Source organism: Nocardia sp. CA-151230, assembly GCF_050942175.1.
Taxonomy (GTDB): Bacteria; Actinomycetota; Actinomycetes; order Mycobacteriales; family Mycobacteriaceae; genus Nocardia.
Map to the genome: position 1 here is coordinate 8,423,839 of NZ_CP192061.1, position 114,345 is coordinate 8,538,183.

Annotated in this window: 105 protein-coding genes, 4 tRNA genes and 3 pseudogenes (2 of these 112 cut by a window edge); 43 read left to right on the forward strand and 69 right to left on the reverse strand. The window is 67.8% G+C overall.

Annotated elements, in window-relative coordinates; translation table 11 throughout:
- From ACQP1O_RS39370 to mftF, 3 genes are all read right to left on the reverse strand, one after another.
- Positions 1–5,352, reverse strand: the beginning of a protein-coding gene (locus tag ACQP1O_RS39370) for an amino acid adenylation domain-containing protein (protein ID WP_433563371.1). It extends 5,964 nt beyond the left edge of the window; only the first 5,352 of its 11,316 coding nucleotides appear in the window; its start codon is at positions 5,350–5,352; its stop codon lies beyond the left edge, outside the window.
- Positions 5,353–5,848: 496 nt separating this feature from the next.
- Positions 5,849–7,201 (reverse strand): GAF domain-containing protein, encoded by a 1,353-nt coding sequence (locus ACQP1O_RS39375; RefSeq protein WP_433563372.1) that lies wholly within the window; start codon positions 7,199–7,201, stop codon positions 5,849–5,851.
- 412 nt (positions 7,202–7,613) lie between these two features.
- Complete coding sequence (mftF, locus tag ACQP1O_RS39380) at positions 7,614–9,011, reverse strand: mycofactocin biosynthesis glycosyltransferase MftF (RefSeq protein ID WP_433563373.1); 1,398 nt, start codon at positions 9,009–9,011, stop codon at positions 7,614–7,616.
- A gap of 408 nt (positions 9,012–9,419) precedes the next feature.
- On the opposite strand from mftF, the gene mftR2 reads away from it, so the two are divergent.
- Together mftR2 and ACQP1O_RS39390 are read left to right on the forward strand one after the other, a co-directional pair.
- Entirely contained in the window at positions 9,420–10,040 is a 621-nt protein-coding gene (gene mftR2 / locus ACQP1O_RS39385) for a mycofactocin system transcriptional regulator MftR2 (RefSeq protein ID WP_433563374.1), read from the forward strand.
- A 72-nt stretch (positions 10,041–10,112) separates the two neighbouring features.
- The gene (locus ACQP1O_RS39390; protein WP_433563375.1) at positions 10,113–11,168 is read left to right on the forward strand and encodes a 2Fe-2S iron-sulfur cluster-binding protein; all 1,056 of its coding nucleotides are present in this window, start codon (positions 10,113–10,115) and stop codon (positions 11,166–11,168) included.
- 107 nt (positions 11,169–11,275) lie between these two features.
- Here the strand turns inward: ACQP1O_RS39390 and ACQP1O_RS39395 are convergent, their stop codons facing one another.
- From ACQP1O_RS39395 to ACQP1O_RS39420, 6 genes and pseudogenes are all read right to left on the reverse strand, one after another.
- Complete coding sequence (locus tag ACQP1O_RS39395; RefSeq protein WP_433563376.1) at positions 11,276–11,863, reverse strand: transglycosylase SLT domain-containing protein; 588 nt, start codon at positions 11,861–11,863, stop codon at positions 11,276–11,278.
- Between the two features lie 328 nt (positions 11,864–12,191).
- Positions 12,192–12,971 (reverse strand): DNA alkylation repair protein, encoded by a 780-nt coding sequence (locus tag ACQP1O_RS39400; protein WP_433563377.1) that lies wholly within the window; start codon positions 12,969–12,971, stop codon positions 12,192–12,194.
- A 55-nt stretch (positions 12,972–13,026) separates the two neighbouring features.
- Positions 13,027–14,115 carry a hypothetical protein gene (locus ACQP1O_RS39405; RefSeq protein ID WP_433563378.1) on the reverse strand — a complete coding sequence of 363 codons (1,089 nt, stop codon included), beginning with the start codon at positions 14,113–14,115 and terminating at the stop codon, positions 13,027–13,029.
- Between the two features lie 113 nt (positions 14,116–14,228).
- Positions 14,229–14,676 (reverse strand): annotated as a pseudogene (locus tag ACQP1O_RS39410) (lipase family protein); the annotation flags it as partial.
- 412 nt (positions 14,677–15,088) lie between these two features.
- On the reverse strand, positions 15,089–15,715 hold the full coding sequence (locus tag ACQP1O_RS39415; protein WP_433567944.1) for a TetR/AcrR family transcriptional regulator: 627 nt from the start codon (positions 15,713–15,715) through the stop codon (positions 15,089–15,091).
- 233 nt (positions 15,716–15,948) lie between these two features.
- Complete coding sequence (locus ACQP1O_RS39420; RefSeq protein WP_433563379.1) at positions 15,949–16,302, reverse strand: SPW repeat protein; 354 nt, start codon at positions 16,300–16,302, stop codon at positions 15,949–15,951.
- A 157-nt stretch (positions 16,303–16,459) separates the two neighbouring features.
- Between ACQP1O_RS39420 and ACQP1O_RS39425 the strand changes: the two genes are divergently transcribed.
- Positions 16,460–17,656 carry an NAD(P)/FAD-dependent oxidoreductase gene (locus ACQP1O_RS39425; protein ID WP_433563380.1) on the forward strand — a complete coding sequence of 399 codons (1,197 nt, stop codon included), beginning with the start codon at positions 16,460–16,462 and terminating at the stop codon, positions 17,654–17,656.
- A gap of 114 nt (positions 17,657–17,770) precedes the next feature.
- Positions 17,771–18,559 (forward strand): glutamate racemase, encoded by a 789-nt coding sequence (locus ACQP1O_RS39430; protein ID WP_433563381.1) that lies wholly within the window; start codon positions 17,771–17,773, stop codon positions 18,557–18,559.
- Positions 18,560–18,701: 142 nt separating this feature from the next.
- Here the strand turns inward: ACQP1O_RS39430 and tuf are convergent, their stop codons facing one another.
- From tuf to hppD, 7 genes are all read right to left on the reverse strand, one after another.
- Positions 18,702–19,892, reverse strand: coding sequence for an elongation factor Tu (gene tuf, locus ACQP1O_RS39435; RefSeq protein ID WP_354836484.1), 1,191 nt, complete (start codon positions 19,890–19,892; stop codon positions 18,702–18,704).
- A 114-nt stretch (positions 19,893–20,006) separates the two neighbouring features.
- On the reverse strand, positions 20,007–22,109 hold the full coding sequence (gene fusA, locus ACQP1O_RS39440; RefSeq protein WP_433563382.1) for an elongation factor G: 2,103 nt from the start codon (positions 22,107–22,109) through the stop codon (positions 20,007–20,009).
- A 177-nt stretch (positions 22,110–22,286) separates the two neighbouring features.
- The gene (gene rpsG, locus ACQP1O_RS39445; protein ID WP_030517120.1) at positions 22,287–22,757 is read right to left on the reverse strand and encodes a 30S ribosomal protein S7; all 471 of its coding nucleotides are present in this window, start codon (positions 22,755–22,757) and stop codon (positions 22,287–22,289) included.
- On the reverse strand, positions 22,757–23,131 hold the full coding sequence (rpsL, locus tag ACQP1O_RS39450) for a 30S ribosomal protein S12 (RefSeq protein ID WP_014353064.1): 375 nt from the start codon (positions 23,129–23,131) through the stop codon (positions 22,757–22,759). The genes rpsG and rpsL overlap by 1 nt, the downstream gene beginning before the upstream one ends.
- A 277-nt stretch (positions 23,132–23,408) precedes the next feature.
- Positions 23,409–23,981, reverse strand: coding sequence for a DUF3558 domain-containing protein (locus ACQP1O_RS39455; RefSeq protein WP_433563383.1), 573 nt, complete (start codon positions 23,979–23,981; stop codon positions 23,409–23,411).
- 11 nt (positions 23,982–23,992) lie between these two features.
- Positions 23,993–24,523: a DUF3558 domain-containing protein gene (locus ACQP1O_RS39460; protein WP_433563384.1), complete on the reverse strand. Its 531-nt coding sequence runs from the start codon at positions 24,521–24,523 to the stop codon at positions 23,993–23,995.
- Between the two features lie 201 nt (positions 24,524–24,724).
- The gene (gene hppD / locus ACQP1O_RS39465; RefSeq protein WP_433563385.1) at positions 24,725–25,960 is read right to left on the reverse strand and encodes a 4-hydroxyphenylpyruvate dioxygenase; all 1,236 of its coding nucleotides are present in this window, start codon (positions 25,958–25,960) and stop codon (positions 24,725–24,727) included.
- Positions 25,961–26,097: 137 nt separating this feature from the next.
- On the opposite strand from hppD, the gene ACQP1O_RS39470 reads away from it, so the two are divergent.
- Complete coding sequence (locus ACQP1O_RS39470; protein ID WP_433563386.1) at positions 26,098–26,616, forward strand: Lrp/AsnC family transcriptional regulator; 519 nt, start codon at positions 26,098–26,100, stop codon at positions 26,614–26,616.
- A gap of 23 nt (positions 26,617–26,639) precedes the next feature.
- On the opposite strand, the gene ACQP1O_RS39475 is transcribed toward ACQP1O_RS39470, so the two are convergent.
- From ACQP1O_RS39475 to ACQP1O_RS39485, 3 genes are all read right to left on the reverse strand, one after another.
- Positions 26,640–27,752 carry a winged helix DNA-binding domain-containing protein gene (locus ACQP1O_RS39475; protein ID WP_433563387.1) on the reverse strand — a complete coding sequence of 371 codons (1,113 nt, stop codon included), beginning with the start codon at positions 27,750–27,752 and terminating at the stop codon, positions 26,640–26,642.
- Positions 27,753–27,810: 58 nt separating this feature from the next.
- The gene (locus ACQP1O_RS39480) at positions 27,811–28,785 is read right to left on the reverse strand and encodes an NADPH:quinone oxidoreductase family protein (RefSeq protein WP_433563388.1); all 975 of its coding nucleotides are present in this window, start codon (positions 28,783–28,785) and stop codon (positions 27,811–27,813) included.
- Between the two features lie 244 nt (positions 28,786–29,029).
- Positions 29,030–30,922, reverse strand: coding sequence for a protein kinase domain-containing protein (locus ACQP1O_RS39485; RefSeq protein ID WP_433563389.1), 1,893 nt, complete (start codon positions 30,920–30,922; stop codon positions 29,030–29,032).
- Between the two features lie 334 nt (positions 30,923–31,256).
- Between ACQP1O_RS39485 and ACQP1O_RS39490 the strand changes: the two genes are divergently transcribed.
- A complete protein-coding gene (locus ACQP1O_RS39490) occupies positions 31,257–32,033 on the forward strand; it encodes an acyl-[acyl-carrier-protein] thioesterase (protein ID WP_354836503.1) in 777 nt (258 codons plus the stop codon).
- Between the two features lie 580 nt (positions 32,034–32,613).
- Here ACQP1O_RS39490 and ACQP1O_RS39495 read toward each other — a convergent pair.
- Entirely contained in the window at positions 32,614–34,281 is a 1,668-nt protein-coding gene (locus ACQP1O_RS39495) for an FAD-dependent oxidoreductase (protein WP_433563390.1), read from the reverse strand.
- A gap of 225 nt (positions 34,282–34,506) precedes the next feature.
- On the opposite strand from ACQP1O_RS39495, the gene ACQP1O_RS39500 reads away from it, so the two are divergent.
- Entirely contained in the window at positions 34,507–34,998 is a 492-nt protein-coding gene (locus ACQP1O_RS39500; protein WP_433563391.1) for a SixA phosphatase family protein, read from the forward strand.
- Positions 34,999–35,024: 26 nt separating this feature from the next.
- Here the strand turns inward: ACQP1O_RS39500 and ACQP1O_RS39505 are convergent, their stop codons facing one another.
- The gene (locus ACQP1O_RS39505) at positions 35,025–35,228 is read right to left on the reverse strand and encodes a hypothetical protein (protein WP_354836509.1); all 204 of its coding nucleotides are present in this window, start codon (positions 35,226–35,228) and stop codon (positions 35,025–35,027) included.
- A gap of 151 nt (positions 35,229–35,379) precedes the next feature.
- Between ACQP1O_RS39505 and ACQP1O_RS39510 the strand changes: the two genes are divergently transcribed.
- Positions 35,380–35,892 (forward strand): MerR family transcriptional regulator, encoded by a 513-nt coding sequence (locus ACQP1O_RS39510; protein ID WP_433563392.1) that lies wholly within the window; start codon positions 35,380–35,382, stop codon positions 35,890–35,892.
- An 18-nt stretch (positions 35,893–35,910) separates the two neighbouring features.
- Here the strand turns inward: ACQP1O_RS39510 and ACQP1O_RS39515 are convergent.
- Positions 35,911–36,670, reverse strand: a pseudogene (locus tag ACQP1O_RS39515) (dioxygenase family protein).
- A 138-nt stretch (positions 36,671–36,808) separates the two neighbouring features.
- A complete protein-coding gene (locus tag ACQP1O_RS39520) occupies positions 36,809–37,444 on the reverse strand; it encodes a GTP cyclohydrolase II (RefSeq protein ID WP_433563393.1) in 636 nt (211 codons plus the stop codon).
- 95 nt (positions 37,445–37,539) lie between these two features.
- On the opposite strand from ACQP1O_RS39520, the gene ACQP1O_RS39525 reads away from it, so the two are divergent.
- On the forward strand, positions 37,540–38,001 hold the full coding sequence (locus tag ACQP1O_RS39525) for a MarR family winged helix-turn-helix transcriptional regulator (RefSeq protein WP_433563394.1): 462 nt from the start codon (positions 37,540–37,542) through the stop codon (positions 37,999–38,001).
- Between the two features lie 15 nt (positions 38,002–38,016).
- Here the strand turns inward: ACQP1O_RS39525 and ACQP1O_RS39530 are convergent, their stop codons facing one another.
- On the reverse strand, positions 38,017–38,415 hold the full coding sequence (locus ACQP1O_RS39530) for a MerR family transcriptional regulator (protein WP_433563395.1): 399 nt from the start codon (positions 38,413–38,415) through the stop codon (positions 38,017–38,019).
- Between the two features lie 45 nt (positions 38,416–38,460).
- On the opposite strand from ACQP1O_RS39530, the gene ACQP1O_RS39535 reads away from it, so the two are divergent.
- From ACQP1O_RS39535 to ACQP1O_RS39550, 4 genes are all read left to right on the forward strand, one after another.
- Entirely contained in the window at positions 38,461–39,249 is a 789-nt protein-coding gene (locus tag ACQP1O_RS39535) for an alpha/beta fold hydrolase (RefSeq protein ID WP_433563396.1), read from the forward strand.
- A gap of 84 nt (positions 39,250–39,333) precedes the next feature.
- The gene (locus tag ACQP1O_RS39540; RefSeq protein WP_433563397.1) at positions 39,334–39,816 is read left to right on the forward strand and encodes a carboxymuconolactone decarboxylase family protein; all 483 of its coding nucleotides are present in this window, start codon (positions 39,334–39,336) and stop codon (positions 39,814–39,816) included.
- Positions 39,817–39,819: 3 nt separating this feature from the next.
- The gene (locus ACQP1O_RS39545) at positions 39,820–40,134 is read left to right on the forward strand and encodes a GNAT family N-acetyltransferase (RefSeq protein WP_354836525.1); all 315 of its coding nucleotides are present in this window, start codon (positions 39,820–39,822) and stop codon (positions 40,132–40,134) included.
- A 16-nt stretch (positions 40,135–40,150) separates the two neighbouring features.
- The gene (locus tag ACQP1O_RS39550) at positions 40,151–41,140 is read left to right on the forward strand and encodes a pirin family protein (RefSeq protein WP_433563398.1); all 990 of its coding nucleotides are present in this window, start codon (positions 40,151–40,153) and stop codon (positions 41,138–41,140) included.
- A 126-nt stretch (positions 41,141–41,266) separates the two neighbouring features.
- Here ACQP1O_RS39550 and ACQP1O_RS39555 read toward each other — a convergent pair whose 3' ends face one another.
- Entirely contained in the window at positions 41,267–42,106 is an 840-nt protein-coding gene (locus ACQP1O_RS39555) for a helix-turn-helix transcriptional regulator (protein ID WP_433563399.1), read from the reverse strand.
- A 166-nt stretch (positions 42,107–42,272) separates the two neighbouring features.
- Between ACQP1O_RS39555 and ACQP1O_RS39560 the strand changes: the two genes are divergently transcribed.
- Entirely contained in the window at positions 42,273–43,280 is a 1,008-nt protein-coding gene (locus tag ACQP1O_RS39560; RefSeq protein WP_433563400.1) for an aldo/keto reductase, read from the forward strand.
- 21 nt (positions 43,281–43,301) lie between these two features.
- Here ACQP1O_RS39560 and ACQP1O_RS39565 read toward each other — a convergent pair whose 3' ends face one another.
- The 3 genes from ACQP1O_RS39565 to ACQP1O_RS39575 all read right to left on the reverse strand — a co-directional run bounded on the left by ACQP1O_RS39565 (position 43,302) and on the right by ACQP1O_RS39575 (position 46,061).
- Entirely contained in the window at positions 43,302–43,793 is a 492-nt protein-coding gene (locus ACQP1O_RS39565) for a PaaI family thioesterase (protein WP_433563401.1), read from the reverse strand.
- A gap of 111 nt (positions 43,794–43,904) precedes the next feature.
- Entirely contained in the window at positions 43,905–45,410 is a 1,506-nt protein-coding gene (gene mqo, locus ACQP1O_RS39570) for a malate dehydrogenase (quinone) (RefSeq protein WP_433563402.1), read from the reverse strand.
- 132 nt (positions 45,411–45,542) lie between these two features.
- Entirely contained in the window at positions 45,543–46,061 is a 519-nt protein-coding gene (locus ACQP1O_RS39575) for a hypothetical protein (protein ID WP_433563403.1), read from the reverse strand.
- 140 nt (positions 46,062–46,201) lie between these two features.
- Between ACQP1O_RS39575 and ACQP1O_RS39580 the strand changes: the two genes are divergently transcribed.
- Both ACQP1O_RS39580 and ACQP1O_RS39585 read left to right on the forward strand, forming a co-directional pair.
- Positions 46,202–46,888, forward strand: coding sequence for a TetR/AcrR family transcriptional regulator (locus ACQP1O_RS39580; protein ID WP_433563404.1), 687 nt, complete (start codon positions 46,202–46,204; stop codon positions 46,886–46,888).
- A 163-nt stretch (positions 46,889–47,051) separates the two neighbouring features.
- A complete protein-coding gene (locus tag ACQP1O_RS39585) occupies positions 47,052–47,900 on the forward strand; it encodes an LLM class flavin-dependent oxidoreductase (protein ID WP_433563405.1) in 849 nt (282 codons plus the stop codon).
- Positions 47,901–47,913: 13 nt separating this feature from the next.
- On the opposite strand, the gene ACQP1O_RS39590 is transcribed toward ACQP1O_RS39585, so the two are convergent.
- Positions 47,914–48,450, reverse strand: coding sequence for a CGNR zinc finger domain-containing protein (locus ACQP1O_RS39590; protein ID WP_379442003.1), 537 nt, complete (start codon positions 48,448–48,450; stop codon positions 47,914–47,916).
- A gap of 39 nt (positions 48,451–48,489) precedes the next feature.
- Between ACQP1O_RS39590 and ACQP1O_RS39595 the strand changes: the two genes are divergently transcribed.
- Complete coding sequence (locus ACQP1O_RS39595) at positions 48,490–49,455, forward strand: EamA family transporter (protein WP_433563406.1); 966 nt, start codon at positions 48,490–48,492, stop codon at positions 49,453–49,455.
- A gap of 129 nt (positions 49,456–49,584) precedes the next feature.
- Complete coding sequence (locus ACQP1O_RS39600) at positions 49,585–50,277, forward strand: hypothetical protein (RefSeq protein ID WP_433563407.1); 693 nt, start codon at positions 49,585–49,587, stop codon at positions 50,275–50,277.
- 100 nt (positions 50,278–50,377) lie between these two features.
- On the opposite strand, the gene ACQP1O_RS39605 is transcribed toward ACQP1O_RS39600, so the two are convergent.
- The 26 genes from ACQP1O_RS39605 to ACQP1O_RS39730 form a co-directional block, all read right to left on the reverse strand.
- Positions 50,378–50,848 carry a hypothetical protein gene (locus ACQP1O_RS39605; protein WP_433563408.1) on the reverse strand — a complete coding sequence of 157 codons (471 nt, stop codon included), beginning with the start codon at positions 50,846–50,848 and terminating at the stop codon, positions 50,378–50,380.
- Between the two features lie 134 nt (positions 50,849–50,982).
- Positions 50,983–54,936, reverse strand: coding sequence for a DNA-directed RNA polymerase subunit beta' (locus ACQP1O_RS39610; protein ID WP_433563409.1), 3,954 nt, complete (start codon positions 54,934–54,936; stop codon positions 50,983–50,985).
- 90 nt (positions 54,937–55,026) lie between these two features.
- Positions 55,027–58,515 carry a DNA-directed RNA polymerase subunit beta gene (locus ACQP1O_RS39615; RefSeq protein ID WP_433563410.1) on the reverse strand — a complete coding sequence of 1,163 codons (3,489 nt, stop codon included), beginning with the start codon at positions 58,513–58,515 and terminating at the stop codon, positions 55,027–55,029.
- A 670-nt stretch (positions 58,516–59,185) separates the two neighbouring features.
- Positions 59,186–59,938 carry a hypothetical protein gene (locus tag ACQP1O_RS39620; RefSeq protein WP_433563411.1) on the reverse strand — a complete coding sequence of 251 codons (753 nt, stop codon included), beginning with the start codon at positions 59,936–59,938 and terminating at the stop codon, positions 59,186–59,188.
- 12 nt (positions 59,939–59,950) lie between these two features.
- Complete coding sequence (locus tag ACQP1O_RS39625; protein WP_433563412.1) at positions 59,951–60,808, reverse strand: hypothetical protein; 858 nt, start codon at positions 60,806–60,808, stop codon at positions 59,951–59,953.
- A gap of 81 nt (positions 60,809–60,889) precedes the next feature.
- Entirely contained in the window at positions 60,890–62,134 is a 1,245-nt protein-coding gene (locus ACQP1O_RS39630; RefSeq protein ID WP_433563413.1) for an MCE family protein, read from the reverse strand.
- On the reverse strand, positions 62,131–63,369 hold the full coding sequence (locus ACQP1O_RS39635; protein WP_433563414.1) for an MCE family protein: 1,239 nt from the start codon (positions 63,367–63,369) through the stop codon (positions 62,131–62,133). The genes ACQP1O_RS39630 and ACQP1O_RS39635 overlap by 4 nt, the downstream gene beginning before the upstream one ends.
- Positions 63,366–64,643 (reverse strand): MCE family protein, encoded by a 1,278-nt coding sequence (locus ACQP1O_RS39640; RefSeq protein WP_433563415.1) that lies wholly within the window; start codon positions 64,641–64,643, stop codon positions 63,366–63,368. Before ACQP1O_RS39640 ends, ACQP1O_RS39635 begins: the two co-directional genes overlap by 4 nt.
- A 3-nt stretch (positions 64,644–64,646) precedes the next feature.
- Positions 64,647–65,654, reverse strand: coding sequence for an MCE family protein (locus tag ACQP1O_RS39645; RefSeq protein WP_433563416.1), 1,008 nt, complete (start codon positions 65,652–65,654; stop codon positions 64,647–64,649).
- Positions 65,654–66,730: an MlaD family protein gene (locus ACQP1O_RS39650; protein WP_354850823.1), complete on the reverse strand. Its 1,077-nt coding sequence runs from the start codon at positions 66,728–66,730 to the stop codon at positions 65,654–65,656. The genes ACQP1O_RS39645 and ACQP1O_RS39650 overlap by 1 nt, the downstream gene beginning before the upstream one ends.
- An 8-nt stretch (positions 66,731–66,738) precedes the next feature.
- Positions 66,739–68,091, reverse strand: coding sequence for an MCE family protein (locus ACQP1O_RS39655; protein ID WP_433563417.1), 1,353 nt, complete (start codon positions 68,089–68,091; stop codon positions 66,739–66,741).
- Positions 68,092–68,161: 70 nt separating this feature from the next.
- The gene (locus tag ACQP1O_RS39660; protein WP_433567945.1) at positions 68,162–68,965 is read right to left on the reverse strand and encodes an MlaE family ABC transporter permease; all 804 of its coding nucleotides are present in this window, start codon (positions 68,963–68,965) and stop codon (positions 68,162–68,164) included.
- Between the two features lie 66 nt (positions 68,966–69,031).
- Positions 69,032–69,826, reverse strand: coding sequence for an MlaE family ABC transporter permease (locus ACQP1O_RS39665; RefSeq protein ID WP_328290729.1), 795 nt, complete (start codon positions 69,824–69,826; stop codon positions 69,032–69,034).
- 10 nt (positions 69,827–69,836) lie between these two features.
- Positions 69,837–70,898 carry an ABC transporter ATP-binding protein gene (locus ACQP1O_RS39670; protein ID WP_354850755.1) on the reverse strand — a complete coding sequence of 354 codons (1,062 nt, stop codon included), beginning with the start codon at positions 70,896–70,898 and terminating at the stop codon, positions 69,837–69,839.
- A gap of 272 nt (positions 70,899–71,170) precedes the next feature.
- The gene (gene rplL / locus ACQP1O_RS39675) at positions 71,171–71,551 is read right to left on the reverse strand and encodes a 50S ribosomal protein L7/L12 (protein WP_040862028.1); all 381 of its coding nucleotides are present in this window, start codon (positions 71,549–71,551) and stop codon (positions 71,171–71,173) included.
- Positions 71,552–71,615: 64 nt separating this feature from the next.
- Entirely contained in the window at positions 71,616–72,170 is a 555-nt protein-coding gene (gene rplJ / locus ACQP1O_RS39680; RefSeq protein ID WP_354850760.1) for a 50S ribosomal protein L10, read from the reverse strand.
- A 417-nt stretch (positions 72,171–72,587) separates the two neighbouring features.
- Complete coding sequence (gene rplA / locus ACQP1O_RS39685; protein WP_040862030.1) at positions 72,588–73,298, reverse strand: 50S ribosomal protein L1; 711 nt, start codon at positions 73,296–73,298, stop codon at positions 72,588–72,590.
- Positions 73,299–73,444: 146 nt separating this feature from the next.
- Positions 73,445–73,879 (reverse strand): 50S ribosomal protein L11, encoded by a 435-nt coding sequence (gene rplK / locus ACQP1O_RS39690; RefSeq protein ID WP_326305986.1) that lies wholly within the window; start codon positions 73,877–73,879, stop codon positions 73,445–73,447.
- Positions 73,880–74,039: 160 nt separating this feature from the next.
- Complete coding sequence (gene nusG, locus ACQP1O_RS39695) at positions 74,040–74,873, reverse strand: transcription termination/antitermination protein NusG (protein ID WP_433563418.1); 834 nt, start codon at positions 74,871–74,873, stop codon at positions 74,040–74,042.
- Positions 74,874–75,008: 135 nt separating this feature from the next.
- On the reverse strand, positions 75,009–75,398 hold the full coding sequence (secE, locus tag ACQP1O_RS39700; RefSeq protein ID WP_433563419.1) for a preprotein translocase subunit SecE: 390 nt from the start codon (positions 75,396–75,398) through the stop codon (positions 75,009–75,011).
- Positions 75,399–75,427: 29 nt separating this feature from the next.
- A tRNA-Trp gene (locus ACQP1O_RS39705) sits at positions 75,428–75,500 on the reverse strand.
- A 181-nt stretch (positions 75,501–75,681) separates the two neighbouring features.
- The gene (locus ACQP1O_RS39710) at positions 75,682–76,734 is read right to left on the reverse strand and encodes a fused (3R)-hydroxyacyl-ACP dehydratase subunits HadA/HadB (RefSeq protein WP_433567946.1); all 1,053 of its coding nucleotides are present in this window, start codon (positions 76,732–76,734) and stop codon (positions 75,682–75,684) included.
- A 200-nt stretch (positions 76,735–76,934) separates the two neighbouring features.
- Positions 76,935–77,105 (reverse strand): 50S ribosomal protein L33, encoded by a 171-nt coding sequence (rpmG, locus tag ACQP1O_RS39715; protein WP_029925945.1) that lies wholly within the window; start codon positions 77,103–77,105, stop codon positions 76,935–76,937.
- 42 nt (positions 77,106–77,147) lie between these two features.
- A tRNA-Met gene (locus ACQP1O_RS39720) sits at positions 77,148–77,220 on the reverse strand.
- Between the two features lie 80 nt (positions 77,221–77,300).
- Positions 77,301–77,373, reverse strand: a tRNA-Thr gene (locus tag ACQP1O_RS39725).
- Positions 77,374–77,672: 299 nt separating this feature from the next.
- A tRNA-Tyr gene (locus tag ACQP1O_RS39730) sits at positions 77,673–77,757 on the reverse strand.
- Positions 77,758–77,895: 138 nt separating this feature from the next.
- On the opposite strand from ACQP1O_RS39730, the gene ACQP1O_RS39735 reads away from it, so the two are divergent.
- Entirely contained in the window at positions 77,896–78,387 is a 492-nt protein-coding gene (locus tag ACQP1O_RS39735) for a YajQ family cyclic di-GMP-binding protein (protein ID WP_354850771.1), read from the forward strand.
- On the opposite strand, the gene htpX is transcribed toward ACQP1O_RS39735, so the two are convergent.
- Together htpX and ACQP1O_RS39745 are read right to left on the reverse strand one after the other, a co-directional pair.
- Positions 78,384–79,265 carry a zinc metalloprotease HtpX gene (htpX, locus tag ACQP1O_RS39740; RefSeq protein WP_433563420.1) on the reverse strand — a complete coding sequence of 294 codons (882 nt, stop codon included), beginning with the start codon at positions 79,263–79,265 and terminating at the stop codon, positions 78,384–78,386. The two genes, ACQP1O_RS39735 and htpX, sit on opposite strands and share 4 nt — an antisense overlap.
- Before the next feature lie 188 nt (positions 79,266–79,453).
- Positions 79,454–80,476, reverse strand: a complete 1,023-nt coding sequence (locus ACQP1O_RS39745) for a polyprenyl synthetase family protein (RefSeq protein ID WP_354850777.1) — start codon at positions 80,474–80,476, stop codon at positions 79,454–79,456.
- A gap of 178 nt (positions 80,477–80,654) precedes the next feature.
- Between ACQP1O_RS39745 and ACQP1O_RS39750 the strand changes: the two genes are divergently transcribed.
- Positions 80,655–81,929, forward strand: a complete 1,275-nt coding sequence (locus ACQP1O_RS39750) for a geranylgeranyl reductase family protein (RefSeq protein ID WP_433563421.1) — start codon at positions 80,655–80,657, stop codon at positions 81,927–81,929.
- Positions 81,926–82,345, forward strand: a complete 420-nt coding sequence (locus ACQP1O_RS39755) for a helix-turn-helix transcriptional regulator (RefSeq protein ID WP_433563422.1) — start codon at positions 81,926–81,928, stop codon at positions 82,343–82,345. Before ACQP1O_RS39750 ends, ACQP1O_RS39755 begins: the two co-directional genes overlap by 4 nt.
- Positions 82,346–82,422: 77 nt before the next feature.
- Here the strand turns inward: ACQP1O_RS39755 and ACQP1O_RS39760 are convergent.
- Positions 82,423–82,883: pseudogene (locus ACQP1O_RS39760) on the reverse strand (hypothetical protein); the annotation flags it as partial.
- A gap of 90 nt (positions 82,884–82,973) precedes the next feature.
- Here ACQP1O_RS39760 and ACQP1O_RS39765 point away from each other — a divergent pair.
- A complete protein-coding gene (locus tag ACQP1O_RS39765) occupies positions 82,974–83,417 on the forward strand; it encodes a VOC family protein (protein WP_433567947.1) in 444 nt (147 codons plus the stop codon).
- A 51-nt stretch (positions 83,418–83,468) separates the two neighbouring features.
- Here ACQP1O_RS39765 and ACQP1O_RS39770 read toward each other — a convergent pair whose 3' ends face one another.
- A complete protein-coding gene (locus tag ACQP1O_RS39770) occupies positions 83,469–83,972 on the reverse strand; it encodes a DUF2505 domain-containing protein (RefSeq protein ID WP_433563423.1) in 504 nt (167 codons plus the stop codon).
- 138 nt (positions 83,973–84,110) lie between these two features.
- Between ACQP1O_RS39770 and ACQP1O_RS39775 the strand changes: the two genes are divergently transcribed.
- The 4 genes from ACQP1O_RS39775 (at position 84,111) to ACQP1O_RS39790 (ending at position 91,243) form a co-directional block, all read left to right on the forward strand.
- Positions 84,111–84,539 (forward strand): DUF3592 domain-containing protein, encoded by a 429-nt coding sequence (locus tag ACQP1O_RS39775; RefSeq protein ID WP_433563424.1) that lies wholly within the window; start codon positions 84,111–84,113, stop codon positions 84,537–84,539.
- Positions 84,540–84,718: 179 nt separating this feature from the next.
- Positions 84,719–85,423: a demethylmenaquinone methyltransferase gene (locus ACQP1O_RS39780; RefSeq protein WP_433567948.1), complete on the forward strand. Its 705-nt coding sequence runs from the start codon at positions 84,719–84,721 to the stop codon at positions 85,421–85,423.
- Positions 85,424–85,602: 179 nt separating this feature from the next.
- Positions 85,603–90,036, forward strand: coding sequence for a molybdopterin-dependent oxidoreductase (locus ACQP1O_RS39785; RefSeq protein ID WP_433563425.1), 4,434 nt, complete (start codon positions 85,603–85,605; stop codon positions 90,034–90,036).
- Positions 90,037–90,181: 145 nt separating this feature from the next.
- On the forward strand, positions 90,182–91,243 hold the full coding sequence (locus ACQP1O_RS39790; RefSeq protein ID WP_433563426.1) for an alpha/beta hydrolase: 1,062 nt from the start codon (positions 90,182–90,184) through the stop codon (positions 91,241–91,243).
- A 4-nt stretch (positions 91,244–91,247) separates the two neighbouring features.
- Here ACQP1O_RS39790 and ACQP1O_RS39795 read toward each other — a convergent pair whose 3' ends face one another.
- A complete protein-coding gene (locus tag ACQP1O_RS39795) occupies positions 91,248–92,282 on the reverse strand; it encodes an aldo/keto reductase (protein ID WP_433563427.1) in 1,035 nt (344 codons plus the stop codon).
- Positions 92,283–92,367: 85 nt separating this feature from the next.
- Here ACQP1O_RS39795 and ACQP1O_RS39800 point away from each other — a divergent pair, with 85 nt between their 5' ends.
- Positions 92,368–93,063, forward strand: a complete 696-nt coding sequence (locus ACQP1O_RS39800) for a TetR/AcrR family transcriptional regulator C-terminal ligand-binding domain-containing protein (protein WP_433563428.1) — start codon at positions 92,368–92,370, stop codon at positions 93,061–93,063.
- A 76-nt stretch (positions 93,064–93,139) separates the two neighbouring features.
- Here ACQP1O_RS39800 and ACQP1O_RS39805 read toward each other — a convergent pair whose 3' ends face one another.
- A complete protein-coding gene (locus ACQP1O_RS39805) occupies positions 93,140–93,718 on the reverse strand; it encodes a TIGR03086 family metal-binding protein (RefSeq protein WP_433563429.1) in 579 nt (192 codons plus the stop codon).
- A gap of 174 nt (positions 93,719–93,892) precedes the next feature.
- Here ACQP1O_RS39805 and ACQP1O_RS39810 point away from each other — a divergent pair, with 174 nt between their 5' ends.
- Together ACQP1O_RS39810 and ACQP1O_RS39815 are read left to right on the forward strand one after the other, a co-directional pair.
- On the forward strand, positions 93,893–94,126 hold the full coding sequence (locus tag ACQP1O_RS39810) for a hypothetical protein (RefSeq protein WP_354850808.1): 234 nt from the start codon (positions 93,893–93,895) through the stop codon (positions 94,124–94,126).
- Between the two features lie 112 nt (positions 94,127–94,238).
- A complete protein-coding gene (locus tag ACQP1O_RS39815; protein ID WP_433563430.1) occupies positions 94,239–94,466 on the forward strand; it encodes a hypothetical protein in 228 nt (75 codons plus the stop codon).
- Between the two features lie 21 nt (positions 94,467–94,487).
- Here ACQP1O_RS39815 and menD read toward each other — a convergent pair whose 3' ends face one another.
- On the reverse strand, positions 94,488–96,122 hold the full coding sequence (menD, locus tag ACQP1O_RS39820) for a 2-succinyl-5-enolpyruvyl-6-hydroxy-3-cyclohexene-1-carboxylic-acid synthase (protein WP_433563431.1): 1,635 nt from the start codon (positions 96,120–96,122) through the stop codon (positions 94,488–94,490).
- A gap of 88 nt (positions 96,123–96,210) precedes the next feature.
- On the opposite strand from menD, the gene ACQP1O_RS39825 reads away from it, so the two are divergent.
- The gene (locus tag ACQP1O_RS39825) at positions 96,211–97,038 is read left to right on the forward strand and encodes a siderophore-interacting protein (protein ID WP_433563432.1); all 828 of its coding nucleotides are present in this window, start codon (positions 96,211–96,213) and stop codon (positions 97,036–97,038) included.
- Between the two features lie 123 nt (positions 97,039–97,161).
- On the opposite strand, the gene ACQP1O_RS39830 is transcribed toward ACQP1O_RS39825, so the two are convergent.
- Positions 97,162–97,608 carry a DUF6918 family protein gene (locus tag ACQP1O_RS39830; protein ID WP_433563433.1) on the reverse strand — a complete coding sequence of 149 codons (447 nt, stop codon included), beginning with the start codon at positions 97,606–97,608 and terminating at the stop codon, positions 97,162–97,164.
- A 351-nt stretch (positions 97,609–97,959) separates the two neighbouring features.
- On the opposite strand from ACQP1O_RS39830, the gene ACQP1O_RS39835 reads away from it, so the two are divergent.
- The 8 genes from ACQP1O_RS39835 (at position 97,960) to ACQP1O_RS39870 (ending at position 104,596) form a co-directional block, all read left to right on the forward strand.
- Positions 97,960–98,853, forward strand: coding sequence for a 1,4-dihydroxy-2-naphthoyl-CoA synthase (locus ACQP1O_RS39835; RefSeq protein ID WP_433563434.1), 894 nt, complete (start codon positions 97,960–97,962; stop codon positions 98,851–98,853).
- Between the two features lie 39 nt (positions 98,854–98,892).
- Positions 98,893–99,282: a VOC family protein gene (locus ACQP1O_RS39840; protein ID WP_433563435.1), complete on the forward strand. Its 390-nt coding sequence runs from the start codon at positions 98,893–98,895 to the stop codon at positions 99,280–99,282.
- Positions 99,283–99,378: 96 nt separating this feature from the next.
- Entirely contained in the window at positions 99,379–100,689 is a 1,311-nt protein-coding gene (locus ACQP1O_RS39845) for an inorganic phosphate transporter (RefSeq protein WP_433563436.1), read from the forward strand.
- A gap of 9 nt (positions 100,690–100,698) precedes the next feature.
- Positions 100,699–100,968 (forward strand): hypothetical protein, encoded by a 270-nt coding sequence (locus ACQP1O_RS39850; protein ID WP_433563437.1) that lies wholly within the window; start codon positions 100,699–100,701, stop codon positions 100,966–100,968.
- A gap of 25 nt (positions 100,969–100,993) precedes the next feature.
- A complete protein-coding gene (locus tag ACQP1O_RS39855) occupies positions 100,994–101,356 on the forward strand; it encodes a DUF3349 domain-containing protein (RefSeq protein WP_433563438.1) in 363 nt (120 codons plus the stop codon).
- 106 nt (positions 101,357–101,462) lie between these two features.
- A complete protein-coding gene (menE, locus tag ACQP1O_RS39860; RefSeq protein WP_433567949.1) occupies positions 101,463–102,599 on the forward strand; it encodes an o-succinylbenzoate--CoA ligase in 1,137 nt (378 codons plus the stop codon).
- A 150-nt stretch (positions 102,600–102,749) separates the two neighbouring features.
- A complete protein-coding gene (locus tag ACQP1O_RS39865) occupies positions 102,750–103,760 on the forward strand; it encodes an ATP-binding cassette domain-containing protein (RefSeq protein WP_433563439.1) in 1,011 nt (336 codons plus the stop codon).
- Positions 103,757–104,596, forward strand: a complete 840-nt coding sequence (locus ACQP1O_RS39870) for an ABC transporter permease (RefSeq protein WP_433563440.1) — start codon at positions 103,757–103,759, stop codon at positions 104,594–104,596. Before ACQP1O_RS39865 ends, ACQP1O_RS39870 begins: the two co-directional genes overlap by 4 nt.
- Positions 104,597–104,636: 40 nt before the next feature.
- Here ACQP1O_RS39870 and ACQP1O_RS39875 read toward each other — a convergent pair whose 3' ends face one another.
- The gene (locus tag ACQP1O_RS39875) at positions 104,637–108,257 is read right to left on the reverse strand and encodes an AfsR/SARP family transcriptional regulator (RefSeq protein ID WP_433563441.1); all 3,621 of its coding nucleotides are present in this window, start codon (positions 108,255–108,257) and stop codon (positions 104,637–104,639) included.
- 159 nt (positions 108,258–108,416) lie between these two features.
- Here ACQP1O_RS39875 and ACQP1O_RS39880 point away from each other — a divergent pair, with 159 nt between their 5' ends.
- Both ACQP1O_RS39880 and ACQP1O_RS39885 read left to right on the forward strand, forming a co-directional pair.
- Complete coding sequence (locus ACQP1O_RS39880; protein ID WP_433563442.1) at positions 108,417–108,872, forward strand: SRPBCC family protein; 456 nt, start codon at positions 108,417–108,419, stop codon at positions 108,870–108,872.
- 72 nt (positions 108,873–108,944) lie between these two features.
- Positions 108,945–109,814, forward strand: a complete 870-nt coding sequence (locus ACQP1O_RS39885) for a 1,4-dihydroxy-2-naphthoate polyprenyltransferase (protein ID WP_433563443.1) — start codon at positions 108,945–108,947, stop codon at positions 109,812–109,814.
- A 17-nt stretch (positions 109,815–109,831) separates the two neighbouring features.
- Here the strand turns inward: ACQP1O_RS39885 and ACQP1O_RS39890 are convergent, their stop codons facing one another.
- The 3 genes from ACQP1O_RS39890 to ACQP1O_RS39900 all read right to left on the reverse strand — a co-directional run bounded on the left by ACQP1O_RS39890 (position 109,832) and on the right by ACQP1O_RS39900 (position 111,094).
- Positions 109,832–110,212: a phage holin family protein gene (locus ACQP1O_RS39890; RefSeq protein ID WP_433563444.1), complete on the reverse strand. Its 381-nt coding sequence runs from the start codon at positions 110,210–110,212 to the stop codon at positions 109,832–109,834.
- 70 nt (positions 110,213–110,282) lie between these two features.
- Entirely contained in the window at positions 110,283–110,873 is a 591-nt protein-coding gene (locus tag ACQP1O_RS39895) for a Clp protease N-terminal domain-containing protein (RefSeq protein ID WP_433563445.1), read from the reverse strand.
- Entirely contained in the window at positions 110,873–111,094 is a 222-nt protein-coding gene (locus ACQP1O_RS39900) for a hypothetical protein (protein ID WP_040813561.1), read from the reverse strand. The genes ACQP1O_RS39895 and ACQP1O_RS39900 overlap by 1 nt, the downstream gene beginning before the upstream one ends.
- A gap of 320 nt (positions 111,095–111,414) precedes the next feature.
- Here ACQP1O_RS39900 and ACQP1O_RS39905 point away from each other — a divergent pair, with 320 nt between their 5' ends.
- Positions 111,415–112,299, forward strand: a complete 885-nt coding sequence (locus tag ACQP1O_RS39905; RefSeq protein WP_433563446.1) for a helix-turn-helix domain-containing protein — start codon at positions 111,415–111,417, stop codon at positions 112,297–112,299.
- Between the two features lie 38 nt (positions 112,300–112,337).
- On the opposite strand, the gene ACQP1O_RS39910 is transcribed toward ACQP1O_RS39905, so the two are convergent.
- Together ACQP1O_RS39910 and ACQP1O_RS39915 are read right to left on the reverse strand one after the other, a co-directional pair.
- Positions 112,338–113,423 (reverse strand): PLP-dependent cysteine synthase family protein, encoded by a 1,086-nt coding sequence (locus tag ACQP1O_RS39910; RefSeq protein ID WP_433563447.1) that lies wholly within the window; start codon positions 113,421–113,423, stop codon positions 112,338–112,340.
- Positions 113,420–113,731 carry a DUF4229 domain-containing protein gene (locus ACQP1O_RS39915; RefSeq protein WP_354851448.1) on the reverse strand — a complete coding sequence of 104 codons (312 nt, stop codon included), beginning with the start codon at positions 113,729–113,731 and terminating at the stop codon, positions 113,420–113,422. Before ACQP1O_RS39915 ends, ACQP1O_RS39910 begins: the two co-directional genes overlap by 4 nt.
- A gap of 251 nt (positions 113,732–113,982) precedes the next feature.
- Between ACQP1O_RS39915 and ACQP1O_RS39920 the strand changes: the two genes are divergently transcribed.
- The gene (locus ACQP1O_RS39920) at positions 113,983–114,216 is read left to right on the forward strand and encodes a BldC family transcriptional regulator (protein WP_051152909.1); all 234 of its coding nucleotides are present in this window, start codon (positions 113,983–113,985) and stop codon (positions 114,214–114,216) included.
- A 60-nt stretch (positions 114,217–114,276) separates the two neighbouring features.
- A protein-coding gene (locus tag ACQP1O_RS39925) for a hypothetical protein (protein WP_433563448.1) crosses the window boundary here: on the forward strand, positions 114,277–114,345 show its 5' end (the start). Its footprint extends 129 nt past the window's final position; the window shows 69 of its 198 coding nt (coding positions 1–69); its start codon is at positions 114,277–114,279; its stop codon lies beyond the right edge, outside the window.

Genomic DNA, 114,345 nt, shown 5'->3' on the forward strand with positions numbered 1-114,345 from the left:
GGTGCCCAGCGCGGACGGGGTGATGATGATGTGGGTGACCCGGTGCGACCGGATCACCGCGGCCAGTTCGGGACCGACCGACGCCTCGGGCGGCGCGACCACCAGGGTCGCACCCGAGTTCGCGGCGAGCAGCAGCTCCGCCACCGAGATGTCGAACGACGGCGAAGCGACCTGCAACACGCGCGCGTCCGGCTCGGCGAAGTAGTTGCGGGTCTGCTCGGCCGCGAGCGCCCAGACACCCTTGTGCGCGAGCAGCACGCCCTTGGGCCGACCGGTCGAACCCGAGGTGTAGATGGTGTACGCGAGGTTGCCGGGGTGCACAGGACGCAGTGGCGTCACCGCGTCCACGGCCTCGCCCGACGACGTCGCGAAATCGTCGAGCAGCAACCAGGACAGCGAATCCGGCAGTCCGGCGCGGACGGACGCGGTGGTCAGACCGACCACGGCACCGGAGTCCGCCACCATGTACTCCATGCGGTCGGCCGGGTAGGCGGGATCCAGGGGCATCCAGCCCGCGCCGGTCTTGATAACCGACCAGATCGCCAGCACCGTCTCCAGCGTGCGAGGCATCCCGATGGCTACCAGGTCCTCCGGACCCACGCCGCGCTCGATCAGCATGCGCGCCACCCGATTCGAGGCGGCGTCCAACTCTCGATAGGTCAGCTCGCGCGCACCGTCGACCACCGCGATCACATCCGGGCGGGTGGCCACCGCGGCCGCGAGCATGCCCGGCAGGGTCATGCCGGTCGGGGCCGGGCCGCCGGAACGCGTGGTCAGATCGGCGTATTCATGCTCGGAGAGGACCGAGATCGCGTCCAACCCGGCGGCCGGATCCGCGGTGACCGCGGTCAGCAAGCGCACGAAACGGTCGGAAAGGACGTCAATGGTGGTGGGGTCGAACAGATCCGCCGCGAACTCGAACTCGGCGGTAATCCCCGCCGGTGCCGGACCTTCCCCAGGACCGGCACCGACGAAGCTTTCGGTGACCACGACCGAGAGGTCGAACTTGGTCACTCCGGTCTCCAGGGTACCCGTCGTGGCAAGTAATCCAGGCAGTTCGACACCGGTCGGTCCGGGGGCGGCGAACGACAGCAACACTTGGAACAGCGGATGGCGGGCCTGCGAGCGCGGCGGATTCAGCGATTCGACCAGGGTCTCGAACGGCGCGTCCGCGTGTGCGAAGGCGGCCAGGTCGACCTCGCGCACCCGGTGCAGGAAGTCCCGGAAGCTCGCCGCGCCGTCGATCTCGGTGCGCAGCGGCACGGTATTGACGAACATGCCGATCAGGTCGTCGAGTTCACGCAGACCGCGGCCACCCACTGGGGTGCCGATGACGATGTCCGATTCACCGGACATCCGCGACAGCAGCAGGGCCATGGCGGCGTGCACCAGCATGAAGGTCGAAACGCCCTCGGCCCGAGCGGTTTCGGTGACTCGGGCGTGCAGTTCGGCGGGCCAGTCGAAGACCCGCTTGCCGCCGCGGCCGCTGGCCACCGCCGGACGCGGACGGTCGCCCGCCAGCTCCAGCAGATCCGGCGCACCGGCCAGGGTCCGCCGCCAGAACTCCAGCTGACCGGCAAGCAGCGACGCCGGGTCGTCGGCCGCACCCAGGCGATCGCGTTGCCACACCGTGTAATCGGCGTACTGCACCGGCAGGCCCGACCAGGTCGGCGCGCCGCCGGCCAGCCGCTCGGCATAGGCCCGCATCAGGTCGCGCGCCAGCACAGGCAGCGACAGACCGTCCGCGGCGATGTGGTGCAGCACCATGACCAGGGCGTACTCGTCCTGCACATCGGCGGTGAAAACCTGCGCACGGAAAGGGATCTCGTCCACGAGGTCGAAGCCGCAGGCGGCGATGGCCGCCAGGCGCGCGGCGAGTTCGGCCTCGTCGGCAACCGTCTCGTGGGTCACCTGGACATCCAGCTCGGCCACCGGGATCACCCGCTGGTGGGCCGAACCGTCCTCGGTCACCGGGAAGACCGTGCGCAGCGCCTCGTGCCGGGTCAGCACATCGATCACCGCGGCGTGCAGCGTCGGCAGATCCGCGGACTCACCGCGCAGCCGCACCACGAACGGCATGTTGTAGCTCGCGGCGGTGACGTCGAAGCGATTGAGGAACCAGATGCGCTGCTGGGCCGGGGACAGCGGGACCAGGGCCGGACGGTTCGCGCCCAGCGCCACCGGTCGCGCCGCCGCGGAATCGGCGTCGGCATCCAGGAATTGGGCGTCGATGACCGCGGCCAGCTCGGCGACGCTGGTCGCGGTGAACAGCTCGCGCAGGGTCAGCCGGCAGCCCAGCTCGTCATTGAGGCGTGCCGCCACCTGGGTCGCGATCAGGCTGTTGCCGCCGAGCGCGAAGAAATCATCGGTGCGGCCCACCTGTTCGATGCCGAGCGTCTCGCCCAGTACCCGCGCCACCGTCTGCTCGACCACCGAGCGCGGCGCCTCGTAGCGGTGGGCCATCCGCACCGGCTCGGGCAATGCGGCCCGATCCAGCTTGCCGGAGGTGTTGACCGGCAGTTCGTCCATGAGCACGTAGGCGGTGGGCACCATATACGCGGGCAGCGCCCGCATGGCCGCGGCCTTGAGCCGGGTCTCGTCCAGCTCGGCGCTGGGCACCACGTAGGCGACCAGCTGGTCGTCGCGCACGATCACCACCGCGCGGGCGACCTCGGGCAGCTCACTCAGCACCGTCTCGATCTCGCCGAGCTCGATGCGCAGACCACGCAGCTTCACCTGGAAGTCGGTGCGGCCCAGGTACTCCAGCTCGCCGCTCTCGGTCCACCGCACAAGATCGCCGGTGCGGTACAGCCGGCCACCGACCTCCGCGCTGTACGGGTCCGCGACGAAGCGTCCCGCGGTCAGACCGGGTTGCGCCAGGTAGCCACGGGCGAGCTGAACCCCCGACAGATACAGCTCGCCCGGGGCACCCACGGGAACCGGCCGCAGTCGTGCGTCGAGCACGTACAGCCGGGTGTTGAACACCGGCGCGCCGATCGGCACGAATTCGGTGTCCGCGGCCGTCACCTCATGGAAGGTGACCTCGACCGCAGCTTCGGTGGGGCCGTAGAGATTGTGCAGCGCCGCGCCCGAGAGCGTGCGCAGCCGATGCGCCGTCGCGGCCGACAGCGCCTCGCCCGAGGTGAAGACCATCCGCAGCGAGGACAGCGCGCGATCGGCGACACCGGGCTCGGCCTCCAGCCCGGCCACGAACACCTCCAGCATGGAGGGCACGAAATGCGTGACGGTGACCCGGTTCTCGGCGATCACCGACCGCAGGTAGGCCGGATCCCGATGCCCGTCCGGCTGCGCCAGCACCAGCGTCGCACCGATCTGCAACGGCCACATGAACTCCCACACCGACACGTCGAAGGTCGCGGGGGTCTTCTGCAGCACCACATCGTCCGGGGTCAGGCCGTAGGTCTCCTGACCGAAGACCATGCGGTTCACCACCGAGGCGTGGCTGACCGCCACACCCTTCGGGCGACCGGTCGAACCCGAGGTGAAGATGACGTAGGCGGCATTGGCGGGCCGCAGCGGAGCCAGGCGATCGGCGTCGGTCAGCGGCGCGCCCGAGAAGCCGGACAGCTCCAGCTCGTTCAGGTTCAGCGCGTCGACGGCGGCGTCGGGCAGATCCCAGGACGACGCGAGCACCAGCGCGGGCTGCGCGCTGGTGAGAATGTGGCCGGTGCGCTCGACCGGATGATCCGGATCCAGCGGCACGTACGCGCCACCCGCGGCCTGCACCGCGTACATGGCGATCACCAGTTCCGGGGACCGGCGCAGATGCAGCGCGACCCGCGTCTCGGGGCCGATGCCACGCGAGATCAGATAGCGCGCAAGACGATTCACCCGATCGGCGAGTTCGGCATAGGTCAGGTCCGGGGTGCCCGCGAAGCGCAGCGCGGTCGCGTGCGGCGTCCGCGCGGCCTGCGCCGCGAACATCGACACCAGGGTGGCCTCCGCCACCGGATGCGCGGTGTTGTTCCAGGTCCGCAGCACCGTCTCGCGCTCCGCGGCGGTGGCCACCTCGACACCCGCGAGCGGCGTCGCCGAGTCCAGTTCGACCAGTCGCTCCAGCAGGTCCAGGAAGCGGGCGTGGTGGGCGCGAATCTCACCGTCGCTGTAGAGGTTCGGGTTCACCTCGATGTTCAGGTGCACCCGGTCGTTGTCGCCGTAGAAGACATTGAGGTTCATGTCCTCGATGGGCGCGGACGACAGCGGATGCAGCCGCGCCGTGGCATCGCCGAACTCGATCCGGTTGTGGAACAACATGATGTTGACCGCCGGACCGAACAGGCTGCGCAGCGGCGGATTGCCCTCGCGCTCGGCATCCCGGTGGATGTCCTCCTGCCGGTAGCGCTGATGCCGCAGCGCGCCGGAGAGCTCGACGCGGGTGGCGTGCAGCAGTTCGGCCCAGGTGGTCTCGGCTCGGACCGACATGTGCATCGGGACGATATTGGCCAGCATGCCCACCGAATTGCGCAGCATGGCGGTGGTGCGCGCGGCCACCGGCAGGCTGATGCCCACCTCGTCCTTGCCGGTCATCCGGGACAGGTACACCGCGAAGGCCGCCACCAGCACCACCGGCAGACCGGAATCGTGCTGGACGCCGACCTCGTGCATGCGCTCCTGCAGGCCCTCGGGCAGCGCCGATCCGAACAGGCGGTTGAGGGCGGCGTGCGGCGCGGGACGCGCGTTGAGCGTGGTGGTGCCGCCCAGGCGACGGGTGCGCTCGATCCAGTACTCGCGGTCGGACTGGAAGCGGGTGCTGTCGCGGTACTCCAGCTCGGACTGCACAACCTCTTGCAGCGCGCCGACTTTCACCGTCGCGGGCTGCTCGCCCCGGGACAGCGCGGTGTAGCGCTTGGCCGACCACTGCATGACGTTCATGGCGGCGTAGCCGTCGCCCACGATGTGGTGCGCGCGCACGAACCAGAACCAGCGGCGGTCGGCGATGCGAATGATGGTGGGAGCGAACAGCACATCGGTCAGGACATCCACCGGGCGGACCACTTCGGCGAGCATCCATTCCCGGGCCGCCGCAACGGGATCCGGCTCGGCGCGCAGGTCCAGGAAGGTAGTCGGGTCCGCGTCCGCGTCGAAGTCGAAGTACTGGTGCGGGCGGCCATCGATCTCGGCGAATCGCAGCTGGGAGGTGCGCCAGATCACGACGCCCTCACGGTTCACCCGGGCCAGCAGGTCCAGGTCCCAGTCGCCCTCTATATCAACGTACTGCGCCATATTGATCGGCACATCCGGCTCCAGGAGCTGGGCGTACCAGACGCCCACCTGCCCGGGTCCGAGCGGGAACGGGGCCCCCCGGCCCTTCGATTCGTTCGACCTCGACACGTCGCACGACTCGACACCACCCAACTCCGTACCCTGCACCAGAGTCTCCCTTCCTATGGCGAATTGCTATGCCGCCGACCGCTTTCGGGCATCGCGAAATAGACCTGCGGCGGTGCGACGTATCGCGCCGCCCAGGTCGCGAAAAATCGCACCGCCCTGGGTGATTCGACGAATGCGCGGCGAAATCCGCGCGTGATCCAACTAGTGCTCGAAGCGGCCGGGCCTACTGGCTCTCCGGCCGGGATGCGAGTGCCTCCGGGTCATCGCATCCGCGGGTGTCCTGCTGCCGATCTCCTCCAACTGTCACCTGCATCACAGGGATGCCGTTCATGCATGTGGACACTAGGCGTTTACACAATAAAAAGGAACTTTTTCCCGAAAAAAAGTTGGACGATCGTCTAGTTGGCCGACGGCCTCGCGCTGCGAACGCGATGAATGTGGGTACGACCACATGACAAGGCGGCGGTGTGACCGACCGCACTTTCGGATGTGGAGACTATGAGTCGAAACGTTGCAACTGCGTTGCATCGGCGCCCATCCGCCGATCCAGCACGCGAATCTTGGCCTCGATCTGCGCATACAGCGGGGACTCACGATCGACCGTGGCGCGATAGGCCGCCCACGCGGCCGCATCGTCACGGCCCTCGGCACCGGATGTCCACCGGCTCAAGACCGAAGCGTCGCCGGAACGTAATACAGCGGTGCGCAGACGCACTCGCAATTCATCGCGAATGTCTATAACTCCAGGCGCCGTGGAACGCGGCAGCGCCGGACCCGCGTAAAGCCGCACCGCCGAATCCACATCCCCGGAATCCAGCGCGGCGCGCAGCGCCTCCACATCCGTGGCGATCGGAACGCGTAGTCGATAGGGACGCGAGCCGAACACATTCGACCCGACCACCGAACGCAAACGCGACATGGCCGCGCGAATGGTGGCGTTGTCCAGATCGGCATCGTCCAGCAGCAGCGCCAGGTGATCGGCCGACAGGCCCTCGGTGTGCTCGGCCAGCAGCAGCAGGATCTCGGCATGCCGCTGCGACAAGGGGACTCGCTCCCCCGCCACCGTCAACTGCGGCTGCCCCAGCCCGAGCACCTCCAGGCCCAGCCGCTCCGGCGCCGGCGCATCGGCATTCGAGCGGCGATCCTGACCCGAACGGACCGCGGCCAGCAGCAGATCCATCTCCGCGGCCGTCGCGGCCGCCTTCACCAGCGCCAGGATCTCCGGGCGCGCCACCCGCACCCCGCCGGCGATCATCAGCACGCCCACCAGGCGGCCGTCCGGATCGTGCACCGGCGCCGCGGCTCCGGTGATCTGGTGCATGCGATGCAGGAAATGCTCCGGCCCGTGGATCCAGGCCGCGCGGCCGGTGCGCACCACCAGGCCCACCGCATTGGTGCCCACCCGGCGTTCGCTCAGGTCATTGCCCTCGCGCAGGCCCGCCTCCGCGGCCGCCTGCACCCGATCGGCATTGCCGTGCACCGAGAGCACGCGGCCGAACTGGTCGGCCACCACCACGATCAACCCGGTGCTGGTCGCGTCGCGCAGTAATAGCTTGTCCACCAACGGCATGACCGAGGCGATCGGATGCGCGTCACGGTAGCGCTCGAGGTCGGTGCCGCGCAGGCCACGACCGTCTCCGTCGTCCACCGGATCGACGCCGCCGCGCAGACTGCGCAGCCATGACTCGAGCACCATCGGCCGCAGCAGGCCGGGCAACTGCCCCAGTTGATCCCCGCCCACACTGAGATATCCGTGTGCCTGGGCGGCATATGTTTCGAGCGCCCCGAGTTGACTGCCCGGTTCGACGCCGTGGTTGGGTTGCCCACCACCTGCGAGATTGCTGACCATTTGCCTTTCTTTCCGCCCCAAAGAGTACCGGCGCACCGAAGACCCCAAGGCGGAAGCCGGACGTTTGTCCGGCAGGTCACACGCAACGGGCGCTTCACGAAATGTGAGCTGCGTCTATTTGCCTCGCTGTGCGCCTCCGGCTGTTCGCGGTCCTCGTGACCCCGATTCTTCCCTCCTGCGCTCCGTCGGTCCTGAATCGGGGCGGCCGCGAACCTACAGCGTTTGTATCTGAATGTGCTGGCTGCTTCGGCGAATCAGATTGCGGCGCTCCACTTTTCGCAGTCGGCTAGTTCGTCCGATGCGCTGCCGGACAGCCCAGCACTGTGCCAGAGTGGGTCCCTGGAAGCCATCGACCCGACCGACCTCGACCGCTTCGCCCACAGCTTCCAGCAGCCCGGGAGCAGCGTCGGACTCAGCTCGTCGGCAGGGTCGGCTTCAGGGCCGCCGCGCTGCGAATGCGGGCCGCACCCCACCACAGACCCGCCCCGTAGGCGACATCGTCCAGCCGCCGGCACAGCACGTACCGCACGGGGTCCAGGCTGCCCGACTCCCGGTGGGTGAACCAGTCCGCCAGGCCCTCGGCCATGGCCAGGGTGAACGCGATATGACGGACCCGCCGCGAGCAGAGCATGCCCAGCAGCGTGATCGGCCAGTAATGCCTGCACATGGCCGTCGCCAGACGCCAGACGCCGCCGGTGAAACCACGCGTCATATAGATGGCCGCCACCCGGGTCGGATTGTCCAGTCCGGCGAAGACCCGGCGTAGTCGGACCAGGGTCGCGGTCAGGGTCAGCAGACCGCCGAACACACCCCAGCGCGACATCGTGGCCAATAACACGGCGGACACCGCGGTCCAGATCGGTAGCGACAGCGGCGCGGCCAGGCCCGGATGCCGCTGGGCCAGCGGCGCCACGCCGGTCCCGTGGGTGACCTTGTGGGCGAACCACTTTCGCAGCGACACCGGATTGCTGTGCGCCACCCGGGCGGCCGGTTCGTAGCGCAACCGCCAGCCCGCGCGGTCCAGCCGCCAGCACAGGTCGACATCGCCGCCCGCCGCCATGGTCTCGTCGAACCCGCCCTCGCCGAGCAGCGCCAGCCGGCGCACCAGCACCGCCGAACTCGGCACGTACGGCACCGGGCCGTGCGCGTGCACCGCCGACTCGCGCCGGCCGCGATGCACCGAGCCGCGGGTGTGCTCGTAGCGGGCCAGCAGGGTGGAATCCGGATCCATGGCCAGGATGCGCGGGGCCACCAGCGCCACCTTGGGATCGCTGAAGTGCCCGAGCATGACCTCCAGCCAGCCGGTGCGGGGCACCACGTCCGGGTCCAGGAAGGCCACGAATTCGGTTGCCGCGGCCCGCAATCCGAAATTGCGGGCGGCAGCCGCCCCGTACCGGCGATCGCGGCGCAGCACGGTGATCCGGCAGCGGCTTCTGGCATCCGGAATCCGCACCGGCTGATCCGAGCCATCGTCCACCACGATCACCGTGTGGCCCCGCAGCGCCGACAGCAGCCGGGACAGCTCGGGAGCATTGTTGTGCACCGGGACGATCACGGTGACGTCCTCCAGCGACGGCAGCAGCCGCGGGCGCGGATTCGCGACGCCGGAATCGAGAAGACGTCTGGCAACCCGAGCCGACGCGGGGTCGGTCACCTCGAGGTACCCGTCACCGATCAAGGCCGCAGCTTCCGGGGCGAGCCGCAGCAACCTCGTCGGCGTGCCGCCGACCAGGAGCCGTCCACCGGAATAAGTGCGCACCCTGGGATCGATTCGCACCCCGAAACCATCGGGAAGGCGATCATGGCGCATTCCCGAATGCTAAGTCAGCCAACCACTGGCAATGATGATTGGCGCGCGGTGTTTAATTGCCCACCGCTTCGCTCCGGGCAGGGTTCGCGGCCCTGAGGTCTCGATTCTTCCCTCCTCCGCTCCGCCAAGGCGCAGATCTATGGAGCCGTTCGCTCTCCCACTCCGAGGCGGAGGTCTATCAAGCCGCAGTCCAGAATCGAGACGGCCGCGAACCTCTTGGGTGACGGTCGGCAGGTTGTCGACGAATGGGGATCTCGGGGCTGGATTCGGCCTTGTCCACGCATCGGACCGTAGCTCGACGGGTGATGCGGGGAGCGCTCTACACTGCGGGAGGAAAATCGGGAGTTGAACAGGTCGGGGACGGAAATCCGTGCCCGTGGTGGTCGAGGCGGTATGGGAGTCGGGCGCATGCAGACAGGCGGGGGCGGTAACACCCTCTCGGAATCCGAGATCGTCGAGGCCGCCCTGCGGGTGGTCCGGCAGGACGGTGTGGAGAAGCTGTCCATGCGACGGCTCTCCCGCGAACTCGGAGTTTCGCCGATGGCCCCCTATTACTACGTGGCCGACAAGCGCGAGCTACTCGATCTGGTCGCCACCGCCGCCCTCACCGGCGTGCGCAAGCCGCCACCCGAATTCGGTACGTGGCAAATGCGATTGCGGGATCTGATCGACCAGATCGACGAGAAATTGCGCAAGCACCCGGGTCTCGGCGACGTGTTGATCGAGCAGATGCTCGGCAAACAGCTGGACCTGATCGCCGCCATCATGGAAATCCTCTTCGACGCCGGTTTCGACGAGCGCAATGTGCTCTCCGCCTATGCCACCATCCACACCTATCTGTTCGGGCGCTCGAAGGTGAACCCGCGCGACCGGGCGGGTCTGCTGGACCGGGTGCTTCCGGAGGCGGTGGAACGCGCCACCAGACACCTGGCGGATCTGCGCGGCAAGTACTCCTACGACTTCTCGATGGACGTGCTGATCGCGGGCCTGGAAGCTCAGCTTGTCCGGCAGCGGGACGGGCACGTATAGTCAAACTAGAACACGTTCTAGTTTAGGTAGACTGCACCGGCTGCCCAGCACCGCCGGGTTCGAGAGGACACTATGACCACCGTCGACGTACCGCACAGCTCGCGATCGGCCGTGCTGCGGGTCTCCGCGGTCATCAACGAGACGGCCGACTCCTGCTCGCTGGTATTCGACGTGCCCGAGGACCTGCGTGAGCGCTTCACCTACCAGCCGGGTCAGTTCCTGACCCTGCGCATCCCCAGCGACCTCACCGGGTCCGTCGCCCGCTGCTACTCGCTGGCCAGCTCGCCGCACACCGACGACAAGCCCAAGGTGACCATCAAGCGCACCGTCGACGGCTACGCGTCGAACTGGGTGTGCGACAACGTGAAAGCCGGCGACTCGCTCGAGGTGCTGCCGCCCTCGGGCGTCTTCACCCCCAAGAACCTCGACGAGGACCTGCTGCTGTTCGCGGCCGGCAGCGGCATCACCCCTGTGATGTCCATCCTCAAGTCGGCGCTGGCCCGCGGCAACGGCCGCATCGTGGTCGTCTACGCCAACCGCGACCACGACTCGGTCATCTTCGCCCGGGAACTGCGGGAGCTGGCCGACAAGCACCCGCAGCGGCTGGTCGTGATCCACTGGCTCGAGCACCTGCAGGGCCTGCCCACCGCCGACGCCTTCGCGGCCCTGGTCGCGCCCTACGTCGCCCACGAGGCGTTCATGTGCGGCCCCAAGCCGTTCATGGACCGCGTCCACGACGCCCTCGGCCAGCTCGGCATGCCCCGCAACCGCACCCACGCCGAGGTCTTCAACTCGCTCTCCGGTGACCCCTTCGCGGAGGTCGCCCCGACCGAGATCACCGCCGAGGAGGCCGCCGACGCCGCCAGCGTCGAGGTCGAACTCGACGGCGAAACCCACGAGATGACCTGGCCCCGCAGCCAAACCCTGGTCGACATCATGCTCTCCAAGGGCCTCGACGTCCCCTACTCCTGCCTCGAAGGCGAATGCGGCTCCTGCGCCTGCACCGTCCTCGAAGGCGAAGTCGAAATGGAAAACGCCGAAATCCTCGACCCCGAGGACATCGCCAACGGCTACATCCTCGGCTGCCAGGCCCGCCCGGTGACGGATCACCTGAAGATCCAGTTCTGACGAGCCCGCCGAAAGCGAAATGTGGCCGCCGCGTCGAAACGCGGCGGCCACATTCTTATTCAGGGTGCGACACTGAACCCCGGAGAGCCACCGGAAGCCGGTGCTCCCTAGTACGCGGAGAAGACGTTGTCGATGGAGCCGTAGCGGTGCGCCGCGTAGTTGCAGGCGGCGGTGATGTTGGCGACCGGGTCGTAGATGTCCCAGGAGGTTCCATCGACGTGGTACGCCTGGAAGGTGGGATCGATCACCTGCATCAGGCCCTTGGACGGGATGCCCGCGGCGGCGTTGGAGTCGTACAGGTTGATGGCCTGCGGGTTGCCACCCGACTCACGCTGGATATTGCGGAAGATGCCGTCGTAGCTGCCGGGGATGCCGTGCTGGCCCATGACGAAGAGGGCATTCTGGATCCAGCCGTTCAGGTCGTTGCCGAAGACCGGGGGGAGGACCTGGTTGAACGGGGCCGGGAGGCCCTGGACGACCTGGCGGACCTGGTCCTGCTGCGCAGCGGGGAGGCCGTTGTCGAGCTGGGTGGCCTGCTGCTGGACCTGCTGGGCGGTGGCCTGGAACTGGGGCGGGACCCCGTTGACGTCGGCGCCGGCCGGACCGGCGGCGATCACGGCCGAGACGGCCAGGGCCGCGGCGGCGGCGCCGGTGATGGTCTTGACGGGCTGGGCGAACAGGTTTCGTTTGATCATGGTGATTACAGGCGCAGAGCTCACCACGGCGGGCACCCGGAGGGACTCGCCGATGCACTGCATGGGTTGTGATGTGCAAGTGGCGGAACGGGATTTGGGACATTTCCCAGCTATCACCCGTTCAGTCACGCTCCCGCCGAAGGCGGCGGTCTCTGCGTGGTAGTCACCGGCTCATTTCGAGCTGGTATCGGCCTTCACCGACTGATCACAGACTGATCTCGCCAAGTAAACGCAAACTGAACACAGGATGAACACTCGGCGCGAACCGGCCGAGTGGTTCGTCACAGCAATCTGGCAGCGTCACCTGCTGGGCCCGTTTCGCCGCGAATCACCGCCGCGCGCGGTAGGTCGCACGCTGTTCGGGAGCGAGATGCTCGGTCGCGTAACTCAATGCGGTACGGCCCATATCCGCCGCGTGCGCGTCCAGAAATCCGGTGAGAATCGCGGAATCCACCCGCTTGCCGATCTCCCGCAGCATCCAGCCCACCGCCTTCTGGATCAGATCACGGCGATCGGAGAGCAGGCGCTCGCAGAGTTCGAGCGTGGTCACGGTATCGCCCTGCTTGATGAACGCGAATGTGGTCAGCAAGGCCACCCGCCGCTCCCAGAGCGAATCCCCCGATGCGAATTCGCCGAGCAGCGCGCGGGGACGTTCGAACAGCCACGGGCCGAGAATGAACTCCGCCGAGGAATCCACCAGATCCCAGTTGTTCACCCGCCCGCGGCGCACGGCCGCCACATACAGATCGACGATCTCCCGCTGCCGCACCGCGTCACCGCTGCGATTGTGTGTCCCACCCCCGCGTTTGCGTGTGGCCCCGGCCATTTCGCCGTTCAGAATCACCAATCCGGCCAGCCGGTGCTCGTGCACCGGACTGTCGAGCAACAGATCGATCTCCGAAAGCGGCAGGCCGGCAAATTGTTTCACCGCCTTCCGGGTCTGCGGAACCCGGACGCCGATGAATACATCCCCTTCTCCGTACTCACCCGGCCCGGTTTTGAAGAACCGCTGCAGATGCGCCGCGTCGGCCGGATCGGCGAGGGCCGCCAATTCCGCCTGCACCGCGGCCGCCGTCAGGGTTTTCGACGGCACGCCGGTTCCGCTCATCGCGCCTCCTGCGTCCGTGAGCCGGAGAGACTGTCGATCGAATCCTAGATCTATATCAAGCGGTTTCAGCCGCGGCCTGTAACAGCACCTCGCCGAATTTCCGCATGTGATCCGCTCCGCCATACCAGGCCGCCACCAATTCCACGGCCGCCGTGCGGGTGCGCCGCGCGACGTCGGCCATTTCGGCGACGGTGATCTCGCCGGATTCGACCGCCGCCGCGGCCACGTCCAGATCGTGGCTGGCCACCAGCAGCCGCATGATGTGGTGCAGATCGATGCTGGCGTCGCCGGTCCGGAACTCGGCTCCGGCCTTGGGCTCGGCCGTGGTCGAATCAGAATGCGCCACAGCGGGTTCCGGGGCAGCGCGCCGCCGGGACTTGACGCTCGCCGGACGCGCGGGCTGGGGCAGCGAATCGGGCGCGGTCTCCCGCAGCGAGGCCGCGACGGCCTCGAGGCTTTCCATGCGGGCAGGGCTCTCCACCCTGGCAGGGCTCTCCAGCCGGGCCGGCGGCTCTGGGTCCGGCGCGTGCCGGCGACCGGTGGGGGCCTCGAGGTCGGCGGGCCGGCTCGCCGCGAAAACATCCTCGTGCACGCCGGAATGGGCCGCGAACGGCGAGCCATTGGTCGCGGGGCGCACGGCGATCGTCTCGTTGTCCGCCACGGGCGCCGCCGCGTAGAGCTCACTGTCGAGGGCGGCACTGATGAACGATCCGCTGTCGGACATGGATCGGGCGTAGGGCGACCCGTTGGTGGCGGGTCGCGCGGCGAAGGGCTCGCCATTGGTGGCGGGCATCGCGAGCGGTGCGCTGTCGGTGGTGATCCGCGCCGAGAACGGCTCGCCGTCGGCGGCGAGCCGGGCAGCCACCGCCTCCGGGTCCGCGGTGCGCTGCGGCAGATCGGGGGCGATCCGGCGCGGCAGCGCATCGGGTTCCGGTGTGGCGCGCAAGGTTACCGGCGCGGTCGACCACTGCACCGCCTGATCCTGGCCGTTTCGGCCCGGGCCGGCGTGGCTGCCGGTGTCGATTCCGGTCAGCACCGGGTTCGGCGCCGTGCCCGGTGACGGGGTATCGGGATGGGTGAGTCGGTAGCCCGGCTGACGCGCGGGGCGCGAATCCCCCGGGCCGGTGGTGAAATCGGCATCCATGGCCGACATTCTTACCGGCCCGCGGGAACGGGTGCGACTCGGGCCGGGACCGGGCAGAGCGCGGGCACCGCGAAACCGGCTCACGATCAACGGTATTGGGGTGTTGACGCCGCTCAGCAGTTGCTCGGAGCGGGTTCGCCGCGCAGCCGCGCGTCGATCCACCACAGAGCGGCGGGCAGTCCCAGCACCACAGCCGACAGATGTTCCGGGGACGGATTCATATCCATGTCCAGTCGCACCCCGGCCGCGCAGTAGCGAAGATCGGTATTCACGATGGCGTCCACCGGAATCAGCGGATCACTCGGCGAATGCCATTCGAAGATGGGCGTATTCGGCACCCCGTCGTACAGTTCCAGGCTGTTTCTCCCGCAGCACCGACATGACCGCCGGATCGTCGATCAGCGAGGTGCCGGCGGCGAATTCGCGCGCACTGTGCCCGGCGCCGATCGCCATGATCTCGTTGGTGCAGCCATTGGCCATGGCATTGCGCGTGGCCCGGCCGGCCGCGTTCATCTGGGTGCTGATCGGCAACCGGTCCGGATACTCCCGCTCCAGCCCGATGGGTGAGCACCGTGGTGACCGCCGCGATCGGACCGCCCTCGGAACTCGTGGACCGGAATTTCACCATCGTGACCGTGGTCTCGGGAAACATCGGCAGCGGCGGCATGGGCCGCACCGCCAGCACGTCGCCCGGATCGTGTCGGCGATATCGGCGGGCTGCGCGTAGAACGGGTCCGGATCGGGCGCGGGGTAGATCGGATCCGCGTGCGCCGCGGGCGTCAGCCCGCGAGAACCAGACCCGCCACCAGGATTCCGCAACCACGCAGCAACAACTTGGCATTCATCAGGTCTTCCACGCACTTCACAGTGGGAATCGGACGATTACCCCACATCGACTGTGGTTCGGGAGTTCTTCAGAAGAAGCAGCGACACGCCAGCAACCATGCTGCGGTCGCTCCGGATTCCCGCCGGCTCAACCCAGGTGGGTCATGCCCGCCGCCACGACCTGCGCCACATTCAGAATCTCGTCGGCCGTCGGCAGCGGCACCCCGTCCAGGGCGTGCAACCGATCCGTGCTCGCGATGGCCAGCATCGCCGACACCCACGCCGCCGCACATGCCCGCAATGTCCCCGGCTGCACCGGGGCCGGCGCGCTCGCCGCCAGCACCCGCGCCGTCGCGTCCAGCAGCTGATCCCGCATGCGGCGCAACTGTTTCCGCACATCCGGGTGGGTATCGGCCTCGCGCCACATGATCACCCGCAGCACCGAGGAATTGTTCTCGCGCAGATTCAGCGCGGCATCCATATTGACCAGGCTCTTGGCCGGATCACCCGGCACGACCACCGAATCGATATCGTCCAGCGGCTGCGAGGGGACCCGCTCGGCCATGAGCGCCGACAGAATCGCGCCCTTGGTCGGGAAGTAGTAGAAGACCAGGCCCTTGGGCACCCCGGCCGTCTCGGCGATGGACGCCGTGGGAGTCGCGTCGAATCCGTTGGCCGCGAAAAGCCTTTCGGCGGCATCCAGGATGAGTTGGCGAGCGTCACCGTCGATCTTCTTGCTGCGACGACGCCCCACCCGGCGGGGCGCGGGTCCCACATTGCGCAGCAGTTCAGACTCTGCTGTGCGCGGCGAATCCGATTCCGCCTTGCGTGATGTGGGCACTGCTCGACTTCCTCCTCACGCTTCGACGCGGAGGCGGCCGCCACCGGTCGGCGGACGTAGACGACAAGCATAACGCGCGGACGCGCCGACCTCGCTGCGTCTCCCACGGTCACGAGGGCTGTGCACCCGTGATCGCGGAGAGCCGAGGCCGGCACGCCGCGAATCGGTCAGTGATGCGCCGCAGCGCCGAAGCGGCCCGACACCTCGGGCATCTCCGCCAGCGCGACCACGACCGTCAACGCACCCACGATCCACGCGACCCAGGAAGCGCCGCTGTAGGAGTGGAAGTTCATCACCCACGGGGAGATGAACATCAGGACGCCCAGCACGCCGATCGCGTAGCCGACCATGCCGGTCGCCATTTGCGCGATCTGCGCCAGGCCCGCGAGTGCGACCAGCACGCCGAGCACCACGAGGGTCCACAGTGCGCGGTTGCTGTGCGCCACCCAGATCGGGGACAGCGCGGCGATGGCGCCGAGCACGACCGTCATGGCCTGCTCCGCGCGACTCACGGTGAACATGGAATGCCTCCTTTGAAAGGCCAGGGAATATGTTCTGATCCCGTTGTATTCCTGATTGACCGCCCGATCAATAAATGCCCGGATACGATTGGGCCGCATCTCGGGTGTGACGGTCGACACGTCGGTACGCGACCTCGCGAACCGCTATGGTTGGCGCATGTCGCACTCGGTAGAACACGTTCTAATTGTCGGCGCCGGCCTCGCGGGACTGCGCACGGCCGAAGAGCTGCGACGTGGGGGTTACACCGGCGAACTCACCCTGCTGGGCGACGAGAACCGCGCGCCCTACGACCGGCCGCCGCTGTCCAAACAGTATGTGCGCGGCGAAACCGACGACACCGCCCTGCGGCCCGCGGAATTCTTCACCGAACAGCACATCCGGCTGCGGCTGGGAGTCGGCGCCACCGGTGTCGACACCGCCGCCCGGCGGGTCCGGCTCTCCGACGGCAGCGAAGTCGGATACGACGCCCTCGTGATCGCCACAGGTTTGCGGCCGCGTCGAATCCCGGGTCTGCCCGAGGTCTCCGGCGTCCACGTGCTGCGCTCGCACTCCGACGCCCACGCCCTGCGCGAACACCTCGGCAGCGCACGCAAGGCCGTCATCGTCGGCGCGGGCTTCATCGGCTGCGAACTGGCCGCCAGCTTCCGATCCCGCGGACTCACGGTGACCATCGTCGAGCCCCAGCCCACTCCGCTGTTCGCCGCACTCGGCGAACAGGTCGGCGCGCTGGTGGCACGGCTCCACGAAACCGAGGGCGTCGAACTGCGGTGCGGGATCGGCGTGGAATCGCTTGTCACCGAGGAGGACTCGGTCCGCGGCGTGCAGCTGACCGACGGCAGCGTGATCGACGCCGACCTGGTGGTCATCGGCATCGGATCGGTGCCCGTCACCGACTGGCTCGACGACTCCGGTATCCCGCTGGCCGCGCCTGCCGAGGGCGGCGGCGTGCTCGCCGACGACACCGGACGCACCGGCGTCCCGGGCGTCTGGGCGGTCGGCGACGTGGCCGCCTGGCCGCACGCGAGCGGCCGGAACAAGCGGGTCGAACACTGGACCAATGCCGGTGAGCAGGCCCAGCTGCTGGCTGCCGCGCTGTTGGGCGCGGACCGGTCCACCGAGGTGCAGGTGCCCTACGTGTGGAGCGACCAGTACGACATGAAGATCCAGGTGCTCGGCATCCCGGCGCTCGCCGACGAGGTGCAGATCGTCGAGGACAAGGGGCGCAAATTCCTCGCCCGCTACCTGCGCGGCGGCGAACTCGTCGCGGTCGTCGGCGCGGGTATGGCGGGCAAGGTCATGAAGGCCCGCGCCCAGCTCGCCGCGACCCTGCACCCCTCTGCGACGGTCGGCTGAGGCTTTCCACCGCGGTCGGCCGAGACTCTCCACCGCGGTCGGCTGCGCCACGCCCACGCGGTTTTTCGACCCGCGGTTCGCGGTGGAGGCGGTTCCTTCACTACCGTGCAGGGTGTGATCGTCGCGCTCATCGACTCCGGACTGGGGCTGCTCCCCACGGCCGCCTGGTTGCGGAAGCTGCGGCCCGATCTCGACCTGCTGCTGCTCAATGACCCCGACGGCGCGCCGTGGGGGCCCAAGCCCGAGCAGTGGGTCATCGACCGGGTACTGGACATCGCGCGCCTCGCGCTGGGCGAGGGTGCGGAAGTCATTGTGCTGCCCTGCAATACCGCCAGCGTGCAGGCCCTCGAACACGTCCGCACCATGGTCGGCCCCGGCGTGCCGGTCATCGGCACCGTGCCCGCCATCAAACCCGCCGCGGCGGCCTGCCGGAAGGTGGCGGTCTGGGCGACGGCGGCCACCACCGCCAGCGCCTACCAGGCCGACCTCATCGCCCGCTTCGGCGGCGACGCCGACATCACCGGCGTCGCCTGCCACGGCCTGGCCGACGCCATCGACCGCGGCGACCTCCCCGTCATCGCCGACGCCATCGCCGACGCCGCCGCCCGCACCCCCGCCGACACCGAGGGCATCGTCCTCGGCTGCACCCACTACCCCCTCGTCCTGGACGACATCCTCACCGCCCTCCCCCCGGGCGTCCGCGTCTTCGACAGCGCCGAAGCCGTCGCCGGCCAAACCCTGCGCCGCATGGACGCCCTCGAGCGCCCCACCGCCGGCACCAGCACCGGCACCGTCCACGTCCTCGCCTCCGGCCGCGCCGCCCAACTCCCCACCGCCGCAGCCACTTTCGAATCCGGCCGCCTCCTCGGCGCCACGGCCGCGGACCGGCTCACCATATCCTGACGCGCGGATCTCCGAACACGGCGAAAGGGCCGTTCCCACAGCGGGAACGGCCCTTTCGCCATCCGAAACGCAAACGGCGCCGCTCCTTTCGGAGCGACGCCGTTCGTCAGCGATTCAGAGAATCACCAGTGATTTCGGGAAATCACTTGATGATCTTGGTGACGCGACCGGCACCGACGGTGCGGCCACCCTCACGGATCGCGAAACGCAGGCCCTCGTCCATGGCGACCGGCTGGATGAGCTTGACGCTCATCTCGGTGTTGTCGCCCGGCATGACCATCTCGGTGCCCTCGGGGAGGGTCACGACGCCGGTCACGTCGGTGGTACGGAAGTAGAACTGCGGGCGGTAGTTGTTGAAGAACGGGGTGTGGCGGCCGCCCTCGTCCTTCGACAGGATGTACGCCTGGCCCTCGAACTCGGTGTGCGGGGTGGTGGTGCCCGGCTTCACGACGACCTGACCACGCTCGACGTCGTCACGCTTCAGACCACGAACCAGCAGACCGACGTTGTCGCCCGCCTGGCCCTGGTCCAGCAGCTTGCGGAACATCTCGACACCGGTGATGGTGGTCTTCTGCGACTTCTCGCGGATGCCGACGATCTCGACTTCCTCGTTCACGTTGATCACACCGCGCTCGATACGACCGGTGACGACGGTGCCACGACCGGTGATCGTGAAGACGTCCTCGATCGGCATCAGGAACGGCTTGTCGGTCTCACGGACCGGGTCCGGGATCGACTCGTCGACGGCGTTCATGAGCTCCAGCACGGACTGGGTCCACTTCGGGTCGCCCTCGAGCGCCTTCAGGCCGGAGACGCGCACGACGGGGGCATCCTCGTCGAACTCCTGCGAAGCCAGCAGCTCGCGGACCTCCATCTCGACGAGCTCGAGGATTTCCTCGTCGTCGACCATGTCGGACTTGTTCAGCGCGACCAGGATGTAGGGCACGCCGACCTGGCGGGCGAGCAGCACGTGCTCACGGGTCTGCGGCATCGGGCCGTCGGTGGCGGCCACGACCAGGATCGCGCCGTCCATCTGGGCGGCACCGGTGATCATGTTCTTGATGTAGTCCGCGTGACCGGGGGCGTCGACGTGCGCGTAGTGGCGCTTCTCGGTCTGGTACTCGACGTGGGAGATGTTGATCGTGATACCACGAGCCTTCTCCTCCGGCGCCTTGTCGATCTGGTCGAACGCGAACGCGGCGTTCACGTCCGGGTAGGTGTCAGCCAGCACCTTGGTGATCGCGGCAGTCAGCGTGGTCTTGCCGTGGTCGACGTGACCAATGGTGCCGATGTTGACGTGGGGCTTCGTCCGCTCGAACTTCGCCTTCGCCACTGTGGTCCTCCTGGACTAGTTGTGCGTGCTTTTGCAGCAGTGCGGTTGTTATAACAGGGGTCGTTCAGACGACCGACTCGGGGCGGATTCTCGCAAACCCGCCCCGGCAGCGAACTACTCGCCGGTCGCCTTGGCGATGATTTCCTTCGACACGTTGGCCGGAACCTCGGCGTACGAATGGAACACCATCGAGAAGTTCGCTCGGCCCTGGGTCTTCGACCGCAGGTCACCGATGTAGCCGAACATCTCCGAGAGCGGAACCAGCGCCTTGACGACACGGGCACCACTGCGTTCCTCCATGGCCTGGATCTGGCCACGGCGGGAGTTCAGGTCGCCGATCACTTCGCCCATGTAGTCCTCGGGCGTGATGACCTCGACCGCCATGAGCGGCTCGAGGATCACCGGACCGGCCTTGCGGGCCGCTTCCTTGAGGGCCATCGCGCCGGCGATCTTGAACGCCATTTCCGAGGAGTCGACCTCGTGGTAGGCGCCGTCGAGCAGCGAGACCTTCATGTTGACCAGCGGGAATCCGGCGAGAACACCGTACTGCATGGCATCCTGCGCACCGGCGTCGACCGACGGGATGTACTCACGCGGAACGCGGCCACCGGTGACCTTGTTCTCGAACTCGTACGTCGCGCCGTCCTCGCCCACAAAGGGCTCCAGGGCGATGATCACGCGGGCGAACTGACCCGAGCCACCGGTCTGCTTCTTGTGGGTGTACTCGAGCTTCTCGACCTTCTTGGTGATGGTCTCGCGGTACGCCACCTGCGGCTTGCCGATGTTGGCCTCGACCTTGAACTCGCGCTTCATGCGGTCCACGTAGATGTCGAGCTGCAGCTCGCCCATACCGCCGATGACGGTCTGGCCGGTCTCCTGGTCCAGCTTCACATTGAAGGTGGGGTCCTCTTCCGCGAACTTCTGGATCGCGGTGCCCAGCTTCTCCTGGTCGGCCTTGGTCTTCGGCTCGATGGCCACCTCGATGACCGGGTCCGGGAAGGTCATGGACTCGAGCACGATCTGGTTCTGCGGATCGCACAGGGTGTCACCCGTGGTGGTGTCCTTCAGGCCGATGACCGCGTAGATGTGGCCGGCCACACCCTCGGCAACCGGGTTCTCCTTGTTGGAGTGCATCTGGAACAGCTTGCCCAGACGCTCCTTCTTGCCCTTGGTCGCGTTGATGACCTGGGCGCCGGAGTCGACCTTGCCCGAGTACACCCGGACGTAGGTCAGCTTGCCGAAGAACGGGTGGGTGGCGATCTTGAACGCCAGCGCCGCGAACGGCTCGTCCGAGCTCGGCTTGCGGGTGAGGACCTCGTCCTCCTTGCCCGGCACGTGACCGTGCACGGACTCGACGTCCAGCGGGGAAGGCAGGTAGTCGATGACGGCGTCGAGCATGGGCTGCACGCCCTTGTTCTTGAACGCCGAACCGCAGAGCACGGGGTAGAGCTCCGAGTTCACGGTCATCTTGCGGATGGCGCCCTTGATCTCCTCGACCGAGAGCTCCTCGCCGCCGAAGAACTTCTCCAGCAGGGCCTCATCGGACTCGGCGACGGTCTCGAGCAGCTCCTGACGGTACTGCTCGGCGCGGTCCTTCAGATCGGCCGGGATCTCGACGACCTCGTACTGCTCACCGAGCTTGGTCTCGCCCCGCCAGACCTTGGCATTGTTCTCGACCAGGTCGACGATGCCCTCGAAGGTGTCCTCGGCGCCGATCGGCAGCTGGATGACCAGCGGCTTCGCGCCCAGGCGGTCCTTGATGGTCTGGACGGTGAAGTAGAAGTCGGCGCCCAGCTTGTCCATCTTGTTGACGAAGCAGATGCGCGGGACGTCGTACTTGTCGGCCTGGCGCCACACCTGCTCGGACTGCGGCTCGACGCCTTCCTTGCCATCGAACACCGCGACGGCGCCGTCGAGGACGCGCAGCGAGCGCTCGACCTCGACCGTGAAGTCCACGTGGCCGGGGGTGTCGATGATGTTGATCTGGTTGTCTTTCCAGAAACAGGTCGTCGCGGCCGACGTGATGGTGATGCCGCGTTCCTGCTCCTGCGCCATCCAGTCCATGGTGGCGGCGCCGTCGTGCACCTCACCGATCTTGTAGGTGATACCGGTGTAGAAGAGGATGCGTTCGGTAGTCGTCGTCTTACCGGCATCGATGTGGGCCATGATGCCGATGTTGCGGACCTTGTGCAGGTCGGTGAGCACGTCCTGTGCCACGGAAATCTTCCCCGCTCGTAGCTAGTTGGGATTCAACGGGATAGGCCTCGAGTTCTCCGAAGCCCTCGGTGTCAACGTCGGGCGCGACGCGTGGGTGCCTCGCTTGAACAGCTCAGCTGCCGCGCCCGACATGTGACTCGTCTCCCGGCACTTCCGAACGGAGGGCCGGGCCACAGGTCACCAGCGGTAGTGCGCGAAGGCCCGGTTGGACTCGGCCATCTTGTGGGTGTCCTCGCGACGCTTCACCGAAGCGCCCAGGCCATTGCTGGCGTCCAGCAGCTCGTTGGCCAGACGCTCGATCATGGTCTTCTCGCGACGGGCGCGGGAGTAGTTGACCAGCCAGCGCAGCGCCAGGGTGTTGGCGCGGCCGGGACGAACCTCGACCGGCACCTGGTAGGTGGCGCCACCGACGCGGCGGGGCTTGACCTCGAGGGCGGGCTTGACGTTGTCGAGCGCGCGCTTGAGGGTGACGACCGGATCGGTGCCGGTCTTCTCACGAGCCTGCTCGAGGGCGCCGTAGACGATGCGCTCGGCGGTGGACTTCTTGCCGTCCAGCAGGATCTTGTTGACCAGCTGCGTCACCAGGGGCGAGCCGTAGACCGGGTCGTTGATCAGGGGACGCTTGGGAGCGGGACCCTTACGCGGCATTAGCTCTTCTCCTTCTTGGCGCCGTAGCGGCTGCGGGCCTGCTTGCGGTTCTTGACACCCTGGGTGTCGAGCGAGCCGCGGATGATCTTGTAGCGCACACCCGGGAGGTCCTTCACACGACCGCCGCGGACGAGCACCATCGAGTGCTCCTGCAGGTTGTGGCCCTCACCAGGGATGTAAGCCGTGACCTCGACCGCGCTGGTCAGGCGAACACGCGCGACCTTACGCAGCGCGGAGTTCGGCTTCTTAGGGGTCGTGGTGTACACGCGGGTGCACACGCCACGACGCTGCGGGCTCCCCTTGAGGGCCGCAGTCTTGGTCTTGGCGACCTTGTCGCGGCGACCCTTACGGACCAGCTGGTTGATGGTTGGCATAGACCGGCTTTCCTTTTAGTAACCAGGTGTCTGGAACTTCATGTCTTTGTCATTCGAGCTTTCCGCCCTGTTCTCATGGCATTTCGTCTCCACGAGGTCGGGCGTGTCGTGCACAGTTCAGAGGCCTTTTCCAAGGCATGCTGAAACGGTCAGCCGCTCTCGCTGGCCTACGTACTGCACATCAACTTGCCCGCATGCTCCGGGCACAGCGGTCCACGATACTCGTCGGCTCTTTCGGGGGCAAAAGAGGGTCCCCCCACCGGGGCTGGTAGAGCCCTTATCGAGCCAGATTCAACGTCAACTCGACCAGCTTGCGCGCCGCATCGCAGGGGTCCGCATGCTGAGATCCGCTGCGGTAGTTGACCCACCAGCCGACGATGCCGGTATCCGCGGCCGGCGCGCTCACGCCGCAGGAGTCCGGATCGTTCGGGCGACGGGTTTCCACCGACCGGCGACCCTGCACGGTTATGTCGTTGGTCACATACTTCAGGCGGTCGTTGTTCTGTTTCTCGTTGTTGAGCGAGCCCAGCTCGTACCAGCTGAGGGTGACCATGCCGCTGCCGGCGGTGCCGCCGGTGAGGTTCCACATGCAGACCGCGCCATTGAAGGACGGCTCCACATACATGTTGTCGCCCGCCGATTTCGCGATGTCGTCCTGGGCGACCACCTGGCATTCGCGCAGCAGCTTGTCGAAATTGGTATTGATGCGCGAGGTTCCGCCGGTGCCGGTGGTGCCGCCCGCGGGCAGCGCGCTGCCGGGGACGGTTTTGCCGCAACCGCCCAGCGCGGCGGTCAGGGCCAGCACCGAGAGCGCGACCGCGCCGCGCACCCGCCTGGATCGACCCGACATTCCGGTCCCCCTCATCCGAGCCGCTGCACGGTCAGTTCGGCCATCTTGCGGGTGCGGTCACACGGGTTGCCGAGGTTGCCGCTGCTGAATACGCCGTAGGAGATGGACCATTCGAAGAAGTCGTCGTCCAGCTGCACCGCGAGATCGCAGACGGCGTTGCTGGGGTCGAGGGCCTGGAAGCCCTTCTTCCCGCCCACCTCGATGGTGTCCGGCGTGCGGCCCACGCTGGCGACCCACGCCTTCTCACGATCGATGGGGCTGCCGCGGTAGGAGGCGAAAGTGACGCTGGAGGAACTGATTCCGCCGGCCTGCCAGTTGCAGCCGGTCGAGTTCTTGAAGACGGTGGTGAGGGTGCCGAGCCCACCCAGATCCCGCACCTCGTCGTCGGTGAGGTGGCCGCATTCCCCGACGAACGGGCCCAGCGTCGCCACCTTCTGCGGCGGCTTGAACCCCGGCTCATCACTCGAATCGTGCTTCCCCCCACACGCTGACAGCAGCAACGCGAGGCTCAACCCCGTGACAACCGCGGACGCCATTCGCATGGCCCCGACTCTACTGTGCACAGCCAGGAGCAGCCGTTGAGCGGATAGCGAAACCCCATGGTTCGCGGCGCGTCTCGTTCTGGACCGCGGCTGGAACAGACCTCCGCCTCGGAGCGGGGAAGCGGAGCGGAGGACGGAAGAACGAGACCTTCAGCGCCGCGAACCCGCCCGGAGCGAAGCGGAGGGCAAATTGGGCACAGCTCAGAGGTTTCCGCGCGCGTCTTGTTCACGTTCTATTGCCTGGAAGAGCGCCTTGAAGTTGCCCTTGCCGAAGCCGAGGGAGCCGTGGCGTTCGATCAGTTCGAAGAAGACGGTGGGCCGGTCGGTGATGGGCTTGCAGAAGATCTGCAGCAGGTAGCCGTCCTCGTCGCGGTCGACCAGGATGCCGCGGCGCTGCAGTTCGGCGACCGGGACGCGGACGTGGCCGATGCGGGCGCGCAGTTCCGGGTCCTCGTAGTAGCTGTCGGGAGTGTCGAGGAATTCGATGCCCTCGCGGCGCAGCACGTCGACGGCGGCGAGGATGTCGCCGGTCGCCAGCGCGATGTGCTGGACGCCGGGGCCGCGGTAGAACTCGAGGTACTCGTCGATCTGGGAGCGCTTGTGGCTGGGGGCGGGTTCGTTGAGCGGGAACTTGACCCGGTGGTTGCCGTTGGCCACCACCTTGCTCATCAGGGCGGAGTACTCGGTGGCGATGTCGTCGCCGACGAATTCGGCCATGTTCTCGAAACCCATGACGTGCCGGTAGAACTCCACCCATTCGTCCATGCGCCCGAGTTCCACATTGCCGACCACGTGGTCGATGGCCTGGAAGATGCGCCTGGGTTGCCCGGCCCGGGGGGCGTAGGCGGAGCGGCGCGGGGTGTAGCCGGGCAGGTAGGGCCCGTAGTAGCGGGAGCGGTCGACGAGGGTGTGCCGGGTGTCGCCGTAGGTGGCGATGGCGGCGGTGCGGACGGTGCCGTAGTCGTCGGTCTCGTCGTGCGGTTCGACCAGCACCGTGGCGCCCTGGGCGCGGGCGCGGAGTATGCAGCGGTCCACGTCCGGGACCTCGAGCGCGATGTCCACCACCCCGTCCCCGTGCAGATCGTGGTGCGCGACAAGCGGGCTGGCCGGGTCCACCGCACCCTTGACGACGAATCGGGCGCCGCCGCTGCGGAGCGCGAACGCCTTGTGGTCACGATTGCCGGTCTCGGGACCCGAGTAGGCCTCCAACCGCATGCCGAAGGCGGACTGGAGGTAGTGCGCGGTCTGGGTGGCATTTCCGACCACCCAGACGATGGCGTCCCAGCCCAGCACGGGGAACGGGTCGGCGGCGGCATCGTGGTCCACCAGGCCGACGAGGCGGCGGAGTTCCTCGTCGCCGGGCAGGTCGCCGGATCGGGCCCGAGCGAATCCGGAGCGGGCGCGAGCGCTGCCGTGGTGTCCTGCGTCGATGCTCATGTGCCCAGGAAAGGCCCAGCGGCGCCACTAGGCAATATCGTCGAATTCGACTGGACACTCTGGTGAATTGCACCACCATCTGCCGCCCGGTGCTGGACAATTTGAATAGCAGCGAACTCACGAGCGGAGGTTCCGCCATGTCCCGCACGCCCGCCCGGCTGGATGAGCTGGATCTGGCCATCCTCACCGCCATGCACGAGTACCAGAAGGCGGGCATTCTGGAACTCTCCCGCCGCACCCGGGTCGCCCGCGCCACCGTGCAGTCACGCATCGCGCGCATGGAGGAGGCGGGGGTGATCTCCTCCTACGATCCGCAGATCGATGTCACCGCGGCCGGTTTCGATGTGCAGGCGTTCGTGACACTGGAGATCGCGCAGGGCGCGCTGGAGGCGGTCGCCACCGACCTCGACGCCATCCCCGGGGTGCTGGAGGCCTACGCCACCACCGGTTCCGGGGATGTGCTGTGCCGGATCGGCGCGGATTCGCATGCCGGCTTGCAGGCGGTCCTGCTGAGCATCGACCGGACCAGTTCGGTGGTGCGGTCGCACAGCGTGGTGGTGTTGTCCACCGTCGTCCCGCAGCGCACCCTGCCACTGCTGCGCACGCTCACCCCGGCCGGGTCGAGCAAGGCGCCGGCGTACCGCGCCGCGCACTGAGAATCCGCGGCGGGATCGCCCGGTCAGGGGCGCAGGTCCGCTCCGGGATCGAGGATTTCGACGACGGGCGTGCGGTCCGGTTCCGAGAAGGACAGCAGGGCAGCGGCTTCCGCCTCCACCGCGGCGCGGTCGGCGTGGGACCAGCGGGCGTGCGGGCTGATCCGTAGCGACGCGGTGTCACCCTTGGCGAACACCTTGTAGACGCCCGACAGGAAGCCGTCGATCAGGATCGGGGAGACCTGGTTGGCGAAGGCGCGCAGCGGCGGGGCATTGCCGTCGGGGACGATGCGGGTGCGGTCCTGGTGGGACAGGATGGCGTTGTCGTACCAGCCGAGCAGGCGGACGGGGGCGGGCAGGTCCGGGTCGGCGAGTGTGGCGTCGGCGGCGTCGTAGAGGGTGCGGCCGCGGTCGTCGGTGTAGGTGCGGACCCGGTCGCCGAGCTTCTCGACGGCCTGCTTCATGCCGGTGAGCTTGGACCAGGTCTGCATGTCCATGGTGGTGGCGGGACCGAAGGCGCGCAGATAGCGCAGCAGCAGTTCCCCGAGCGGATAACCGGGGTCGAGGGATGCGCCGAGCCAGGGTTGCACGCGGGACCAGACCGGGCGGCTGCTGTCGCCCCAGCGGCCGCGGGGCGGGGTCTGCAGGACGGGGAGCTGGTAGAGCCAGGCCTGCACGATCGCGCCGGGATCGCGGTCCGGGTACCGGGCGGCGGCGTGTTCGCGCAGCGTCGCGGCGGGGGTGGGCTCGTCGCCGAGTACCTGTTCCCCCTGCGCACGCACCTCCTCGGGATCCAGGCCGACCAGGGCGCCGAAGTTGAAACCCTTACGGAAGGGGATCTTTTCGAGTTCCGGCTGGATGTGCGGGGCGATGCGCAGCGCGTCGGGCGGGGTGACCAGGTGAATGGTGCCGCGCATCAGGGTGATTCGCACCAGTGACCGGTCGTCGAGGGCCTTCGACACCGTCTGGGGATCGAAATCGGCTGTGCGGCTCCACAATGCGACGAACGGCGGCAGCATGTCCTGCGCCTGCAGGCCGACGAGGTGGTCGCACAGCTCGTGCACGCCGAGCCCGGACCTCTCGAGCAGATGCTGACGCGCGAGCAGGGTCCGGTTCAGCACCCGGTTGGACAGCTTCACGATCGGTGACGCTACGGGAGCCGCACCCGGTTCGCGCGATCGTGCCCGGGCGATCCGGTCAGCGGAGGGTGACGACGACCTTGCCGGTGGCGGTGCGCTTGTCGAGGGCGGAGACCGCCTCGGCGGTGTGCGCGAGGGCGTAGAGGACGGGCTCCGGCGGGGTGATCCTGCCGTTCGCGAGCAGCGGTTCCACCTCGGCCCACTGTTCCTGCAGGTAGCCCGGGTGGGACATGACCCACTCCCCCCAGGCCGCGCCGACCACCTCGACGTTCTTGAGCAGCAGGCGGTTCACCTTGACGGTGGGGATGTCGCCCGCGGTGAAGCCGACCACCAGCAGCCGCCCGGCCGAAGCCAGCGAGCGAACGCTGTCGGTGAAGCGGTCGCCGCCGACCGGGTCGAGCACGATGTCGACGCCGCGGCCGCCGGTGAGTTCCTTGACCGCGGCCAGCCAGCCGTCGGTGAGCACCACGTCGGTGGCCCCGTTGGCGCGCGCTACCTCGGCCTTCTCCTCCGTGCTCACCACGGCGACGACCCGCCCCGCGCCCAGCGCCTGCGCCATGCGCAGCGTGGAGGTGCCGATGCCGCCGGCGGCGCCGTGCACCAGCACGGTCTCCCCCGGGGCCAGGCGGCCGCGGTTGCGGAGGCAGAAGTGCACGGTCAGGTCGTTGAACAGCACGCCCGCCCCGGACTCCAGCGAGACATTGTCGGGCAGTTTGAAGACCATTTCCACCGGCGCCACCGCGACTTCCGCGGCCGCGTTGCCGAGCAGGGTCAGCGCGACCACCCGGTCGCCGGGCCGGACGTGCGAGCCCTCCGGCGCCTCGCGCACGATGCCGCCGACCTCGCAGCCGACGACGTAGGGCAGCGGCGGCTTCATCTGGTACAGGCCGCGGGTCATGAGTACATCGGGGAAGGCGATCCCGGCAGCGTGCACGTCGATGACGACGCCGCCCGGATACCCCGCCGGCTCGGGAATATCGAGAACCTCGATGGCCTCCGGGCCTTCCAGCTTGCTCACCACGGCTGCGCGCATTCTCGATCAACTCCGATCAATTCACCGGCGGATACCAGCCGAACGTAGCACCCCCGCCTCCCCGCGCCTTCGGCGGACGACCGAGAGCCGTTGCCGGTTTCGTACCCGTGCCTGCGGGTGGTGCCGAAACAATTCAGGGCGTACCCGGCGAGTTACCCCGAACGCCCCGAAATCAGTTGTCGCCTCGGGAGTCGGAGAGTAACAACATCATTCGGCGGGCACGAAGGAATTCGATCGCCGAGGCTCAGCGATGGGCGTATTCGGTCATGGACTCATTGGCCGCGACCTGACCGCCGGTGGTGATGACCAGGCTGTAGGCGGTGATCCGGTACTGCGTGCCGTCGGTGGGATTGGTGACGGTGAAGCCACCGGTGCCGTCGGGCACCGGGTCGTCGAGCTGGATGCCGGCGTTGTCGCTGATCCGGACGCCCTTGTAGTAGAAGCGGCCGGTCGTGGTGCGGCACACCACCAGACGCGACTTGTCGGTGCGGCCGATGGCCATGGCCGGGTCGTCGGCATTGCAGCGCGGCGGCTGCGCGGTGAAACCCTGTGTGTCCGTACCGGATACGGTGCCCGAGAGCGGGACCAGGGTGGTGGTCGGGACGGTCGGGCGGGCGGTGGTCGTCGAGGTGTGCGCGGCGGTGGTCTGCGCCGGACCGGTGGCCGTCGTGACGCCGCCGGCATCGTTGCCACCGGTGTTACCGGACAACAGCGCCCACGCGAGCACCGCGCCCAGCACCAGGATCACCCCGATGAGCGCGCCCACCAGCAGCGGCATATTGCTGCGCTGCCGGGACGGCAACGGCAGCGGCGCGGAGGGGTGCTCGCGGGGCAGGGCAGGGTTTTCGTACGGCGCTGGCTGATTCGGGTAGGGCGCCGGCTGGCTTGTGTACGGCGCTGCCTGGTTCGCATAGGGCGCCGGCTGGTTTCCGTACGGCCCGTGCCCGGGCAGATACCCGGCCTGTCCGGCGGGAGTCCGGCGCAGCACGGTCGGTTCGTAGTTGCCCTGCCCGGTAGGGACCGGGCCGGAACTCTGACCGCCGCGGGAGTGATCGACGGGCCCGGACAGCTGCTGCGGTCCCGAGGCGTCCGGGGGCTGTACCCCTCTGGCGTAGTCCACCGGGCCCGACGGATGAGCGCCCCCGGAAACTTCGCCGGGCCGGGACGGCTGCCCAGGACGTGGATGGTCACCGGAGCCGGCAGGCTTGTCGAGGTAGTTCGGCCCGGAGTGCCCGGCCGGGACCGCAGGCGAGCCGATCGTCGGCGGGGCGGGCGGCACGGTGGTGCGGGTGGGCTCGCCGTCGCCGGCCCGCATCAGCGCGGCCCGGGCGCCGCGGGCGAGCTGCCCGGCGGTGGCGTAGCGCCGGGTCGGATCCTTGGCCATGCCGATGGCGACCACCTGGTCCAGGCCGACCGGGACTCCGGCACGGACGCTGGGCCGCGGTGGGGGCGTGAGCATGTGGGCCCGGATGGTGGCGAGATTGCCCTCCACCCGGAACGGCGGCCCGCCGGTGAGGCATTCGTAGAGCACACAGGCCAGCGCGTAGATGTCGGCGCCGGGCGAGACGGAGGCATTGTGCTCGAAGCGCTCCGGGGCCATGTAGGCGAAGGAGCCGATGGCATTGCCGGTCTGGGTGAGCTGGACGTCGGACTCGGTGTGCGCGATACCGAAATCCACCAGGTAGGCGAAGGTTTCGCCGGTGAGCAGGATATTCGCGGGCTTGACGTCGCGGTGCACGAGCCCGCTCTCGTGGGCGGCGTCGAGTGCGGCGGCGACCTGCTCCACCACGGTGACGGCCTGCTCGGGCGCCATCGGGCCCTCGTCATGCAGGTAGGCCTTGAGGTCGCGGCCGCGCACCAGCCGCATGTCGATGAACAGGACGCCGTCCACCTCACCCCAGTCGTGCACCGGAATGACGTGCGGTTCCTGGAGTTTGGCGGCGGTGCGGGATTCGCGGCGGAAGCGCTCGACATAGGTGGGCTGCCGCGCCAGATCGACATCCAGCAGTTTCACCGCGACCACCCGATCGCGCACCGTGTCGTAGGCCTCGTAGACCTCGCCCATGCCGCCGACCCCGAGCAGCCGCCGCAACTCGTACTGCCCGAACCGCGAACCGGCCCTCGCCCCTGCGGCCACCCTGCGTCGTCCTCCCTGCCGCTGGATATACAACAGGAAAGGCTACGGGCCGTGCGACGCACTGTCATTCCCTCGATAGCGGCACAGTCGTTCCGCCGATGATCGCGACACTGCGCGACGGCCCCGTCGAGCCCTGAACAGTGCCGTTTCCCATTCGGCTGGACTGATCTCCGCAGCCGAGAAACACTGTCGTTCCCCGAACAGAAGTACAGGTGACTCGACGTGAGTGTGTCCCGCACGCCCCGTAGAGTCATGTCACGGACTTCGGTCAGTAGGCACCTCACCGGTGCTTTTGGAAAGACATGCGGCACACCGTGCAGCGCGAGGAGCACCAGTGTCACTCGATGAGCCACTCGCCCCGCTTCCCCAGGAGGGCATGGGCTTCGCTTCCGCGTGGCCCGTCCGAGCCGGCGACGTGGATCCCTATCAACGGCTGCGATTCGATGCCGTGGCCCGCTACCTCCAGGACATCGCCTGGGAGGAAATGCAATCCGGATTCTTCCATCGGACGGATCCGGCCTGGATCGTGCGGCGCACCGTGGTGGACGTGGTGCGGCCCATCCACTGGCCGGACCGGGTGGAACTGCGGCGCTGGTGTTCGGCCATGTCGACGCGGTGGACCAATATGCGGGTGCGGATCACCAGCGAGAACGGCGGTCTGATCGAGACCGAAGGCTTCTGGATCAATATCAACGAGTTCACCAATATGCCGACCCGGATCAGCGACGAGGGCCTGGCCGAACTCGCCCGCACCACCGATCAGCACCGGCTGCGCTGGCGGCCCTGGCTCACCGACCCCACGCCGCCGGAATCGGATGTGGATCTGCCGTTCCCGGTGCGCGCCACCGATATCGACCAGTACAACCACGTGAACAACGCGGCCTACTGGCAGGCGGTGGAGCAGTATCTGGTCGACTACCCGAAGCTGGTGGCCGGGCCGCATCGCGCGGTCATCGAGTACGTGGCGCCGGTGCTGGCGCGCCAGCACATCAGTGTGCGCAGCCGGTACGAGCCGGGCGATCGGACCGGGCATCCAGCGGCGCTGCGGCTGTGGTTCGTGGTAGGCGGGGTGACGACCACCGCGGTGCGCATCGGGCCGCTGCCCAGCTGAATCCGATACCGCCCGCTGAATTCGATACCGCCAGCTGAGTTCGATACTGCGAGCCGAATCGGATGCTGCTCAGCTGAGCCGGTGGCGCAACTGCGAAATCGACTGACCTGACGCGACATTCCCTGTGGACCAATGCATTCGCTGGCTATTTGCCTGCGACACTGCGTGACGAGTCGACCACCAAGGAGTGCCTGCGCGGCGCGGCGGCCCCGAACCCCGCCCGCGCCCCGGTCACCACCTCCCCGCCGACCACCACCTCTGTAGCCCACGCAGGCAATGTCAACTGCGGCACCATCACCGACGCCGCCATCATCAACGGCGGGTCCTGCAACGCTCAGCCCGACCCCGCCGTCCCCTCCCTATGCGCCCAGGACGACCTCGTCATCAACCTCGGCGCCAGCCAACTCTCCGAGCAACCGCCAAAATGGCTGTGGCCCCACCCATTACAGGTGGGGGCACAGCCGTTGGTGCGTGTTCGGACCCAGCCCCCGGACGCCGATGTCCCTGAGGGTGCAGGGCGTGGCCCCGACGTCCCTCGGGGGTGCGGGGGCGAAGCCCCTGAGAGTCCCGAGAGTCGGGTCTACCCCTTGGCGGCCTTGAGGAGGTTTTCGACGCTGGTGAACTTCACGCGCGGGCGGCCCGCGGATTTGCCCGCGGTCTTCTCGGCGGCGTCGATGGCCTTCCAGCCGTCGCGGCCGATCTGGTCGGGCTGGCGCTCGGCGAGCAGGGCCTCGAGCGCGGCACGACCGGCTTGCGGGGCAGGCAGCCTGCCCTGGGTGAAGTCCTCGATGAGCTGGTCGACGGTCTCCTGCGAGTCCACCCGGTTGGAGCCGATGACCCCACGCGGGCCGCGCTTGATCCAGCCCGAGACATAGACCCCCGCAACGGGGTTGCCGTCGGCCAGAACCCGGCCCTTGTCATTGGGGATGACACCGGCGGACTCGTCGAACGGCACGTCCGCGACGGGCTCGCCCTTGTAGCCGATAGAGCGCAGCACCAGCGACGCCTGCAGGGTGCCGCTACGATCGCCGGCGCGCGCGATGGTGCGGCCGTTCTCCTCGACGAGGTCGTTGTGCACGTACTCGACCACCTCGGCCTTGCCGTCGCCGGTGATGGCGGTGGGAGAGACCAGGTAACGGAACACGATTCGCTTGTTGGCCCGGTTGCGGGAACCGGCGGCGTACTCCTGGGCCAGGGTGTACTTGAGCTGCAGCGAGGGCTCGACCTGCGGGTCGTCCAGGACGGCCTGCGACGCCGGGTCCAGGACCAGGTCCTGGGGGTCGACGATGATGTCGACGCCCTTCAGGTGGGTCAGCGCCAGGAATTCCGGCGAGGTGTAGGCGGCCTGCAACGGACCGCGACGGCCCAGCACCACGACCTCGGTGATGTTGCTGCGGCGCAGCGCATCCAGGGCGTGGTCGGCGATATCGGTGCGGGCCAGCTCGTCCGGGCCGACGGTGAGCACACGGGCCACATCCAGGGCCACATTGCCGTTGCCGACGATCACGGCGCGCTCGCCGGAGAGGTCGAATTCGCGGTCGGCGAAGTCCGGGTGACCGTTGTACCAGGCCACGAACTCGGTGGCCGAGTGGCTGCCGGGCAGGTCCTCGCCGGGGATACCGAGGTGGCGGTCGGTGGCCGCGCCGACGGCGTAGATGACAGCGTGGTGGTGGGCCAGCAGCTCCTCGTGCGAGATGTGCTTGCCGACTTCGACATTCAACCGGTACGCCAGCGCCTCGCGCCGGAACGCCGACTCGAACAGCCCGGCCACCGACTTGGTGCCCGGGTGATCGGGGGCCACACCCGCACGCACCAGGCCGTAGGGGGTGGGCAGCCGGTCGAACAGCTCCACCTCGACATCGGCGCGGCGCAGCAGCTCCTCGGCGGCATAGCAGGCGGCCGGGCCCGCGCCGACAATGGCGACACGCAACGTACCCAGTTCCTTCGGCGCCCGCGACGGCGCGACCAGCGGCTCGAAGTTCGACTCCAACGGATGCCGCCCGAAATAGTCGGCATTGATATCGCGGAACCGCGCCAGCGAGGCGAGCAGATCATCCTCGGAGAAGATCGCATCGACCGGGCAGGCATCGACACAGGCGCCGCAGTCGATGCAGGTGTCCGGGTCGATGTAGAGCTGCTCGGTGGTAGCGAACTCACGTTGCTCGGGCGTGGGACGAATGCAATCGACCGGACACTCGGGTACGCAGCTGGCGTCGTTGCAACAACGCTGCGTGATCACATAGGCCATATCTCGCAGATCCTCGAAACTGTCGCGTGTAATACTCCGCTCGGGCTCGAGCAGGGTCGGTAGAACACGTTCTAATATAGGCGGCGTTCCATCGGGTGTCGGCACTGCGATGTGTCGCCACCTTCAGTGTGCCTCGAGTGTGAGCACTGTCTCGCGTCGGCACCGGCGCGCACCGCTGTGAGACCGGTCTCTCGGACGCACTCGAGGCCCCCTACCGTAATGCCTATGGTGCGGACTCTCATCCTGATGCGGCACGGCAAATCCGGATACCCCGAGGGCGTGCAGGACCACGAGCGGCCACTGGCACCGCGCGGGCGGCGCGAGGCGGCGCTGGCGGGTGACTGGCTGCGCGCCACCCAGCCGGAGATCGACGCCGTCCTCTGTTCCACTTCGACACGGACGCGGGAGACCTTGGCGGCCACCGGCATCACCGCGCCGGTGACGTTCGAGAGCTCGATCTACGAGGCATCCCCGCACGTCATCATCGAGATGCTGCAACTCACCGACGATGCCGTGGAAACCCTGCTGGTCATCGGCCACTCCCCCGGAATGCCCTGGACGGCATGGGAATTGGCGGCCAACCGGCATTCCGGCCCGGCCGAGGAGATGAGCGCGAAATTCCCCACCTCGGCGCTGGCGGTCATCGAGTTCGACCGCCCGTGGGCAGCCGCCGACCCGGGCACGGGTGATCTGGTGCGATTCCACGTACCTCGGTAGGTCCGGTTGCCTCTGCAGAGCCGGGCTCAGCCGAGTAGCTTGCCCTTCCATACCACGACACCACCGAAGATCAGCAGGAGCAGCAGCGCCGGCCAGAAGCCGAGCAGCCACCACACCACGCCGAGCACCGCCACCACGGGCAGCGCGGCAATGGCAGTGATCACCGGTTGTTCCTTGGCCGTCTCCAGGGCCGAGCGGGCCCTGATCCGATCCACGTCTTTTCCAGCCATGACCCCAGGGTAGGCGCGAAACGGGCGGGTCGAGCCGCACATCGAAACTTCGCGCACCCACGTCCTCGACGTCGCACGCTCGTAGGCTTGCTTGGAGTGCACTCCAACCCACTAACGTCGTGGACGGGTTCGGCAGGAAGGGGCGAGACCGATGAGCGCAGCACCGGTACAACAGCGCAATCCGGCACCGCAGGACACCGTGGAGCACGAACGGCCGCGGTATTCGATCGGCGAGGTCTCCGATCGCTGCGGCCTGACCCGGGACACCCTGCGCTGGTACGAGCGCATCGGCCTGATGGACTACGTGGGCCGCGACCACTCCGGCCAGCGCCGGTTCAGCGATCGGGATCTGGGCTGGCTGGCGTTCATCGGGAAGCTGCGGCGCACGGGCATGTCGGTGGCCGACATGGTCAAGTACGCGGAGCTGGTGCGGGCCGGGGAGCACACCTATCCGGAGCGGCTCGAGATGTTCCGGCGAACCCGCGCCGAAGTGCTCACCCAGATCGAGGAACTCCAGTCCACCCTGGTGGTCCTCGACCACAAGATCGAGCTCTACGGCGGCGGTCAGGCGTGTGATCCGCAGGTCGGATCGAACGGCACTGCCCGGGTCGGGTCGAACGGCACTGCCCGGGTCGGGTCGGGTCCTGCCCGCCGGGGGAACTGAGCGCCGGCTCCGCCCGGATCAGCCGATCTGGATGGAGCGCTTGGCCATTCCGTACCAGAAGCCGTCGATGGCGGTGTGCTGCGTGGCCAGTTCGTCCGCGCCCGCGCCGAGGGTCACGAACAGCGGCGCGAAATGCTCGGTGGGCGCGGCGGGCGCCGGGGGCGGTGTGCTCGAAGTCCAGCATCGCGTCGATGTCACCGGCGGCCAGTGCCTCGTCACCCCAGTGGTCGAATTCCCGGGACCAGCCGGGCGCGAAGTCGGCCGGCATGGAGAAGTTCGCCTCGCGCAGGTTGTGCGTGAAGAAGCCGCTGCCGAGGATGAGAACGCCCTCGTCGCGCAGCGGGGCGAGATGGCGGCCCAGGTTGTAGAGGCCGACCGGATCGAGGGTCGGCAGGGACAGCTGCAGGACCGGGATATCGGCATCGGGATACATCTCGACGAGCGGCACGTACGCGCCGTGGTCGAGGCCGCGGCTCGGCGCCTCGTGCACCGGCCGGCCCGGGCTGCCCAGCAGCGCACGGACTTTCGCGGCCAGGTCGGGAGCGCCGGGGGCGGCGTAGCGGACCCGGTAGTAGTGCTCGGGGAAGCCCCAGAAGTCGTAGAGCAGCGGCACGGTGGTGGTCGCGCCGAGGGTGACGGGCGCGTCCTCCCAGTGCGCGGAGACCACCAGAATGGCGATGGGCCTGGGTAGTTCGGCCGACCAGGCGGCGAGCTGGCCGGGCCAGATCGGGTCGTCGGCGAGGGGCGGTGCGCCGTGACTCAGGTAGAGCACCGGCATGCGGTCCGTCCGCTCGTGAGTCACGGCCTGGGACATGGGATTTCGCGGAGTTCGATGGTCGGCTCAGCCACCGAGTCAGATGGTCGGCTCAGCCACGGAGTTCGATGGTCGGCTCAGCCACGGAGTTCGATGGTCGGCTCAGCCGACGAGCCGGATGGTGTGCCCGGTGTGCTCGGCCTTGGCGCGCAGATAGCGCAGGTTGTCGGGGGTGGCGTGGACGCCGGTGGGGACGGTGTCGCGCACCGTCACACCGAGCGCAGTCAGCTGGCGGACCTTGTCGGGATTGTTGGTGAGCAGGTCGAGTTCGCCGATGCCGAGGGCGGCCAGCATCTGAGCGGCCGCGGTGTAGTCGCGGGCGTCCTCGTCGAAGCCGAGTTCGGTATTGGCCTGGTAGGTGTCCAGGCCCGAGTCCTGCAGCGCGTAGGCGTCGAGCTTGTTGTAGAGGCCGATGTCGCGGCCCTCCTGGCGCAGGTAGAGCAGAATGCCGCCGGTGCCGGAGATGAGCTCGACGGCCTCGCGCAGCTGCGGCCCGCAGTCGCAGCGGGCGGAGCCGAAGACGTCGCCGGTGAGGCATTCCGAGTGCAGCCGCACCAGCGGCGTGGCCGGCCCGTCCGGGCCGAGGTCGGGTTCACCGAGGACGAGGGCGACGTGCTCGCGGCCGTCGGCGAGGCCGTCGAAGGTGACCGCCTGTGCGGTCGTCGAGTAGCCGTCGGCGAAGGTCAGCGGAATCCGCACGCGAGTGCGGACGCTCGCGCCGACGAAGGTGCTGCTCATGATTGCTCCTGAGGCCAGGGACCAGTTCGTTCAAATTTGAACCGCAGGGGCCGGGAGGTTATTCCAACCCGAACAACCGGCTGTAACCTGGGCAGATGAGTCCACGCTGGCTGAACGAGGAGGAACGGGCGGCCTGGTTGGCCTTCCTGAGCGCCTCCAGCCTGCTGGAACGCCGACTCGGCCGACAGCTCGAGCGGGACTCCGGACTCTCCCACCTGCAATACGAGATCCTGGTCCGCCTGGCCGCCGCCCCCGACGGCGAGCTGCGCATGACCGAACTGGCCTCGACCCTGCTCAACTCCAAGAGCAAGCTCAGCTACCAGGTCGACCAGCTGGAGAAGGCGGGCCTGGTGACCCGCCGCAACTGCCGCACCGATCTACGGGCGGTCTACGCCCGCCTCACCGACGCCGGACGCGAGCGCCTCGAACAGGCCGCCCCGGGCCACGTCGAGACGGTGCGCGAATTCTTCGTCGACGCCTTCACTCCGGAGCAATTGGCCGCTGTGGCAGCGGGTTTCACCGAGGTCAACCGCCGCCTCCGGGAAGAAACCGCCTGATCGCTCCGCGTCGGCTCAGGACGCCTCGGCCACACCGGGATTCGGGTCGTAGGGCGCGGCCAGGACCGCGTCCTGTTGCCGGGCCAGCAGCATGCGGCGATGGGTCAGCTCGGCGATCTGGTCGTCGAGGCGGTCCAGGCCGTCGCTCACCACCTGCCGGGAGTGGTCGCAGTGCTGGAAGCCGGAGTCGGTGGCGCAGGGCAGCAGTTCCCGGATATCGCGGGTGGGCAGACCGGCGTCGAGGAGTTCGCGGATGCGGGCGACCCGGTCCGCGGCGTTGGCCGGGTAGCTCCGGTAGCCGTTCGAATCCCGGTGCGGGACAAGCAGTCCCTGCTCCTCGTAGTAGCGCAGCAGCCGGGCGGGCACCCCGGTGGCCCGGGACAGTTCACCGATCAGCACTGTGACCTCCCGCACATCGCGTTGACCTTCACACCCATGTGAATCCCTAACGTCGCCGCCATGACGAACATTTCTTCCGTAAGCCCGGTCCTCACCACCCAGGTCCGGGGTTCCGGCCCCGCCATCGTGCTGGCCCACGGCGGAGGCGGCGGCATCGACGCCAACTTCGGCGGCCTGATTCCCCTGCTCGCCACCGATCACCTGGTCATCGGTTCCGACTACCCGGCCGACGACACTCCGCTCGCCCTGGACTCCCTCGCCGACGCCCTGGTCGCCGAGGCGGTGGCTCGCGGGGCCGAGACCTTTTCGATCGTCGCCTTCTCCCTCGGCACCGCGGTGGCGATCCGGGCGGCGGTGCGGCATCCGGAGCGGGTGCGCGGGCTGGTGCTCACCGGTGGCTTCGCCAAGCCCGACAATCGGTCGCGGCTGAACATCCAACTGTGGCAGCGCGCCCTGGCCGCCGGGGACCGCGAATCCTTCGCACGCTTCGTCCTGCTCGCCGGGTTCAGCGCGGACTTCGTGAATGCCCTTCCCGAAGAGCAGCTTTCGGAGATCCTGGCGCAGACCGCGGCGAGCATCCCGGGCGGCACCGCCGCGCAGGCGGCGCTGATCGAGCACACGGATGTGCGCGCCGACCTGCCGCACGTGGCGGTGCCGACACTGGTCATCGGGCTCACCGGCGACCTGCTCTGCGATCCCGCCAACGCCCGCGAGCAGGCCGCCGGGATTCCGGGGGCCGAGTACACCGAGCTCCCGGGCGGGCACGTCGTCATGGTGGAGCAGCCCGACGCCTGGCATGCGGCCGTGCTCGATTTCTTCGCCCGGCAGCGGGCGGCCGCGGCCCGCTGAGTTCACTCGGAAGACCTCGGTCTGAAACACCAATTTTCAGACCAGAAGGCACGGTTCACATTCTCGGCTTACGATGCAGCCACTATGCAGTCGCCTGTAACTCACGACCGGGTGTGGATCGACAAGCAGACGCCCGAGGTCTTCCGCGAACTCAACAGCGTCGCGTTCGCGGTGCGGAACGCCGCCGCGGCCGCCGATCTGGACCGCGCGGTCATGGAATTGGTGAATGTCCGCGTCTCCCAGCTCACCGGTTGCCCGTTCTGCCTGGACCTGCATTCCCGGTACGCCCGCGAAGCCGGTGTCACCCAGCAGCAATTGGATGTCCTGACCGCCTGGCGCCGCAGTCCGTACCTGTTCACGGAACTGCAGCAGGCCGCACTCTCGGTGGCAGAGACGGTCACTTCATTGCCGGATGAGGAGACCATGCAGCGTGAGTATGCTGCTGCGCGGCAACATTTGTCGGATGACCAGATGGCCGTTCTCATCTGGGCTGCGACCACTATCGGCGCGTTCAATCGCGTGTCGATTATGAGCAGACATCCGGTGCGGGTGCGGAAGGAGAACTGAACAATGAGCGAACAGGCCGTGACGGCCGCAGTCGTTCGGAACGACGCGCAACACCGGTACGAGGTGTGGTACGGGAATTCGCTCGCCGGGTTCAGCGAGTACCGCGAGCGCGACGACAACGACACCACCTTCATTCATACCGAGGTGGATCAGGAATTCAGCGGCAAGGGCCTGGCGAATCTGCTCGCGCAGGAGGCGATCAAGGATGTGATCGCCCGCGGCCGCGTCATCGTGGCACGCTGCCCGTTCATCAAGGGCTGGTTGGACAAGCACCCGGAATACGACGAATACGTGGTGGGCAAGGGCATCAAGAGGTGAGCAGGGAGGAGCGGGCATGAGTGATCTGGAGCCACGGCCGGAAGAGGCGCTGTGCGAATCGTCCGGGCGGCCCGGGCCACGCGCCGAGTTCTTCCCGGCCCGCGAGGTGCCGCTGGGCGGCGTGCGCGGGGTGACCGTCTTCCGGTCGCTGCCGCAGCGTGACCTGCCGACCGTCGGCGCATGGTGCTTCCTCGACCATTTCGACGGGGGCTCGCCCGCCAACCCGGAGGGGCACGACATCGACCCGCATCCGCATATCGGATTGCAAACGGTCACGTGGCCACTGGACGGGCGGATCCGCCACCGCGACAGTGTGGGCTCGGATGTGGAGATCGCACCCGGGCAGCTGAACCTCATGACCTCCGGACGCGGCATCGCGCACTCGGAATACCGGGTGCCGGGTCACATTTCGGGTCACGGGCTCCAGCTGTGGGTGGCACTGCCGGACGAATCCCGGGGTATCGCACCGCATTTCGAGCAGCATCGAGACCTGCCCGAGTTCACGCTGCCGGGGCTGCACGGCGTCGTCCTGATGGGCTCGCTCGGCGGGGTCACCTCCCCGGCGCGGGCCTACACCCCGATCGTCGGCGCCGATCTGCGCCTCGAAGCGGGCGCAGCGGTGACGCTGCCGCTGAACCCGGACTTCGAGCACGCGGTGCTGGTGATCGAGGGCGGACTCAGCGTCGACGACACCGACGTCGCGCCCGGCAGCCTGTTCTACCTCGGCAGCGACCGCGAGTCCCTCCGGCTGCACGACGCCACGGGCGGCGCGCATCTGCTGCTGCTCGGCGGTGAACCGTTCGGTGAGGATCTGGTCATGTGGTGGAACTTCGTGGCCCGCAGCCACGAGGAGATCGAGCAGGCCCGCAACGACTGGGAGAAGCACGATGTCGGCCGCTTCGCCGATATCGCCGGGCACACGCCCGACCAGCGGATCCCCGCGCCGCCGCTGCCGGGGCTGCATCTGAAGCCACGCAAGCGCCGCTGCGGCGTGCCGCACGAGTGAGCTGCGGCGTGCCGCACGAGTGAGCTGCGGCGTGCCGCACGAGTGAGCAGCGGCGTGCCGCACGAGTGAGACGAATATCGGCCCCGAACCGCACTGGTTCGGGGCCGATTTCGTTGCGGCCGAACGTCAGCGGCTGGTCATCGACTGAGTTCCGATGACCCGCAACAGATCCAGCTTCTCCTGGGTGTCGGTGCCGGGCGCGGGGTAGTAGATCAGCACGTGCCGGGTGGCGCTGGGGGTGAGCAGCGGTTCGCAGATCAGATCCAGCACGCCGACTTCCGGGTGGATCATGCGCTTGATGTGGCCGGTCCCCGTGCCCACCTCGTGCTCGTTCCACAGCCGCTCGAACTCCGGGCTGGCGGCCCGCAACCGGGCCACCAGCTCGGTCACGTCGGCGTCGCCGGCGCGGCGGGCGGAGACCGCGCGCAGATCGGCGACATGCTTGTGGCTCATGGCTTCCCAGTCCTCCGGCGGGAAGATGGCGCGGGAGCCCGGTTCGGTGAACCAGCGCCACGGGACGCATCGTTCCAGCCCGCGCCGCTGCGAGTAGTCCCCGGACAGCAGGGTGTGCATGCGGTTCTGCACCAGCACCTCCCCCAGGTCCGAGATGACCACGGCCGGGGTGTCGTCCAGCTTCGAGAGCAGGTGCAGCAGGCCGGGTCCCACGTGACTGTCGCCGCCGCGCGCGGGGGCCTGGTGGCCGGACAGATGGTAGACATGGTCGCGCTCGCTGTCGGTCAGCCGCAGCGCCCGCGCCAGCGACGCCAGCACCTGCACGGACGGGCGCGGGCCGCGAGCCTGCTCCAGCCGGGTGTAGTAGTCGGTCGACATGCCCGCGAGCATGGCGACCTCGTCGCGGCGCAGGCCCGGGGTGCGGCGGCGCGCGCCCGGCGGCAACCCGACGGTGGCGGGTTGCAGCTGCTCACGGCGGCGGCGCAGGAAGTCGGCCAGCTCGGTTCGATCCACCTCCCCACTGTCCCCCGTCCCCGGCCCGCTAGCCAGGTACCGGCGATCCCAGTCTGTGCCGCGCGAATTCCTCCACAGCCCGTCCACAGGCGGTAACCAGGGATCGGCGATCCCTGGATGAACGCTCCTCTCCCGGACCCCGCCACGGGGGCGCAGTGTTATCGGCATGACCACGAACCTCAGCACCGTCCAGCTCGGCAAGACCGGGCCCGCCGTCTCCCGCCTGGCCCTCGGGGCCATGGGGATGTCCGGCATGTACGGCACGGCGGACGACGCCGTCTCGATCGCCACCGTGCACGCCGCCCTCGACTCGGGCGCGAACCTCATCGACACCGGCGACTTCTACGGCATGGGCCACAACGAACTGCTCATCCGGCAGGCGCTGGCCGACCGCAAGCGCGAGGACGTCCTGCTCAGCGTGAAGTACGGCGCGCTGCGCGGACCCGACAACAGCTTCGGCGGCGTCGATACCCGGCCCGCGGCCACCAAGAACTTCCTCGCCTACTCGCTGCAGCGACTGGGCACCGACTACGTCGACATCTACCGGCCCGCGCGACTGGACCCGAACATTCCGATCGAGGAGACCATCGGCGGCCTGGCGGAGCTGGTGCAGGCCGGCTACATCCGCCACATCGGCCTGTCCGAGGTGGGCGCGGAGACGCTGCGCCGCGCCGCGGCCGTGCACCCGATCGTGGACCTGCAGATCGAATACTCGCTGATCTCGCGCGGTATCGAGGCCGAAATCCTGCCCGTCGCACGGGAACTCGGCATCGGCATCACCGCGTACGGGGTGCTCTCCCGCGGCCTGCTGAGCGATTCGCTGCGGCCCGGGCAGCAGTTCGCGCCCTCCGATTTCCGCGCGCACAGCCCGCGCTTCCAGGGCGAGAACCTCGACGCCAACCTGCGCCTGGTCGACGCGCTGGCGAAGATCGCGGCGGAGCACCAGGTGGGCGTGGCCCAGCTGGCCATCGCCTGGGTGCTGTCGCGGGGCACTGACATCGTGCCGCTGATCGGGGCGCGGCGTCCTGAGCGCTGGGCGGAAGCCGTTGCAGCGGTGGATATTCAGCTGTCCGAGGACGAGTTGGCCACCATCGAGGCGGCCGTACCCGCCGACCAGGTGGCGGGCGGCCGCTACGCGCCCGCCCAGATGGCCATGCTCGACAGCGAGCGCTGAGTCACTCCGCTCGAGCCGGAATCACTTCCGGCGCGGCCGGATCACCGCGGTGAAGGTGGCGCGGGCCACGGGCTTGCCGGTGACGTCGGCGATCGTCACCGGCACCTCGAGCTCGATCTCGGTGTGGGATTCGATGTTCGCGCGGGTCTCGGCGATGGTCTCCGGCGTCAGCTCGGCGGTGGCGCTGAACGGTCCCGCCTCGCCCTTCGCGCGGGCCAGGTATTCGATGCGGCCGTCGCGGGCGACGATGAAGGTGTCGCCGAGCAGATCCACGATGCCGGAGATGGACGCCCCCATCGCGGCCGTCTCGGCCAGGCCGAACAGCAGGGCGGCGTGGATATCGCCATTGTGGTTGAAGTGCTCGGGGCGCGCGGCCATGCGGACCACATTGCGGCCCGGGGCATAGTCCACACCCTCGATACCGGTGAACTGGATGAAGCCGAGCTTCTGGAAGCCCGCCATCACCATTTCGCCCATGGCGGCGTTCGCCTCATCCTTGGTAGCGCTGTCCATCGCCTCTCCTGCCCGGCCGGAAATTGAAACCTGTTCCAATTTCATACCGGGCCGGACGCGGCTTTGTCCACGACAGCTTCCTGCCACGGATCCACGGCAGCTTCCCGCCGGTCAGCCCACCACTCGGCCGGCCAGGCCCAGCGCCTCCGCGGTCCGGGCCATGGTCTGACGCGCCAGCCGCGGATCCTTGGCCAGGCTCTGCCCCAGTGTCGGCATGAGCTCGCGCAACCGCGGCTCCCAGAGCCGGGAGTAGCGCGGGAAGCAGCGTTCCAGCACCTCGAGCAGGATCACCGGGGCGGTCGACGCACCCGGCGTGGCGCCCAGCACCGCGGCGATCGAACCATCCTGCGCGGCAACGACTTCCGTCCCGAACTCCAGCACCCCGCCCCGCTCAGGATCCGGCTTCACCAGCTGGGCGCGCTGACCCGCGGTGATCAGGGTCCAGTCCTCGGCGCGCGCCTCGGGGACGAATTCCCGCAGCGCGGCGAGCCTCTTCTTCCGGGTCGAGGCCAGCTGGGCCACCAGCAGCCGCATCAGCTCGGGATTCGACTTCAGCATGGCCGCGATCGGACCCGTATTGCCCGGCCGCATCGACCCCGCGGCGTCGAAGAGCGAACCCTGTTTCAGGAAACGAGGATTCGCCCCCGCGTACGGACCGAACAGCAGCGCGCGATCGCCGTTCACGACCCGGGTATCCAAGTGCGGCATGGCAATCGACGGCGCACCGGAGGGGGCGCTGCCGTAGACCTTCCCGTCGTGCTCGGCCACCACGGCGGGATTGTCGCAGCGCAGGAATCGACCACTGACCGGCAGCAGACCGTAACCGTGCACTTCCGGAACACCGGCCCGCTGCAGGATTTTCAGCGCCCAGCCGCCCGCGCCCGCGAATACGAAGCGGGCGTCCACCTTTCGCGTGAGGCGGTCGTTGTCGGTGCGCCAATCGACCCGCAACTGCCAGGTGCCGTCATTGTTGCGGCGCAGCCCGCGCACCTCGCAGTTGCGGTGGATCTCGACATCCTTCCAGCGCAGCCAATGGAACAGCTGGCCGGTCAGTTCGCCGAAATCCACATCGCTACCGGTGATATCGCGGGTCGCGGCGATCGGCTCGGATGCGTCACGGCCCCGGGTGATCAGCGGAGCCCAGTCGGCAATGACCTCCGGGTCGTCGCTGAATCGCATATTCGCGAAAAGGTGGTGCGCGGACATGGTTTCGTGGCGGCGGCGCAGGAAATCCACGTCCCGCTGCCCGCGCGCCAGCGTCAGGTGCGGGACCGGATTGATGAAGGTCTCCGGCTTGCGCAGCACCCCGGATTCCACCAGCGACGCCCACAGCTGCCGGGTGAGCTGGAACTGCTCATTGAGCTCGAGCGCCGGCTCGATATCGATACTGCCGTCGGGATTCTCGGTGGTGTAATCGAGTTCGCACAGTCCGGCATGGCCGGTGCCCGAATTGTTCCAGGCCGCCGACGCTTCGGAGCCCACCTCGGGCAATCGCTCGTACACGCCGATGGTCCAGCTGGGTTCCAGATGCTTGATCAGCATCGCGAGCGTCGCGCTCATGATGCCGCCGCCGATCAGCACGACATCGTAGGGCCGCAGCGGCAGTTGTGTTCTCATCGTCATTACCTGGAAAACCCCGATTGAACTCGTACAGCGTAGGGGCACGCTAGCACCATCCACCGGCCCGCCAGGGCGGCGCAGCAAACACTATCGCCGAACCCCGCCCCACGCACCCGGAGCAATCCCGATTCACGCGAGGACGAGAACAGCCGACCCGAGCAGCGCACCGGCAAAAACGACCGTATTACGCACCTTCTGGAGCATCCAGGTCCACGCCGGAAAGCCGGACTCGGCCACCGCGAGGAGGGCCGGGACGTCGATGCGGGCCAATTCCGGATCGTTCTTGCGGGCGAAGGCGGCCCGAACCGTTTGCACCGCGGTCAGATTGCTGTAGACGATCACCGAATTGCCGAGGAACAACAGCGCCATCACCACCCAGTTCACGGGGCGCAGCCAATCGAATCCGGCCAGATTCAGCCCTGCCATGACAACCAGCAGGGTGGCGATGCCGCCCGGCGCCCACCACTCGTGGCCGCTGGCGTCGAAACGCATGCCGTTCTCCCGTAGCGCGGTGGTGCGCACGCCCTGCCGAGCCAGTTCGGCCTCGGCGCCGGCCATCGCGGCCGTGCCGTAGCGATTGCGCACGATCGGCATGCTCACGAACGCGGCGGCAGCGGTCAGTTCGATGGCGGCGATGACGGTGTTCATGGCGATTTCCCCTTGCGGCAGGCCACCCGCGGGCAGCCACTTGAACTAAGTACAAGACGAAGTTAACGCCACACTTGAACTAAGTGCAAGCGATTTCTTGAACTTTGTGAAAGTCCCAGGTGAGCGCCTAGAGTGACGCCATGCCGCGCGATACGCTCACCGGGGAACAGATCGTCCGCACCGCCATCGAACTCCTCGACGAGGAGGGACTGGACGGACTGAACATGCGCAGCCTCGGCAAACGCCTCGACTCGGCCGCCACGGCCATGTACTGGCACGTGAAGAACAAGGACAACCTGGTCCGGCTGGCCACCGACGAGATCTGGCGTGAAATCGAACTACCCGACCTCGAGGCCCTCGACTGGCGCACTGCCGCCGAAGCGCTCGCGGACGGGATGTACGCGATGATCACCCGGCATCCCTGGATCGTGCAGGCCCAGGCCGGCTATCTGCACTACGGCCCCAACAAGTCCCGCTACGACGACCGCATACTGGGCGCCTTCGAGAAAGCGGGTTTCGACGATGCCGGGGCCGACCGGGCCGCGGCCACCCTGTTCATGTTCGTCCTCGGCAATGCCGTCGGGCACGCCGCCGACGTGTCCCTGAACCGGCGTCTCACCCGCAAGGGCGAGGGCGCCGAAACCCAACTGGCACAGGCCATGTCCGAGGCAACCGAGATCGCCGGCCACTACTCGCGACTGCGCCGCCGCCTCGAAAACCCCACCACCGCGAATGATTACAACGCGGCCCCCGAGAGCAGCTTCACCTTCGGCCTCACCGCGCTGCTGGACGGTCTGCGCGATCGGCTCACCGACGCCCTCGGCTGAGGGCGGTTGTTGCGCGGTCGCGGGAAAACGCCCTATATTGGCCACAATCCAAGAGATGCTCTCCGGAAGTTGTGCCGCAGAATGAGAGCATCCGCCTCCGGAGAGGCGCGGAGTGGGCGGCAGCGCAGTTGTGCCCACTCATCTCTCCGTGGAGGTTATTCCCATGCACATCGGTCTCGGACTCCCCATTTCCGATCCCGCCGCCCTGCTCGACTGGGCGCGCCGCGCCGATGCCGGCCCCTTCTCCACCCTCGGCCTGCTCGATCGGCTGGTTTACGACAATCCCGAACCGCTGGTCACCCTCGGCGTGCTCGCCGGCGCAACCAGCCGCGTCAAGCTGCAGACCGAGGTCCTCATCGCTCCCCTGCGCGATCCCGCACTGCTCGCCAAGCAGGCCGCCACCCTGGATGTGCTGTCCGGCGAGCGCTTTGTGCTCGGCCTCGGCGTGGGCGGGCGCGCCGACGACCACGAGGCCTCCGGCACCGAACTGCACACCCGCGGCCGCCGCCTCGATCAGCAGGTCGGCCTCATGCGCGACCTCTGGGCGGGCAAACCGTTCAGTTCCACCTGCGGGCCCATCGGCCCCGCGCCGAGCTCGCTGCCCGGCCCGGAACTGCTCTTCGGCGGCTTCCAGCCCGCCGCGCTGGAACGCGTCGGCCGCTGGGGCGGCGGCTTCCTCGCGGCCGCCGCGCCCTCCTGGGCCGGCGGGCTCTTCGATACGGTCCGCCGTTCCTGGCGTGACCACGGCCGCACCGGCGCGCCCCGGATCGTGGCCCAGGTCAATGTCGCGCTCGGCCCGGACGCCGTGCTCGACGACGCCCGCGCGTCCATGGGCGCGTACTACGAATTCTCCGGCCGCGCCGACTTCATGGTCGACGGCATGCTGACCACGCCCGGCGAAATCCGCGACGCCATCCGGCAATTCGGCGATCTCGGGGCGGACGAGGTGATGCTGTACTGCTACGGCCGCGACGCCGATCAGGTGGATCGGCTCGCCGACGTGATCAGCTGACCGTCCCGCGGACTCAGCCGACCATCTTGCGAGCCCGGTAGGCCGCGACCGCGTTGCGGTTGGTGCAGGCCGTGGAGCAGTAGCGGCGGGAACGGTTGCGGGACAGGTCCAGCACGATCCCCGCGCAGGTCTCGTCGGCGCAGATGGCCAGCCGGGACAGCTCGTCGGCGCGGATCAGGTCGATCATGGCCATGGCGGTCTCGACGGCCATGCGGACATCCAGCGGAGCCTCGGGCGGCACCGCGTGGATGTGGTAGTCGAGGCCGTCGTGGCGGACCAGCCGCGGCACCGCGCGATGCTCGGCCAGGATGGCGTTCACCAGGTCGACCGCGGTGTCGCGGTCGGCGGTGAGCAGGCGGCGCAGCGGGGCGCGCTGGGCACGGACGGCCGTCAGCTCCGCCCGGGTGCGGGCATGGACGCCGGTGTAGCCGTGCTTGACGAAAAACTCGTCCAGCTGGGCGATCTCGGTCAGTGTGTCCGGGTCCTCGGCCGAGTTCACCAGTTCCACCGCCGCCGCCATGGCCGCCACTGTGTCATCAGCGAAAATCACTTTGACAGATTACACCCGGGCCGCATAGCGTCATTTGTCATGGCGACTTTGACTCATGACAGGGCGGCGGCGCACCGGCTGCGCTCCGGACTGCTCTGCGCCGCGCTGTCGGCGTCGGCGTTCGGGCTCTCCGGCCCGCTGGCCCGCGGGCTCATCGACGCCGGCTGGAGTCCGGCCGCCGTGGTCATCGTGCGCGTACTGCTCGGCGCACTGGTCCTGCTGCCCGTGGCCGCGCGGCAGCTGCGCGGCGACTGGAATCTGCTGCGCCGCAATGCCGCTCTGCTCGCCGGCTACGGCCTGCTCGCCGTCGCCACCGCGCAGCTGGCCTACTTCAATGCCGTCGCGCACATGGACGTCGCGGTGGCACTGCTCATCGAATACACCGCACCCATCGCGGTGGTGGTGTGGCTGTGGCTGCGGCACAGCCAGAAGCCCGGGCGCGCAACCGTTCTCGGCGCGGTCATCGGCGTGACCGGCCTGATCCTGGTGCTCGACCTGAACTCCGGCACGGCCACCAGCTGGGTCGGCATCACCTGGGCACTGGGCGCGATGGTCGGCGCGGCAGCGTATTTCATCCTGTCCGCCCATGCCGGGGATCAGGTACCCGGCACCGTGCTGGCCACCGGCGGACTGCTGGTCGGCGGGCTCGGCATTCTGGCGGCCGGACTGATCGGCATCGTGCCGCTGCACGCCACCACCACTTCCGTCGCGTTCCAGGGCTGCACCGTGGACTGGTGGGCACCGCTGCTCGCGCTCGGCGTGATCACCGCCGCCGTCTCGTACGTGACCGGCATTGCCGCCACCCGGCTGCTCGGCTCCCGGCTGGCATCCTTCGCGGCGCTCGGCGAGGTGCTGGCGGCCATTCTGTTCTCCTGGGCGCTGCTCGGCCAGGCGCCCGCGCCGATCCAATTGCTCGGTGGCGCATCGATTCTCATCGGCGTGGTGGTGGTCCGACTGGGCGAGCCCGCGGACGACCCACTCACGAACGCCACGCCGCACTCCTGACACCGGCGCTGACCTGCCGATTCCATTTGTCGATTGCCCTTGTGCGCCACAACCCTTCACATCTCGAGTTGATAACGGTAGTTTGTCGCAAATGTCGGGGAACCAGTCCGCAACTCGAGGGAAACCACGATGGCTATGACCAAATACCTTGCGCCCGCCCTGCTTTGCCTGACCGCGACCACCGTCGCGGGCACCGCAACCGCCGAACCGGCGCAGGTTCCGGAGCAACCCGCCCTGCAGATCAAGGGCACCGATCACAACATCGGCTATGACGTGGCCCTCACCGCCGACCATCGCGCCGCCGTCAGCACCCTGCAGGCCGGGCGCTTCCTCGCCACCTGGGACGGCGACGCCGTCATCGTGACCAACGACGACGGCGTCCTGGTCTCCACTGTCCCCCTGAAGTACGACATCGACGGCAGGACAGCCGAATTCACCCCGACGATCGACCAGGACAACCGCCGGCTCACCCTCACCCCCATCGCGGAATCCGACACCCCGGTCCGTGAGGTCGACGCCCAGCAGCACTTCTTCGACGTCGTCCAGGCCAACCTCCCCGCGGTAGCCACCGGCGCGGCCATAGGCGCCACCATCGGCTTCATCGCGGGCTTCCCCGTCGGCCTGTTCGTCCTCGACTTCATCACCGCTCCCCTGCTCGCCGTGGTCGGCGGGGTCGTCGGCGGCGCCATCGGGCTCCAGATGTCCGGCGGCCAGCAGGCCACCGACGCGGCCCTCAGCTACGTCGACACCCTCGCCCCCGGCACCGGCAACCTCTTCCGCCCGGTCTTCGCCGCCCTCCCCGCCCCGCAACCGGCGAACTGACCCACCCCGCACCACGATTCGGCCCGCGCTCCTCGTCAGAGCGCGGGCCGTTCGCATACCGATTCACTCGAGCACTCCCGACCACTCGAGCATTCCCGATTCACTCGAGGAAGATCATCGAGTCCACGGGCATGCTGTTGTCCCCGTGGTACCACCACACGTTCATGTCGCCGGCGAGGTTGAACCGGAAAGTGTGGCCGCTGCCGGGACCGTCGGTGATCGTCCACAACGCATTGGGCCGGCCGATCACCGTGCTGAAACTGCCGTCGGCCCAGGCGAATTGGCCCGTGGACGGCGCGTCGACACTGTTGAACGGCAATTCGGCACTGAAATGGCCCGACCCGATGCCGGGCAGCAGCGGACCGGAGCACCCCCACAGATCCGCCTCGCGCCGCACACTCTGGCCGGCGCTGCCGGTACCGGGAATCCTGGTGCCGCTCAGCACTTCACCGTGCTGACAGCCACCCAGCCCGCCGCCCGGATCGGCCACGGCCTGCGGCGCCCACAGGGACAGCACCGCCACCCCGAAGACTGCCGCGACGACACCGTGACGAACACGACCAACGGACATGTCAGCTCCTCCACCGGGGATGGGCCAAATCGCCTCAACCAGCACAAACCCGCGATGCGCACCCGGACGTGAAAAGAGTTCGGCCCCCGCTCCGATCGGAGCGGGGGCCGAATCCTATTGGCTGCCTACAGGGCTCAGCGGTAGTCGCTGAAGCCGTAGTCGTCCAGCGGGACCGCGGCACCGGTGGAGGTGCCGAAGCCGTCCGGGCTGTAGTAGCTGTCGTCGTAGGACGGGACAGCGTACGCGGCCTGGCGGGCCTCCTCGGTGGGCTGAACCTGGATGTTGCGGTACCGGTTGATGCCGGTACCGGCCGGGATCAGCTTACCGATGATCACGTTCTCCTTCAGGCCGATCAGCTTGTCGGAGCGGCAGTTGATCGCGGCGTCCGTGAGCACGCGGGTGGTCTCCTGGAAGGAGGCCGCCGACAGCCACGAATCGGTCGCGAGCGACGCCTTGGTGATACCCATCAGCACCGGGCGACCCGAGGCGGGCTCGCCACCCTCCGCGACCACGCGGCGGTTGGCGGACTCGAACTCGGCGCGCTCCACCAGCGAACCCGGGAGGAACTCGGTCGCACCCGAATCGATGATGGTGACGCGGCGCAGCATCTGGCGGACGATCACCTCGATGTGCTTGTCGTGGATGGACACACCCTGCGAGCGGTACACCTCCTGGACCTCGTGGACCAGGTGGACCTGCACCTGACGCGGACCCATCACACGCAGCACCTCGTGCGGATCGGCCGAGCCCTCGAGCAGCTGCTGACCGACCTCGACGTGGTCACCGTCGGCCAGGAGACGCTCGGAGCCGTCCTCGTGCTTGAACACCCGCAGTCGCTGACGCTTCGACAGCTTGTCGTAGAGCACCTCGTCCGAACCGTCGTCCGGAATGATGGTGATCTTGTAGAAGCGGTCGTCGTCCTCGAGCCGCACGCGACCCGACACCTCGGCGATGGGGGCCTTGCCCTTGGGCACACGAGCCTCGAAGAGCTCCTGAACTCGGGGCAGACCACCCGTGATGTCGTCACCCGCGACACCACCCTGGTGGAAGGTACGCATGGTCAGCTGGGTACCGGGCTCACCGATGGACTGGGCGGCGACGATACCGACGGCCTCACCGATGTCCACCAGCTTGCCGGTCGCCATCGACCGGCCGTAGCAGGTGGCACACACGCCGGTGCCGGTGGTGCAGGTCAGCACGGAGCGGACCTTCACCTCGGTGATGCCGGCCTCGAGCAGCGCCTCCAGGGCGGGGTCGCCCAGGTCGTGGCCCTTCTCGACGACGACATTGCCGTTCGCGTCCATCGCGTCGGTGGCCAGCGTACGAGCGTAGGTGCTGGTCTCGACGTGGGCGTCCCGGATGAGCGAGCCGTCGGCCTGCTTCTCCGCGATCGGCACCACGATGCCGCGCTCGGTGCCACAGTCGGTCTCGCGCACGATGACGTCCTGCGACACGTCCACCAGACGACGGGTCAGGTAACCCGAGTCGGCGGTACGAAGCGCGGTGTCGGCCAGACCCTTTCGCGCACCGTGGGTGTTGATGAAGTACTCCAGAACCGTCAGGCCCTCACGGAAGGAGGACTTGATCGGCCGCGGGATGAACTCACCCTTCGGGTTGGTAACCAGACCCTTCATACCGGCGAGGGTACGAGTCTGGGTGAAGTTACCGGTCGCGCCCGAGTCGACGATCGTGATGATCGGGTTGTCGGCCGGGTAGTGCGCACGCAGCGCCTTACCGACCTCTTCGGTCGCTTCCTGCCAGATCTTGACCAGGGCGTTGTTGCGCTCCTGGTGATCGAGCGCACCACGCTGGTACTTCTTCTCGATCTGATCCGACTGCGCCTCGTAGCGCTCCATGATCTCCGCCTTCTCCGGCGGAACGAGCACGTCCGACATGGAGACGGTGACACCGGAGCGGGTGGCCCAGTAGAAGCCGGAGTCCTTCAGCTTGTCGACGGTCTGCGCCACGACGATCATCGGGTAGCGCTCGGCGAGATCGTTGATGATCGCCGCCTGACGCTTCTTCGGCATCGGCTCGTCGATGAACGCGTAGTCCGCCGGAAGCAGGTCGTTGAAGATGACGCGGCCCAGCGTGGTCTTGGTGATCCACGCGTCGCCCCGCTGCCAGCCGTCCGGGAACAGCTCGGCCTCGACGTCCTTCGGCGGACGCTGCTCGGTCAGACGAATCTTGATCAGCGAACGCACGGTGAGTTCACCGCGGTCGACGGCCATCTGCGCCTCGGCGGGCGAGGAGTAGACGCCGAACTCGGCCTCGTCCTTGGTGGCCGCGCGGTACTCACCCTTCGCGCCCTCTTCCAGGCGAGTCAGGTAGTACAGACCGGTCACCATGTCCAGACGCGGCATGGCGAGCGGACGACCCGACGCCGGCGACAGGATGTTGTTCGAGGACAGCATCAGGATGCGGGCCTCGGCCTGCGCCTCCGCCGACAGCGGCAGGTGCACGGCCATCTGGTCACCGTCGAAGTCGGCGTTGAACGCCTCACACACGAGCGGGTGCAGCTGGATGGCCTTACCTTCGACCAGCAGCGGCTCGAAGGCCTGGATACCCAGGCGGTGCAGGGTGGGCGCACGGTTCAGCAGCACCGGGTGCTCGGAGATGACCTCTTCGAGGACATCCCACACCTGGGCACGCTGACGCTCGACCATCCGCTTGGCGGACTTGATGTTCTGCGCGTGGTTCAGGTCGACCAGACGCTTCATGACGAACGGCTTGAACAGCTCGAGCGCCATCAGCTTGGGCAGACCACACTGGTGCAGCTTCAGCTGCGGACCGACGACGATGACCGAACGGCCGGAGTAGTCGACACGCTTACCGAGCAGGTTCTGACGGAAACGACCCTGCTTGCCCTTGAGCAGATCGCTCAGCGACTTCAGCGGGCGGTTACCCGGACCGGTGACCGGACGGCCACGACGGCCGTTGTCGAACAGCGCGTCCACCGACTCCTGAAGCATGCGCTTCTCGTTGTTCACGATGATCTCGGGCGCACCCAGATCGATCAGTCGCTTCAGCCGGTTGTTGCGGTTGATGACGCGGCGGTACAGGTCGTTCAGGTCGGAGGTCGCGAAGCGGCCACCGTCCAGCTGCACCATCGGGCGCAGCTCCGGCGGGATCACCGGCACGGCGTCGAGGACCATGCCCATCGGCGAGTTGCCGTTGGTCTGGAACGCGGCCACGACCTTCAGACGCTTCAGCGCGCGCAGCTTCTTCTGGCCCTTGCCCGTGCGAATGGTCTCGCGCAGGTTCTCGGCCTCGGCGGCGATGTCGAAGGTCTCCATGAGCTTCTGGATCGCCTCGGCACCCATGGCACCGGTGAAGTACTCGCCGTAGCGGTCCTGCAGCTCGCGGTAGATCACCTCGTCGATGATCAGCTGCTTCTTGGCCAGCTTGGTGAAGGTGGTCCAGATCTCGTCGAGCCGGTCCAGCTCACGCTGGGAGCGGTCGCGCAGCTGGCGCATCTCGCGCTCGCCGCCGTCCTTGACCTTGCGGCGGACGTCGGACTTGGCGCCCTCGGCCTCCAGCTCGGCCAGGTCGGCTTCCAGCTTCTGGGCGCGGGCCTCGAGGTCGGCGTCGCGCTGATCGGCGACCGACTTCTTCTCGACCTCCATCTCCGCCTCGAGAGTGGACAGCTCGTTGTGGCGCAGCTCGTCGTCGACCGAGGTGATCACGTACGCGGCGAAGTAGATGATCTTTTCCAGATCCTTCGGCGCGAGGTCGAGCAGGTAGCCCAGGCGCGACGGCACACCCTTGAAGTACCAGATGTGGGTGACCGGGGCGGCCAGCTCGATGTGGCCCATACGCTCACGACGCACCTTGGCGCGAGTGACCTCGACACCACAGCGCTCACAGATGATGCCCTTGAAGCGGACACGCTTGTACTTACCGCAGTAGCACTCCCAGTCCCGGGTGGGACCGAAGATCTTCTCGCAGAAGAGGCCGTCCTTCTCCGGCTTCAGCGTGCGGTAGTTGATGGTCTCCGGCTTCTTGACCTCGCCGAACGACCAGTTGCGAATGTCTTCGGCGGTCGCCAGGCCGATCCGGAGTTCATCGAAGAAGTTGACGTCTAGCACGTAACTTCCTTTCCCCTGTTCGGGTTGAGAATGAGCAAAAGTTCAAATCCGTTGCCCTGGAGCGCCTCTCGGCGCTCCAGGACCGTTCGCTCACTGCGCCAGGTCGTCGACCGTCGCAGCCTCGTTGCGGGACAGGTTGATACCCAGGTTCGCCGCGGCACGCTCCAGGTCCTCGTCGTCGCCGTCACGCATCTCGATGGCGGCGCCGTCCGAGGACAGCACCTCCACGTTCAGGCACAGCGACTGGAGCTCCTTGAGCAGAACCTTGAACGACTCCGGGATTCCCGGCTCCGGAATGTTCTCGCCCTTGACGATCGCCTCGTACACCTTCACGCGGCCGACAACGTCGTCCGACTTGATGGTGAGGAGTTCCTGCAGGGTGTAGGCCGCGCCGTACGCCTGCATGGCCCAACATTCCATTTCACCGAAGCGCTGACCACCGAACTGCGCCTTACCACCCAGCGGCTGCTGCGTGATCATCGAGTACGGACCGGTCGAACGCGCGTGGATCTTGTCGTCGACCAGGTGGTGCAGCTTCAGGATGTACATGTAGCCGACCGAGACCGGGTACGGGAACGGCTCGCCGGAACGGCCGTCCAGCAGGATGGCCTTGCCGTCGTCGTTGATCATCTTCTCGCCGTCGCGGTTCGGCAGCGTCGAACCGAGCAGGCCGGTCAGCTCTTCCTCACGCGCACCGTCGAACACCGGAGTGGCGATGTTCGTGTCGGCGGGCTGGCCGATCATTTCCTCGGGCAGGTTCTTCGCCCAGTCCGGGGAACCGTCGACCTGCCAACCGGTCTTGGCGATGTAACCCAGATGGGTCTCCAGCACCTGGCCGATGTTCATACGACGCGGCACACCGTGGGTGTTCAGGATGATGTCGACCGGCGTGCCGTCGGGCAGGAACGGCATGTCCTCCTGCGGGAGGATCTTGCCGATGACACCCTTGTTGCCGTGGCGGCCGGCCAGCTTGTCGCCGTCCTGGATCTTGCGCTTCTGCGCGACGTAAACGCGCACCAGCTCGTTCACGCCCGGGGGCAGATCGTCGTCGTCGTCACGCGAGAACACGCGCACGCCGATGACCTTGCCCGACTCACCGTGGGGCACCTTCAGCGAGGTGTCGCGGACCTCGCGGGCCTTCTCACCGAAGATCGCGCGCAGCAGCCGCTCCTCCGGGGTCAGCTCGGTCTCACCCTTCGGGGTGACCTTGCCGACCAGGATGTCGCCGTCACGAACCTCCGCACCGATACGCACGATGCCACGCTCGTCCAGATCGGCCAGGACCTCGTCGGAGACGTTGGGGATGTCGCGGGTGATCTCCTCGGCACCGAGCTTGGTGTCACGAGCATCGATCTCGTGCTCCTCGATGTGGATCGAGGTCAGCACGTCGTCCTCCACGAGGCGCTGCGACAGGATGATCGCGTCCTCGTAGTTGTGGCCCTCCCACGGCATGATCGCCACGAGCAGGTTCTTGCCCAGCGCCATCTCACCGTTCTCGGTGCACGGACCATCGGCGAGCACGTGCCCGGCCTCCACCCGCATACCCTCGTCCACGATCGGACGCTGGTTGGCACAGGTGCCCTGGTTCGAACGCTCGAACTTACGCAGCCGGTACGAACGGCGGGTGCCGTCATCGTGCATCACGGTGATGAAGTCGGCCGAAACCTCCTCCACCACACCGGCCTTCTGGTTCACGACCACGTCACCGGCGTCGACCGCGGCGCGCAGCTCCATACCGGTGCCGACCAGCGGCGACTCGGAACGGATCAGCGGCACGGCCTGACGCTGCATGTTCGCGCCCATGAGGGCGCGGTTGGCGTCGTCGTGCTCGAGGAACGGAATCATGGCGGTCGCGACCGACACCATCTGGCGCGGCGAGACGTCCATGAAGGTCACCTCGGTCGGCGCGACGAACTCCATCTCCTCGTTGCCGCGGCGCGCGAGCACCTTGTCCTCGAGGAAGTTGCCGTCGGCGTCCACCGGAGAGTTGGCCTGCGCACGAACGTGGCGGTCCTCCTCGTCGGCGGTCAGGTACTTGACCTCATCGGTGACGCGGCCGTTCACGACCTTGCGGTACGGGGTCTCGATGAAACCGAACGGGTTGACCCGCGCGTACACCGACAGCGAGCCGATCAGGCCGATGTTCGGGCCTTCCGGGGTCTCGATCGGGCACATGCGGCCGTAGTGCGACGGGTGGACGTCACGAACTTCCAGGCCGGCGCGCTCACGGGACAGACCACCCGGGCCCAGCGCCGACAGACGACGCTTGTGGGTCAGACCCGACAGCGGGTTGTTCTGGTCCATGAACTGCGACAGCTGCGAGGTGCCGAAGAACTCCTTGATCGCCGCCACGACCGGGCGGATGTTGATCAGGGTCTGCGGGGTGATCGCCTCGACGTCCTGGGTGGTCATGCGCTCACGCACGACGCGCTCCATGCGGGACAGACCGACGCGGATCTGGTTCTGGATCAGCTCGCCAACCGTCCGCAGACGACGGTTGCCGAAGTGGTCGATGTCGTCGACGTCGACCGGGACCTCGGAGCCGCCGGGAGCGGTCATCAGGCGATCGCCCTGGTGCAGGCGGACCAGGTACTCGATCGTCGCGACGATGTCTTCCTTGGTCAGCGTCGAACCGGTGACCGGCTTGTCCAGGTTCAGGCCGAGCTTCTTGTTGATCTTGTAGCGACCGACGCGAGCCAGGTCGTAGCGCTTCTCCTTGAAGAACAGGTTCTCCAGCAGGGTCTGCGCGGACTCCTTGGTCGGCGGCTCGCCCGGGCGCAGCTTGCGGTAGATGTCGAGCAGCGCCTCGTCCTGACCCGGGGTCGAGTCCTTCTCGAGGGTCGACATCATGATCTCGGAGAAGCCGAAGCGCTCGGTGATCTCCTCGGTGGTCATACCCAGCGCCTTGAGCAGCACGGTGACCGGCTGGCGACGCTTGCGGTCGATGCGGACGCCGACGGTGTCGCGCTTGTCCACGTCGAACTCCAGCCACGCGCCGCGCGACGGGATGACGCGCACGGAGTGCAGCGTCTTCTCGGTGGACTTGTCGATCGACTCGTCGAAGTACACACCCGGGGAACGGACCAGCTGCGACACGACGACGCGCTCGGTGCCGTTGATGATGAACGTGCCCTTGTCGGTCATCATCGGGAAATCACCCATGAAGACCGTCTGAGACTTGATCTCACCGGTGTTGTTGTTGATGAACTCCGCGGTCACGAACAGCGGCGCCGCGTAGGTCATGTCCTTGTCCTTGCACTCCTCGATGGAGGCCTTGACCTCTTCGAAGCGCGGGTCGGAGAAGGACAGCGACATGGAGCCGGAGAAGTCCTCGATCGGAGACAGCTCCTCGAGCACCTCCTCGAGACCCCCGACGGGATTGGTGACGTCGCCGCGCGCGATGGCACGCTCACGCCAGTCTGCTGAACCGACCAGCCAGGCGAACGATTCGGTTTGTAGATCGAGAAGTCCGGGAACCTCCAGGGGCTCACGAATCTTCGCGAAAGACACCCGCTTCGGGGCTCCGGGGATACCGGCCTTGGTCTGGGTGGAGACTGCCAAGATGCGTCCTTCCAGCACCTCACGCGCGTCGCGTGGTGGTCCGCGACCGTCGCTTGTCTGCTACGAATTCCGCTGGTTACGACCCGAACGAAACCCGAACAGCAAACAGCGGAAGTAACACCGGAAGGTGGAACTTTCGTGATGCGATCGAGGTATGGACAGGAGGCAGCCAGCGCAACGTCCAAAACTACACCCAAACCTACGGGGGTGTCAAAGTACCACCCGTGGCGATCCGTGGGCGGCAACTTCGCCCCGGTGTGTCCGTGTCGATATCCCGGCGATCAGAACGCCGATATCACCACAGCCGAGTGACGGTCTCCACACGGTTTCCGGCCGGGCCGCAAGTCCGCTGGCTGCGTTCGCAAGGCCCTCGCCGGCGTTCTGTCCCCTGTGACAGCCGCCGCTGTTGTGAATAGCGTGACGTGTCGGACGAAACTCGTCAAGTGGCGGCCCGAGTTGACAAATCGCGAGATCGCCTGTCCCCCTACAAGATCACTGCGCCCACCTGCCCTTCGCTTCGCTCCGGGCTGTTCGCGGCCCCTTCGGGCCGCGATTCTTCCCCCCTCCGCTCCTCCGCTTCGCTCCCGCTTCCGCTTCCGCTCCAAGCGCGGGGAGGCGGAGCGCGGTCCAGAATCGAGGCGGGGCCGCGAACGCTGTCGTTCATGCGACCAGAGAGGGCGGATTCGGGCTATTTGTCGGTGATGTCGGCGGCCAGCCAGTGACCGCCGACCTTCTGCATGCGCAGCACGATCGGGCCCGAGGCGAGGGGTTCGGGCTTGCCGTCCTTGACCGCGGAGATGTTCAGGTTCACCAGGAGCTCGGCGCGGTCGCCGGTGAGAAGGGTCACGCCGATCGGATCGGTTTTGACGTCGGTGTCGGTCTGGGTCTGCTTGATGGTCTCGACCGTGGTGTCGACGTACTTGGCGAAGTCCTTCTGCATCTTGTCGGTGAGCACCGAGTTGACCGAGGCCTTCCACTTGTCGATCTCGGCGGCCTTGTAGCCGTAGAGCGTGGTCAGCGCGTGGTCGCCCGCGGCCTTCACCTCGTCGGTGGCCTTGTTGTCGACGTAGGCGAGATTGCCCGAGTCCGAATCGGGCTTGCTCACCCAGTGATTCACGGCACCGGCGATCGCGAAGGCCAGCAGCAGCGCGGAGAGCGCTGCGCACACCGTGGCGACACCCCAGTTACGCCAAAATCCGCCCTGCCGGGTCGGCTTGGAATACTGTTGCGGGGCACTGTTTTTGGACAGACCGGGACCGCGCGGCGGGGTGGTGCGCGACGCGGTCCGATCCGAACGCTCGGAGGTGGACCGGGCGCTCGCGGTCTTCCGCTCGCCGCTCCCGGCCTGGACATCGGCGGCGGTGGTACGCGACGCGGTGCCACGCTGGGCGGCCGGGCGGCGCGGGGTGACGCGATTGACGGGTCGTTTCCGGTTGGCCATGGTCACTCCCTCCTAGTTGCCCGGCTTGGGGGTGGGCTGGGTCGAAGTCGGCTGCTGGGGCGCGTCCTGCTGCGGCGCGGCCGAGCCCAGGGGCACCGGCTCGCCGAGGTTCTGCGCCTTCTCGGCCTTCCAGGTGCTGCCGACCTTGACCAGGTCGAGGGTCCACAGCTGGCGGAAGGACGCGGGCTGGCCACCGGGCCAGCTGCGGGTGATCTTCAGGACCGCGAAGGCGGAGGCGTGGTCGAGCTCACTGTTGAGCGCGGTGACCGTGATGCCCTCGACGGCGGCCTGGATGCGGGTCTTGGAGTCCTGGGCGGTCTGCTTGAGCTGATCCTGCCCGTCCTCCTGCTGCTTGAGCAGCTCGCCGGTCATGGATGACCGGATGTTCGCCAGCGACCCGTCGATGTCGTCCGGGTTGATGGACATGAGGTTGACGGCGGCCTGGCGGGCGTCGGTCAGGACGGCGTCGCGGGCATCGGCCCGGGAGCTGTCCTTGACGTCACCGAACCAGATGAAGCCGACCACGGCGGCCGCGATCACGGACACCACCAGCAGCGCGGCCGCGCCGACGGTGACAATCCGCCGCGGATCCGAGCCGGCGCCGGGACCAGACGTAGGCGGCTGCTCAGCGGTATTTTCGGGCTCAGCAGTCGGCTCTGCGGGCTGGTCGGCCCCAGTGGGCTCGCCGGCCACAGCGGGCTCGTCGAGCACGACGGCCGGCTCGGCGGGCTCGGTGGCGGGCTCAGCGGCGGATTCGGCCGGCTCCGGCGCGACGTCCGCCGAGGACGCGTCCGGGGTTGTTTCGGGAACCGGCGAAGTTGCCGGCTTCTCGAGGTTCGCCCCCGATTCGCTGTCCTTGTGCTGACTCACGCCGCCACCATACTTTCCTCTCTTCGCGCCCTGGCTGGGACTGTGCCATCTCGCTGCCCGGACCGTGGCCGGGCAGATCGGTCAGTGCTTGGGCGTGACGCCCATGAGCGTGGCCAGCTGGGTGGCCACCGGGTTCAGGTTGAGCTTGTCCGGGTCGTACTTCGGCTTGTCGTCCCAGGGCTGCGCGACGCTGGGGTCGGCCAGCTCCGCGCGATCGGCGCCTCGGACGCCGGTCTCGCTGCCCTGCGGCGCGGCGCACCGGGCCTGCGTGTTGAACGGGAAGTCGTCGCGGGCGTCGTCGAAGTTGGGGTTCTGGGCCTTCATCTGGTCCAGAATCCGTTGCGTGCCTTCGTATCCCAGGGTGCAGGCGGGTGGGTTGTTGGTCTCCAGCACCAGGCCGAAGTGGGTGGTGCCGTCACCGGGTGCGGTGGACGAGCCACCCAGCGGCAGCAGCGGCAGCATCTGCAGCACCGGGCCGAGGGCGTAGAACTTCGGCGAGATCGCCAGCAGCAGGGTGCGCAGGTTGGTGAGGTCCTTGGTCAGCGCCGGGCCGCTCTCCTGCAGCAGGCGCTGGATCGCGGAGCCCGCGTCGGTGCCGGTGCCGATGAGGCGGCGGATGTCCGGGTCGTTGGACTTCAGCTGCGCGGTGAGCTTGTCGAGGCCGTCGCTGAACTGCCGGATCGCCGGGGACTGCTCGGCCTGGGTGTCCAGCACCGTGTGGGCCGAGCGGATCAGCGCCAGGGTCTGCTGCAGGTTGTCGCCACTGGCGGTGGCGGTGAACTTGTTGAGCGAGTCGATCAGGATCTTGAGGTCGTCGCCCTTGCCGTCGAAGGCCTTGCCCAGCTCGGTGATGGTGGTGGACAGCGCCTTCAGGTCGGTGGTGCCGGCGAAGTGGTCCACGCTGGTGAGCAGCTCTTCGATGTGGACGGGCAGCTGCGCGCCGACGATGACCGAGCCGTCCTTCAGGTACGGCCCGCCGGCGCTGGTGGGCTGCAGGTCCAGGTACTGCTCACCGATGGCGGAGCGGTTCGCGATCACCGCCTTGGCATTGGCGGGGACCTTGGGCTTGCCGGAGTTCATCTCCAGGTTGATGAGCACGCCGTCGGGGGTGACGTCGAGGTTGCCGACCCGGCCCACGGGAACGCCGCGGTAGGTGACCTCCGCGCCCTTGGACAGGTTGCCGGTTTCGGCGGCCTCCACCTTCACCTTGTACAGCCCGAAGCCGAGCATATTGTCCAGCCGCACGTACTTGGCGCCGACGAACACGACGCCGAGCACCGCGATGACCGCGAAGGCGATCAGCTGATTACGCACCAGACGAGTCATCGCGGACCACCCACTCCCAGCTGCTCGAGAATCGATCCGATCGGATCGGTCGGTCCCGGAGGCATCGGCATGGCCACCGTGTTCGGCAGCGGCAGCAGCGAGACCGTCGGCCAGCCGCCGCGCGGCCCGTTGCCGTTGTAGTACGGGTTGGTCGGATCCACGTTGACCTGGCGGCCCGCGGGCGGCAGGTACTGCGGATCCTGTTTGCCCACACCGAGATTCGACAGCAGGGTGCCGATCTGCAGGTCCACCGAGAGCCAGGTGTTGACCTGACCGCCGAACGCGGACTTGATGGCCTCGTCCGGGAACGGGTAGGTCGGGATGAGCGGGAACGCGGTCACCAGGTCACCCGCCGACGAGCCCAGCGCCTGCAGCGTGGGCCGCAGCGAGGACAGGTCGGTGATCAGGTTGTCCTTGGACTTGTTCAGCACGTCGAATCCGGCCTGCCCCACCCGATCCAGCTGGCCCAGCAGCTGAATCAGCTGCGGCCGTTGCTCGTTGAGGATCTTGATGCCGCCCGGCAGCTCGTCGAGGATCTTGGAGATCTGGGTGGTCTGCTGCCCCACCCGGCTGGTCAGCGTGTCGAGGCTGTCCAGCGCACGGGTGATGTTGTCGACCTGGTCGTCGAGGCCCTTGATCAGGGTGTTGGCCTGGCTCAGCAGGTCCCGGACCTTGCCCTCGCGGCCGCCCAGAGTCTTGTTGAGCTCCACCACGATCGGCTGCAGCTGCGCGACGCCGCCGCCGTTCAGCAGCAGCGACAGCGCGCCGAGCACCTGCTCCACCTCGGTGGCGGTGCGGGTGTTCTCGACCGGGATCTTGGCGCCGTCCTTCAGCCGCGCGGTGTCGGCATCCTTTGTGGGAGCGGACAGTTCGATGTACTTCTCACCCAGCAGGTTGGTCTGCTTGACCTCGGCGTGGGCATTGGCGGGCAGGTTCACGCTGTCGTCGACGAGCACCTGCACGCTGGCTTCCCAGGCGTTGTCGGGGGCGATGCGGATCTTGTCGACCCGGCCCACGGCCACACCCTCCACTTTCACCGACGACTGCGGGACCAGGTCCAGCACGTCGGCGAAGCGGATGTCGAGGTGCAGCGGGTGCTTGCCGATGTTCGGGCCGCCGGGCAGCGGAATGCTGTCCGCACCGCAGCCGGCCGCCATCAGCGTCACCGCGCCCAGCGAGGTGGCCAGGAGGGCGGTGCGCCGGACCCGGCCGCCGCGAATCCGGTTGGCGCTCATCGCTGCCCACCTTCCTGCTGTGACGGCGGCAGCTGGTCGGACGGATTGCCGGGAACGGTGCCGGGGACCGTATTGTGCTGCTCGTTCTCGCCGCTGAGGATGCCGAAGGGCAGCACCAGCGAGGGTGTCTTCACGCCTGCGGTGAGCTGATCGGTGATCACCTTGCAGTTGTTCAGGATCGGCTGCAGCTGACGCGAGATGGCGTCGAACTTGGGGTCGCCGGGACGCAGCTTGCCCAGGTCCAGCATCTTGCAGATGACGCCGAACGGATCCTGCAGGTCGGTGAAGTTGGGACGCATGTCGAGCGTGCCGCTCTCACCGTTGTGCACGTTGATCAGGTTGCTCAGCGCGGTCGGGATGAGCGGCAGCGCCTTGGCCAGATCGTCGCGCTGGTCGGCGAGGGTCTGGGTGAGCTTGGTCAGCGCATCGGCGTTGGACTGCACCAGGTCCCGGTTGTTGTCGATGAACCGGGCCACGTCGCCGAGCGCGACCGACAGCAGGTTCAGCGCCTGGCCGAGGGTCTGGCGCTCGTCGGACAGGAACCCGGCCAGCGAGGCCAGCTGGGTGTTGAAGGTCCGCACCTGCGCGTCGTTGTCGGCCAGGGTCTGCACGAAGGTCTGCAGGTTCTTGACCGTGTCGAAAATGTCGGTGCGCGAATCGGAGAGCGCGTGCGCGGCCTTGGACAGCTGGGTGAAGCTGTTGCCCAGCGCGTCGCCGTTGCCGGCGAGGTTCGCGGCGCCGGTGCGCACCAGCTGGTTCAGCGCGCCTTCACCGGTGGCGCCGTCGGGCTTGTTCGCGCCCTCCGGGCCGAGTGCCTTCGACAGTTCGGTGATGCTGTTGTAGAGCCGGTCCACCTCGACCGGGGTCGCGGTGCGATCCTTCGGAATGGTGGCGTTGCGGGCCATCTTCGGTCCGCCCTTGTAGGCGGGCGCGAGCTGGATGTACCGGTCCGACACCACCGAGGGGGTGATCTGGGCGGCCTTGGCGTCGGCGGGGATGTCGTAGCTGCGGTCGACCTTCATGACGACCTTGACCACGTCGCCCTGCGGGTCCACCGAATCCACCCGGCCCACCGGCACGCCCAGGACGCGCACGTCGGAACCCTTGTAGATGCCGACGGACTTGTCGAAGTACGCGGTGATGGTGGTGGTGTTGAGCCGATCGAAGCTCCACCACGCGACGCCCGCGAGCACCACCGCCAGGACGGTCACTCCGGCGATGATCTTGCTCTTGGTGCTGGTGCCACGCAATGCGGTCAGCGGATTGCTCGCCACGAGTTAACCTCCCATCTTTCGGATCGGCTGGCGGTCACCCGGGATGTCCGGCAGCGCGGGCGGAATCAGGTTCGTGATGACCGCGTCGAACCAGCGGCCGTTGCCCAGCACGTTGGAGTAGAGCCCGTAGAAGGGCGCGGCCAGCGTGAGGGTCTTGGACAGGTCGGCCTGGTGGTCGTTGAGCAGGTCGATGGTCTTGTTGAGGTTGGTCAGCGCCGGGCCGATCTGTTCCTCGTTGTCCTTGACCAGCGCGGTCAGTTCCGCCGCAACGGTTTTCGCGCCGGTGAGCAGCTGGTGGATGGCCTGCTGCCGCACGTTCAGCTCGGCCAGCAGCTCGCCGCCGTTGGAGATGAGCCGCTCGAACTCCTGGTTGCGGTCGGCCAGCACCTTGGTGGTGGTCTTGGTGGCCGCGAACAGCTTCTTGAGCTGATCGTCACGCTTGGCCAGCGTTTCCGAGAGCCGGGCGACGCCGTCGATGGAGCTGCGCAGTTCCGGCGGGGTGGCCGAGAAGGCGTCCGACAGCACGGTGAAGCTCTTCGCCAGCTGCGCGGTGTCGGTCTGCTCGATGTTCTTGGCGGCGTCGCTGAACGCGTCCACCACGTCGTAGGGAGACACGGTGCGCGAGAGCGGGATCCGATCCGAGGGGTTCAGGACCTTGGTGCCCTTGGGATCCAGCGCCAGGTACTTCTGCCCGAGCAGGGTCTTGATCTGGATCGAGGCGGTGGTCTCGTCACCGATCCAGGCGTCCTGGGTGCGGAAGTCCACCAGCACCTTGTCGCCGTCGAGGCGGACATCGGACACCGCGCCGACCTTGACGCCGGCGACGCGCACCTCGTTGCCCTTCTTCAGGCCCGCGGCCTCGGAGAACTCGGCGGTGTACTTGATGCCGGCTCCGATGATCGGCAGCTTGTCCAGGTTGAACGCGGACAGGGTCACCAGCAGCACCAGGATCAGGCCCAGCCCACCCATGAACGCCGGACTGCGCTTGCCCAATACAGCGCGGTCGTCCATCAGCGGCCTCCCTTCCCATGGCAGCGCGGGGCCGGATTCGTGTAGATCGGCTGGTTCACAGTCGGCATGTTCTGCAGTGCGGGAGGGAAGTTCAGCTGCGGCGCGTCCTTGGTACCCGGTCCGGCGACGATGTCGATGCCGCACAGATAGAACTGGAACCAGGAGCCGTAGGACGCCGCGCGACCGAGCTTCTCCATCTTGATGGGCAGGTTGGTCAGACCCTCGTCGACCTCGTCCTTGCGGTCGTTGAGGGTGCCGGTGAGCTGGTTCAGACCGGCGATGGCGCCCTGCAGGTTCGGCCGCACCGGGACCAGCAGGTCGGCGGTGGCCGAGGCCAGGTTGCCGAGCGAGGTGACCGCCGAGCCGATGGTGCCGCGATCGGCGTTCAGCCCGGTGACCAGCGCCTCGGTGTTGACGATCAGCTGGTCGAGCTGGTCGCCGCGCGAATTGATGCTGTCCAGCACGGCATTCAGGTTCTTGATCAGCTCACCGATCACCGCGTCCTTGTCGGCCACCTTGTTGGTGAGCGAGGCGGTGTTGGCCACCAGGTCCGCGATGGTGCCGGATTCGCCCTGGAAGACCTGGATGATCTCGGACGACAGCTTGTTGACGTCCTCGGGGGTGAGCGTCTGGAACAGCGGCCGGAAGCCGTTGAACAGCTCGGTCAGATTGACCGCCGGCTTGGTGCGCTCCAGCGGGATGGTCGAGCCCTTGTTCATCTTGCGGCCCTGCTGCCCGGTCCCCTGCTCCAGCGCGATGTAGCGCTGGCCCACCAGGTTCCGGTACTTGATGGTCGCGGTGGTGGAGGCGGGCAGCCAATCCCGGTCGGTCAGTTCGAATTCCACATTGGCCAGGCGCTTGTCGACGATGGACACATTGGTCACCTTGCCCACCCGGACACCGGCCACGCGCACCTCGTCACCCTTGTTCAGGGAGGTCACATCGGTGAACCGGGCATTGAACTTGGTACCGCCGCCACCGTAGTTGGCGATGGTCAGCGCCAGCACGCCCGTCAGGAAGACCGTGACGAGAATGAAGGCGATCAGTTTGGTCAGCGTCGGCCCGAGACCGCGCAACAGATCCTTCACTTGACGCTCACCTCACTGCCGCGGAAGGCCGGGGCGGCGATCTTGGTCACCCAGGTGGGCACCTCTTCGGGCGAAACTCCGTGTGCCGCACCGTAGATCGCGCCCAGGGCCTGGGCCTCCTGCGGCGAGTAGGCGGTGGTCGGCGCCTGCGGGCCGTACACCTTGTACTGCGGCTCCGGCATGCGGCCGATGTTCTGGTCACCCGGATTACGGGTCGGCGGCTGGTAGGAACCGTCATTGGCGGAACCGTTGGTGTACTGGCCCGGGTCGGTGCCCGGCGGGTACATAGGAACGCACAGCGGCCCACGCGGGTCGAACCAGCGCGGCTCGTCCTGGTTGGGCACGTAGCGGCCGCGCGGATTCACGATCTGCACGGTCACGCGCGAGCCCGGCAGGTTGGTGCCCTTGCCGAAGATCTGGTCGATGCGCGGCTTCAGCTCCGCGAAACCGGCCAGCGCGCAGCTGTAGCTGGGCGAGTACTTGGCCAGCGCCTCCAGCGCGGGCCGCGAGTCCGCCGCCACGTCGATGATGTTGTCGCGGTTGGCCACCAGGAAGTCGGCGGTGGTCGAGGCGCTCGGGGTCAGCGTCGCCAGCAGGGTGTCGACCTGCGAACGCTTCTGCACGATGGTGGCATTGGTGGTGCGCAGGTTGTCCAGCGCGGACACCAGCTCCGGCGCGGCATCGGCGTAGGTGGTCGCCACGTCGGCCAGGCTCTTCAGATCCTGTTGCAGCGTCGGCATTTCACCGTTGACCTGGGTGACGATGTCGTCGAGCCGGTCGATGGTCCTGCCCAGCTCCTCGCCCTGCCCCTGCAGCGCATTGGACAGCGCGCCCAGCGTGGAGGACAGGTACTGCGGCGGAATCGCCTGCAGCAGCGGCAGGATGTGGTCCAGCAGCTGGCTCACCTCGACGGCATTGCCGCTGGTGTCCTGGTGCAGGGTCACGCCCTCGGTGAGATGGCCCTGCGGGCTCTCGGGCCACACCAGATCGATGTAGCGCTCACCGAACAGCGTCTTGGGCAGCAGGCGGGCGGTCACGTTGGACGGAATCTTCCCGGCCTTGCCCGGGTCGATGGCCAGATCCAGCGTGACGTTCTTGCCGTCGTAGGAACTCGACCGCAGTTCGCCGACGGTGACGCCGCGGACCTTCACATCCGCATTGCGGGTCAGCGCGTTTCCGACGGTGTCGGTGACCAGGTTGACCCGGACGGTGTCCACGAACTGCTTGTTGTAGATGGCGATGGTGGTCCACAGGAACAGCGCCACCAGCACGAAGAAGAGCACGCCGAGGGTACGGCTGCGCAGTTTCTCGGTGGAACGCCAGAACTGCACACGCTGCGGGTTGCTCATGCTGTCTCCATCCGGGATGAGCGGGCGGCCTGCGTGGTTACGCAAGCTGCCGCCTCCGGCCGCTGACCGCTCATCCCGCCACCCGCACCGTCGTGGTCGTGCCCCAGATCGCCAGGGACAGGAAGAAATCGAGCACGTTGATCAGCACGATGGCGGCGCGCACCGCTCGGCCCACGGCCACACCCACGCCCGCGGGACCACCGCTGGCGTTGTAGCCGTAGTAGCAGTGCACCAGGATGATCACGAACGCGAAAACGAGCACCTTCACGAAGGAATAGAGCACGTCCTCCGGTGGCAGGAACAGACTGAAGTAGTGGTCATAGGAACCACTGGACTGCCCGTTGAAGTAGATGCTGATCATCCGCGAGGCCAGGTAGGTGCCCAGCAAGCCGACCACGTACAGCGGAATCACGGCGAGGAAGCCGGCGATGGCGCGCGTGGTCACCAGGAAGGGCACCGACGGCACCGCCATCACCTCGAGCGCGTCGATCTCCTCGGAGATCCGCATGGCGCCCAGCTGCGCGGTGAAACCACAGCCGACCGTCGCCGAAAGTGCCAGTGCCGCAACCAGTGGCGCGAGCTCGCGGGTATTGATGTACCCGGTCAGGAAGCCGGTGAGGACACCGGAGCCCAGGGCGTCGAGGGCCTTGAAGCCCTGCAGGCCGACGACCACACCGACCGAGGCCGACATGAACACGATGACGCCGATGGTGCCGCCGATGACCGCGAGGGCACCCGATCCGAAGGTCACCTCGGCCAGCAGCCGCATGACCTCCTTGCGGAAGTGCACGACCGTCTTCGGGATCGCACCGATCGCCCGCGAGTAGAACGACATCTGGTCGCCGGCCTTGTCGACCAGGTCGACCGGCGCCATGAGCGCGGGTCTGACCCGGCGCACCGACCGGGAGAAAACGGTGGAGCGCTGCGAAACAACCATGGATCACGCGCCCTTTGCGGGGACGACCTGAAGGTAGATCAGGGTGAGGATCAGATTCAGGAAGAACAGAACGAGGAACGTGATCACCACGGATTGGTTCACCGCGTCACCCACTCCTTTCGGTCCCCCCTTCGGATGCAGGCCCTTGTAGGCGGCGATCACGCCCGCCACGACACCGAAGATCAGGGCCTTGATCTCGCCGATGACCAGGTCGGGGATCTGCGCGAGGGCGGAGAAGGACGCGAGGTACGCGCCCGGGGTGCCGCCCTGCAGCCCGACGTTGAAGAAGTAGCCGCCGCAGATACCGACGACCGAGACCAGGCCGTTGAGCAGGAAGGCCACCAGCATCATGCCCAGCACGCGCGGAACCACGAGGCGCTGAATGGGATCGATGCCGAGCACCTCCATGGCGTCGATCTCCTCGCGAATGGTGCGCGAGCCGAGATCGGCGGCCACGGCCGAGCCGGCGGCGCCGGCGATGATCAGCGCGGTGACGACCGGTGCAGCTTGCTGCACGGTGGCCAGAACACTGGTCGCGCCGGTGAAGTTCTCCGCCCCCAGCTGCTTGATGAGCGAGCCGGTCTGCAGGGCCACCACGGCGCCGAACGGGATTGCCACCAGAGCGGCAGGGAGGATCGAGACACTCGCGATGAACCACGACTGTTCGATGAACTCCCGCCACTGGAAGGGCCGGCGGAACGTCTTCCGGAGCACGTCCAGAAACAGTGCGAAGATGTTGCCGGCCTGGGCAAGTCCCGACTCGACCGGGGTGCGCAGTCGCGTCAGGGTGGGGTTCACGCCGCGTATGTTACCCGTTAGTCAGGTTCTGTCGAACCGTGGCGTCGTAGCCACCCTGGTACGCGGGCATCACCTGCGTGTCGGTCTCATCGCCGTTCTGCGACATCGACTCGCGAATGGCTTCCTGAGCGGCCGGCGGCAGGGTGTGCATGATCTGGCGGACCCGCTCACGGCGACGGCCCACCGCGCCACGCACGGGCATGCCCGGCTGCGCCCGCATCTGCGGGATGATGCCCTCGATCTCCTCCGCGCCACCGGCGTGGTGACCCGAGTCGAACATGGCCTGCTCGCGGGCCATCTGGGCTTCGTCCTTCTCCTCGGACATACCGATCGGGCCCTGCATGCGGCCGTTGAGGAACTGCTTGACCACCGGCTCCTCCGAGGTGAGCAGCACCTCACGGGGGCCGAACATGACCAGGTTGCGGCGGAACAGCATGCCGATGTTGTCCGGCACCGTACGAGCCAGGTTGATGTTGTGCGTGACGATCAGGATCGTCGCGTCGATCTGCGCGTTGATGTCGATCAACAACTGCGACAGATAGGTGGTACGAACCGGATCCAGACCCGAGTCCGGCTCGTCGACGAGGATGATCTGCGGGTCCAGCACCAGCGCGCGAGCCAGGCCGGCACGCTTGCGCATACCACCGGAGATCTCACCGGGCAGCTTGCCCTCGGCGCCGAGCAGACCGGTCAGCTCGAGCTTCTCCATGACGATCTTCTTGATCTCGGATTCGCTCTTCTTGGTGTGCTCACGCAACGGGAAGGCCGTGTTGTCGAACAGGTTCATCGACCCGAACAGCGCGCCGTCCTGGAACAGGACGCCGAACAGCTTGCGGATCTCGTAGAGCTCCTTGTTCGAACAGGTCGTGATGTCGGTGCCGTCGATGTAGATCGAGCCCTTCTCCGGGCGCAGCAGACCGATCAACGACTTCAGAAAGACCGACTTACCGGTACCCGACGGGCCGAGCAATGCGCTGACTTCCCCCGGCGGCAGCGTCAGCGTGACGTCCTGCCAAATACGCTGCGAACCGAACGACTTCGTGATGCCTTCGGTTCTGACCTCGACGCCCACGCCAACCTCCACTTTCTCCGACGAGCGCACTACGTGTGACTACGGGCCACAAAATTCGCGCGGTGTGGCGCATCACAGTAGGTCCGGTCACTGTATCGCATATACACCGTCTCGGACACCGGGACCTGACTGGTCGGTAGGAACATTCGCATCGAATTGTCCATTACGCGCCGATCACGACGGCACAATACGCGAAAAGGGCGGTCCCACAATGGGAACCACCCTTTTCACAATCAACGCGTCACGGGGCTGTGCCCCGCCACAGGTCCGTCTTACTTGACGGAAACCTTGGCGCCGGCCTCTTCCAGCTTCGCCTTGGCGGCCTCGGCGGCGTCCTTGGCGACCTTCTCCAGGATCGGCTTCGGGGCACCCTCGACCAGGTCCTTGGCTTCCTTCAGGCCCAGGCCGGAGACGATCTCGCGCACGACCTTGATGACCTGGATCTTCTTGTCGCCGGCACCCTCGAGGATGACGTCGAACTCGTCCTGCTCCTCGGCGGCCTCGGCCGGAGCAGCGGCGCCACCGGCGACGGCGACGGCGACCGGAGCGGCAGCGGTGACCTCGAACTTGTCCTCGAACGCCTTCACGAACTCGGACAGCTCCAGCAGGGTCATGCCGGCGAAGGTCTCGAGCAGCTCATCAACGTTGGCCATTGATATTTCCTTTCGGTAGTTCCGTCACCGCGCGAACGGCGACGAAGAGGTTTGGGGTAGTGACTTATTCGGCGTCTGCGGCCGGAGCTTCGGCGGCGCCACCCTCGGCGCGCTTCTTCTCCTCCAGGGCCGCGGCCAGGCGGGCGATCTGCGAGGCCGGGGCGGCGAACAGCCCGGCAGCCTTCGACAGGTTGCCCTTCATCGCGCCGGCCAGCTTGGCCAGCAGCACCTCGCGCGACTCCAGGTCGGCAATGCGCTCGACCTCGGACACGGACAGCGCGGCGCCGTCCATGTAGCCGCCCTTGATGATGAGCGCCTTGTTGTCCTTGGCGAACGCCTTCAGCGCCTTCGCGGCGTCGACCGGCTCACCCGTAATGAAGGTGATGGCGGTCGGACCGACGAACAAGTCATCCAGGCCTTCCACGCCCGCCTCGGCGGCAGCGCGCTTGACCAGGGTGTTCTTGGCGACGGAGTAGGTAGCGTTCGCGCCGAGGGCACGACGCAGCTCAGTGATCTTGCCGACGGACAGGCCACGGTATTCCGTGACGACAGTCGCGGTGGACGACTTGAACTGCTCGGTGATCTCCGCAACCGCGGTGACCTTCTCAGCCTTTGCCATACTTCGCCTCCTCTCTGGATGGTCGGATCTCGTATGAACTACCGAGTTCCGCCACAGGGGCCGGCGACAAAGCAAACGCCCCGGACGCAAGGTGGTCCCGGGGCGCACAAGAAACAGTCGCGATTTCTCGCGGGTTTCCCGACCTCGGCTCTCCCTGCGTGGGCCGCCGGCAATATCGCCGGACCTTCAGCCACCTGACGGCAGCAACCAACGGTCTTCGGTAGAACGATTTGGGGGTGATCACCGAACGGGCCGGTGACCGTCGTCCAATATAGCGGACCAGCATCGATACGCCAAAACGTGGGTGGCGCCCCGCCCGTCCGCTGTTGTTCTTCTTCGCAAAAGCGAAGGGCCGGTACGAGATTCGTACCGGCCCTTCGGGCTTCATGCGTTGCTACGCGTTACCGCGTCGAGGAATCAGTCTTCCTCGGCGAAGTTACGGGTGCGGTTCGGATCCACCGGGATGCCCGGTCCGGTGTTGGTCGAGAACGTCACCTTCTTGACGTAGCGGCCCTTCGCGGTGGAGGGCTTGACACGCAGGATCTCGTCGAGCGCGGCGCCGTAGTTCTCGGCCAGCTTCTTCTCGTCGAAGGAAGCCTTGCCGATCACGAAGTGCAGGTTGGCCTGCTTGTCGACGCGGAAGTTGATCTTGCCGCCCTTGATGTCGTTGACGGCCTTGGTCACATCGGGGGTGACGGTGCCGGTCTTCGGGTTCGGCATCAGGCCACGCGGGCCCAGCACGCGAGCGATACGACCGACCTTGGCCATCTGGTCCGGGGTGGCGATCGCCGCGTCGAAGTCCAGCCAGCCGCCCTGGATGCGCTCGATCAGGTCCTCGGCGCCGACGGCGTCCGCACCGGCGGCCTCGGCCTCGGCGGCCTTGTCGCCGACCGCGAACACGATGACGCGGGCGGTCTTACCGGTGCCGTGCGGCAGGTTGACGGTGCCGCGGACCATCTGGTCGGCCTTGCGGGGGTCGACGCCCAGACGGACGGCGACCTCGACGGTCGCGTCGGTCTTGGTGGTCGCGGTCTCCTTCGCCAGGCGCGCGGCGGCCAGCGGAGCGTAGAGCGCGGCGCGGTCGACCTTGGCGGCCGCCTCGAGATAAGCCTTGCTTCGTTTTGCCATGATTCTCTGTCCTTGTCTAAGTCAGAAGTGGTGCGGGACAGGCGGTCCCTTCCACAAGAGCTCTGAATCCAATTACGGCGATCGCGGGCCCTACGCGGTTGCGCAGGCTTCCGCCTCCGGGCCTGACACGCTCGCCGCGGAGAGCTCTACTCCGCGATGGTGATACCCATCGAGCGGGCGGTACCAGCGATGATCTTCGCCGCGGCGTCGATGTCGTTGGCGTTCAGGTCTTCCTGCTTGGTCTTGGCGATCTCACGGACCTGGTCCATGGTGATCTGCGCGACCTTGTTGCGGTGCGGCTCGGCGGAGCCCTTCTGGATCCCGGCGGCCTTCAGCAGCAGACGCGCGGCGGGCGGCGTCTTCAGCTTGAAGTCGAACGAGCGGTCTTCGTAGACCGTGATCTCGACCGGGATGACGTTGCCACGCTGCGACTCGGTCGCCGCGTTGTACGCCTTGCAGAACTCCATGATGTTGACGCCGTGCTGACCCAGCGCCGGACCGACCGGCGGAGCCGGGTTGGCCTGGCCGGCCTGGATCTGGAGCTTGATGAGCCCAGCGACCTTCTTCTTCTTCGGGGGCATCTTTCTTCCTTGGGTTAGGTTCCTTACGGATTCCCGTAAGCCTTCTCCGGACCGTGCGCCCGGGCGCGGACGCCCGCGGCACAACCCGTCAAGTCTATGCGAACGCGAAAAAGGCGGTGACACCGGCCCGGAAGCGGACCGGGCCACCGCCCTGACGCACTTAAATCTTGGCGACCTGCGTGAAGGCCAGCTCGACCGGAGTCTCGCGGCCGAAGATCGAGACCAGCACCTTGAGCTTCTGCTGCTCGGCATTGACCTCGGAGATGCTGGCCGGGAGGGTGGCGAAGGGGCCGTCCATGACGGTCACCGACTCGCCGACCTCGAAGTCGACCTCGATGACCGGCTTCACGATCGGGGTCTCGCCGGGGGCCGCGGTGGCGGCGGCAGCGGCAGCCGGGGCGGCCTTCTTCTGCTGCGCGGCCGGGACCAGGAACTTCACCACTTCGGGAATGGTGAGCGGCGAGGGCCGCGAGGTGGCGCCGACGAAACCGGTGACACCGGGGGTGTTGCGCACCGCGCCCCAGGACTCGTCGTTCAGCTCCATGCGGACCAGGATGTAGCCCGGCAGCACCTTGCGGTTGACGTTCTTCTTCTGGCCGTTCTTGATCTCGGTGACCTCTTCGGTCGGCACCTCGACCTGGAAGATGTAGTCCTCGAGACCGAGGTTCTGCACGCGGGTCTCGAGATTGGTCTTCACCTTGTTCTCGTAGCCGGCGTAGGAGTGGACGACGTACCAGTCACCGGGCGCGCGCCGGAGCGCGGCGGTCATCTCGGCGACCGGGTCGACCGGCTCGTCGGAGAGTTCGGCGGCGGGGCGCGCGGGCTCGTCCTCCTCGGCGTCGGCGGCGAACTCGCCGGCCTCCGCGTCGGCGGCGAAAGTCTCAGCCTCGTCGGCGAAGCCCTCAGCGTCGTCCTCGACGTCCACGGTGGTCTCTTCGATCACCGCGTCATCCACCGGGAATTCCTCGGTTGTGCCGTTCTCCGGGGTGCTCACTGGGGCACTCGCTTCCTTAGTCGTCACGTAATCCTCTGCGCGCCGGGACAAAACGCCCGGCGGATGGTCCCGCTCCCCGCCTCTGCCCGGGGGCCGGTCACCGGCCGCGACGGTCAGACGCGGTCATCGTGCCGCCTAGCCGAAGAGCCAGTTGACACCCTTGATGAACGCCAGATCCAACCCGCTGATGTACGCGACGATGAAAATCACGAACACCAGGACAACGCTCGTATAGGTGACCATCTGCTTGCGGTTGGGCCAGATGACCTTGCGAAGTTCCGCGATGACTTCCTTGAGGAACTTCACCAGGCGCTTGAACGGATTGCCCGTACCGCCTCGCCCGGCCTTCTTGTCCTTGCCGGACTGCTTGGTGGTTGCCTTGGCCGAGTCCGACGGTCGGTCGATCGTCGCGACGGCGCTGGACGACGCGGCGCGCGTGCGCCGGGCGGACCGCTTGCCGCTCGGCCGAGCCACCGCGGCGGTGTCATCGCCATCTTCGTGGCGAGTGTCCCGCTCGTCGCTCACGTCGATCCTCTCTACGTCGGCATCCAGGGCAGGGGCGACAGGACTTGAACCTGCAACCTGCGGTTTTGGAGACCGCTGCTCTGCCAGTTGAGCTACGCCCCTTCGGCTGAACGGGGTAACAAGTCCAGCCACTGTTCTATTCAGTTGTACACGGGTTTTCACACAACACGCGCGCCGCTCCTCGGAGCAGCGCGCATCGGCTGGTGACCCCAGATTCCCGAGTGTACGTTACCCCGCGTGGCGATCGCCAATCGGGGTGTCGCAGCGTACCCGGGGTCGACGGTCAGTAGAGCTGCACCGTTGCGGTGGCGCGGCCGAAGATCTTGCGCCCCTCGGACTTCGCCACGATGGCGACGACGGCGGTGCGGGTCTCCGGGTCCACGGACTTGACCTTGCCGGTGTACTCGATCTCCGCGGGACGGTCGATCGGGACGTAGACGGGGCTGGTGAAGCGGACGTTGTACTCCTTGACCGCGCCCGGGTCGCCGAGCCAGGAGGTGACGAAGCCGCCACCCAGGCCCATGGTCAGCATGCCGTGTGCCACAACGTTTTCCAGGCCGACCAGCTTCACGACATCGTCGCTCCAGTGGATCGGGTTGGCGTCGCCGGAAACGCCGGCGTAGTTCACCAGATCACCGCGGGTGAGACGAACCACGCGCGAGGGCAGTTCGGCGCCGACGGTCACATCCTCGAAGCGGCGGACGTGCTTGCTCGCGACGATCGTGCCGGTGGTCGCGATCTCGACCGGCGCCGGGTGCGGCGGCACGTCGGCGCTGCGCGGGTGGTGCTCCGGACGCTCGTCCGGGCCGACGCCGTGCATGAGCACGTTGCGCACGGCCTCACCCATGTTGGGATCGATGTCACCGCCACTGCGGCCGATGAGGGTGGTGTAGGTGGTGAGGACCAACTCGTCGTTCTGCGCGACCACGTCGTTGCGGGTGACGATGATGTCGCCGCCGAAGGCCTGCCGGAAGGAGTGCAGGTAGACGATGCAGGACAGCTGGTCGCCGGCCCGGATGGGCCGGTGGAACTCCAGGATCTGATCGGTCTGCATGATCTGGCTCAGGTCGTAGCCGGTGACGATCTGCTCGAAGAGCCTGCGCTGGGCCAGGATTCCGACCAGGGAGATGAAGGTGAGGGGGGCGACCAACCCGTCGTGACCGTAGCTCTGGGCGATGTCCTCGTCCCAGTGGACCGGGTGGTAGTCCTGCACCGCGCGGGCGTACTCGCGCACCTTCTCGCGGCCGACCTCGTAGTAGTCGTCGACGCGGTAGTGGTGGCCGACCATGGCGGCGGCGTGTGCGGCGGGGTCGAAAACCTCGCTGGAATCGACCATGTCGGCCTCGGTGTCAATGTCGATGTTGATCGTCACGGCAGGAAGTTCCCTATCTGATCCCCGGAACGGGATCGGGCGAGAGCGCTGAACCACCGCTATATACGCCAAATGCCGGACCGGCGCCACTGTCTCTTTCTAAGAGACGAAGTGACCTGCCGATCCGGCACTGTCATCCACGCGGTAGATCGCGCGGGTTTAAGTTAGCGAGACTCGCGGTGCGCCCGGTGGGTACCGCAGTTCGGGCAGAATTTCTTCAGCTCGAGGCGGTCCGGGTCATTGCGCCGGTTCTTCTTGGTGATGTAGTTGCGGTGCTTGCACTGCTCGCAGGCCAAGGTGATCTTTGGCCGGATATCAGTGGACTTCGCGGCCACGATTGCCTTCTTTCCGGTCAGCCTGATTGGGATATCAGTATGTAGCGATGGCCGGACTTGAACCGGCGACACAACGATTATGAGTCGTTTGCTCTACCGACTGAGCTACACCGCCATCTGTTGTCGGTACTGACGGCGGGAAGGTCCCGGGTCCTGCAACGAGACGCCGAGTCGGTCACCACCGGCAATCCGGCGAGCCCCCTAACGGAATCGAACCGTTGACCTTTTCCTTACCATGGAAACGCTCTGCCGACTGAGCTAAGGGGGCGTGTCTGTCTTGCTCCGGTCTCGGCCGGGGCGCTGACGACTTGAACGAGATTACACACAACCCCGCCGACTATCCAAACTGGCTGGTCAGCGCAAGTTTTGACAGTCACCCAAGGTTCGCGGCCCGGCTCGATTCTGGACTGCGGCTGGAATAGACCTCCGCCTTGGAGCGGGGGAGCGAAGCGGAGGAGCGGAGGAGCGGAGGAGGGAAGAATCGAGCTTGCAGGGCCGCGAACAGCCGGAGCGAAGCGGAGGCCAAAAAACACAGAGCCCCGTGGACACTGGGTCCACGGGGCTCTCTGGTGGCGGATGAAGGATTTGAACCTCCGAAGCATTACGCGGCTGATTTACAGTCAGCTCCCTTTGGCCGCTCGGGCAATCCGCCGGGGTACGCCTTGCAGCGCTCCAGCAGAATACAACGAACACACGCCCGGAATGCAAACCGGCTGGATACAGGCATGCCGGAGGGGCTAGCGTCGGCGTGGAACATCCCGAATATCCGAGTCTCGGACAGGAGAAGAGTGTGGCGGATTCGTCGTTCGATGTCGTCAGCAAGATCGATCGCCAGGAGGTGGACAACGCCCTGAACCAGGCCGCCAAGGAGCTGAGCCAGCGCTACGACTTCCGGGGCACCGGGGCGAGCATCGAATGGTCGGGCGAGGAGAAGATCATCCTCAGCGCCGAGTCGGAGGATCGTGTCAAGGCCGCTCTGGATGTGTTCAAGGAGAAGCTGATTCGCCGCGACATCTCGCTCAAGGCGTTCGACGCGGGTGATCCGCAGGCCTCCGGCAAGGTGTACAAGATCACAGGAACCCTGGTGCAGGGCATCACCACGGAGAATGCGAAGAAGATCGCCAAGAAGATCCGTGACGAAGGTCCGAAGGGCGTCAAGGCGCAGATCCAGGGCGAGGAGCTGCGGGTCAGCAGCAAGAGCCGCGACGATCTGCAGGCGGTCATCTCGCTGCTGAAGGGCGGCGACTTCGATATCGCCCTGCAGTTCGTGAACTACCGCTAGTAACTGCGGTTTCCACCAGCCATCTCCTCGAGGCGGGCGATACGGTCCGCCATCGGGGGGTGGGTGGAGAACCAGCGGGCCATCCGATCGCCGTTGCGGAACGGGTTGGCGATCATCAGGTGCGACTGCGCGGTCAACTGAGGCTCGGGCGGCAGCGGGGCGACCTGGGTGCCGCGTTCCAGCTTGCGCAGAGCCGACGCGAGGGCCATGGGGTCGCCGGTGAGTTCGGCGCCGTCCTGGTCGGCCTGGTACTCCCGGGAGCGCGAGACGGCCAGTTTGATGAGCGAGGCCGCGATCGGGCCCAGCAGCGAAACCAGCAGGATGCCAAAGATGTTCGGGCCCTCGCCGTCCCGGCTGCCGCCGAAGGCGCCGGCGAAGAAGGCCAGGTTCGCCAGGCCGGAGATGACCGAGGCGAGCGCGCCGGCCACCGACGAGATCAGGATGTCGCGGTTGTAGACGTGCGAGAGTTCGTGGCCCAGCACCGCACGCAGTTCCCGCTCGTCGAGGATCTGCAGGATGCCGGTGGTGCAGCAGACCGCGGCATTGCGCGGATTGCGGCCGGTGGCAAAGGCATTCGGCGCATTGGTGGGGCTGATGTAGAGGCGCGGCATGGGTTGCCGTGCGGCCGTGGCCAACTCGCGCACGATGCGGTACATGGCCGGGGCTTCCAGCTCCGTCACCGGCTGCGCGTGCATGGCCTTCAACGCCAGCTTGTCGCTGTTGAAGTAGGCGTAGGCGTTCATGCCCACGGCCAGCACGATCGACAGGATCAGGATCGTGGGATTGCGGAACATCGCTCCCGCGAACACGATCAGCGCCGACATCCCGACCAGCAGCCCGAACGTCTTCAACCCGTTCGCATACCCGTGACTGTGCATTTTTGCCCTCCGCTTCGCTCCGGGCGGGTTCGCGGCCCTGGAGGTCTCGTTCTTTCCTCCTCCGCTCCTCCGCTTCGCTCCCCGCTCCGTCAGTCCAGAACGAGACAGGCCGCGAACCACGTTGTGGTGCCCATCAGGGCAGGTACACCAGATAAACGACGGATGTCACGGAGGGGTTCCCGGGATCCTCAGCCGACGCGTTCGATGGTGTAGCGGACCAGGTGTTCCAGGGCCTCGTTGGCCGGGCCGGCGGGCAGGGCGGAGAGTTCGGCGTGGGCGATGTCGGCGTAGCCGTGCAGCTTCTCCTTGGCCAGCACCAGGCCGCGGGAGCGGGACAGCAGGTACAGGGCCTCGTCGACCTCGGTGTCGGTCTCGAGCGGGCGGGCCAGCAGCTTGCGCAGGCGGTCACCCTCGGCGCCCTCGTCGCGCAGGGCGTAGAGGACGGGCAAGGTGTGGACACCCTCGCGCAGGTCGGTACCGGGGGTCTTGCCGGACTGCTCGGACACCGAGGAGATGTCGATGATGTCGTCGGCGATCTGGAAGGCGGTGCCCACGGCGTCGCCGAGGCGGGCCAGCCGTTCCACATGGTCACGATCCGCGCCGGAGAAGGTGCCGCCGAAGCGGCCGGCGGCGGCGATCAGCGAACCGGTCTTCTCCCACACCACACGCAGGTAGTGCTCGACCGGGTCCTGGGACTGCCGGGCGCCGATGGTCTCGCGCATCTGGCCGGTGACCAGCTCGGCGAAGGTCTCGGCGATGATGCGGACCGCGTCCGGGCCGAGGGTGGAGACCAGTCGCGAGGCGTGGGCGAACAGGTAGTCGCCGGCCAGGATGGCGACGCTGTTGCCCCAGCGCGAGTTCACGCTGGGCGCGCCGCGGCGCATGGAGGCCTCGTCCATGACGTCGTCGTGGTACAGGGTGGCCAGGTGTACGAGCTCCACCACGGTGCCGGCGGTGACCAGGTCGGGGCTGGTCGGGTCGGGGCCCAGCTGACCGGTCAGGATGGTGAACAGGGGACGGAACCGTTTGCCGCCGGCCTTGGCCAGGTGCAGCGCCGCCTCCTGCAGGAACTCCTCGCCATCGGACAGCTCGGTGATCAGCAGATCCTCGACCTCGATCAGGCCCTTGCGCACAGTCGCCGCGAGCTCGGGATCGCCCAGATCCACCCCCGCGACCACGGTGCTCTCCTCGCTCACAGCTGATGCGCTCATTTCATCTCCCAGTGCCGCGTCCGACCCCACGCCAAAGAACCTAGCGTGTGGACCGATCACCCCCTATGGACACCACCGTAGTGCGACGCACGAAACACTCGCCACGCGAATCGAAACGCCCGCTATGAAGCGCAGGGCAAATATGCGCGCCCGGTGATGTGCTGCAAGTATTGATCGCATGGGTTCACCGGAACACGCGCCCGAGCAGGGGAAATCATCGGATGTTCTGCCGGCGCACGCCGAGGTCCTGGTCGTCGGGGCGGGGCCTGCCGGGTCCGCGGCGGCCGCCTGGGCCGCACGGACGGGTCGGGATGTGCTGCTGACCGATTCCGCGGTGTTCCCGCGTGACAAGACCTGTGGTGACGGACTGACGCCGCGCGCCACCGCCGAACTCGAGCATCTCGGGCTGGGCGACTGGGTGCGGGCGCACACGGTCAATCGCGGCCTGCGGATGGCCGGGTTCGGGCGGGAGGCGCTGCTGCCCTGGCCGGACGGGTCGTTCCCCGCCTACGGAAGCGCCGTTCCGCGAACCGAACTCGACGACAAGCTGCGCGAGACCGCGATCAAGTCGGGCGTGCGGATGGTGGACGGGGCCAAGGTGGTGGAGGTGGCCCGCGAGGGCGACCGGGTCACCGGGGTGACCGTCAAGACCGACGCCGGGCTGCGGGCGGTGTCGTGCGACATCCTCATCGTGGCCGACGGCGTGCGCTCCCCCGTCGGAAAGCTGCTGGGCCGCACCTGGCATCGCCAGTACGCGTACGGGACCGCGGCGCGCGCCTACATCAAGTCCGAGCGCAGCGACGACGAGTGGATCACCTCGCATCTCGAATTGCGGGATGCGAGCGGGGAATTGATTCCCGGATACGGCTGGGTTTTCCCGCTCGGCAATGGCGAGGTGAATATCGGCGTCGGCTCGCTGGCGACCGAAAAGCGTCCCTCGCATATCGCCTTGAAACCGCTACTGCAGCACTATGTTTCGGAACGCCGTGCGGAGTGGGGATTCGAGGGCGAGGCGCGGGCGGTGGCGTCGGCGCTGCTGCCCATGGGCGGCGCGGTGTCGAATCTGGCCGGGCGCAACTGGGTGCTGGTGGGCGATGCGGCCGGGTGCGTGAACCCGCTCAATGGCGAGGGCATCGACTACGGCCTGGAGGGCGGGCACATGCTCGCCGGGATCCTGGACCAGCCCGATCTGACCCATATCTGGCCGGAGCTGCTGCGGGAACGCTACGGCCGCACGTATTCGGTGGCGCGGCGGCTGGCGGGGCTGGCCACCCACCCGCGCACGGTGCCGCTGGGCGGGCCGCCGATGATGCGGTCGAAGCTGTTGCAGCGCACCGCGGTCCGGGTGATGGGCAATCTGGTCACCGACGAGGACGTCGACCTGACCGCCCGGCTGTGGCGGAGCGCGGGCCGGGCCTCCCTGCGTTTCGACAAGATCCGGCCGTTCTCGTGAGCGCCCGGCCGGTTCCCGAGGAGCTGCTGCCGCATCTGCGGCGAGCACGGGATCTGGCCGACCGGCACTACGCGGAGCCATTGGATCTGGACAGTCTGGCGGCGGCCGCGGGGGTGTCGAAGTATCACTTCCTGCGGTGCTTCGCGGCGACGTACGGCAAGACGCCCGCGGTGTATCTGGCCGAGCGCCGGATCGAGCGGGCCCAGGATCTGTTGCGCGCCACCAACGTGACGGTGACCGAGGCCTGCATGCTCGTCGGCTACAGCAGTCTCGGGTCGTTCAGCAGCAAATTCACCGAGCTGGTGGGGATGTCGCCCTCGGAGTATCAAGCGAAGTTCGCGGCCGAGGGCGCACCTCATATCCCGGGTTGCTACGTCTTCATGCACGGTCTCTCGGATCGGAAACCGCCGGTGTAGCAGCTGTTTCGACGGCAGGACGTGAATGCCGGTCTTGTCGGCCGAGAGCGCCGGCGAGCTGATGTACTGGATCTCGGTATCAGCCACAGCGGCGTGGTCCACCCCTGCGGCTCGGCCAGGGTGTTCATGCCGTGGATGACCAGCGGAAAGATCATCACCGCGGACACCAGGTAGCCGATCGGCAGCGGCACGCGCAGGCCGAGTTTCAGGCCCTGCGCCATGATCGAGCCCTCGAGGGCGAAGAAGGTGAAGGTGAAGGTGGCGAACACGATGTTCGTCACCACCGACCCGTAGTACCCGAAGCCGCTGCCGCGGGTGATCAGGTCCCGGTCGATGTTGTAGCGCGCCGCGTAGTAGACCGGCGGAAACCTGTGAGCATGGCCACTATGGCGAAGATGCCGATGCCCAGCAGGGCGTTGCCGTTGGCGATGCCGATGTTCGCGCCGATGGAGAAGTCGGCCAGGTAGGCGATGCCGCCGAGCGCCGCGACGCCGACCACCGCCGGACTCCATTTGCGGTAGCTGCGGGGCGATACCCGGCTGTCCGGACGCGAATCCGCCCGGCGCGGAAACGCGCAATTTCGGAGAAGCCCGCGCGGGCCGGCCGTCCATAGGCTCGAGGTATGACGATCATCACCAATGTCTCGCTCGTGACCGTGTACGTGACCGATCAGACCGCCGCGAAGCAGTGGTACATCGAGAAGCTGGGTTTCGTGGAGGCCAGCGATGTGACCATGGGCGACAACGGCTTCCGCTGGGTGACCGTGGTGCACCCGAACCATCCGGAACTGGAGGTCACGCTGATGGTCCCGGGTCCACCGCTGGACGACAATCTGGCCGAGGCCATCCGGCGGTCCATGGCCAACGGCACGCACGGCGCGCTGGGCCTGCGAACCGACAACTGCCAGAAGGCCTTCGAGGAACTCACCGCCAAGAACGTGGAGTTCGTGCAGCCACCGTCGGAACGCCCCTACGGCGTGGAGGCCATCGTCCGCGACAACTCCGGCAACTGGCTGGTCCTCGTCGAACCCCGCGAATTCGATCCGGCCACGGCCCAGTTCGGCCCGGAATAAGCACAGGCCCCGTGGATGCGGGACCACCCCCGCATCCACGGTTCACCGCGATCAGGCGGACTGCGCGGCGAACCAGGATTCGACGGACTTGCGCTCGCTGTTCATGACCTTCTTGAGCAGGTTCTCGACCAGCGGTTCGATGGCCCCGCCGACCAGCGGGACCTTCACGTCGACCGTGCCGGTGGCCTCGATCTCGGAACCTTCGGCGGTGGGCCGCAATTCGAGCGTGCCCGCCATCTCGGTGGTGATGCCGCCGGAGCGGCCGCTGAAGCCACCCTTGGCGACGCCGTCGGTGAGCGCTCCCCAGGTGTCGGTGCGCTCGAGCATGAGCTCGCTCTTGAGGACCTTCTTGACGATCCCGGGAATCTGGTCCTCGGGCGCCTTCTCGGTCATGTGGATCCGGATGGTGCCGGGGCCGTCCGGATGGGTGAGCTCGAGCGTGGCGGTGGTCGCCTCGGCGAAGCGGGCCTGCCACATCTCGTCATTCGTCAGTGCCCGGTGAAGCTCTTCGACCGGAACGCTGTACTGCACGGTGAAGCTGAATTTTCGGGACATGGCGAAGACCGTAGCCCAGCGATGGAATAGCCTGCTGAAGTGTCGGAAACTAGCCAGTCTGATAGCGGAGCGCAGCGGAGCGACGATCAGACACAGCGGGCTGAACAGCGTCGGGCGGTTCGGCTGCGGCGGGCTCGGATGGGGGTCCTGATCGCCGCGGCCACGGTCAGCTTCCTGGCCGTGCTGCTGGTGCTGGCGGCCTGGCGCGACGACCACCTGATCAACTCCGACAAGGGCGTGACCAGCGCCGAAGTCCTCTCGGCAGGCACGCTGCGGTCCGCGGTCATCTTCGTGACGCCCGACGGCGAGACGCACAATCCGAAGACCGGGGTGCTGTACCCCACCAGACTGACGGTCGGCGAACGCATCAATGTCGAATACCGGCGCAGTGATCCCGATCTCGTACGCGTGGCGGGTCGCGATGCGCGTGTCGCGATCATCCCGGCGCTGTCGGTCATCGTGGTCGCCTGGGCCGTCGCCATCCCCGCGCTGTGGTTCCTCGGCTCGCCCCCGACCCGGTGGCTGGGCGCGCTGCGAACCAGCATGCGAACTAGGCTGCGGCAGTAGACCGTCCCGGCCATCCACACCCATGGTTCGCGGCCCGTCTCGTTCTGGACTGCGGCTGGAATAGACCTCCGCCGTGGAGCGGGGGGAGCGAAGCGGAGGAGTGGAGGAGGGAAGAACGAGACCTCCAGGGCCGCGAACCCGCCCGGAGCAAAGCGGAGGGCAAAATAGACACCGTGAAAATCAGGCAGCGGGAATCGTTTCGGGCCCAGCTGGACAAGCAGCCGCGCGACGTCGCGTCCATGTTCGACGGTGTCGCCAAGCGGTACGACCTGACCAATTCGGTGATCTCCGTTGGCCAGGACAGGTATTGGCGCTGGGTGACGCGCAAGGCACTGGGCCTGCGGCCCGGCGAGCGGGTGCTGGATCTGGCGGCGGGGACCGGTGTCTCCACCGTGGACCTGGCCAAATCGGGCGCGTGGGTGCTGGCCGCGGACTTCTCCCAGGGCATGCTGTCGGCCGGACGGCACCGCAATGTGCCCATGGTCGCCGCCGATGCCATGGCGCTGCCCTTCGCCGACGACTCCTTCGACGCGGTGACCATCGCCTACGGCCTGCGCAATGTGGCCGACCCGGATCTGGCGCTGCGCGAGATGCTGCGCGTCACCAAGCCGGGCGGGCGGCTCGTGGTGGCCGAGTTCTCCACGCCGACCTGGGAACCCTTCCGGACCATCTACATGGAGTACCTGATGCGGGCGCTGCCGCCGCTGGCGCGCGCGGTCTCCAGCAATCCGGACGCCTATGTGTATCTGGCCGAGTCGATTCGGGAATGGCCGAATCAGCCGCAGCTGGCGCTGCGGATCGCCGACGCGGGATGGTCCTCGGTGCAGTGGCGCAATCTCTCGGGCGGGGCGGTGGCCCTGCACCGGGCGTACAAGCTGGGCTGAGCGGAATCGAGTCCGGAGCGCCGACCTGTGGCGTTGCTCACGGCAGCGCGCCGACCTGGACCTCACAGTCACGAAAAACGGCTGTGAGGTGGATTGTCATCTGGCGATAACGTTCGGTAAATCCGCCGCAACCCGGGGTGGCTTAACTCGGAACCATGCCGGAACAGCCCACTCCCCCGATGAGCACCCGGACCGCGTGCTCGTACTGCGGGGTGGGCTGCGGAATCACCGTCGAAACCAAGCCCGGGGAACGCGGACTACCCGTGATCTCCAGGGTGAAGGGCGACAAGGACCACCCGGTCAATGCCGGGCGGCTGTGCACCAAGGGCAATACGCACGCCGAACTGATGGCCGCGCCCGGCCGCATGGAGACCGCCTACCGCCGGCCCGAACGCGGCCAGCCGCCGGTGCCCATGCCCGTCGACGAGGCGATTCACGAAGCCGCGCAGCGGCTTCGCGTGATTCTCGACACAGACGGACCGGACGCCATCGCCCTCTATGTGTCCGGCCAGCTGTCGATCGAGGCCCAGTACCTGGCCACCAAGCTCGCCAAGGGCCACCTGCGCACCGTGCACATGGAGGCCAATTCGCGGCTGTGCATGGCCAGCGCGGCCGGCGGGTACAAGTTGTCGCTGGGCGCGGACGGGCCGCCCGGGTCCTACGACGACCTCGACCACGCCGATCTGTTCTTCGTCATCGGCGCGAACATGGCCGACTGCCACCCCATCCTGTTCCTGCGCATGGCCGACCGGCTCAAGGCGGGCGCCAAGCTGATCGTGGTGGATCCGCGGCGCACCGACACCGCGGCGCGTGCCGACCTGTTCCTGCAGATCAAGCCGGGCACGGACCTGGCACTGCTGAACGGGCTGCTGCACCTGCTGGTCGAGAACGGCGACATCGACGCCGAATTCATCGCCGAGCACACCGAGAACTGGGCGGGCATGCCCGAGTTCCTGGCCGCCTACACCCCGTCGATGGTGTCCGAGGAGACCGGCATTCCCGAGGCCGACATCCGCACCGCGGCCGCCTGGATCGGCGCGGCGGGCGAGTGGATGTCGCTGTGGACCATGGGCATCAACCAGTCCACGCACGGCACCTGGGCCAGTAGCGCCATCATCAACCTGCACCTGGCCACCGGCGCCATCTGCCGCACCGGCAGCGGGCCGTTCTCGCTCACCGGGCAGCCCAATGCCATGGGCGGGCGCGAAATGGGTTACATGGGACCGGGATTGCCGGGCCAGCGCAGCGTGCTCGCCGACGCCGACCGGGCCTTCGCGGAGGCCGAATGGGGGCTGGCGCCGGGCACCATTCGCGCCGAGGCCGGGCCCGGTTCCATCGAGATGTTCCGTGGGCTGGCCGACGGAAAGATCAAAGCCTGCTGGATCATGTGCAGCAATCCCGTTGCCTCCATGGCGAATCGACGCACCGTCATCGCAGGGCTGGAGGCCGCCGAGCTGGTGATCGCCCAGGACGTGTTCACCGACACCGCCACCAACGCCTACGCCGACCTGCTGCTGCCCGCCACCCTGTGGGCCGAGGCCGATGGAGTGCAGGTGAACTCGGAACGCAACCTGACCCTGCTGCAGCAGTCGGTGGAACCGATCGGCGACGCCCGCCCGGACTGGCAGCTCATCGCGCAGGTCGCGACGGCGCTCGGCTTCCCCGGGTTCGAGTACGCCTCCAGCGCCGAGATCTTCGACGAGATCCGGCGATTCGCCAACCCCGCCACCGGCTACGACCTGCGCGGCATCGACTACGACGGGCTGCGGGCCGGGCCCGCGCAGTGGCCGTGCGCCGATCCGGCCCAGCGCCGCAACCCGATTCGCTATCTCAACGACGGGATCAGTCAGACCCTGCACACCGACGAGCACGGGCACACCCCGCGACTGGCGTTCGCCACGCCCAGCCGCAAGGCCGTGTTCTGGGCGCGCCCGCACCTGCTGCCCGACGAGATGCCGGACGAGGATCACCCCTTCGTGCTCAATACCGGCCGCCTGCAACACCAGTGGCACACCATGACCAAAACCGGGAAGGTGGCGAAACTGACCAAGCTCAATGGCAAGCCCTTCCTGGAGATCCACCCCGAGGACGCCGACCGCCTCGAGGTGCGCGCGGGCGACCAGCTCGAAATCACCTCCCGCCGGGGCCGCGCCGTGCTGCCCGTCCAGGTGAGCGACCGCGTACTCCCCGGCACCTGCTTCGCACCGTTCCACTGGAACGACGAGCAGGGCGAATACCTGACCATCAATGCCGTCACCAACGACGCGGTCGACCCGATTTCCCTGCAACCCGAGTTCAAGGCCTGCGCGGTCCGGCTGCGGAAGGTGGCGGCCCTGAGCACCACCGCGCCCGATGACACCGGCAGCGAGGACGGGCCGACCGGTGCACCGTTCATCGCGAGCCCCGGGGAACCCGACCGGTCGGCTGCTGTGGCCGCCGACGGCGCGAACGGACCGCATCCCCTGGCGCTCATGCTCGGGTTGGAGACCGGTGTCGCACCGACGCTGACCGAGACCGAACGCATCTATCTCGGTGGATACCTGGCGGCGCTGCAGAGCCTGCCGGTCAGTGGCGTCCCGGTGCTGCCCGAGACCGCGCCGATCGCGGAGCGCAGCCGGGTGTGGATCGACGGACTGCTGGGCGGGATGTATTCGCGTGGGGCGCAGCACTGCTCACCGGCGCTCGACAGGGCCGTGGCCGGCGGCTCGTCGCACGGCCCATCGGACACCACGGGTTCGGCTACGCCTGCGGCGACGCGCACGGTGACCGTGCTGTGGGCATCGCAGACCGGGACGGCGGAGGAACTGGCCGCCGCTCTGGCGACCTATCTGGCCGATTCGGGATTCACGCCGCGCCTGCTGGACATGGATTCCGCCGAATTGTCCGACCTGACAGGTGATGTGCTGGTCATCAGCAGCACCTTCGGCGACGGCGGCCCGCCCGACAATGGCGCGGACTTCTGGGAACGCCTGAACGACAGCGCGATCCGGCTGACCGGCATGCGGTACGCCGTCTTCGCGCTGGGCGACTCCTCGTACGACGACTTCTGTGGCCACGGCCGCAAGCTGGACGAACTGTTCGAGAAGCGCGGAGCCACCCGCCTGTTGCCGCGCGTCGACAGCGAACCCGACCACGAGGATCTGTCCGCGGCCTGGTTCGACGCCGTGGCCGACGGTCTCGCCGCCTTCGCCGACAATGTTGCCGGACCGGATGGTTCGGGACCGGATGACCGATCCGGTGGCAGAGCCGGTGCCGCACCGGGCCGAGGCGGCAATGTCGACCGGCCGCGCGGCGTCACCGGATTCGGCGGGCCCGCAGCGGGTGCTCAGGGTTCGGACGGCCCGGCCGCCCGGCCCGGCGAGGTGCCGCCGGGGTGGGGTTCCCCCGGCTTCGGGTCGAATTCCGCTCCCATGGGCGGTGATGGCCGACGCGGCACGGTCACCGGCCTCGCACCGGGGCGGCGGACACGTACGACCGCCGCCGCGCCCTTCACGCGGAATTCGCCTGTGCTGGCGAAACTGGTTCGCAATGAATTGCTTTCACGGGATGGCTCCGGGAAAGAGGTGCGGCAGTTCGGGTTCGATCTGAGTGATCCCGAGGCCACCTACGAGGTCGGGGATTCGCTCGGGGTGCGGCCCGCGAATTGTGAAGCGCTGGTGGCGGAGTGGCTGGCGGTGACCGGGCTGGAGGGGCGGCGGCTCGTCGACGTCGAGGACGGCGAGATGGCGCTGTCCGAGGCGCTGCGGACGCACTACGACATCACACGGGTGAGCACGGATCTGCTGTCGTTCGTGGCCGAGCACAATGCCAGCCCGCGGCTGGCCAAGCTGTTGCGCCGGGACAATCGCAATGAGCTGGACGGGTATCTGTGGGATCGGCAGGCGGTGGACGTGCTGCGCGATTTCCCGGTGCGGGCCGATCTGGTGGAGTGGCTGGGCACGCTGAAAAAGCTGCAGCCGCGCCAGTATTCGATCTCGTCGAGTCCGCTGGTGAGTCCGCGCGAGGTACAGCTGACGGTCGGCGTGGTGCGCTACGGCGAGCCGGCGGCCATCGGTTCGGCGGCCCGGCGCGGCGGGGTGAGCTCGACGTTCCTGGCCGATCGCGCCCACGCGGAGGTGCCTATCTTCCTGCAGCGGGCGCCGCATTTCCGGCCGCCGCTGGATCCGAACGCACCGATGATCATGGTCGGTCCGGGTACCGGTATCGCGCCGTTCCGCGGTTTCCTCCAGGAGCGCCGTGCCCTCGGCTGCCGGGGCCGCAACTGGCTGTTCTTCGGCGATCAGCACGCCAAGGACAATTTCTATTACCGCGCCGAACTCGAGGACATGTTCCGTTCGGGATTCCTGACCCGGCTGGATCTGGCGTTCTCCCGGGATCAGCGCGAGCGGATCTATGTACAGCACCGGATGGTCGAGCACGGCGCGGAATTGTGGGCGTGGTTGCGCGAGGGCGGTCACTTCTATGTGTGCGGTGACGCCGCGCGCATGGCCAAGGATGTGGACGACACTCTGCTGAAGATCGCCCGCATTCACGGCAAGCTGAGCGAGGACGGCGCGCTCGCGTTCAAGAAGCAGCTGGTAGCCGAGAAGCGCTACGTGCGCGACGTGTACTGATCCGGTCGCTCGCCCGCGACGTCGGTCCGCCGATTCCGGCCTCCACAAATGTGAAACTGTGGTATTTGTAACTCGCCTGTCCAGGCTCATACGGATGGGCGGGCCGTCACCGGGGCGGCTGCCGGGAACACGGAGGGCAGGTGCCTTGAACCGTCGGATCAGTCGAGTCACCGGACGATTGACGGTGGCGGTGCTCGCGACCGTCGCCGCACTGGGCCTGTCGGGCGCCGTGCCCGCCGTGGCCGACGATCCCACCGCACCCGGCGTCTCGGTCCCGGACATGAAGACCGACGACGGCTCCTTCATCAAGAGCGTGGGCGTCACCGACGACCGCCACGTCACCTTCACCGTCTACTCCGCCGCCATGAACCAGACCTTCCCGGTCGACGTGCTGCGCCCGGCGGACACCTCCGAGCCGCGTCCCACCCTCTACCTCCTCAATGGCGCCGGCGGCGGCGAGGACGCCGCCACCTGGCAATTGCGCACCGACGCACTGGATTTCCTGAGCGACAAGAACATCAATGTCGTGCAGATCATCGGCGGAAGATTCAGCTGGTACACCGACTGGCTCCAGCCCGACCGCGCGCTCGGGGTCAACAAATGGTCCACGTATCTGGGCAAGGAATTGCCGCCGCTGATGACGGCCGCGTTGACCAGCAGTGGCAACAATGCCATCGCCGGCATCTCGATGGCCGGTCTGCCCGTCCTGAATTCGGTCATCTTCAATCCCGGACTGTTCCGCAGCGCGGCCGTGTACAGCGGTTTCTTCCAGACCATCACGCCGATGGCCCGGGAGGCCATCAAGATGGTCACCGAGCTCTACGGCGGCGGCAAGGTCGAGAACATGTGGGGTCCCGAAGGCGGCCCGCTGTGGGAGGCCAACGACCCCACTCTCAATGCCGAGAAACTACGCGGCACCAACCTTTTCATCTCCACCGGGAACGGCATTCCGGGCGCCTTCGACATGCCCGGTGCGCGCGGCCGGATGGAAGCCCCCGCGGACACCCCCAAGACCGTGGCGCTGGGCTCCCTCATCGAGGCGAATTGCGAACTGTCCACGGCGATTCTGCAGAAACGCCTGGAATCCCTGAACATTCCGGCGACATTCGAGTTCCGCAGCAGCGGCACCCATATCTGGGGCTACTGGCAGGACGACCTGAAGACCTCCTGGCCGGTGCTCGCGCAGGGACTCTTCCCGAACGCGTGAGCCCTTACACCGCCGGCGGATTGAGCCGGGCGAAGTCCGGCAGCCGGTAGTACGGGTAATAGGGATAGGGCGGGGTCACCGCGCTCGCCTTGTCCAGCCGATCGAGCTGGTCGGCATCGAGACTCCAGCCGATCGCGCCGAGATTCTGGCGCAGCTGTTCCTCATTGCGCGCGCCCACGATGACCGTGGCCACGCTCGGCCGGCGCAGCAGCCAGTTCAAGGCGATCTGCGGGACCGTACGGCCGGTTTCGGCGGCGATCTCGTCGAGGACGTCCACGACGTCGTAGAGCAGTTCGTCGCGCACCGGCGGGCCCGCCTCGGCGGTGGTGTGCAGGCGGCTGCCGGCCGGAAGCGGTTGTCCGCGGCGGATTCTGCCGGTGAGACGGCCCCAGCCGAGCGGGCTCCAGACCACCGCGCCCACCCCCTGATCCAGGCCGAGCGGCATCAGTTCCCATTCGTAATCGCGGCCGACCAGGGAGTAGTAGACCTGGTGCGCGACATAGCGCGGGAAGCCGTACCGGTCCGCGGCGGCAAGGGATTTCATGAGCTGCCAGCCCGCGAAATTGGAGGCGCCGACATAGCGGATCTTGCCGGAGCGCACCAGCTCGTCGAGCGCCGCCAGCACCTCCTCGACCGGTGTGCCCGCGTCGAAAGCGTGCAGCTGGAACAGGTCGAGGTGGTCGGTGCCGAGCCGCCGCAGCGAGCCCTCGACCGCCGAGATCAACCGGGCGCGACCGGATCCTGCGTCGAACGGGCCGGGACCGGTGGGCAGCGAGGCCTTGGTGGAGAGCAGCAGCTGATCGCGGCGGCCCCGGATCGCCTCGCCCAGCACCTCTTCCGAGGCGCCGTCGGAGTAGACGTCGGCGGTGTCGAAGAGGGTGACGCCCGCGTCCAGGCTGATGTCCACCAGGCGGCGGGCCTGTCGGGCGTCGGTGTCGCCCCAGGCGGAGAAGAGTTCGCCGCGGCCGCCGAAGGTGCCCGCGCCGAAGCTCAATGCCGGAACCAGCAGACCCGAGGCTCCGAGCCGACGATATTCCATGATCACCACTCCTAACGGAACTGCAGTTTCATTAACTCACCCGACGCTACACTCATCTCGCCGCAAATGGAACTGGAGGACCGTTATGAGCCGGGACGCCCGAGACACCCACACAGAGGGCAGCGAGACGCACGCACCGGACCATGCCGACCCGACGCCCGGCTCGGTCCGCCCGGGCGGGCGCACGGCCCGCGTCCGCGAGTCCGTGCTGCGTGCCGCCGGCGACCTGCTGGCCGAATGCGGCTTCGCCACCCTCGATCTGGCCGAAGTGGCCGCACTCGCCGAAGTCGGCAAGACCACCGTGTACCGCCGCTGGCGCACCCCGGCGGGACTGGTCGCCGACCTGCTGGCCGACATGGCCGAAACCTCACTCCCCCACAGCGATACCGGCAGCCTGCGCGGGGACCTGCTCGCCAATGCGCAGCTGGTCGGGCAGACGCTCACCGATGCCCGGCAGGGCCGCCTCTTCCGGGCCGTCATCGCCGCCGCCACCAGCGACGACACCGCCGCCGCGGCCCTGCGCGCCTTCTACGACACCCGGCTGACCGAATGGTCCCCGTGCGTCGAGGCGGCCGTCGCGCGCGGCGAGGCCCCACCCGGAACCGACTCGCGCGCAGTGCTTTCCGCCGTCTCGGCCCCGCTCTACTATCGTCTGCTGGTGAGCGGGGATCCGGTCGACGAGAGGGCCGTCGACGCCGCCGCCGAGGCCGCCGCACTGGCCGCGGAGCAGGGCGTATTCGCTTCCGGCACAACAGAGCACGCGCACCGGATGCCTCGATAGTTATCCCACGGCCCACCCCGCGGCCGCCCGCACGCACCACCCCTCGCCGTGCCTGCGGGTCGCCGTTTCCCGCGCGTCAGTCCGCCGTCCAGGCCGGATCGCGACCGGTCAGTCCGACCACACGATCGACGAGCGGCGCCTCGGCCGGGATATCGACAACCGGCCCGAAGAGCCCGGGCACCCCTGCCCGCGGGGTGTCGCGAAGGAAGCCGAGCAGCACCGCCAGATCCGACTCCGCCGGGGTATAAGGCTGCCCGACCGCCCGGGCCAGGTCCCAGCCATGGATCACCAACTCGTCCAGCGCGAAGATCGCCATCTGCGTGGCGGGCGCGAGCACACCACCGACCTCGGTGTCGCCTACCCAGGCCGCCGGTTCGCGCCAGGCGGCCACGAGAGCCTTCAACTGTGCGGGAATGCGGTCGCGCCAATCCTCGGGGAGCGATCCGGTCCCGGGCTCCGGCGGCTGGGAGCGGCCGATCATCTCCTTGGTCGCGCCCTGGCGGAAGCCCTCGGTGAAGCCCAGCACATGAACGAGCATGTCCCGCACGGTGATCTCGGACGGTGTGCGGCGGTCGAAGTCGGTCTCGGAGACGGCGGCGACGACCGCTTCCACCGCACCCGCGGCGGCCTCCAGATCGAATGCCGGAGCGGTCATGGTTCCTCCCGGGGACATGCCGAACCACCCGGTGCGGCCCGGTCACCGATAAGGACGGAGCGGGGCCGCGGAATTCATCGCGGCGGCCCGGAATGTGCTTGCAGCGCTGCGTCGCAACCGGTTCGTTAGGCCCGATCAGCGGCGAAAGGCGCTGGTAGGGAGGAGAATTGATAGATGAAAGGTGATCGCGTGGAGATCGTCGTCGACACCGGCGACGGGTCTCGGAACTACGAAATCATGGCGACCAGGGCGGGCCGCCGCATCGAGACCCGCATTGCGCGGGGAATCGTGGAGGTCAGCGAAGTGACTCGAACCGGCGGGTCGGTCCGCACCGCCCGGTTCATGGCGGGCCGGGTACTGGCCCTGGTCGAGTACCCGGCCGACGATGCGGCGCTGCCCGGCGAGTAGTGCCGGACAGATTGCCGGACGGGGTGAAGACGGGTTGCCGAGTGGATGCAACAGGGGCATTCTCGAAGTGCCCGACTGCACGGCCGCCCACCCCGGCAGAGAGGAGCAAGCGATGATCGATCGCATCGATGCAGTGCCCGAGGCCGACTATGTAGAGCAGAGCACCCCCGCCTATCCGTCGGACGAGGTGAACCCCGAGACGCTCGAATCGGACTCCGAGATCACATCGCTGCCCGCCGGCGACAGTGGCTGGACCGCCTCCGAGGGGGATTTGGTCGAGCAGGCGATCCCCGTTCCCATGGACGACGACTACGACTCGGACGCCGGCAGCGAGTACTGACCGGCACCGTTCGCGCCCAGGCTAATTCGACACGCCCGCCCGCACGGTGGCGTGCAGCTCCCGCAGGCCCGACCGCTCGGTCGCGACCTCGAGGACCCGAATGCCGTGTGCGCTGCCGGTCAGCTCGATCGCCAGCTGCGCGGGATCGACCTGACGGTGCGGAATGCGGTAGGCGGCGCACAGCGCGGCCAGATCCATGCCGTGGGGGGTGCCGAAGACCCGCTCGAACACGCCCGCGTACTGCGGGTCGCCCTGCTCGAGCAGTTCGAAGATGCCGCCGCCGTCGTCATTGGCGACCACGATGGTGAGGTCCTCCGGCCGCGGCTCGCCCGGGCCGATGAGCAGGCCGGACGCGTCGTGCAGGAAGGTCAGGTCGCCCATGAGCGCCACGGTGCGGCCCGGATGGGTGAGGGCCGCGCCGACCGCCGCCGAGACCGTGCCGTCGATGCCGGCCACGCCGCGGTTCGACAGCACCCGGACGCCGGGCCGCGGCTCGGAGACCAGCGCGGCGTCACGCACCGGGTTCGAGGCGCCGAGCAGCAGCTGGTCGCCGTCGTGCAGGGCGTCCATCACCACGGCCGCGACATGCAGACCGGTCGGCTTCGGGTGTCCGGCCAGCTCCGCGCGCACCACGGTGACGGCCTTCTCGTTCAGATCCCGGCACAGCTCCAGCCACTCCGGCCGCGGCGTGCCGTGGGTGACCGCGCGGGTGCCGGTGGCCACCACATTGCCGGACACATCGGGCCAGCGCGGGCCGGTGGTCAGCGCGTACACCGTGATCCCCGGGTCCGACAGCACCCGCGACACCTGCCGGTGCAGCGTGGGCCGGCCGGTGATGATGGCCTGCCGGGGCAGCAGCAGCGGCAGCGCCAGCGGATGCAGCGCCGGGCCGTGCATCGGCGCGGTGGGTTCGGCGACCGTGGGCAGGGCCGCGAGTTCCGGGCGATAGGCCGCGCCGTGACCGGAGATGACCACGGTGTCCGGGGTCAGGTCGATCTCCAGCGGGACGTCGAGGGTCGCGTATTGGGTTGCGGTCCAGGGCTCTTCGTCCTGCCGGCCAGGGGGCAGCGAGTCACCGGCGGCCAGGTCCGGCACCAGCGGTTCGCGCAGCGGAATGTCGAAGTGCACGGGCCCGGCATTGCCGGAGCGGGTACCGCGGGCGGCGGCCAGCACGCGGCAGACCGCGGAGCGCCACACGCTGTTCTGCTTCGAGTACAGATCGTCGCCGGGCTCGGTCTCGGCCAGCCCCAGGCTGATGGCGGCGCGCACCTGGCTACTGAAGAGGCCGAACTGCTCGACGGTCTGGTTCGCCCCGGTGCCGAGCATCTCGTACGGGCGGTTGGCGCTCAGCACGATCAGCGGGATGCGGGCGTAGTTGGCTTCGAGAACAGCCGGGCCCAGATTGGCCACGGCGGTGCCGGAGGTCATGACGACGGGCACCGGACGACCGCTGGCGGCGGCCAGGCCGACGGCCAGGAAGCCCGCGGAACGCTCGTCGATGCGCATGTGCAGCCGGACCCGCCCGGCCTGGTCGGCCGCCTGTAACGCGAAGGCCAGCGGCGCGTTTCGCGATCCGGGGCACAGGACGACATCCCGCACTCCGCCGCGCGCGAGCTCGTCGACGACGACGTGCGCCTGGGCTGTCGAAGGATTCACATCTCCAGCCTCTCAGACAGCCCCGCGGCGCGCTGCGTCGGCCCGCTCACACCTGTGTTATTAAGTTAGGGTTTGCTAACCTAAGCCAATGGCGAAGCGCAGCAAGCATGTCAAGCCCGAGCACCGCGAGATCCTCACCGCGGAGGTCCTGGCCAGCAAACGGATCAGCCCCCATTTCGTCCGCGTCACCCTCGGCGGCCCGGGCCTGGCGGGATTCACCGCCATGGGCTACGACCAGTGGTTCCGGCTGTTCATGCCCGGACGCGACGGCAACCTGCGCCTGCCCACCTCCGCGAGCAACCTCGGCTGGTTCGCGCAGTACCTGATGATGGGCAAGGAACACCGGCCGCTGGCGCGCAACTACACGGTGCGGGACTACCGGGCCGCCGGTTTCGGGGAGTTCGGCAGCACGGCCGAGATCGACATCGACTTTGTCTCACACGGTGACGACAGCCCCGCCTCCGCCTGGGCGAACAGCGCCACCCCCGGCTGCCAGGTCGGACTGCTGGACGAGGGCATCACGTATCAGGCTCCCGACCACACTGATTGGACGCTGCTGGTGGGCGACGAGAGCGCGCTGCCCGGTATCGCGGGCGTGCTGCGGTCGCTGCCGCGAGATGCGAAGGGCGCCGCGTATCTCGAGCTCCCGTCCGCCGAGGACCAGCAGGAACTGGGCGAACCCGAAGGCGTGCAGGTGAACTGGCTGGTCCGCACGGAGGCGCACGGCGAGATCGGTGCGCTGGCGGCGGAGGCCGTGCGCGGGGCGGAACTTCCCGGTGCGGGCGTCTACGCCTTCGTGGCGGGTGAGCAGAAGCTGGCCGCGGGCGTGCGGCGACATCTGGCGCAGGAGCGCGAAATCGCCAAGGCGGACATCACTTTCACCGGATACTGGCGAGTCGGCAAGTCCCAGGGCTGAATCGGCGCCGCGGACGGAACCAGGCGAGTGCCCCCGAACCACCTCGGCGGGCATTCGCTGTCCACATGCGGCTGACCGCGACTGTTCGCGACCCCTCGCCGGGCCGCGAACCGATCGAGCTAATTAGCCGGCGTGCTTCTGGACCAGGTCACCCAGGCGCGGAAGGGCCTCGGCGACATGCTTCTTCGCCGACGAACGCATGGAGTTGTAGACCTTGGTCAGCGCCGGGCGCGAGGACGCCTCGGCCCGCGCGTCGGTCACCGACAGCAGCGCGTCGGCCACCTCTTCCTGCTTGGCGACCAGCAGCTCGGCGAACGAAGCCGCGCCACCGTTCTGGTACTCGGCCCAGTACGGCTCCAGCTGCTCGACGAACTTGGGCGCGAAGGACGCCAGCGCGTCAGCCACGATCGAGGGGCTGACCTTCTTGATCGCGGCGTAGCCGCCCTTGACGACCAGGCCCGACGCGCCGCCCTTGTCCGACACCTCCTCGTCCAGAACCTTCTCCGCGTCGGCGATGAAGGCCGGACGCTTGGCGTCATCGAGCAGGGATTCAGACAGTGCTGCAACCACTTTCAGGTTCCTCCGGATAGTTTTTCGATGAACGAGCGCACGCAACTATACGCATCGGTGTCCCCGCACACACGATGCCAATGCGCTGCTACTGCCTCAGCAGCAACAGCACTGTAAGCCCTCCGCAATCGATTGGCAGCGTTTCACTTTCGGTTACCGATCGGTCGGAGTTCTCTCCGCACCAATAACAAGCGTCCGGCCGAGCCCCGGGCAACCCTGCCCGCTAACAATCAGCGCGCTTGTCGGATGGCCGAATTCCGCCGCCGATATTCCGGGGTGACGCGCAAAACACGGCGCCGAACTGCGGTGGGTCTTCACCACGCCGGGAACCGGAACAGTATGTTCACTCCCGTGACCTTCAATGCGACGCTGTGGCGGCCCGTCCCGGGATTCGAGAACCTCACCGACATCACGTACCACCGGCACATCGACCAGGGCACGGTACGGATCGCCTTCGATCGCCCCGAGGTACGCAACGCCTTCCGGCCGCACACCGTCGACGAGCTGTACCGCGCCCTCGACCACGCCCGCATGAGCCCCGACGTCGGCGCGGTCCTGCTCACCGGGAACGGCCCCAGCCCCAAGGACGGCGGCTGGGCCTTCTGCTCCGGCGGCGACCAGCGCATCCGCGGGCGCAGCGGCTACCAGTACGCCTCCGGCGACACCGCCGACACCGTGGACGTGGCGCGCGCCGGGCGACTGCACATCCTCGAGGTGCAGCGGCTCATCCGCTTCATGCCCAAGGTGGTCATCGCGCTGGTCAACGGCTGGGCGGCGGGCGGCGGCCACAGCCTGCACGTCACCTGCGACCTCACCCTGGCCTCGCGCGAGCACGCGCGGTTCAAGCAGACCGACGCCGATGTGGGCAGCTTCGACGCCGGGTACGGCAGCGCCTACCTCGCGAAGATGGTGGGCCAGAAGTTCGCTCGTGAGATCTTCTTCCTGGGGCGGCCCTACACCGCGGAGGAGATGCACCAGATGGGTGCGGTCAACGCGGTCGTGGACCACGAGCAGCTCGAGGACGTCGCGCTGGAGTGGACCGCCGACATCCTCGGGAAATCGCCGCAGGCCATTCGAATGCTGAAGTACGCGTTCAATCTCACCGACGACGGACTGGTCGGGCAGCAACTCTTCGCGGGTGAAGCGACCCGCCTGGCCTACATGACCGACGAGGCGGTCGAGGGCCGCGACGCCTTCCTCGAGAAGCGCGAGCCCGACTGGAAGCCCTACCCCTGGTACTTCTGACCCGGACCGCAGCAAACTGCAAGCTGTCATGCTGCACTCATGGAGATACTGAGCAGTCGGGTAATCCTGCGGCCCCGCGACTACGAGCGGACGGTGGAGTTCTATCGCGACGCGCTGGAACTGGCCATTGCCCGCGAGTATCCGGGCGGGACGGTCTTCTTCGCGGGGCAGTCACTGATCGAGGTGGCCGGGCACGGCCGCGCGGACGACGCTCCGAGCGGGTTCGCCGGCGCCATCTGGCTGCAGGTGCGCGACTGTGACGACGCCGCCGCGGAACTCGCGTTGCGCGGGGTCCTCATCGACCGCGCGCCCGAGCGCGAACCGTGGGGGCTGATCGAGATGTGGATCCGCGACCCCGACGGGACGCCGCTGGTGCTCGTCGAGGTGCCGGCGAATCACCCGCTCCGGCGCGACATCCGGGGCGACTGAATGCGGCGGACCGTCCCTTAGCACGGCGGTAACTGTGAAATGCGTCCGGGGGCACCGGTTAACGGAGCGTAAAGAGCATGACGCAGACTGATCGGTGTGTCTGCCGAACTGCTCGTTCTGCTGATCGTTGTTTGCACAGCCTTGGCATTCGACTTCACAAACGGATTTCACGACACCGCGAACGCGATGGCCACCTCCATCGCCACCGGTGCCCTCGCCCCACGTACCGCCGTACTCCTGTCCGGAGCACTGAATCTGGTCGGTGCGTTCCTCAGCGTCGCCGTCGCCGCAACGGTCGCCGAGGGCATCGTCGACCTGTCGGAGGTGAGCGGCCGCGCCCTGCTGGACATCGTCTTCGCCGGACTGGTCGGCGGCATCCTCTGGAATCTGTTCACCTGGTTGTTGGGTTTGCCGTCAAGTTCCTCGCACGCGCTGTTCGGTGGCCTCATCGGCTCGACCATCGCGGCGCTGGGCCTGCACGGGGTGATCTGGACGGCGGGCAGCAAGGGCGTGCTCGCCAAGATCATCATCCCGGCCCTGCTCTCCCCGATCGTGGCGGCGCTGGTCGCCTCCATCGCCTCCTGGGTGGTGTACCGAATTACCCGGGGCAGCAACGAGAGGACCGTGACCCGCGGCTTCCGCTGGGGACAGATCGGCACCGCCTCCCTGGTCTCACTGGCGCACGGCACCAATGACGCGCAGAAGACCATGGGCATCATCTTCCTGGCGCTCATCGCGCACGGCTCGGCCAAGGCCAGCGATCCGCTGCCGCTGTGGGTCATCGTGTCCTGCGCCATCGCCATGGCCGCCGGCACCTGCCTCGGCGGCTGGCGCATCATCCGCACCCTCGGCAAGGGCCTGGTCGACATCGTGCCGCCGCAGGGCTTCGCCGCCGAATCCACCAGTGCGGCGATCATTCTCACCTCGGCCCACTTCGGCCTGCCGCTGTCCACCACCCAGGTGGTGACCGGATCCATCCTCGGTTCCGGCATCGGGCGCCCGGGCGCGGAGGTGCGCTGGGGCGTGCTCGGCCGCATGGTGGTGGCCTGGGTGCTGACCCTGCCGCTGGCCGGCGTGGCGGGCGCGATCTGCTGGGCCATCCTGCACGGCATCGGCGGCACGGCCGGCGTGCTGGTGGTGCTGGCGCTGCTGATCGCCATGGCCGCGTTCATCTGGTTCCGGTCCAAGCGCGCGGTGGTCAACTCGCACAACGTGACCGAGGAGTGGGGTGGCGCGGCGGACCCGGCCACCTCGAACGGTCGCGGTGCCTCCGCTGCTCGCCGCAGTGCCGATCCCGCTGCTCGCCGCAGTGCCGATCCCGCTGCTCGCCGCAGTGCCGATCCCGCTGCTCGCCGCAGTGCCGACCCCGCTGCTCCCCGCAATGACGACACCGTCGGAATCGGCTAGGAGACCGCGATGCACACCCTCCTGCACAACCTCTCCGACCTGTGGCGAGTCATACTGGCCGCCTTGATCTTCGGGGCCGGGCTGCCGACCGTGTTCGCCGTCGGCATCCGCTTCCGCTCCCAGGTCGACGACGGTGCGACCGGCGCCACCCGGACCGCCGCCCTGGCCGCGTCCCTGCTCTGCTTCGCGGTCGTCATGATCGCGGTGGTCGCCGGTGTGCTCTTCATCGCACGCGGCTTCCTGGCCTCCCGACTCGGAATTCACCTGCTCGGCGCGTGACGCCGCCTCATCGAAAGGCACGCTCGTGAGCACCCCCGAACAAACGAACCAGGCGGCCGCCGACCCGGCCCGCACCCCGCCGCCGCGCCAGAACGTCCTGCAGAAGGTGCTGGACTGGCTGAAAGCCGGATACCCGCAGGGCATTCCGCAGTCCGACTATGTGGCGCTGCTCGCGGTCCTGCACCGGCGACTCACCGACTACGAGGTGCACCTGGTGGTGGAGGAGCTGATCCGCGAGCGGGTGGCCGCCTCCGATATCGAGCGCGCGGACATCGAGGCGGCGATTGCCCGAGTTGCCAAGGAGCAGCCCGGCGAGGACGATATCGCTCGGGTGGCCTCCAGGCTCGCAGCCGGTGGATGGCCGCTGGCGACACCGACGTCCGACTGACCGCACGAGACCCTGCAGCATCGACATCCGGCCGCCGCCCCCAGCGCGCGCCGCCCCACGGAATGACACGATCGCGAACGTGAGCAATACCCTCCGAATCCTCCCCATGCCCACCGGCGCAGCGGTGGGCGACGTATTGCCGCATCTGCGAGAAGCCTTGGAGGGCAACGGCCCGGCCTGGCTTCCGGTTCCCACCGCCGACCGCCGCGAGACCCAGCGCCTGAGCGGCAGCCTGCGCCCCGGCGAGGAGATCGACGACGACGTGGCCCTGGTGGTCACCACCTCCGGCACCACCGGAAACCCCAAGGGCGCCATGCTCACAGCGGCCAATCTGCGGGCCAGCGGCGACGCCACCCATGAGCGCCTGGGCGGGCCCGGACAGTGGCTGCTCGCGCTCCCGACCCACCACATCGCGGGCATCCAGGTGCTGCTGCGCAGCATTCTGGCCGGCACCGAACCCACCGTGCTGGACGTCTCCGGCGGCTTCCTGCCCGAAGCGCTGGTCGGCGCGATCGCCGCCATGCGCGGGCCGCGCCGCTACACCTCGCTGGTCCCGACCCAGCTGATCAAGGCCCTCGACGAGCCGGCCGCCACCGCGGCGCTGGCCGATCTGGACGGCGTGCTGGTCGGCGGCGCGGCCACCCCGAAGCCGGTGCTGGACCGGGCCCGCGCGGCGGGCATCAGGGTGTTCCGCACCTACGGCATGAGCGAGACCTGCGGGGGCTGCGTGTACGAGGGAGTACCGCTGACGGGCACCCGGGTACGCATCGAGGACGGGCGGGTGCTGCTCGGCGGCGACACCATCGCCAAGGGCTACCGCAATATCCCCGACCACCCCGCCTTCGCCGAGCCCGGCTGGTTCCGGACCGAGGACGCCGGCCACCTCGACAATGGCGTGCTGACCATCACCGGCCGCCTCGACGAGGCCATCATGACCGGTGGCCTGCTGGTCATCCCCCAGGTCGTCGAGGCGGTCCTCATCACCCACCCGGCCGTCTCCGAATGCGTGGTGCTGGGCCTGCCCGACGACCGGCTCGGCCAGCGCGTGGCCACCGCCATCGTTCCGGCCCCGGGCGCCACCGCGCCGAGCCTCGACGAACTGCGCGACCATGTGGTCGCCGAACTCGACGCCATCGCGGCCCCGCGCGAACTGGCCGTGCTGAACGAACTTCCGCTGCGGGGCCCGGGCAAACCCGACCGCGCCAAACTGCGACAACTGCTGCTGGCGGACTCGACGCACTGAGCGCAAGCAGGCCGAGCCGGTCCGCTTGCACCGCGGTACTGGCCGCTTGCGCCGAAGTGTCAGCCGCTTGCGCAGAGGTGATCACCTCTTGCGCGGGGCACGCAATCGCCGCGCAAGGGGGGTGCAAGGCAAGCCCCGCAGGGTGTAGCCATGACTTCTTACACACCTGCTGAGACTCTCGCCATCGAGGCGGACGGCTTGGTCAAGGTCTTCGGGGAGCAGCGGGCCGTCGACGGCGTGAGTCTCGCGGTGCCGCGGGGTGCCGTCTACGGCGTGCTGGGACCCAACGGGGCCGGCAAGACCACGACCATCCGCATGCTCGCGACCCTGCTCCGCCCGGACGGCGGCAGCGCCCGCATCTTCGGCCGCGACGTGGTCGCCGAGCCCACGGCGGTGCGGTCGCTGATCGGCGTCACCGGCCAGTACGCGTCCGTGGACGAAAAACTCTCGGCCACCGAGAATCTGGTGATCTTCTCGCGGCTGCTGGGCCTGTCCAAGACGGAGTCGCGACGCAAGTCGGCGGAACTGCTCGAGGAATTCGGCCTGACCGAGGCCGCCGACAAGGCGCTGGAGAACTTCTCCGGCGGCATGCGGCGGCGCCTGGATCTGGCCGCCAGCCTGATCGCGCGGCCGCCGCTGCTGTTCCTGGACGAGCCGACCACCGGCCTGGACCCGCGCACCCGCGCCCAGATGTGGGACACCATCCGGCGGCTGGTGCGGGACGGCTCGACGGTCCTGCTCACCACCCAGTACCTGGACGAGGCCGATCAGCTCGCCGACCGGATCGCGGTCATCGACCGCGGCAAGGTCATCGCCGACGGCACCTCCGACGAACTCAAGTCCTCGGTCGGGCTGTCCACGCTACAGCTGACACTGGCCGACCGCCACCGCATCGAGGAGGCGCGAAACCTGGTGGGCGAATTGCTGTCCCACGCTGCCGGCCGGATCGTCGAGGCCACCATCACCCCCGAGGCGGGTCGCATCACCGCACCCCTGCCCGATCCCAGCATCACCACCGACATCCTGATCCGGCTGCGCGAGAACGACATCCGGGTCGACGAGATCAATGTCGCCAAGCCGAGCCTGGACGAGGTGTTCTTCGCACTCACCGGGCACGGCGCCGAGGACGACCAGACCGAGACCGAACGGAGCGCGGCATGACCACGACCCTCTCCGCCCCCACCGGGCGGCACGCGGCGACGGCCGCGCCCATTCCCGAAGTGAGCAACCACATTCCGCTGCAGCAGACCGTGGCGAACTCGCTCACCATGGCCTATCGCGGAATTCTCAAGATCAAGCACAATCCGGAGCAGCTGTTCGACGTCACCGTGCAGCCGATCCTGTTCACCGCGCTGTTCGCCTACATCTTCGGCGGGGCGATCGGCGGCAACGTGCACGACTATCTGCCCGTCCTGATCCCCGGCATTCTCGTGCAGACGGTGGTGCTGACCTCCGTGGTCACCGGCACCCAGCTGCGGGAGGACATGGACAAGGGCGTGTTCGACCGCTTCAAATCGCTTCCCATCGCCCGTATTTCGGCGCTGGCCGGGGCGCTCATCGCCGATATGGTCCGCTACGGGCTGGCCACCACGCTCACCATCGGTATGGGCCTGATCCTGGGCTATCGCCCGGCGGGCGGTGTCGCCGGTGTGGTCGTCGCCGGTCTGGTCGTGGTGTTCTGCTCGTTCGCGGTCAGCTGGATCTGGGCGCTGATCGGCATTACGGGTAAGAGCGCACCCGCGGTGCAGGGCATCTCGATGATGATCATGTTCCCGCTGACCTTCATGTCCGGCGCGTTCGCCCAGGTCTCGACCATGCCAGGCTGGCTGCAGGGCATCAACAAGGCCAACCCGATCTACTACATGGTCAATACGGCCCGCGAGCTGATGAACAGCAATGTCTACAGCGCCAACCTGGCCTGGTCGCTGATCGGCTCCATCGTCGTGATCGCGATCTTCGCCCCGCTCGCGGTGAAGGCGTACATGCGCCGCGCCTGACGCGGCCGCTCGCCCCGCAGTTGGGACGCCCGTCCACCGGTCACCGGTGGGCGGGCGTTTCGCGTAGGGCGCCGTCGATCGCCCTCAGGTGGCCCATGATCCGCTCGGCGGCCGTGCGACGCCCCAGTCCCGCAACCGAATTCAGCGCGGCGGTGATCCGCTCCTCCCCCACCGCGGCGCGGTGCAGGTCCAGGTGCCGCTGCCACTGCATCGACGGGTAGTCCTGGCGGCCGAACACCTTGGGCGTCAGGAGGATCAGGTCCAGACCGCGCTCGACCTGCTGCCCGGTGGCCAGCAGATAGGTGCCGATCGCGCAGCTCATCGAGCCGATCTGCGGTAGATCCCAGAACTGGCCGCCGATCACACGGACCGCGACATCGGCGAGTTCCACCGCGGTCCGGTGCACCTGCTCGACGCGGCCGGACAGCACGTGGGCATCGATGACGGCGGATACGAAGATCAGGGTCGCCGGTCCCGGCATGGCGACATTGTGCGGCCAGTCCATCAGCGCGGGCACCTGCCGGAAGCGACGCAGCCCGGTGTCGATATCCCCTTCGGCGAGTTCGATTTCCGCCAGCGCGGCCGTGACGGCGGCGATCCGGTGGTTGGGCTTGGTCACCGGTGCGTCGAGGGGCAGATCGCCGACCACCCCGAGGGCCGCTTCGAGAGCCTGCCGGGCCGCCGCGGGCTGCCCGGTACCCGCCAGCGAGATGGCCAGCAGGCCACGGACCTCCACGGCTTCGTCCCAGGCCCGCAGTTCCTCGAGCAACTCGACGGCCCGCCGGTAGTACCCGACCGCCTCGGCGTAGCGCGCCGACTGGCCGTGCATGCTGCCGAGGTGCTGCGTGGTCATGGCGGTGCCCCAGGTGTCCCGGTCGCCGCTGATGCGCATGGCGAGTTCGGCGTCCTTGATCGAGCGGTACGCCATTCCGTTGTTCTCGCACAGGTTCGCCCGCAGCAGCAGGGCCGCGAGCCGGATCTGTTCATCCGGCGACCGCACACCCGCGCTCAATCTCCGGGCCAGCTGCGTGGTGTTACGGGACCGGGTGATCAGTTCGCCGAGATACCGTGCGACCGGGCTCATCGGCGCGCCCGACGCCAGAATGCGCCGGATCGTGATCCGCACCCGCCCCACCGCGCGCAGGTCGGAGGCGCCGAACATGAGGTGCATGCCGAGCATCAACTGGCCGTGGATGTAGAGGTCGGTCTCCGCCGCGACGGTCGGAAAGGTGGTGGGCGGCAACGCGATGACGCGCGGCGACCAGCTGATCAGTTCGGCGTGCGCGCCGCGCAACACCCAGAGTCCGGCCAGGGTCGGGAACACCGTGTGCACGGTCTCGGGATCGTGCCGTTCCAGCGCGTAGCGCAGCACGGCGATCAGGTTGTCCATGTCCGCGCCCAAGGCCAGCACCGCCGACACCTGTTCGGTGGTGTCGTACCGCTGTGCGGTGTCGACCGCGAATTCCCTGGCCCACTTCGACATTCGGTCCATGACCAGGCCGGCCTCACGAGTGGAGGCCAGCTGCTCCTCACCGAACTCGCGGACGGTCTCCAGCATCCGATAGCGGGTGCCGCCGTCCTCGTCCTCCAGCACCGTCAGCAGCGACTGGCCCACCAGACCGTCGACGGCCATGGCGGGATCGTCGATCTCCGGCCCGGCCAGCAGACATTCGGCGGCGGCCAGCGTGAATCCGGCGGGGAATCGGCACAGTCGGCGCAGCGCCGCCCGCTGTGGCTCGTCGAGCAGGTTCCAGCTCCACTCGATCACCGCGTGCAACGTGCGATGCCGCTGCGGAGAACTGCGATCTCCGCTGCGCAGCAGGGCGAATCGATGGTCGAGACGGGATTCGATCTCCTCGACGCTCATGGTGCGCACCCGCGCCGCCGCCAGTTCGATGGCCAGCGGCAGTCCGTCGAGATTCCGGCAGAGCCTGGCCACCACCTCCGGATCCAGCCGCACCGACGGGCGCACCGCGCGGGCCCGCGCCTCGAACAGGTCGGTGGCGGGTGACCCGGCGGCGTCGATGGTCAACGGCGGCAACGGATACACCGCCTCGGCGGTGATCTCCAGCGGTGCGCGGCTGGTGGTGAGCACGGTCAGCTGATCGCTCACCCCCACCAGATCGGCGACCACCTCGGCCACCGGTTCGATGAGGTGTTCGCAGTTGTCGAGGATCAGCAGTACCGGGCGCGCCCCGAGGGCCTCCCGCAGTTTCTGCCGGATATCGCGGCCCCGCACCTGCCGCAGCACGGTCGTCTCCCACACCACATCCGCCACGCCGAGGGTGGTCGCGATGGCGACCTCGATCTCGTCGCGGGTTTCGGCCGCACCGTCGGATTCCGAACGCAGCGAGGCCAATTCCACCAGCATCACCGCGGTCTCGTGCGCCATCCGCGCACCCAGTTCGTTGGCGATCCGGGTCTTCCCGGTCCCGCCCGGACCGAGCACGGTAACCACCCGCGAGGACCGCAGGATCTCCGCCAGCGCTGCCAGGTCGGCCTCCCGGCCCAGCAGCGGATTCGGCGCGGCACGCAGTCCGATCGCGTTCTCGCCCGCCAGTTCTCGCGCCTCGGCCGCCCGGGCGGATCCCGCAGCACGGCCCAGTGTGCGCGCGTGACCGGACGAGCGGCCATCGATCGACGCCACCTGTCCGATCGCCGCGGAACCGTCACTGCCGAAGCCGATCCCACCGGAAACGACGGACAGTCTGTGCTCGGAGGCGCCGGCGGGCCCATCGGGCCGGACGACGCCGTCGGCCGCGGGCGCGAAGGCGCTGGGCCGGACCACCCCGGATTCGGGCGCTGCCGCCGAATATCCTTGCGCGCCGGCAGTACTGCCGATCGATGCCACCGACTGCCCGGGCAGCGGTTCACCGCGCAGGATCGCGGTATTCAGGGCGACCAGCGCCGGGCCCGGATCGGCGCCGAGCTGGTCGACCAGCCGGGTGCGCAGGGTGGCGAAGACGTCGAGGGCCTCGGTGGTGCGGCCCGCCGCGGCGAGCAGGCGCATGAGGGTGCCGTGGGCGGGCTCGTCCAGCAGGTCGGCGACCACGGCCTGCTGGGCCAGTTCGATGGCGGCGGGCAGGTCACCGACGGCTTCGCGGGCGGTCAGCTCCAGGGCGTCCAGCGCGCGGCGGCGGGTGGCCGCCAGGGTGGCGAGTTCCTCGGCGACGGGACCGGGCGGCAGATCGGCGGCGGGGTCGCCGCGCCAGAGCGCGCGGGCCGCGGCCACCAGGTCCAGGCAGGCGAGGCCGTCGCCGGCGATATGGGCTTGGCGGGCTTGCCTTTCCAGCTGCTGGGCCAGCGACAGATCGACCTGCTCGGGTGCCAGGACCAGCCGGTATCCGGCGGGACCGATCTCGAGCGCGCCCTCGGGCAGCGCCGACCGCAGTCGCGAGACCTGGGTGTGCAGCGCGTTCATCGGCGCGCGCGGCGGGTCCTCGCCCCAGACGTCGTCGATGAGCGCCTGCGCGCTGCGACTGCGGCCGGGGTGCACGGCGAGTGCCGCCACCAGCAGCCGGGCCCGGGCGCCGGGTACGGCGGTCAGCGCGCCGTCGCGGCGCAGTGCGATCTCGCCCAGCAGGGCCACCAGGGTCGAGTCGCCCACGTTCGCCACCCGCGCGCTTCCCGTGCTGCTCGAACTGCCGTTGTGCGAATTCATTCCTTGCCAATCGTAGGTGAGCGGGCGGGTGGTCGCCGGATGCGCACGGCCGATGTCAGGCCGCCACACCGGACCGGCTTACCCGACGCGCCGGGCCCGGCTCAACCGGTTTATCGACGGCGAGGCCCATCCGGGGTCGACAGCGCTTACCCTCATGCCATGGCCGAATTCGACATTCACCGGGAAACGGTCATCAAGGCCGCTCCCGCACAGGTCCAGGCACTCGTCGACGACTTCCACCAGTGGCGCAAGTGGTCGCCCTGGGAGGACACCGATCCGGCCATGGAGCGCGTCTACAGCGGGGCCGATCGCGGCATCGGCGCCCGCTATTCCTGGAGCGGCAACCGCAAGGCCGGCCGCGGCGATATGGAGATCACCTCCGCCACCTCCGACGTCATCGGCATCAAGCTGCACTTCGAGAAGCCGTTCAAGGCGACCAACCAGGTCACCTTCGAATTCCACCCGCAGGGCGACACCACCGCGGTGACCTGGCGCATGACCGGCACGCAGAACGGCCCGATGGCCATCATCGGCAAGCTGTTCCCAATGGATCGCCTGGTGGGCAAGGACTTCGAGAAGGGACTGGCCCAGCTCAAGGCCGCGGCCGAAAGCTGACCGCGGCCCGCCCCGGCACCCTCGGGCACTCGGGCGGGCGCGGCCGCCGGCTCTCGCACTAGGCTGCGAAGCATGGCTACAGCAGCACAGTGGATCGAGGGCGCTCGGCCGCGCACCCTCCCGAATGCCATCGCCCCGGTTCTGGCGGGCACGGGGGCGGCAGCCTCGATCGACGGGTTCGTGTGGTGGAAAGCGATACTGTGCCTGCTGCTTTCGGTGGCACTGATCATCGGCGTCAACTACGCCAACGACTACTCCGACGGCATTCGCGGCACCGATGACGAGCGGGTCGGCCCGCTGCGGCTGGTCGGTTCCAAGCTGGCGGCTCCGGCCGCGGTGCGCAATGCCGCCATCGCCTGCCTCGCGATCGGCGCGGTCATCGGCCTGGTGCTGGTGATCACCAGCGCGTGGTGGCTGCTGCTGGTGGGCGCGGCCTGCCTGGCGGGGGCGTGGTTCTACACCGGCGGCCGGAACCCGTACGGCTACAGCGGTTTCGGTGAGATCGCGGTGTTCGTGTTCTTCGGCCTGGTGGCGGTGCTGGGCACCGAGTTCGTGCAGGCCGGGCGGGTGGACTGGGCGGGCCTGGTGTGCGCGGTGTCCGTCGGCGCGTTCTCCAGCGCGGTGCTGGTCACCAACAACCTGCGCGACATTCCCACCGATACCGAATCGGGCAAGCTCACCCTGGCGGTGCGACTGGGCGACGCGCATACCCGCACCCTGCACATGGTGCTGATCCTGATCCCGTTCCTCGCGCTCGCACTGCTGGTCTGGCGCAGCCCGTGGACCCTGGCCGCGCTGGTCGCGCTGCCGCTGGCGATCCGCGCCAACGAGCCGGTGCGGACCGGCAAGAACGGTCCGGGATTGATTCCCGCCCTTGCCGGTACCGGTCAGGCGATGCTGGTCTGGTCGGCCGTGGTGGCCGTGGCGCTGGCCGTCGCCTGATCGGCGGCCGGCCGGTCTCAGTCCTCGTCCGGGACCAGGACGCCGAGCACCCAGTTCACCAGCGAGACGATGACGCCGCCGAGCACGGCGGCCCAGAAGCCGTCCACGCGCAGGCCGTAATCCGTGGTGCCGGTGATCTTCGCGGTCAGCCACAGCATGAGCGCGTTGATCACCAGCAGGAACAGGCCCAGCGAGACCACGATGAAGGGGAACGAGAGCACCTTCACGATCGGTTTCACCAGCGTGTTCACCAGGGCGAACACCACCGTGATGGCCGCGATCACCAGGATCTTGCTCTGGGTGGTGTCCTCGGGGGTCTTGATCTCGATGCCGTTCACCCAGGCGGCGGCCAGCCAGATGGCCACCCCGTTGATCAGCAGACGTATCAGTAGCGTCATGCCCCGATCGTAGGGCGAGATCAACTCGGTGGCCGGACATCCGGATAGGACGGTCGCTACACGGGCCGGATCAGGCCGCGCGGTCGAGGTAGCCGGACACCGCATCACGCAGGACCCGCATCGCCTCGTCGTCGCCGAGCAGGCGGCGGGTGACGGCATTGGGCGCGCGCAGCACGGCCAGCATCATGTGCCCGGCCTCGATGCGGTTGTCCTTGCGCGAGAACGCCTCACGCAGGGACAGCTCGATGACCTTCTTGGAGTCCTTGGTGAAGGGAATGTGGCCGCGCGGGCCGCCGTCCGCGCCCCAGTACTTGCCCCAGCGCGATTGCTCGGCGGGCACGGCCGCCTGGTCGAGGGCGTTCTCGCCGAAGGTGGCCTCCAGGCTCTCGCGCACGGCGTCGAGATCGATGCCGATGGAACGCAGGGCGGCCGCGTCCTCCGCACCGAGCGGCTCGCCGGTCCGCTTGCGGGCCACCGCGTCTCGCACGCCTTCGGCGGTGAGCCCGTGTGCCGCAAGGATTTCCCGCAGACCCTGGTCGGGGCTGACGAGCAGACCCAGCAGCATGTGCTCGACCTCGATGGTCGACGAGCACAGGTCGCGGGCCTCCTCCTGGGCCATGACGACCGCGTGTTTGGCTGCCTTGTCGAATCGTTCGAACATCAGCGGATACCGCCCTTCCGGTTGTACTTCTGGTGAACCGCCTGTCGACTGACCTCGAGCGCGTCCGCGATGGCCTGCCAGGACCAGCCCTGCTTGCGGGCATTGCCGACCTGAATGGCCTCGAGCCGCTCGAGCAACCGACGCAGTGCCAGCACCGCGCGGAGCCCGACCTGAGGGTCGGGGCTGCCGGCGGCGGCGGCCAGAGTCGTTGCTTCACTCATGAGTGTCAATTTACGTTGACACTTGCGGCGCGTCAACGAAAATTGACACGATCGGAAAGGCGTTCGCCGTCAGCTGACATCACGTGACGGCCGGGAACGGGGACCGGAGAGCGGGAGTCGTTCAGTCCCAGGGAATGAACGGCGCGTAGTCGCGCACACCATCCGCGGTTCCCGCCCCAATTCGACCCCAGTTTTGTTGTTGTTTCAAACTATTGGAGCAGAACGGAAGGCCGCACCGCCCACACCCCAGGGATCGTGCGGGTATCCGTCGGCCACCGCGCATGTACTGACGGCCATACAAGTAAGGTCTGCCTAAGTAAATGGATGGAGTTCCCACGTTCGGCGAATACATTCGCCAGCGCCGCACCACCGCGAATCTCACGCGCCCCCAACTGGCCTGGCTGGCCAACCTCTCGGTCCCCTACCTGACCAAGATCGAGGGCGGGGCCACTCCGTCCCGGCGGGTCATCGAATCCCTCGGCACCGCACTGAAACTGCCGCCGGCCGAATTCGAGTATGCCCTGATGCTGGCCGAGGGGCCACTGCCGCGCCTCGAGGCCGACCACCCCACCCCCGCCGATCAGGAGTACCTGGATCTACTCAACCCGGCCATCGGGGCGTACATCACCGAACTCTGGGACACCGTCGCGGCCAATGCCGCACACCAGGAGTACTTTCCGGAACTCACACCCGGGGTGAACTACCTGGAATGGCTGATCTTCAATCCGATCTCGCGCACCGTCATGGTGAATTGGGATACCGAAGCACGAATGGCAACCGGTCGGTTTCGTATGCAGCTGGCGCGCAGCGACAATGACGAGCGCGGCCGCCAGATCCTCGAGAAGTGCCTCAGCGATCCGGATTTCGCGCTGCTGTGGCACTCCGACACGGTCGCCGTCGAGCGCACCGATCTCACCAAGCTGGTGCGCGAGCCGCACACGCTCGCCATCACGGAGTTGCGCATCAATATGTGGCGCACCCAATCGAGCCTGCAATCGTGGCTCCTGGTGCTCGGCGCCACGGTTGATCGACCGACCGCGGTGACCCGCCCGGTGGTCCGTCAACGCCCCGAATCGTCAAGGCCTATTAACGCCTCCGAGGGCCCCGCGACCCCGTCGAGACGCGCGAAAAACGCTGTGCCCGCTAACGATCCGAGCCCAACCAAACCATTTCGGCAAATAAGTAGCAATCTTTTCGATGGGTGATCAACCGACATCAGCCGACCCGTCGTGCCGTGCGAAAACTATCCCGACCAAGTACCGGTGGCGATGAATTCGGTCAGCACCGCAGTGGGCTCGGTCAAGCTCAGCCCCTGGTCGGCAACCCATTCGTCATTGAAATAGGTTCCGGCATAACGGTCTCCGCCATCACAGAGCAGCGTCACCACACTGCCGGTACGGTCCGCGGCGATCATCTCGGCAATCAGGGCAAAGGCCCCCCACAGATTGGTGCCCGTGGACCCGCCCACGTGCCGGCCCAGCACCGAGCTCGCGTGCCTGGCCGTCGCCACCGAGGCCGCGTCGGGCACCTCGATCATGCAGTCCACGATGCTCGGCACGAATGACGGCTCCACCCGCGGCCGCCCGATGCCCTCGATCCGGGACGGCATTCCGGTCTGATAGTGCAGGTCGCCGACCTCGTAGCCGCCGTAGAAGGCCGAGTTCTCCGGATCCACCACGGCCAGCCGGGTCGCGTGGCGCTTGTAGCGCAGGTAGCGGCCGATGGTCGCGCTGGTACCGCCGGTCCCCGCGCCCACCACGACCCACTCCGGCACCGGGTGCGTCTCCAGAGTCATCTGCTGGAAGATGGATTCGGCGATGTTGTTGTTACCTCGCCAGTCGGTGGCCCGCTCGGCATTGGTGAACTGGTCCATATAGTGGCCGCCGGTCTCGTCCGCCAGACGCGCTGCCTCCGTATAGATGTCGGGCGCGCGTTCGACCAGGTGACAGCGGCCGCCCTGAGCCTCGATGAGCGCCAGCTTCTCCGGCGAGGTCCTGGCCGGGACCACGGCCACGAAGTCCAGGCCCAGCATCCTGGCGAAATACGCCTCACTGATGGCCGTCGACCCCGAGGATGCCTCCACCACGGTGGTGCCCTCGGTCACCCAGCCGTTGCAGATGGCGTACAGGAACAGCGATCTCGCGAGGCGGTGCTTGAGACTGCCGGTCGGATGGGTGGATTCGTCCTTCAGATAGAGCTGGACGCCCCACTCCGGCGGCAGGGGGTAGCGCAGCAGATGGGTGTCCGCGCTGCGCTGAGTGTCGGCGTCGATGAGCCGGACCGCATTGTCGACCCAGTCCCTGGGTGCGCTGCGATCGCAGCGTTTCACTGCTCGTCCTTGCCCTGCAGTCTCGACATCAGCTGGTCACGGTCCCGGCGGCGCTTGGCGTCCACCGCCGCGATGTCCTTGTTGACCTGGGTACGCAGCTTCTTGAACAGCAGCAGCGACAGCGGCATCGCGATGAGCAGCCCGAACAGCAGGGCCACGATGAGCGGGATGGCCACCTTCACGACTGCGGCCACACCCATGATGATCGCGGTGATGACGGCGACCAGCCCGAGCCGGGCCACCGTGTAGATAGCCAAACTGCGCGCCAGGCGGCGGCCCGCACCTTCGGGCCGGGTTGCATCACTCACGCAGAACAGCGTAGGTGACGGGGGTTCGGGCGCTGCCGCGACCCTCGTCTGGCCGAAAAACCAATCCGACCAGCCCGTATGTCGCTGGTAATTCGCTGCATCAAGGCCAAAAGTGACCGTAAACACATAACGGATATCCGTTTTGTCTATTACTTCCCCTTTACCAAAGCGAGACCGTTCGAACACCCAGGGGGTGCAGTGCAACGATGTCGCTACTGATGAGGGATCTGTCGAAACGGAAAGGTTTGCGAATGACTGCGTTCACCGCGGCGAGCCGCGCATTGGGTTCCGTCAACGGCCAGGACACTCTGCTGACCCCAGGCCAGGTCGCTGCCCTGTTCCACGTCGATCCGAAGACCGTGACCCGGTGGGCTCACGCAGGTCGGCTCGGCTCCCTGCGGACTCCGGGCGGCCACCGCCGGTTCCGCGAATCAGAAGTTCTGCAACTCCTGCGGTCCCTCACCACCGAGGCCACCCGCGTGTAACACCTATTTCCCGCTTCAGGTGCCGCGGGTACGCACTCGGATTACCCTCGTTGTCAGGAGGTGAGCGACGTGACGTACCTGTTGGCACTCATCGCGGTAGTGGCCATCGCGATGCTGTGCTGGAAGGCG

Coding starts and splice junctions, on each gene's coding strand:
- ACQP1O_RS39375 (WP_433563372.1), bottom strand. CDS start 7,201: ATGGTCAGCAATCTCGCAGGTGGTGGGCAACCCAACCACGGCGTCGAA.
- mftF (WP_433563373.1), bottom strand. CDS start 9,011: ATGCGCCATGATCGCCTTCCCGATGGTTTCGGGGTGCGAATCGATCCC.
- mftR2 (WP_433563374.1), top strand. CDS start 9,420: ATGCAGACAGGCGGGGGCGGTAACACCCTCTCGGAATCCGAGATCGTC.
- ACQP1O_RS39390 (WP_433563375.1), top strand. CDS start 10,113: ATGACCACCGTCGACGTACCGCACAGCTCGCGATCGGCCGTGCTGCGG.
- ACQP1O_RS39395 (WP_433563376.1), bottom strand. CDS start 11,863: ATGATCAAACGAAACCTGTTCGCCCAGCCCGTCAAGACCATCACCGGC.
- ACQP1O_RS39400 (WP_433563377.1), bottom strand. CDS start 12,971: ATGAGCGGAACCGGCGTGCCGTCGAAAACCCTGACGGCGGCCGCGGTG.
- ACQP1O_RS39405 (WP_433563378.1), bottom strand. CDS start 14,115: ATGGATGCCGATTTCACCACCGGCCCGGGGGATTCGCGCCCCGCGCGT.
- ACQP1O_RS39420 (WP_433563379.1), bottom strand. CDS start 16,302: ATGTTCACCGTGAGTCGCGCGGAGCAGGCCATGACGGTCGTGCTCGGC.
- ACQP1O_RS39425 (WP_433563380.1), top strand. CDS start 16,460: ATGTCGCACTCGGTAGAACACGTTCTAATTGTCGGCGCCGGCCTCGCG.
- rpsG (WP_030517120.1), bottom strand. CDS start 22,757: ATGCCGCGTAAGGGTCCCGCTCCCAAGCGTCCCCTGATCAACGACCCG.
- rpsL (WP_014353064.1), bottom strand. CDS start 23,131: ATGCCAACCATCAACCAGCTGGTCCGTAAGGGTCGCCGCGACAAGGTC.
- ACQP1O_RS39455 (WP_433563383.1), bottom strand. CDS start 23,981: ATGTCGGGTCGATCCAGGCGGGTGCGCGGCGCGGTCGCGCTCTCGGTG.
- ACQP1O_RS39460 (WP_433563384.1), bottom strand. CDS start 24,523: ATGCGAATGGCGTCCGCGGTTGTCACGGGGTTGAGCCTCGCGTTGCTG.
- hppD (WP_433563385.1), bottom strand. CDS start 25,960: ATGAGCATCGACGCAGGACACCACGGCAGCGCTCGCGCCCGCTCCGGA.
- ACQP1O_RS39470 (WP_433563386.1), top strand. CDS start 26,098: ATGTCCCGCACGCCCGCCCGGCTGGATGAGCTGGATCTGGCCATCCTC.
- ACQP1O_RS39480 (WP_433563388.1), bottom strand. CDS start 28,785: ATGCGCGCAGCCGTGGTGAGCAAGCTGGAAGGCCCGGAGGCCATCGAG.
- ACQP1O_RS39495 (WP_433563390.1), bottom strand. CDS start 34,281: ATGGCCTATGTGATCACGCAGCGTTGTTGCAACGACGCCAGCTGCGTA.
- ACQP1O_RS39500 (WP_433563391.1), top strand. CDS start 34,507: ATGGTGCGGACTCTCATCCTGATGCGGCACGGCAAATCCGGATACCCC.
- ACQP1O_RS39505 (WP_354836509.1), bottom strand. CDS start 35,228: ATGGCTGGAAAAGACGTGGATCGGATCAGGGCCCGCTCGGCCCTGGAG.
- ACQP1O_RS39510 (WP_433563392.1), top strand. CDS start 35,380: ATGAGCGCAGCACCGGTACAACAGCGCAATCCGGCACCGCAGGACACC.
- ACQP1O_RS39520 (WP_433563393.1), bottom strand. CDS start 37,444: ATGAGCAGCACCTTCGTCGGCGCGAGCGTCCGCACTCGCGTGCGGATT.
- ACQP1O_RS39525 (WP_433563394.1), top strand. CDS start 37,540: ATGAGTCCACGCTGGCTGAACGAGGAGGAACGGGCGGCCTGGTTGGCC.
- ACQP1O_RS39535 (WP_433563396.1), top strand. CDS start 38,461: ATGACGAACATTTCTTCCGTAAGCCCGGTCCTCACCACCCAGGTCCGG.
- ACQP1O_RS39540 (WP_433563397.1), top strand. CDS start 39,334: ATGCAGTCGCCTGTAACTCACGACCGGGTGTGGATCGACAAGCAGACG.
- ACQP1O_RS39545 (WP_354836525.1), top strand. CDS start 39,820: ATGAGCGAACAGGCCGTGACGGCCGCAGTCGTTCGGAACGACGCGCAA.
- ACQP1O_RS39550 (WP_433563398.1), top strand. CDS start 40,151: ATGAGTGATCTGGAGCCACGGCCGGAAGAGGCGCTGTGCGAATCGTCC.
- ACQP1O_RS39560 (WP_433563400.1), top strand. CDS start 42,273: ATGACCACGAACCTCAGCACCGTCCAGCTCGGCAAGACCGGGCCCGCC.
- ACQP1O_RS39565 (WP_433563401.1), bottom strand. CDS start 43,793: ATGGACAGCGCTACCAAGGATGAGGCGAACGCCGCCATGGGCGAAATG.
- mqo (WP_433563402.1), bottom strand. CDS start 45,410: ATGAGAACACAACTGCCGCTGCGGCCCTACGATGTCGTGCTGATCGGC.
- ACQP1O_RS39575 (WP_433563403.1), bottom strand. CDS start 46,061: ATGAACACCGTCATCGCCGCCATCGAACTGACCGCTGCCGCCGCGTTC.
- ACQP1O_RS39580 (WP_433563404.1), top strand. CDS start 46,202: ATGCCGCGCGATACGCTCACCGGGGAACAGATCGTCCGCACCGCCATC.
- ACQP1O_RS39585 (WP_433563405.1), top strand. CDS start 47,052: ATGCACATCGGTCTCGGACTCCCCATTTCCGATCCCGCCGCCCTGCTC.
- ACQP1O_RS39595 (WP_433563406.1), top strand. CDS start 48,490: ATGGCGACTTTGACTCATGACAGGGCGGCGGCGCACCGGCTGCGCTCC.
- ACQP1O_RS39600 (WP_433563407.1), top strand. CDS start 49,585: ATGGCTATGACCAAATACCTTGCGCCCGCCCTGCTTTGCCTGACCGCG.
- ACQP1O_RS39605 (WP_433563408.1), bottom strand. CDS start 50,848: ATGTCCGTTGGTCGTGTTCGTCACGGTGTCGTCGCGGCAGTCTTCGGG.
- ACQP1O_RS39620 (WP_433563411.1), bottom strand. CDS start 59,938: ATGGCCAACCGGAAACGACCCGTCAATCGCGTCACCCCGCGCCGCCCG.
- ACQP1O_RS39630 (WP_433563413.1), bottom strand. CDS start 62,134: ATGACTCGTCTGGTGCGTAATCAGCTGATCGCCTTCGCGGTCATCGCG.
- ACQP1O_RS39635 (WP_433563414.1), bottom strand. CDS start 63,369: ATGAGCGCCAACCGGATTCGCGGCGGCCGGGTCCGGCGCACCGCCCTC.
- ACQP1O_RS39645 (WP_433563416.1), bottom strand. CDS start 65,654: ATGGACGACCGCGCTGTATTGGGCAAGCGCAGTCCGGCGTTCATGGGT.
- ACQP1O_RS39655 (WP_433563417.1), bottom strand. CDS start 68,091: ATGAGCAACCCGCAGCGTGTGCAGTTCTGGCGTTCCACCGAGAAACTG.
- ACQP1O_RS39660 (WP_433567945.1), bottom strand. CDS start 68,965: ATGGCGCCGGTCGACCTGGTCGACAAGGCCGGCGACCAGATGTCGTTC.
- rplL (WP_040862028.1), bottom strand. CDS start 71,551: ATGGCCAACGTTGATGAGCTGCTCGAGACCTTCGCCGGCATGACCCTG.
- rplJ (WP_354850760.1), bottom strand. CDS start 72,170: ATGGCAAAGGCTGAGAAGGTCACCGCGGTTGCGGAGATCACCGAGCAG.
- rplA (WP_040862030.1), bottom strand. CDS start 73,298: ATGGCAAAACGAAGCAAGGCTTATCTCGAGGCGGCCGCCAAGGTCGAC.
- rplK (WP_326305986.1), bottom strand. CDS start 73,879: ATGCCCCCGAAGAAGAAGAAGGTCGCTGGGCTCATCAAGCTCCAGATC.
- ACQP1O_RS39710 (WP_433567946.1), bottom strand. CDS start 76,734: ATGGTCGATTCCAGCGAGGTTTTCGACCCCGCCGCACACGCCGCCGCC.
- htpX (WP_433563420.1), bottom strand. CDS start 79,265: ATGCACAGTCACGGGTATGCGAACGGGTTGAAGACGTTCGGGCTGCTG.
- ACQP1O_RS39745 (WP_354850777.1), bottom strand. CDS start 80,476: ATGAGCGCATCAGCTGTGAGCGAGGAGAGCACCGTGGTCGCGGGGGTG.
- ACQP1O_RS39750 (WP_433563421.1), top strand. CDS start 80,655: ATGGGTTCACCGGAACACGCGCCCGAGCAGGGGAAATCATCGGATGTT.
- ACQP1O_RS39770 (WP_433563423.1), bottom strand. CDS start 83,972: ATGTCCCGAAAATTCAGCTTCACCGTGCAGTACAGCGTTCCGGTCGAA.
- ACQP1O_RS39775 (WP_433563424.1), top strand. CDS start 84,111: ATGGGGGTCCTGATCGCCGCGGCCACGGTCAGCTTCCTGGCCGTGCTG.
- ACQP1O_RS39785 (WP_433563425.1), top strand. CDS start 85,603: ATGAGCACCCGGACCGCGTGCTCGTACTGCGGGGTGGGCTGCGGAATC.
- ACQP1O_RS39795 (WP_433563427.1), bottom strand. CDS start 92,282: ATGGAATATCGTCGGCTCGGAGCCTCGGGTCTGCTGGTTCCGGCATTG.
- ACQP1O_RS39800 (WP_433563428.1), top strand. CDS start 92,368: ATGAGCCGGGACGCCCGAGACACCCACACAGAGGGCAGCGAGACGCAC.
- ACQP1O_RS39805 (WP_433563429.1), bottom strand. CDS start 93,718: ATGACCGCTCCGGCATTCGATCTGGAGGCCGCCGCGGGTGCGGTGGAA.
- ACQP1O_RS39810 (WP_354850808.1), top strand. CDS start 93,893: ATGAAAGGTGATCGCGTGGAGATCGTCGTCGACACCGGCGACGGGTCT.
- ACQP1O_RS39815 (WP_433563430.1), top strand. CDS start 94,239: ATGATCGATCGCATCGATGCAGTGCCCGAGGCCGACTATGTAGAGCAG.
- ACQP1O_RS39825 (WP_433563432.1), top strand. CDS start 96,211: ATGGCGAAGCGCAGCAAGCATGTCAAGCCCGAGCACCGCGAGATCCTC.
- ACQP1O_RS39840 (WP_433563435.1), top strand. CDS start 98,893: ATGGAGATACTGAGCAGTCGGGTAATCCTGCGGCCCCGCGACTACGAG.
- ACQP1O_RS39850 (WP_433563437.1), top strand. CDS start 100,699: ATGCACACCCTCCTGCACAACCTCTCCGACCTGTGGCGAGTCATACTG.
- menE (WP_433567949.1), top strand. CDS start 101,463: ATGCCCACCGGCGCAGCGGTGGGCGACGTATTGCCGCATCTGCGAGAA.
- ACQP1O_RS39865 (WP_433563439.1), top strand. CDS start 102,750: ATGACTTCTTACACACCTGCTGAGACTCTCGCCATCGAGGCGGACGGC.
- ACQP1O_RS39870 (WP_433563440.1), top strand. CDS start 103,757: ATGACCACGACCCTCTCCGCCCCCACCGGGCGGCACGCGGCGACGGCC.
- ACQP1O_RS39875 (WP_433563441.1), bottom strand. CDS start 108,257: ATGAATTCGCACAACGGCAGTTCGAGCAGCACGGGAAGCGCGCGGGTG.
- ACQP1O_RS39880 (WP_433563442.1), top strand. CDS start 108,417: ATGGCCGAATTCGACATTCACCGGGAAACGGTCATCAAGGCCGCTCCC.
- ACQP1O_RS39885 (WP_433563443.1), top strand. CDS start 108,945: ATGGCTACAGCAGCACAGTGGATCGAGGGCGCTCGGCCGCGCACCCTC.
- ACQP1O_RS39890 (WP_433563444.1), bottom strand. CDS start 110,212: ATGACGCTACTGATACGTCTGCTGATCAACGGGGTGGCCATCTGGCTG.
- ACQP1O_RS39895 (WP_433563445.1), bottom strand. CDS start 110,873: ATGTTCGAACGATTCGACAAGGCAGCCAAACACGCGGTCGTCATGGCC.
- ACQP1O_RS39900 (WP_040813561.1), bottom strand. CDS start 111,094: ATGAGTGAAGCAACGACTCTGGCCGCCGCCGCCGGCAGCCCCGACCCT.
- ACQP1O_RS39905 (WP_433563446.1), top strand. CDS start 111,415: ATGGATGGAGTTCCCACGTTCGGCGAATACATTCGCCAGCGCCGCACC.
- ACQP1O_RS39920 (WP_051152909.1), top strand. CDS start 113,983: ATGACTGCGTTCACCGCGGCGAGCCGCGCATTGGGTTCCGTCAACGGC.